Here is a 115,343-nt window from a genome sequence, read left to right as displayed (position 1 = left end):
CCTCCATAAAGAATCCTTTCTGGTTCAGACAGATTGCTTCAGTGATCGCCGCCAATGTCTGGTTGCGTTTTTGAATTGCCAGAAGCAGGTTTTTGGCAGCTGTCGTTTTTTGTTTCAAATATTCCTGAACCGATGGATCGTCGATCGGCAGCGGATTGAAAATCAGCTCGCTGAAGCTGTGAGTCAAAGTGATTTTAAACTGTCCGTCTTCGATTTCCACCGCCACCTCGCAAGCCAGCGAAGCGGCCGCGGCGCCCTGACTGCGGCCGGGTTTGGGATCACAGCTGCGGATTGCGGCAATCGCTTCGTTTAGCTGATCCGCCGTGCAATGCAGCGTCTTGCATAAGGCCGCCGTACTGCCCCGGGCCAGTGCTTCCAACTGCCCGGTCAGCCGCCGGGCCAGTTCATTTTCCGGATGCAATTCCATAAGCTGAAGCAGCAGGCATTCGCGCAGATCCTGAGCGAACACCCCGGTGGGCTTCAAGGTTTTCAATAAAGACAAAATCCGGTTCAGCCTTGGTTCGCCGATCTTCAACAAACCGCACAGCTCATCTGTCTTTTCGCGCAGATAACCGTCCTCGTCCAGCAAGCCGATCAACGTTTCGGCGATTGCCTGATCCGCCGGTTCCAACAAAACTGCCGCCTGGTGCCGCAGCTGTTGTTTCAGGGAAACCTCGGCCGCGACAAACTGCCCGGCTTTCTCATAGAGATCGCCGCTCTTAACCGGCCGTTGATCACTCCATTCCAGCAGCGGATTGCTCAGCATCTGCTCGTCCAGGTAGGCCGCCAGCGCGTCGGAGCTCATGTGCAGGATGTTCAAAGATTCCAGCATCGCCGGTTTCAACCGGTGCTGAGGCTGGATCTTCGGCGTTAAGGCAAACGTACTTTTCATGCGGTCTCCCTCCTTTTTTCTTATTGTAGCACAACCGGGACTTGGTGACAGCGCTCTCAAAATTAATTCGCGTTTGATTGACAAAGTCGAATTCCGAACCTATTCTTAAATTGTAATCTTTTTTCAACGAATTATTCCAAGGGGAGAACAGAAGGAGGGGTAATTATGGAAAGTCCGGCAAAGAAAAAAATTCTGGACGCGCTGGCGGAAGCAACCCGCTGTTTCGCCTGGAACGATCTGTCCGGCTTAAGCGCTCAGGGGCTGGCGGAGCGTTTCAGCGTGAGCCGCAATCTTGTTTCGCAATATCTTAACGAAGCCCATGGCGAGGGGACGGTTATTAAAATCAACACGCGTCCGGTCTACTTTTTAAGCAAAGCCGCGCTGTGCGAGCGGACGAAGGCGGAAGATCTGGAACCGGCCTACGATTCGGTGGAGGAGCTTATGCGGGATGTAACGGCGCGGAAGGAAAAGATCGTGTCTTTCCGCAAGCTGGTCGGGCATCAGGAAAGTCTGAAGCAATGCGTCGAGCAATGCAAGGCGGCGATCACCTATCCCGGCATCGGCCTGCCGATTCTCCTGTAGGGACAGACCGGCACAGGCAAAAGCTATATCGCGCAGCTGACCTACGAATACAGCGTGGAAAAAGGAATTCTGGACAAGAAGGGCAGCTTCGTCACCGTCAACTGCGCCGAATACGCTAACAATCCGGAGCTGTTCCTGACGAATTTGTTCGGCTATAAGAAAGGCTCTTACACCGGTGCGGAAAAGGACAAGGCCGGGTTACTGGCGCTGGCCGACGGGGGCGTGCTGTTTCTCGATGAGATTCATGCCTTGAAACCGGAATGTCAGGAGAAGATCTTTCTGTTTATGGACAAAGGGATCTATCACATGGTCGGCGATAACGAAACGTGGTATTCCGCAAAGGTGCGGCTGATCTTCGCAACGACGGAGGACCCGCAGAAGGTGCTGCTGAAAACACTGCTGCGGCGGATTCCGATTCTCGTTCAGGTGCCTTCGCTCGTCGACCGCTCCCTGCAGGAAAAGCGCGAGCTGGTGCATGAGATCGTGACTCAGGAAAGCGGGAAGATCGCCCGGCAGGTCGTGTTCAGTGAACTGGCCTACCAGACGCTGGTCAATCATGCCTATCCCGGCAACGTCGGAGAATTGGTCAATACGATCCGCGCCAGCGTCGCCAAAGCTTATCTGCGCGATCCGGCTGCCGATCCGGTTGAGCTGCATCTGTACGATCTGCCCAGCTTCCTGCTTCAAAGCGGAACCGCCAACGGCGAGCTGATGGAATATGACGACGGCAAGATGATCGACACCCGCCAGATGATGAAGCAGAAGTATTTTGAAACAATGCTTTATACCTTCAATAAGGGGCTGATCGAACAATACCGGAACAATCTGCCGATGCCGGAGTTTATTGAAAAAGCCTATATCCTGCTGGAAGGCTACACGGATTATTTATTCTTCAACAATCCCGCGGGCAAGACGCCCAAGGACGATCTGACGGCCAGCCTGGTTGAGAATATCTATCAGATCACGGCGCAGAAATACAATCTGGAAAAGCTGAGCAATTCCGAGGTCGTGACGATGTCGCGCTTCATTCTCGATTTTGCCAGCCACAATGTTTCCTGCCTGCCGCTGGACAAGAAATACCACAGGGAAATTCAGGATTGTATCGCGGCGATTCAGCGCCTGTTTCCGATCAATGCCACGGCGATCCGCAACGTCGCCCGGCTGATTCAGGACAGTCTGAACATCAAGCTGGAAGGGATCGGATATCTTGATCTGTTGATCTACATGATGTATTTTAACCGCGAGATGGAAACCTCGCAGATTCCGGTGCTGATCATCGCGCACGGTTTCAACATTGCCAGCAGTATCGCCGAGGTCGCCAACCAGCTGCTTCGCCGCAAGATCTTCGACGCCATCGACATGCCGATCGAATGCGGCGTGGACGTGATCATCCGCAAGGTGTCCGACTATCTGAAACACCTGGAAGGGTGCAAGGAAGTGCTGTTGATGGTGGATATGGGATCGCTGGAGGAAATCTACAAGTACACGGAGAATTTAAAGAATGTCGATATCGGCATCATTAACAACGTCACGACCAAGCTGGCGCTGGATATCGGATGTATGATCATGGAGGGGGAAGGAATTGAAACGATTCTGGAGGAAGCGGCCAACCGCAACCAGCACCGTTACCTGATCGTGCGCAACCGCCAGAAGGCCAACGCCATCCTGTCAATCTGCCAGAGCGGCTTCGGCACGGCGGAGAAGATCAAGAAGCTGCTGGAAAAGAGTCTGCCATCAGGGCAGAACATCCCGGTGCTTTCCTACGAATATGACAGTATCGAGACGATGGGCTCTCAGGCTCCGGTGTTTGACAAATACAACATTCTGTTCGTTGTCGGCACGATGGATCCGAAGATCAAGGGCGTGGAATTTATCTCGCTGGAAGAGCTGATCGAACAGAAGAACATCGAGAAGATCTCCGAGCTGCTTAACGAATTCATGAGCCCGGACGAGATCCAGCAGTTTAACGACAACCTGCTGCGCAACTTCCCGATGGAAAATCTGTTGAACTATCTGACCATTCTCAACCCGGAAATCATTCTCGGCAACGTCGAAACGATCATCCGGTCGATTGAAGCGCAGCTGGGTCTGCGGATTACGAGCAACGTCAAGGTCGGTCTGTACCTGCATATCAGCTGTCTGATCGAACGGCTGATCATCAACAAGACCGTCGCCCCATACGACAAATTGGACGAGCTGCAGCGGGAGCATCAGGACTTCATCGACGTCATCCGCAAGAGCTTCGCCGAGGTGGAACGGATTTACAATGTGTCGATTCCGCTGTCGGAAATTGGCTATTTGTATGAATACATTGCGCTGGGCAGTGTCGAGAAAGAGGAAAATAGTGTCGAAGATGAAACGGGTTACTTTGAATAAAAGCATGAATCACACTGTACAAAAGCTGAAATTTCAGAAAGAATTCCGGAATTTCAGCTTTTTTTCTTCCAAAAAATAGAAATTACGCAAAAAAACTCGAATTGGCATACTAATTGCTTATATTTGAGCGTAAGTAGAGAAGGGAGGACAGCCCGTGAGAAAGATAATTCTGGCTTCTCATGGATCCATGGCCGAAGGGGTGCTCAGCGCCGCCAAAATGATCATGGGTGATTGCGAAGAAATTCAGGCTCTGGGATTGGATCGTTACGAATCCCCGGCCGAGATCGCCCGCCGGATCGAACGGCAGGTCGCAGCCGAGCCGGATTGCGACTTCATGATCTTCTGCGATATTCATGGCGGCAGCGTGCATAATCAGCTGACGGAACTGTGCCGGTATCCGAATGTGTATCTGGTCGGCGGCATGACGTTGTCGATGATCCTGGAATGCCATCTGAACGTTCAGGACATTTCCACGATGGAATTGTTGGAAAACGCCGTGCAGTCGGCCAAGGACACGATCACCGTGTTGTCGCACAAGCAGGCGGTGGAACAAATTGAAAAGGGAATGGAGGATGATGTTTTATGGTAGAGCTGTGCAGAGTGGATGACCGGATGCTTCACGGACAGGTCGCGGTGACCTGGGTGAATCAGGTCGCGCCGGATGCGATTCTCATCGCCAACGACGAGGCGGCGACTAACGAGATGAGCAAGCTGGCGTTCAAGATGGCCAAACCGGCCGGCGTGAAGCTGGCGATCAAAACGGTGAAGGATGCAGCGGTGCTGCTGAATGATCCGCGCACGAAGAAAACCCGGATTTTCCTGATTGTCAGAACGGTTCAGGATGCGTTGGAACTGGTAAAGGCAACAGGAGGGCAGATAAAAAGTGTCAACATCGGAGGAGTCAAGAAAAAGGAGGGTAGCAGACAGGTGGCGGCCAACGTCCATATGAACGATGACGATTTAACGACACTGAGAGAGTTAAATTCTCTGGTTTATGTTGAATTGCGAATGGTTCCCAGTGAATCAAAAACAGATGTCAGTAAATTAATTTAGAGGAGGAAACAATTATGACACAAGCTTTGTTAGTAGGATTGGCAGTCATTTTCTGCGACTTCGTAGAAACATGGTTCTCCTATCCTATGACAACCAGACCGTTGATTGTAGGTACAGTCATCGGTATCGTATTAGGGGATATTACAACGGGTATCGTAGTTGGCGCCAGCCTGGAATTAGTGTTCATGGGCGTTATGGCGATCGGCGGCACAGTTCCGCCGGATGCCGTAGCAGGGACCGCCGTCGGTACGGCTTACGCGATTATTTTAGGTCAGGGTGTGGAAACCGCTTTTGCGTTGGCAATTCCGGCTTCGATGCTTTGCCAGATGATGTTCGTTCCATTTACAGCGTTGCGTTCACTGTGGAGCCCGGCAATAGACAAATGGGTGGAAAAAGGCGATTATAAGACATTAGAAAGAATTATGCCGCTTGTTTCGTTAACCACATTCATTCCGCGTGGCATCGTCTGTGCATGTGCGATCGCTTTGGGATCGACCGCTGTCGAAGGATTCATCGCTGTGCTGCCAACTGTTTTATTAGATGGTATGGGCGTCGCGGCAGGCATGCTGGGTGCAGTCGGATTTGCATTATTGTTAAAGATGATGTGGACCAAAAAGCTGGCAGTTTATTTCTTCGTCGGTTTTATTCTCTCGTCCTATCTGGGTTTGCCGTTAATGGCAGTCGCCATTTTAGGTATTCTGTACGTTATTATTCTCTTTGTTGAACAAAATCACAACGGTAAGTCAGCCAGTGCCGCCGCGGATGAAGAGGAGGAATTATTCAATGATTAAGGAAAAATTCAATTTAACAGAAGAAGAAAATAAAATGTGTCGGCAGATCGCGATGCGGTCCTGCACGATGAGCGCTCCATACTGCTGGGAAAAAATGCAGGCGCTGGCGTTCTTATACACGATGATCCCGGTTATCAACAAATATTATCCGGAAAAAGAAGACCGGATTGAAGGTTACAAACGGCATTGGGAACTGTTCAACACGACCCCAAGCGTTTCCGGCTTTATCACTGGTTTAGCTGCTTCGATGGAAAAACAGGGGGCGGAAGATCCAAACTTTGATAAATCCTCGATCTCTGCGGTTAAGTCTTCCCTGATGGGACCGTTCGCGGGCATTGGCGATTCCATTTTCCAGAGTACATTGCGTGTTATTGCAATGGGCATTGGCTTAAGCTTTGCGGTCAACGGCAGTATTTTAGGACCGATTATCTTCTTGTTGGTTTATAACATTCCTGCGACGTTTGTTCGTTATATCGGCCCGTTCGTAGGCTACAGCTTAGGCGCGAAATTCATGAGCGACGCTGCGGAAAACGGCATCATGGGTACGATTACGAAAGCTGCCAGCACTGTCGGTCTGATGACGGTTGGCGCGATGACGGCGACGATGGTTTCCTGCAACATCGGTTTCGTCTTTGAAATGAATGGAGCGGAACAGTCGATCCAGGCGATGCTGGACACAATTTTCCCGAATCTGCTTCCGCTGTTACTGACCTTGTTCTGCTTTAAATTATTGAAGAATAAAGTCAACCCGACAGTTTTGATCTTCGGTTTGATGATCTTCGCAATTCTGGGTACCTGGATTGGTATTTTCTAAGCGAAGTCTGTAAAACAACCGGATTTCAAGCTACAATGAAAGAAAGAAGAATAACGATCAGGCAGGGAGTCCTCTGCCTGATCGGATTCTATTCCATTTGAAGGAGGAAAAGAAATGGTGACATTACTGGATTGCATCTATCGTGTACCGTCGGTGATTGAAGGGATCGTCGCACGCCGGGAAGAAACATTTGCGCCGCTGTTGGACGCAGTAAAGGATCGGCTGGGCGAGCTGAACGAAATCATGTTTATCGGTTCCGGCACAAGCAACACCTGTTCGCTGACATCGTACCGTTTTGTTGAAAAAGCAAGCAAGCTGTCAACGTGCACGATGATTCCCAACGAATTCCTGGCAAAAACGGTTTATAACCCGAAGGCGTTGTATGTCTTCGTTTCCCAGTCCGGCACCTCGACGCTGACGCAGCAGGCATTGAAAAAAGTCAAAGCGCTGGGCTGTCTGACGGCGGCGATTACGGAAGCGCCGACGACTCCGCTGGCAAAAGAAGCGGATGTGCATATCGACATGGGCTGCGGCTACGAAGAATACGGCATGCGCACGATTGGTTACTGCGCGAGCATCCTGACGGAAATGTTGATGGGCGTGGCTCTGGGACAGGCGCGCGGCGTTGTCAGCGAGACGGAAGCGGCGGCCTATATGGAAGACGCGCTGGCGGTGACGAAGGACCACAAGGAAATCTGCGACCGGACACTGGCCTGGTTTGATCACAACAAGGAAGCGTTGATGGACGTCGATGCCTTTGTTCTGTATGGCCCGGGCAGTCTGTATGGCGTTGCGATGGAAGGCGCGCTGAAAATTCTCGAGATTGCCAAGCGCTTCATGTGCGTCGGTTATGAAATGGACGACGGTCTGCATGGACCGACGATGGGCTTCACGAAACGGCATGCGGTCATTGTGTTGAACGACGGCGGCAAGGATAACCATCTGGCAATGGGCATTGCGAAATACATGAAAAACGATGTCGGCCACGCGTATGTGATCGGCGCCAATCCGATCGACGCGGACGATTTGGGCTTCACGCCGGCCTCGAAGGACTTCGCATGTCTGGAATACGCGCCGGTTGTGGAGATCCTCGCTTACCGGCTGGCTGTGGATTACGGCATTGAATTGAAGGACATTAAAACGCAGGATCCGCTCCCGGAGATGAAATACTTCAATACGCACGATGAATAAGCAGAGGAAGAAGCACGGGAACGTGCTTTTTCTCAACCCTCAACGCTTCGCTTTACTGAAAGTGATCCTGTTGATCGCGGTGCCGGTAGCGCTGCAGACGATCATTTCCGTCGGCATCAACATGGTCGACACGCTGATGGTCGGGGCGCTGGGTGAAACGCAGCTGACCGCGGTATCGCAGGCCAGCCAGCTGTTCTTCATCTTCCAGCTGACGTTGTTCGGGACAACCGGCGGCGCTAACGTGCTGATCGCGCAGTATTGGGGAAAACAGAATGGCGAAGCGATCCGGTCGGTGATCGGCTACACGTTCCGCGTGATGCTGAGCGCAGCGGCGGTGCTGGTCGCGATCGCGGCGTTGTTTCCGCGCGAGGTCATGACGCTGTTGTCGAACAATCCCGAAGTGATCGCGGTCGGAACGCAGTATTTGCGGATCGTCAGCGTGTCCTATCTGTTTTTTGGGATCACGACGGTTCTGGGCAATACGCTGCGGGCTGTCGGAGATGTGAATGTGGCGATGGGTGCGTCGCTGGCGTCGATCGGGGCCAGTGTGATCTTCAACTGGCTTTTCGTATTCGGCAATCTGGGCGTTCCGGCCTGCGGGGTTGTGGGGAGCGCGCTGGCGAACATTCTGGCGCGGATGCTGGAATGCGCCATTCTGATTGTTTATTCGCTTGGGTTTGAGAAAAAGATTCGTTTCCGTTTCAGCTGTATTCTCCATCCACAGAAGATTCTGTGGCCTTCGTTTGTCAAAAACTGTGCGCCGGTGGTCGCCAATGAATTAACGTGGGTGCTGGGCAGCTCGGTGCTGACGATGATCTCCGGCCACATGGCTTTCGCGTTTGCGACGGCGTATGCGATCTTCAACGTCGTTGCGCAGATTTCCTGCGCGCTCTCGCAGGGGATTTCCGCAGCTGCTTCGGTCGTCGTCGGCAACTTGATCGGCGAAGGGAAACAGGCCGAGCTGGATCAGCCGATTCGGCTTTTGCAGCGGGTCGGCGCGGCGAGTGGGACGCTGGCCTGTCTGTTTATTCTGGCGATCATTCCGCTGATGCCGAAATTTTACAACATTACGCCGGAAACATTCGGCGTGCTCGTGCAAATCATGGTCGTGGGCGCGCTGATCGAAATCTTCCGCTGCATGGGGTTTGTCAATAATGTCGGGATTCTGCGCGGCGGCGGGGATGCCCGGTTCGTCTTTTTCAACGATGTATTTTATTTGTGGGCGTTTTGTATTCCAGTCGGCTGGTGGTGTTCGCAGCAGGCGGGAATTCCGGTGTTTATGACCTTCTTTATCCTGCGGTGCGACGATGTAATCAAGGCGTTTGCCGGGGACTGGCGGATTCATCATTGTCAGTGGATTCATCAGGTGACGGTTCAAGAGCGGACGTCATGATCACGATCAGGAATGAAACGTTTGATCTGAGGAAATCATCAGTTATCTCCGCAGCGGCCGCTGAAAGCGTGAGGAGAATGGTTACTGATTAACGGAAATAAAAAGAGCGTTTTAGTAGAAAACTCGTTCGAGTGTTGCCAAGACGCTTTCTTTTCGCAGAAAAGTGCATCTTAAAGGAACATGATAAGCTCTTTATAACTATATACTGCTAAGTCATGTTAACGATGTGGGCGAAGCTGTTGAAAAAGTACAAAAAGTCAAAAAAACTGGACGCTGAGAAAATAGCCTCCCAATATCACATTAAATTTTATCAATACTTTCCTGATGAGCAAATTGTGAACGCATGCGTTCACAATTTGAATTGGACACATATTAGGAGTCTTTTTCGTATTACGGATGAAAATGCACGCTATTGGTATATGAAAGAAGCGGTTATTGAGAGTTGGAACGCAAGAATTTTAGATTGCGATATCAGCACAGGGGGAACAGGCGAAGTGAAAGTGTTGCCAAGAGTATAAAAAAGCTTCAAAAGATATAATAATAGATTCGCAGATCATATGAAAATCAAAGGCAGGTGTCCCAATGGACAACAAAAATATTACATACACGTTGGAATTGCACATGTCGCATGGTATTTATTTTTTATTGATTTTATAGACGAAAATCGTCTTATAACTTCTTACAAGTGTTTATAGAAGTGAGGGAAAAACTGTATTTTCAATGATTTTCACGTTTTTGCTTATATCTTCGCATATCTCCGCATAAGTTGGCTTTGTAAAATCGGGTACCATTTCAGCACCACAAACAAGGCAAAAAGCATACACACAAGGTGATGTTATCGCAACTGCAAAGACGATGAGAATGCCTTTGTTACGCATTAGGGACTCAATAAGCCTTGCATAACCAGCCTTCACAGTCACTAAAACTGATAAAACAAGGTGTTTATACCTTTTCACTTAAAAATGTCCTTTAACTGCAATGCTTCAAAGCAACTCTCTGTTCAGATTATCCTTTCCCTTCCATTCCTTTGTAAAAAGTTCCGCCACAAGTATAGGAAAGTAGTACCCTTTCCGTAAAATCAGTTGTTTTTGTTCGCGACAGTAAGCAGCTTGTTAATAATATCCTGATTTCTTACGCAAACTTACATTTGTTAGTTCCTTTCATCCGAAATGATATGTTCTATTCCGCAATGTTCTTTGCTTAGATAATCTTTCAAGAATGCAGGAAACGCCTTGTGCCTTCTTAAATCTGGAATAGGTATCCAGTACATTTCTTCTTTCACACCTTGCGTATAGCTGTTACTAAAGAGTTGTTTACTTCCTTTTGGCTTCATCAGATAGTAAAGACAAATTTCGTGACAATCCAAACCTGCCAGGGAGCCGTTGCTTTTATAAAAAAAGTTTTCATGAATAACCGCAAGATGGTCTATTTCGTAGCAAATACCTGTTTCTTCATATACCTCTCTTATAACAGCATCTTCGGCGGTTTCTCCCATGTGAACAGCACCGCCTATAGAATAGAAATAGTCATCCAATTCATTTCCTGCAAATAGCACACAATCATCTTCAATAATAATTGCCGCTGCTCTATAACGAAACCATTTATTATCTTTTATAAAACCACAGTTAAATTCCATTGCTATTCACCTCCAAATTTAAAATTTTTCAATCTGTATGTCATCTATTATAGCGCTCATTTTTGAATTTTTGTAATTAAAACGAACCTGTGTGGAATAAAGGGGTCAGTCCCCATCAACGGTCCAGATGAACGGGTTTTACCCATGAATAGCAAGCTTCTTTGTTATATCTGCCCGTATCGTCTTACATCACGCAGGAAATCCGGGTACCATTTGGGCACTAAAGCATCAAAAATCATTATTGTTTTTAGTCTTTTAATTTGCGAAAGTTCAGTGCTTGCAAGGCTTTTCACAGTTCAAGACTTTTTGATATGGCAAATTCAAATACTGTTTTTTTAATGATTAATTAACGATGAGGTGATAACGATGGGGTAAAATGGTACGCCGAATAAGTAGAAGACGATCTAAGTACCTGATCATTTCTTAATGTTTGACCTAATTTGTGATAAGTCAGAGAAATTGTTATTCCCGCATTGGAGGAAATTTCTCTACGCCTGTTTTCAGCGACGCTTGTTTTTCTAAAGGCAGCGAAAAGCAATGAAATCGGATTCTATCCAAGTTCTAAGCGTTGGAAAATCAGGAATCAGATCACAGAAAGATTGCGGACTTCATAAGATAAGAGGAATGCGAGGGATTAAAGCATGACTGAGAAATCTTCTTTTTCCGATTCCGCTGAAAAGCTGGCGCTGAACGTCAGCCTGACCAGCCTGATTCTGAATTTACTGCTTTCCGTTTTCAAGTTGTTTGCCGGGATTACCGGACATTCGCAGGCGATGATTTCCGATGCCGTTCATTCTGCATCCGATTGCGCAAGCACTGTCGTCGTGATGATCGGCGTGCATTGCGGACATCGCCAGGCAGATGCCAATCATCCGTTTGGCCATGAACGTCTGGAAAGTGCTGCGTCCCTGATCCTGGCCGTCATGTTGGGAATTACGGGGGTCGGCGTCGGGATCAGCGCAATCAGGACACTTTGCCATCCGGCGGCATTACAAGTTCCGGGCCGGGCCGCGCTGATGATGGCGGTGGTCTCAATTCTGGTCAAGGAAGGCCAGTACTGGTGGACACGCTGGGCTGCGCTCACCGTGGATTCTGATGCTCTGATGGCAGATGCCTGGCATCATCGCTCCGATGCCTTGTCGTCGGTGGGCGCCTTGATCGGGATCGGCGGTGCGCGGAAGGGCTGGCTGTGGATGGATCCGGCCGTCGGCCTGATCATCTGCGTCTTGATTCTGGCCGTGGCTGTCAAGCTGTTCTGGCAATCGTTAAACAAGATGATCGACCAGTCCTGCGACACAAAAGCGCTGCATGCGATAGCCGAGACGATTCTCAGCCAGCACGGCGTGGTCACGATTGATACACTGCGCACCCGGATTTTTGGAAATCGGATTTATGTCGAACTGGAGATCGGCGTCGACGCCCACCTGCCGTTAGTCGAAGCTCACGCGATCGCTGAAAATGTGCATCAGGCGGTAGAGGGAACATTCCCGCGAGTGAAGCACTGCGCTATTCATGTCAATCCGGTCCGGAAAGAATAGAAAATCTGTGTCTTTCAATCTGTTTCTTTCAATTTGTTCAATTCTAAACGGAACTCCGGCCGCTGCCCGAATCAGGCTTCCGGTCAGGGTCTGATTTTCTCCGCTGATCGCCGACGGCTTGTTTTTGCCGGTCAGCTGTGTTTTAATTACAGTCAGATCAAACAAAACGATCAGAAATTTGAAGGGGGATACTAAATGAAACGATGGACATGTTTGTTGGCATTGTTGCTTGCGACGTCCGGCTGCACGGCGCAGCCGACGCCAACGCCAAGCAGTGAGCCGACGATGGAAACCGCAGGCTTGACGCAAACCGCCGATCAGCTGGCGGAAATGTTAGTCAGTCAGCTGGGCGCCACAAGCGTTCAGTATGCGCTGATGGACGGCGATCAAATCGTCGTCTCGGGTCAGCGGGGCGTGTTTGCCAAGGGCTCCGATCAGGCGTTAAGCGCGGACGATCAATATGCGATCGGTTCCGTGTCGAAGATGTTTACGGCCGCAGCCGTCATGAAGCTGCAGGAAGAGGGCAAGCTGAAACTTGATCAGCCGGTCGCGGAGCTGCTTCCGGAATTCACGATGGCGGACGAGCGTTATTCTGAGATCACCGTGCGGATGCTGCTGAACCACAGCGCGGGCCTGCCGGGTTCAACCTTTGACGAGGGTTTTGTGTTCGCACCGAGCACGACCGCTCACGATACATTCCTGGAAACCTTGAAAACGATGCGGCTGCAGGCGGATCCGGGCGCATATTCCGTGTATTCCAACGATTGTTATGTGCTGGCGGAGCTGGTTGTGGAAAAGGTTAGCGGTCAGGATTTTACCAGCTACCTCCGCTCGCAGTTTTTAGAACCGCTGGACATGGGCCGGACGCAGACGCCGGTGGAAAACGTCGATTTCAGCGCGATGCCGAAAGTCTATTCCGCAAGTCAGCCGGAACGGGAGATTCCGGCGGATATCGTGTCGGTGATCGGTACCGGCGGCCTCTTCTCCACCGCGGAGGATTTATGCCGCTGGGGTCAGGCGTTCATGCCGGGTTCCCCGGTGCTCAGCGCGGATTCTTTAAGCGCGATGAGTGAAAACGAAGCCGCAAAAGGGATCTGGCCAAGCGAGGAAGCCAACAGTCTGGATTATGGCTTAGGCTGGGACAGCGTCGCGTTGGCCCCATTTGCCCAGGGCGGCATCCAGGCGCTGACCAAAGGCGGCGATACGATGTATTCGCACGCCAATTTCACAGTCATTCCGGAATATGGCCTGACCTGCGTCGTTCTGAGCTCGGGCGGATTGAGCTCGTATAATCAGATGATGGCCGCAACGCTATTGGAACAGGCGCTGCTGGAAAAAGGCGCGATCAGCGAAGCGCTGCCGCGTTATCAGCTGCCGTCGGTGCCGGAAACAATTCCGGCGATTCCGGATGGAGTCAAGGACTATGCCGGATTGTACGCAGATTCCACCTCGCTGTATCGGATCGACTTCACCGACGAGGGTATGCTCAACTTCACGATGGAACAGGCGCCGGATACCCCGACGCCGCTGACGCATGTCGGGGATGGCAAGTTCCTGCTGCCTTCGCCGACGACCAACCAGCTGTTCAGCTTCGAGGAAAACGGCGGACACACCTATCTGAAAGTCGAAGCCGTGACGGAAATTCCGGGTTTGGGCTACACGGCGGCAACGGTGTACTACGCCATGAAGGTGGAAGAAAATCCGTTATCCTATGCCGTAAAATCCGCCTGGCAGCAGCGCAGCGGAAAGCTCTACTTCCTGTTGAGCGAGAGTTCCCAATCACAGATTTATGAAATGATTCTGCCGGTCGCTCCGGCGCCGCTCAGCACATTTGCACAAGGCTATGTCAACGCTCATAAAATCATGGATGAAAACCGGGCCGAAGCTTTCGTTCAGATTCCAGGCAGCGGCAGCCGCGATCAGTTTGATTACCAGTTCTTCACGAAAGACGGCGTCGAATATCTGCAGGCAGGCGGCGATCTGTACGTCAGCGAAGAAGCAGCGGATCTTCTTGAAGACGGAATGACCGTCACGATCGGCGAAGCCGGCAATACCCAATGGTTGTTTATTCCCGCATTGCAGGAAGGCAAGACGCTGACGGTGACCTCCGAATCCGACGGAGTCTTCATGTACAATTCTTCGATGATCTGCCAGTATAACCGCGTCACTGACGGCGATCAGACGCTGACGCTGCCGGAGGGAGGTTATTTGGGACTGGCCGGCGATCCGCAGACAACCTTTACGATCACGATCTCCGATTAGCGTCGTCTGGTTTCAATTTCCCATGGGGGAAAAACAGAGAATCTTCTCAGACTGCCGGTGTGAAAACACGCCGGCAGTTTTTCACATTGAAGCAAAGATGGAATCCCGTTCCATCAGAAATTCCAGCTTTCTTCCACATCGACAGGAATAGTGCGCAGAACGCAGGAAACCATGGTAAAATAATCATAATGACAGCCGGATTTCGCAAGGTGCCGGCTGGCTGAGGCCAGACCTCTGGAAAGGAAAACTTATGAGTTATATTAAAAACATGAATCCGGAAACCAGTTTAAAATTAGCCGATCAGGTCGCTGTGCTGCCGGGGCAGATCGTCAGTAAGACGCTGGCCCAGAACGACGCGGTCAGCCTGACGCTGTTTGCGTTTGATCAGGGCGAGGAAATCAGTACGCATGAATCCGAAGGCGACGCGATGGTCCTGGTGCTGGAAGGCATCGGCCGCTTTACGATCGCAGGTCATGTCCATTTCTGCAAGGCTGGAGAAACGATCATCATGCCGGCGGGCAAGCCGCATGCCGTCTATGCCGAGATGGCGTTTAAAATGCTGCTGACAGTGGTTTTTCCATAATTTCCTGAGCCGCAGACATCACTGCATTTTGGCAAAGCAGCCGGAGGCGGGAATCAGCGCGCGGCGTTTGTTTGGCAAAAGTCCGGCAAGGGTTCATTAAGAAAGGTCAGGGAAAAAGGATGAATAATTTTATTTATGATATTCCGACAAAAGTCTATTTCGGACAAGGTCAGATCGTTCATCTGCCAGAACTGATTCAGACCTGCGGTACGCGGGTGCTGTTGGTTTATGGCGGGGGCAGCGTGAAAAAAACGGGATTGTACGATACGATTACAAACTTGTTGAAAGAAAATGAGATCGCGTGGCAGGAACTGTCCGGCGTGCAGGCCAATCCGAAAATCGGATCGGTGCGCGAAGGTGTCCGGTTAGTCCGCGAACATCAGCTGGATTGCGTGCTGGCGGTCGGCGGGGGCAGCACATTGGATTGTTCGAAAGCCATCTGTGCCGGGGCGGCATACGAGGGAGATCCCTGGGAGCTGGTGCTCGACCGCACGAAGGTGAAGGAATGCCTGCCGTTGATCACCGTGCTGACGATGGCGGCGACCGGTTCGGAAATGGACAACATTGCGGTGATTTCCAATCCGGAAACCCACGACAAGCGCGGTTTCAGCAGCTATGGCATGTATCCGCGCTTCAGTATTCTCGATCCGACCTATACCTATACCGTTCCCCAGGGTCAGACCGCGGCGGGGACGGCGGACATCATGTCGCACATTATGGAATCTTATTTTGATCAGGTCCGCGATGCTTCCGTGCAGGACGGCTTGTCGGAAGCCTTGTTAAAAACCTGTATTCAGTCGGGGCCGGCGGCGCTGGCCCGGCCGGACGATTACGCCGCCCGCGCCAATCTGATGTGGGCGGCCTCGCTGGCGATCAACGGTCTGAATTCGCTGGGGAAAAACAGAGCCTGGACATGTCATCCGCTTGAGCATGTATTGAGCGCCTATTATGACATCACCCACGGCGTTGGTCTGGCAATCATAACGCCGCGCTGGATGAAGCATGTGCTTAACGAACAGACCGTCGACGTCTTCGCCCGGTTTGCGCTGAATGTTTGGGGCGTCGATCCGCAGCTGGACTGCTGGACAGCGGCTCAGCAGGGGATAGATAGATTGTCGGCGTTCTTTGCTTCCATGGGGCTGCCGATGACGCTGCGCGAGGTCGGCATTGACGAAAGCCGGCTGGAAGAAATGGCGGATCAGGCGGCGAAAAATGATTTCAGCCGCGCCTTTGTGCCGTTAACCCGCGAGGATATTCTGGAAATCTATCGTGCCTGTCTGTAAGCTGTTCAAATTTTATGATATAGTTAACAAAGTAAAGTCGAGGGAAAGTCATGAATAAAATCATTCAGTTTGTCCTGATTCTCGCCGTCGGTCTGATCCTGTACTTCCTGTTGAACCGGATGATGCAGAAGCTGATGGTCGAGCTGTCGGAAATTTTGTATAAGGAGGTCAATCCGGAGAAATATCTCGAGGTCCTCAACAGTTGGAAAGGGAAGATGTTCTTTTCGAAAAAAAACCGTTCGCTGATGGCGATCGACGCACTGTTGATGCAGAATGAAACGGCGAAGATCGAGGAGATTTTCGAACAGCTGGACGCCGTTAAAATGAATCCGGCCAACAAGCTGGGGTTAGCGCAGAAGGAAGTGTCCTTTTATATTGATACCCGGCAGTTCGATAAAGCCCTGAAGGCGTATGACACCTTGAAGGCCATCGCCGCGAAATTCAACAATTCGCAGGTGGAAAGTATCCTCAAGGAATGTACCTTTTTAGTTGAAATTTATATTCATCACAACACGGAGATTCTGGACGAGCTGCTGGATCTGGCGTCGAAAATGACCAATCCGTTTTATCAGGGAATTTTCCTGTACCGTGCGGCGAAGCTCTACTATTATAAGAATGATGAAGAAAACTGCCGCAAGATGCTGAAGGAAGCTATGGAAAAATTGAAGGGCACAGCCTGGGAAGTGATGATCAGGCAAATGCTCGAGGAAAATCTGGCGCTGGTAGCCGAACGATAGCTATCAAGAAAACAAAAAAGGAATTCCCGGGACTTATAAGGGAATTCCTTTTATGATTGCAGCCGTATTAAGATTCAGCGCTGTGGGACGATGGTGACGGTCATCAGCGGTCAAAGCGTCTTGAGCATTGTCACATGCGGGCAATATTCGTCCATGTGGGTTTCTCCGGTAGAACGAAACCCCAGCTTTTCATAGAAGCCGGCGGCGCGGCATTGAGCGGAAATTTCCACTTCCCGCACCCCCTGTTCTGACAGATGCTTCAACATGGCGTTCATCACCGCGTTTCCCTGATGTTGGCCGCGGTAGTTCAGGCTGACGGCAACCCGGCCGATGATCCAGCGGCCGCTTTCGTCGCCCTTGGCAAACGCCCGGCAGGTGGCGACCGGCTGTTCTCCATCGCAGATCACGCAATGCAGACAGGTTTCGTCAGTTTCGTCAAATTCATTATGAAACCCTTGTTCTTCGACAAACACCGCCTGACGAATCGCGGCGGCCTGTTCGAAACCAGATTGTTTTCCGGTGAAAAAATGTAGTTTCATGAAAATTCCTCCTTGGCTGGTTTTATCGTAGCTTGATTTAAGACACTTGTCAACCGGCGCCCTCGCTCTTTCTAAAGCGCTAAGATCATGGTATAATGTTCACCATGAGGTGAGAATTCATGGAAATCGCGATTGTCATAGTCAATCTGATTTTACTCTTTTATTTTACCCGGATGGCGATGCATTCCCGACAGGTTCAAGTGCCGGGCAAGCTGGGGCCGACCTGGATCATTACGGCATTTTTCGTCGTTATCGGCATAATCCGGCTGTTTCAAAACCATTCGTTATTCTCGATCGTTCAGACGGTGCTGATCGTCTTGCTGGGGGTTCTTTACAGCCAGATGCGCAGCGGTTTCAGCGATCAGGGAATCGTACTGCTGGGAAATCTTTATACCTGGGATCGGATTACGCAGGCCGACGTCACGGAGGCAGAGGAAACCAGGGAGATCAAGGTGGAGTTTACGGTGAAGAAGGTCAGCCGCTTCGTTTACTTTTCAACGGCGCAGCGGGATGCGGTGGAAGCGATGCTGACGCGTTATGAACAGGAACAGGCTGAACTGAACCTGAAGGCGAAAGCTAAAAACTGAAGATACACGCAAGCGGAAGAGAACTAGAAAAGACCTGGATCCAGCGACGTTGAATGAAGCGTCGGGATATCCAGGTCTTTTTTAATCGTGCTGTTTCCAGCTCATCCGGAATGCCGTTTCGGTTACTGTCCTTGATAGGTTTCAATTTCCTCAAGCTGAATCTTGTCATATTCATCGCACAGGGCGTCAATACTTTCCCCTTGTCCCAGCTTAACGCACAATTCCTTAATTGTATTCCAGGTGTTGAAATGCAGCGAGAAATCCTGATTGGGAATTTGTTCGGCTTCTGCCAGACTGGCAACCAGCGGCGCGGCCTGCGGCAAAGTCGAAGCTTCGTTGCCGCGGGCTGGTGAGGTTTTGCCCAGCATCTTCGCGAATTCATTGAGCGTTTCAACAGTACCCAGCGTTTCAACTGTGATCAGCGCTTCTTTTAAATGTTTTGAATTGGGATTGACAGCCAGCCGCTGATCCGCGCCGACAACGCAGATTGAGCCTTCTTCCAGAACCGGCAATGCGGTCATGACGACTTCGAAATGGTAATCGCTGGAGAAAGTGGCGGCCCGGCAAAAGGCGCTGATGAACGCGCATTGACCATCGCGGAACCGGCCGGCTTCTTCCTCGCTGTTGGGCTGTGTGTTCAGTGCCTGCTCAATGTCCAGATAACCTTGATCAATCATCATTTTTAAGAATGTGAATCCGTCGCGCAGATAATGGCTGATCGGCAATGTTCCTTCAGCCAGCTGCGCCAGTTTCTGTGTTTTGTCCGCGTCTCTGTACAACGGCGCCAGCCCGGTGCACATCGCCAGAATGCTGAGGCCGTAATCCATGTTTGCGCCATAAGGGACGATGCCGTTTTGTTTCAGTGTTTCGCAGACAGTCAGAAATTCAGATAGTGTCTGCGGAACTTCCAGATCGTACTGATGAAGCAGATCGACATTCCATAACAAGCCGAACGCCGTATAAGACAGCGGCAGTGAGAATACCTTGTTGTCATAGGTGCTTTGCTGCAGCGCATCGGCGGACAGATTGTGGATGAAATCCATATCGGAAAGATCATAGAGATAACCTTTACGGTCAAATTCCAGCACGTCTTCGGCGGGAATGATAAACAGATCGTCCGCTTCGCCGCTTTCCAGTCTTTTTAACAGTAGCTCGCGGTAAGAGAGTCCTTCGTCTGCGTAAAAGGAGGCGCTGTCGCTGTAAAGAATAAATGTTTTTTCCTGCTTGCGGTTGATCACTTCATTGAAGCATTGCTGAATCAGGTTGGCAACGACCTCTCCCTGAGCGAACAGGGTGAGCACGATTTCTTCATTTTTATCGTCGATGTAAACTTCCGGGTCTTTCGGTTTGGTGGTACAGCCGGCGATCAGGCAGAGGGCCGTCAGCGCGGCCGCCGCTTTGCGTAATTTAGTTTTGATGGTCATGGTTGTTCTCCTCGTTTCTTGATGTCGCAGGTCTTTGTTCAAAGGGCTGGTAGCGGCGGAGCGTTTCAAAAAGTAATGGATACTGAATCGGCTTGGCAATGTGTCCATTCATGCCGGCAGCCATGCATTTCTGGACGTCTTCGTCAAAAGCGTCGGCCGTCATCGCGATGATCGGCAGTCCGGCCTTCGCCGCATCCGGCAGCGAACGGATGGCCGCGGTAGCCTGATAGCCATTCATTTCCGGCATGTGGATATCCATCAGGATGAGATCGAAAGCGTCTTCCGGCTGTTGGCGGACAAGATCGAGCGCCTGTTGTCCATTATGCGCGCAGATCACCTGAATTCCGCAGCCGTTTAACAGTTCGATGACAATTTCGCGGTTCAGCTCGTTATCTTCCGCTAAGAGAACACGCATCCCGCTGAAATCCTCAGCCGGCCAGCTGAGGGCGGTATCGCTGAGCGCCGGCGTTCCCTCTTTGACCTGAATGAGAGCGTCGGAGAGTTTTTCAATCAATTCGCTCCGGAAAATCGGCTTCGTTAAAAATCCGTTAATGCCGGCATCCAGCGCTTCCTGTTCGACGTCTTCCCAGTTGTAAGCGGAAAGCAGAATGATCGGAATCTCTGAAGGAATCCGGGCGCGGATTTGACGCGCAGCCTCAATCCCGTTAAGACCTTCCATTCTCCAATCCATGATGATTCCCAGATAATCATGGCCTTCCTGATGTGCCAGCAGCGCGGCGTCAATTCCCTGCTGGCCGGTGTAGGCGCAGCGGACCTGGACATTTTCACGTTCCAGCATCATCCGCAGACCTTCGCAGGTGTCGGGATCATCGTCCACTACCAGCACGGAACAGCCGGCCAGCGGAACTTTTTTTGTCTGCGTTGTCTGTGTGGTCGTAAACGGCAGCGTTACCGTGAATTTGGAACCTACGCCAACCTGGCTTTCCACCTGAATGGTTCCCGCCATCATGTCGACGATGTTCTTGGTGATCGCCATGCCTAAACCGGTGCCGGTGATCTGACTGATGCGGCTGTCCTGCGCCCGCTCAAACGGGGTGAAGATCCGATTGAGGAATTCCGGCGTCATGCCGATCCCGGTGTCTTCTACGGTGAAAATCACGTTGATTTTATCGTCAACGCCGGCTTCTTCATGGATCCCGATGGTGATATCTTGCTGCGGCGGAGTGTATTTGACGGCGTTGGACAACAGGTTCAATAAGATTTTCTGCAGGTGCAGCGTATCGCCGATCACCGTGTCATAATCCAGCGCGCTTGAGCGGATATGCAGCGTCTGGCGTTTCTTCGTCAGGTCCGGCTTGACCAGAACCAGCACGTCGGAGATCAGCCGGGACAGATTGACGGGTTCTTTTTTTAAACTGATCTTGCCGCTTTCAATCCGCGACATGTCGAGGACTTCGTTGATCAGATCGAGCAGATGCTGCGAAGCGAGACTGATTTTATCCAGACAATGCGCGACTTTTTCCGGTTCGTCCAGGTGCGACTGAGCGATGGTCGTCATGCCGATAATTCCGTTCATCGGCGTACGGATATCGTGCGACATCGAGGAGAAAAAGACAGTTCGGGCCTGATTGCTTTCCTGCGACTGCTGCAGGGCGTCGGCCAGATCCTGACGCATGTGATGCTCAGCCGTCGTTTCGTGCAGGACGGCGAGATATTGATCGCTGTGAACGGGAATGAAATAAATCTCAATCCAGCGCTGAAGCTTGTTTTCAGTACCGGTCTGATATTCATAACGCAGCCGCTGGGTCAGCTCGCCGTTGAGAAACGCATGACCGGCCGGATCCTGCGGCGGCATCCCGCAGCTCAGAAACAAACGTTCCGGATGGTCAACGGCTTCTTTTGTTTCAATGTTGAATAAAAAGCGGACATTCTCCGAAAGCATTTCCACTTTCCGCCTGGACGGCGTATATAAGAGAAAGGCAAAGTCGACATTTTCAGAAATGATCTGGAACAGTTGTTCGCGGCGTTTGCGCTCCTGTTCGCGGCTGCTGGAGGCCTGGCGGCTCAGTAAGAGCAGCGTGATTAAAACCAGCGCGACTAACAACCCGGCCAGGGCAAAGGAGATCACCTGCAGAACTTCCGCCGACTCCTGCTGCAGGATATTCTGCGGCAGAATCGAAATTAAGTACCAGTGATGACTGGCGTTCAGCGGGATGAAGCAGAGAAAGCTGTTCTGTTGATGGTATTGAATCCGGATCGTTCCCGACCGGTTGTCCGCTATCAGCGTTCTCAGCTTGTCCAGGACGGCCGGTTCGTTGTTTTGCTTGCCAAGAAAAACGTACAGGTTGTCTGTATTGCTTGCGGAGCTGTCGATGATCCACGCTCCGTCCTCACCCTGAACGACGTAGGCGCTGCCGGCCACGCCGTTGAATGTGAACAACGACGGACTGTGATAATTCGACATTGTTTTATCCGCATACAAGGCGCCCGCAAGTTGGCCGTTGATCCGCAGCGGCGTCTGGAATGTGATCTGCAAACGGCCGCTGGCGCCGAGATAAGCGTCGGAATAACCCGCTTTCCCCTCGCTCAGCGCGGTATCGTCAAAGCTCATTTCCTCAAGCGTCAGCTTTGCGCCGGTCGAATCCCAGCCCACACCTTCGTCATTGACGAAATAAAAACGGAAAAAGGACGTTGCTTCGGTATATTCCGCCAATGCCCGAACGACGTCTTCCGGCTGTTCAAGATCGATCCGGCTGAACAGATTTGCGCAGGTTTCCAGCTGCTGCTGATCGCTTGAAAAATTATTGAGCAGGCTGTCGGAGATCATCCGCGTGGTGTTGAGCAGCGTCGTGTTGGCGCTGACGTTCATTTTAACCTTGATTTCGCGCATCGCCGTGATCATCAGCGTGCCGGTCCCTGCCAGCAGCACGATCATCCCCAGGATGAAAGCGACGGATTGTTTTTTAACTTTCATATGATTTACCTTCATTTTCAATAGCGGGTGTTAAGACGGTGAAAAGGAGCGGGCAAGGCGGTAAAACAATAACGGACAGATCTGACGGTGAGGCGAAGCCCGCAATTCATTGACCTGCGCGCTTTGATGAAAATAACCGCAGGAGGGATGAATCAATAATTAGTTCTATACAAGAATAAAGTATAACATTAAAGTCGCGGAATAAATACTTATGTTGGTATTAAACAAACATATTTGGTTCAGAAAATGACATATCTTATAACATATAAGGACGCCTGGCGGACGGCGTTTGTCAAAGCGGAAAAAGGAAAGGGAACAGGCAGACGAAAACAGAATCCGTCACGGTTTTCCCAAACCGGAAGTCAAGGAAGTAAAAAAATAAAAAAACGGAAATCCAAATCGAATTTCCGTAACGCAGATCTTGCTGAAATCAGGAAGAGGAAGAAAGCGAGGAACCAAACGAGCCGCCATGTTCGCCGCCCTTGCCATGGGTGCGCTTGTAAATCGTCCGCTCGACGACCATCCCGCCCGGCCGCAGATATTCCGTGTTGAGAAACTCCAGATACGTGCCCGGCGTAACGATGCCGCCGATCGGGATCAGATCCAGTTCCTTGCAATGAAGCAGTTCATCCGCCAACAGGACGCAGTTGGTGCTGAAAACAAAATAGGTCTTGAATTTGCCGTTGGCAAACTTGTACATGTGCGCGTGCGTCGCGTTCCAGACGCGCGAGGCGTAATCCCGGGCTTCGCCTTCAGCCGTTTCGCCCTCGGCGATTAACTGAGCATCCGGCCGCCAGAGATAGGCACGCTCCAGCATCGCGTCAATCCGTTTTTGAAGCATCGCTTTCTGGCCTTCGCTTAACGCCAGACCATAGCTGATGATCGTCTTATCCTCAGATTTCAGCGCATGCTTCAGAAAGGCTTCACGCTTGGAGACGATCAGCACGCCGTCGCCCAGAGTCCCGAACAGCCCCCGGTGATGCGGATCGTGACAGCCGTAGGAATAGATGTTACCCTGAAAGCTGATATCAACATGTCCCAGCGATTCCGGACCGGATTCTTTCAGGTAGATGAACACTTCCAGATCCGTGCTGGCCTGCGGCGCAACGTGCGCGTCCGGATTCAGCTTGTTGGTTTTGATCAGCGCGTTGATCGACAGGAAGAAGCGCTGCGGAATGATCGCCGAGATTAAAACTGGAATGGAGATGCGCAGATGCTCGCGGATTTTCACGCTCATCCCGGCGCTTAATAAATCCTTCAACGCTTCCAAAACCGTGACGCCGCCGTAGAAGATCAGATAAGCTCCGGCGATGTAGGCGACGATCCACAGCTTGTTGATCGGCTTGAGCATCAACATCGCTGCGAAGATCGCGTCCGCCAGTCCTTTTAAGAACAGAACGTAAGTGCCTTTCAGGCAATCGCGGCGGTAGACGTAGAAGTTAATAAACTGAATCGCGGCGTTCAGTAAAGCCCACCAGCCGATGACGTAATGGATAAACTTGAAGAACAGGCCGGGATTGAAAAAGGTGTAGATCGCCAGACCGACGCATAACAGACTGGTCAAAACTTTCGGCAGGTTCAGGCTGGCGTTTTGCTTGTTATTGAGCGCCCGCAGGATCTGGTTGAGGCCGATCCACAGAAAGCCGATCATAAACAGAATATAGATCAACGCCCAGATTTTGGAATACTCCGTAAAAAACAACGCGCCCAATATAATAAAAAAGATCCCCGTTAATAAGGAAGAAGCACTGCTGAATTTATTGGTAAGCATTTGACCCGCTCCCTTCCCTGCGCTTGAATTCTTACCTATTATAGAACAAATAAGGAATGAAAGAAAGCAAATCACCAAACGATTGACAAAAGCCTGAAAATGACTATCGAGGATGAGCGGGGGACGGGTATAATAAAGACAAAAGAAAGAAGGTTGCGGTATGGCAGTGTTGTATAAGAACGGTGTGATTGTGACGATGGCGAAAGATCTGATGGCAGAGGCGTTAATTGAGAAGGAGGGGCGGATCGTGCTGGTCGGTTCGCTGGATCAGGCGCGGAACTGGCAGGCGGCGCATCCGCAGGAGAAGCTGGAAGAAAGAGATCTGGCGGGGCATACGATGCTGCCGGGCTTCATTGATCCCCACAGCCACATCACGGCGCTGGCCCAGACCGTCAATCTCGTGCATTTTGACGATGTGGCGTCCATCGGCGAGCTGCAGAAGAAAATCCGGGATTTTCTCATCGAGCGGCAGCTGCCGGAGGGCGCGTGGATTCAGGGATTTGGTTATGATCATAATTTTCTGAGGGAGAAACGGCATCCGACCCGGGCAGAACTTGACGCGGTGAGCGAGTCGCATCCGATCTTAATCGCGCATGCTTCCGGCCACATGGGCGTCGTGAACTCCGCGGCGCTGAAACAGCTGGGGATTGACGCGTCCACGCCGGATCCGGAAGGCGGACGGATCGGCCGGGAAGCGGGCAGCCGGAAGCCTGATGGATATCTGGAAGAAACGGCATTTACGCAGCTGTCGCGGGGAATGGCGGCTCCGGATATTGATCAGCTGCTGGATCAGCTGGATCAGGCGCAAAAAAAGTATTTATCCTGCGGCGTCACTACGGTGCAGGATGGGATCACAAAGCGTCCGGACTGGGCGATGCTGCAGGCGATGGCCGAACGGAAACGGCTGAAGGTCGATGTCGTCAGCTATGTGGATCTTAAGGAGAATGAAGCGCTGATCAGCGAGCATCCGGATTATGCCCAAGGATATCAGAACCGGCTGCGGATCGGCGGCGTCAAGATATTCCTGGATGGTTCCCCGCAAGGGCGGACGGCCTGGATGAGCGAACCTTACCTTGACACAGATTCGCAATATTGCGGTTACCCGGTGTATACCGACGAACAGGTCGATGCGATGATCGACGAGGCCATGAGCCATCGCTGGCAGCTGCTGACCCATTGCAACGGGGATGCGGCCGCGGAACAGCTGATCCGCTGCACGCAGCGCCAACAGGCCCGGCATCCGGGAGCGGAAGCTTTGCGGCCGGTGATGATCCATGCGCAGCTGGTCCGGGCTGATCAGCTGGCGCGAATGAAGGCGCTGAACATGACGGCGTCGTTCTTCACCGCGCATTGCTGGTACTGGGGTGATATCCATCTGCGCAACTTCGGGCTCCAACGCGGTGGCAACATCAGTCCGATGCGCTGGGCGATCGACGAGGGGCTGAATGTGACGATGCATCAGGATACGCCGGTCATCATGCCCAATATGCTGGAAAGCGTCGAATGTGCCTGCCGTCGGGTGACCAGAGGCGGAAAGCAGCTCAATCCTCAATTACGAATCACGCCGCTGGAAGCGTTAAAGGCCGTCACGATCAACGCAGCCTGGCAATACCATGAGGAAGCGCGTAAGGGAACGCTGGAGGAAGGCAAGCTGGCCGATCTGGTGATTCTAAAGGAGAACCCGCTGAGCTGTCCGGTTGAGGAAATCGGCGCGATTGCGGTGCTGGAAACGATCAAGGAAGGCGTTACGGTTTATATTGCGAAATAAGGATGAGATTAAAAGTCAGGTTTGCCGTTGTGAAGCCTGACTTTTTAATTTCTGACAAATATCTGACGATTTTCGGGCTGAGCTTGTCTTCCCTGCGGGAATCCGCTATCCTGAAAACAAGTGTGGAAAGCGTGAACAGCGGCGCATCAGCCTGCGGAAAGGAACAGACTGCCGGAACAGGCGTGCAGGTCGCCGCTGCGGATTTTTTAATATCTGCTTTCCAGGACAGTTTATGGCAAAGGAGCGAAACTTAGAAGATGGAATTAAAACAAGCATTTTCCACAACCTGGCTGAACGACGAGGAGTGCGATGTCTGCGCCCGTCTGCGTTTGAGCGCCCGGGGAGAGAATCCCAATCTGGTCGCGGAGCTGCCGACCGGCTATGTCGTGTTGGGCGACGATCAATACATTCGGGGCTATACCTTATTTTTGTGCAAAATCCACGCTGTGGAACTGTTTGATCTCGAGCCGGGTTTTAGGACTCAGTTTCTTAATGAAATGGCGTTGACAGCGCAGGCGGTGGCGACGGTTTTTCATGCGGAGAAAATGAATTACGAGTTGTTGGGTATCGGCAAAAGCGTCCACATGCACTGGCATCTGTTCCCTCGCCGCACCGGCGATACGCCGCAGCCCGGACCGATCTGGCTGACGCCAAAAGCGGTTCTGCATGGCCCGCAGGCACAAATTTCTTCCCAGCAGCGCCAGCGCTGGATTCAGGAATTGCGCCGGGAAATCGAACGTCTGGGCATGACTGTATAACAGCCGCCATCCGATAAAGCGGATCATTGCGGAGTATGTATTTTCAGCCATGCAAAATTGAAGCTTTATAAAAGACCCGATAAAAGCAGCCGCGGCTGTTTTTATCGGGGAGTTTTTATTTCCGCCGGCTCTTTTTCCCGAGCACTTTCGGCGGACGAAACTTCCAGATGAAATTGATTCTTCCCCCGCTGCTTGGCGCAGTACATCGCCTGATCAGCCCGGCTGAACAGTTGCCGATAGGTATCGCCCGGACGGCTGATGGCCGCGCCGATACTCAGCGTAACCACGGCCGGAATCTGTTCCCGATGCAGCAGCTTGGGCAAGGTCTTGTTGATTTGTTTTACTTTTTGATGGATCACCGTCGGATTAATGGAATGAAGGAAGACGACGAATTCATCGCCGCCGATCCTGCCGATCAAATCATTCTGGCGGAAGCAGGTTTTTAATAAAACGCCGATGGCTGCCAATACCTGATCCCCGGCAACATGTCCCAGTTCGTCGTTGATGATTTTAAAATCGTCGAGATCGATCATGAGCAGACAACCTTCCGTCTTCTCGCTCAGTTCTTCACGAATCCGGCGTTCAACGGCTTTCTTGTTTAAAACGGAGGTCAGGCCATCGCAGCTTGATTCCTCGATCAGCTGACGCTCAATATGCTTCTGTTCCTGAATATCAGTCAGCTTGCCGATGATCATCACCGGATCGCGGTGATAACGTTCATAAACGGCCTGAAATTGACAGTTGAACCAATGATAGCTGCCGTCGCGGGTTTTGATCCGCAGCTCAACGGAACCGAATTCCTGAAAGCGGTGGACAGTCTTGAAGGCTTCCTCAATCTTGTAAAAATCTTCGGCATGAATAAACGGCGTCAACGCATGGTTCTTTTTCACATGTCTGGCCGAGAGTTCTTTGACCGGCAGAATTTTCTGAGCGTTGCCGGTCAGTTCCAGCATATCCTCCAAGACGTCATACTCAAAAATCAACGTGTCGGAAAACCGTGAGAGGAAGGTGTAGCGGCGTTGTTCGAGATTGATCTGACGGCGCTGGCGTGCGAGGAGCACGTAAACCAGATAAGCCATGGCGGCGGTTGTCAGAATCAGGAATAACCCGATCCGCATTGTGAAAAGCAGAATCATCTGCGAGTTCTCAGAGGCTTCATTAGCCTGGGTGAAATTTACCAGCGTCCAGCCGCCGGTCTTCAGCGGGGTCAGCGATACGTACAGCGTCCCTTCCTGCCGTGTTTGAACCCGGAACGTACCGGAATTGCCTGCCTGCAGGCAGGCGCGGACCTGCTGCCGCGTGGTTTCCGAATTGGGATTGCCTTCGATCAGCGCGTAGAGATTGACATAAGCGCTCTCGTTTGCGTTTCTGGTATAGACGCTGGAACCGTCGGATTCCACGATCCAGCTGTTTAACGGCGTCTGAATCCGCTGCGACTGACTTTTCTGAAGCAGCTGAGTCACATCGACCGAGGCCTCAAGGATGCCGTCGATTTGCGAATGATGAAGTATGGGGATCAGAACGCGCAGAAAGGAACCTCCGGAATTGGACGTTTCCATTGAAGTGACAACTGTCTCGTTGTGTTCCAGCAGTTTCCTTTGGATTGGAGTTAACGACATTTCTGAAGGTGTTCGCATCTGAACATTAAAATGAGCATTTTGCGCGGACAACAACCTCAGCGCCGGCTCAAGTTCCGCCTGATCCGGAGTTTGCGGCTGTTGGGAAAGCAATGCGGCCAGCGTTTGAAGCGTTCCCTCGATATCGCTGAGCGCTCCTGAAAACTGCGCGCCTTCGCTCTCAATGTAGGCGGTGTAGTTTTCCATGATCTGCTGCTCAAACTTGACGTTCAGCCAGCTTTGATAAGTGCTGAATAGTATGAAAACAAGACCTGCGAATACTGCGGTTCCAAGAAGCAGCAGCGAGCTGTTCTTCCAGCTTTTTCTCTGCATATTGTTCACATCCGTTCTTATGATTGAAATAGATTGGATTTGTGAGGGGAAAAGAAGTTCTCCGGCTTAACTATGAAAATTATATTCAACTCATTGAAAAAATACAACATAAATTCTGTAAATAACGTACAATCTTGTCCCTGTTGACCGGATATCTATTTGAACTGGAGCTGCAATGAAGGTTTGCTTCTCTTCGCAGGGACATCCGCAGTTCTCAAAGCCTGACCCGCGTTACCATGGCGCAAAAGGGGAAATTATTTCTTAAGAAAATGATCAAAAGTTATTTTATTTGCAAAGAAAAAAGCCTCAGTTTTTTTGAATGGAAGCTTTGCATGAGCCGTGCATTCTTTTTAATCTGGAATTGTGTGCAGAACTAAGCTTTAAAGCGAGTTTACCTCAATCTATTCCCTTGGCGCACAGCCTTTTCCTTGTTGGGTTTTCGACCAATAAGGACTGAATCATCCATTTCTTCACTTTACCTGCGTAAAATAATGTTCGAATCTAAGCGCTTTCGCTTGGAATCCGAAGCTGGTCATGGTAAACTAAAAGATGGAGTTGAGGAAGATGTTGCAATTAAAAGAATTTATTTTAAAAGGCGGCGAAGTCGCGGTCTTATTTTTTGAACTGCTGGCGTTAGTCATGATCATCTACGCTGGATGCAAGGGTGCAATTTCTCTGTTCAAAAAAGACGACAACGTTGCGTTGGATCTGTTGAAGGGATTTTCAACCGGTCTTTCCTTTCTGTTAGGCGCGGAGATTCTCAAGACCATCGCTCTGGAAGAAGTCAGCGAGCTGATGATGGTCGGCGGCGTCATTGTGATGCGCGTCGCGTTGTCCATCCTGATCCATTGGGAAATGAAACAGGAACAGCACGAACGGGAATTGGAAATGATCGAAAAGAAGATCGACTGATTCACTACGAGTACCTGCATCCGGGGATGAACGGCGAATTTATTTCCGATAAGTTCAAATTATGAACGAACTCCGGCGCTGAAATCGCGCTGCGGAAACCACCGGAAAGCAAAGACGTCAGATCCCGCAGAACAGCTGAAAAAGCAAGTCCGACGCAGCGGAAACGCTGCGTTTTTGCGTATCGTTGACGGATGAAAAAGCTCCCTTGAAAACAGCGTGGGCGAAGCCCATAGCCTGGCTGTTCATTCCGAGGGAGCGTGTTTAAAAAAATTAACATTTGTCCTGTCCGCCGTTGAGATCTGCATCGGGAAGCGGCAAATATTTCGTTTCATAATCGGCGACGGGAATCGGTTTGGAGAACAGGAAGCCCTGCGCAATATTGACATGACACTGATTCAAGATGTTCAGTTGTTCTTCCGTTTCTACGCCTTCCGCTACCAGCTTGATATTCATTTTCAGGCAGACGTCGCTCATCGCCTGGATGAGTGCCCGCGCTTTTTCGTTGACGGCGATGTCCTGAATCAAGCTGCGATCCAGCTTGAGAATGTCGAAGTCTGCCCCGGAAAACAGCGAGAGATTGGAGAATTCAACGCCGAAATCGTCGATCGACACACTGAATCCAAAGCGCCGCACAGTATCAATGATCCTGCGCAGATCTTCTTCGCGAACATCCAGCGCGTTTTCAGTGATTTCAATTTCCAACAGATTCCGTTCAATTTGATAGTGATCGCTGAGCTCGGCCAGACGTTGGCAAAACGTCTCTTCCAGAACGGTGTAGCGTGAGAAGTTAACGGAAACCGGCGATATTGCCCGACCTTCATGAATCCATTTTTGCAGCCGCAGACACACAAACTCAAAGACGAAGAAGTCGATCTGACTGATTGTCTGCGTTTCTTCCAGCAGCGGAATGAAGGCGTTGGGAGCCAGGATTAAATTATCGTCCAGCTGATATCTGACCAACGCTTCAGCGCCGACCAAAAGCCCGGAGTCAATCGCAATTTTTGGCTGGAAGTATACGAGAAAGCGACTTTCATTGATCTTTTGACGCAAGATATTCAAATTGGCTAACGGCAGAACTTCATCCGTATGGTGACGGTAGCGTCCTGTTTGCGAGGCATGGTAATAATAAGCCTTTTTATCTTTATACATCTTTTCATCCGCGGCTTTGATGGCGGAAGGAAGCTGAGAACCGCTGAGCGCCCAATGGGTACCGACGGCCAAGTGCAGCCTGGTATTGTCCTGCAGCCGCAGCCGCAGATGATGCACCTGATCGAAGAATTCTTCTTCGGATAAATCGTGCGTCAGAACGACGAATTCATCACCGCCGATGCGGTAGCAGGAATCCGGAGCGAAGCAGGCCCGCAGGTGATCGGAACAGGTCCGCAGACTTCATCGCCGCGGTCATGCCCGAACTGATCGTTGATTTCTTTTAATCCGTTCAGATCGACAAACAGAACGCCGACCGGCTGCGGAGCTGAAATCTTTTTATCCAGGTCCTGAATATAACGGTTGCGGTTGAACAGGCCGGTCAGGCTGTCCGTGTAGCTGAGCTGCGCCAGCTTGGCTTTATCAATGGCGCGATGACGGGCCAGAAGCAGGAAGTAACGCAGCGTCTGCAAGACGATGATCGAGTTCTGCAGCTTGCCCGAAGCCGGATTGTCGATGCAGATGCAGTCGACGACTTCGCCGCGCACCTCAAGGGAGAGAATGATCAGCTGCTGGACGCCGTAAGCGTGAAGCAGCTTGTATTCTTCTGGGAACGGTGTTTTTAATTGCTCCACATCTTCGACGACATACGATTCATCCTCGCGCAGCCGTTTCAGCCAGCGGTTGTAAAACGGCCGGACTTTCAGGTCGGAAAGCATTTCAATTTCAGAAGCGCCCTCAGCGGACCAGCGCGAGGTAATCGTCAGCCGGACCGGACTGAGGGAGAACAGTGTAATTCGTTCCGCTTCCATGAATTCACCCAGCCGGCGCAGCATTTCCGGAATCGCCGATTCGAGCATTTCATCCTCGTAAAGCTCGCGAACGCAGTCCACGATCAGTTTTTCATTATCAAGCATCGTTTTTAAGCGTTGTTTTTCTTCTTCGCTTTTGGTCGTGTCAAACGCGATTTCCAGCCGTGCCCGCCGGCCGTTCCAGGTGATGAGCCGGTCTTTAAGCAGATAGTGACAATGGGTCAGGGCATTATTGATTTCCCAGCTGTATGTTTCGTTCTCTTTCAGGACGGCGTTGGTGCAGAAGGAGCAGGGCTGATCTAATCCCTGCAAGACCTTGTAACATTTTTTTCCTTCGATCGAATCAATGTTGAAGGCTTTGCGGCCGCTTTCATTGATAAATAACAATTCATAGGTTTCAGGATCGGAAATGTAAATAAGCTCGCTGATTTCATTCATCGGAGCCTGCAGCTCCCGGTTGAGCTGATCCAGTTCCTCCTGTTTGCGGCGAGTTTCCAGTTCCTCCAGTTCCAGACGTTTCTGCCGCTTGTGCTGAAGATGACTGAAATATAACAAGACAAGCGTGATCAGCAGGAAAAAAACATTGACTAAAAGCAGAGAAATCTGGGCGTTGTGAACGCTGGCCTCGGTATAAGCTTCAGCATAGCTGACAGCGTCGTTGGCCAGATCGAAATAGGTTTCGCTCAGAGCATAAAGTTCGCTGGCGGAACCTCCTTTGCGGAAATCATAAATGGCGGTTTTCATCTGCGCCCAGGCGTTGCGCATCTGTTTGATCTGAGCCTGGAACGCTTTGTCATCCAGACGGATTAAAGCGTCGGGACCTTCGCCGGTTTCCAGTTCGTTCAGCAGCCCGTCGATTTTCTCAATCATCGCGTCGTCCGCCTGGTGATTCAGTTCCTGTTTGACCAGCCGCTGCGTTGCGCCGCGCACAATGCCGGTATAGTTAATGACACGGGCGTTGCCTTGAAGATTGCGGATCGTGAACAACGAAAGAATCCCGGTCAGGATTAAAGAGAGGATTAAAGGAATGAGCAAAAAACGGGTGGAATACGAAATCTTATTGTTTTTCATAACAATACCGCTTTCTTCCATCAATCGGGTGCCTGCGCGGCGTTTGCCCGATTCAGTCTTACCGGACACAAAGGATGTTACTTTTATTATACTGCAATTTATAAGGAATAAAAGCTTAATTCCGGTAAACGGATCGTGGAAATCCGTAGAATGAAAATTGATCGGAAAATGATCAATAATTTTAATTAAATTCGATAATTTCAGGGTATAAAGTAAAATACAGGTCAAAAAGGAAACAACCGGAAGACGAAAGGAAGGGTTCAGCGGACGTTGTCAAAAAAACCGAACGTTGACGTTCGGTCGTAAAGGCGATTGCTTTGGAAGCTTTGTCCGCCGGATAAGAATCGTGTTGTTTATATTGTAAGAGGCAGATCCAGGCATATCGGAAAACAAACTGTCCGCAAGGATTGGAACCATCGGTACATCTGCCCCTTCGTCTGCCATTCTCTGCGAATGCAGGGCGATCTTTAGTTTGCCGCTTCGCTGCGGAATCCGGTAATGCCCATCGCACCCTTGCCGCCGTGCACGGTCATCACCGCGCCCAGCTCAAACACCAGCACTTCCTGGAAACCGTCGTTCAGCACGCGCTGACGCAGCCGTTCCAACAAATCCGGGTCGGCGCCTTTGGCATAGATGATCAGCGCCATCGTGCGGTCCAGCGGTTCTTCGCTGAGGAAATCCTCCACCATCTGGGACGCCGCTTTTTTCATCGTACCGTAATACTTCTTCGTGTTGATCAGCTCGCCCTTGAGGATGTCGATGCGCGGCTTAATCCGCAGCAGGGAAGCACCCAGCGCTGCAGCGTTGCTGACGCGGCCGCCGGCCGCCAGGAAATCGAGCTTTTCCGGAATGAACAATGTCTTGATCCGCGGCACCCATTTGCGAACTTCCTCCGCCAGCTCCGCGGCGCTCCATTGCGGATTGCGCGTATGCAGCTCCACTGCTTTGAGCGTCAACAAGCCGAACCCGCCGGAAACGTTCAGGCAGTCGACTAAATGAATGCGCGATTCGTCGCAGTCCTGCAGGCTGATCAGGGCGTTCTGGAAAGAACACGAGCATGCCGAGGAATACCCGATGTGGACGATTTCCACTTCCGGATCTTCCAGCAGTCGATTGAAGAACTCACTGTATTGATACGGACTGACCGCGCATGTTTTCGGGATCTGCCGTGTGGATTCGTAAAAGTCGTAAATTTCCTGAATTGGAAGTTCGCCGTCAAGGACTGTCCGGTCCGGGAAGTTGACGCTGAAAGGCACCATGGGAACATTTAATTTTTCCAGCATGGAAGCCGGGATGTCGGAACAGCTTTCAGTTGTAATGATTGTTTTCATAACCAAGTCCCCCACTTATTTTTAACTCTGATTCTTCTAGTTTATGATGTCAGTACATCTCATTAAGAAAAACCAGACGCTACTACTTTACCGTGAACCTCGTGTCAAGTAAAGTCTTCTTTTGGAAAAAAATAAAAAGATGATTCGCCGGAAAAGAAAAGACCACACATTTTGAAAATTGTGTAGTCTAAGATCGTGATCAAATCATGAAAATTTTTGGAAGCGCCGGATCGAAAGCGGGTTCAATCATCAGCTCAGGGGCATGCCTCAGGCTTCGGCGGATTGAAGATCCAGCTTCGATTTCATCAATTTGCGGTAAGCGTAAACGAAGCAGAGAATATGCACCGCAAACGTCAGAATCCACGAAATCGGATAGGAGATATACAGACTGAACAGCGTATGTTCAACCTGGAAAATCGTAAAAATCCACAGCACGCGGAAGGCGCACGCTCCGGTCAGCGACACAAGCATCGGCATGATCGAATAGCCTAAACCGCGAATGCTTCCGCAGCAGACGTCCATCAAACCGCACAGGAAATAGGAAGCGCTGACGATCGAAAGCCGGACCAGACCGAAATCGACGACGGCCGGATCGGAGGAGTAAATCGAAAGCAGCGGCCGGCCAAGCAGGTATGCCCCCTGGCCCAGCACAAGCCCGATCACCGTGACAATGCCCAGGCAGCACCACAGAATTTTCTTAATCCGCGCGGTATTGCCGGCGCCCAGATTCTGACTGGTGAAGCTTAACGAGGTCTGATAGATCGCGTTCATTGCGGTATAGACGAAGCCCTCGATATTGCTGGCGGCGGTGTTGCCGGCCATGACGATGGAGCCGAAGGAGTTGACCGACGACTGGATCAGCACGTTGGAAATGCTGAATACAATTCCCTGCAAACCGGCCGGAATGCCGATCCGCAGCATTTCCTTCACTTTCGCGCCGTGCAGCTTGATCTTTTCTTTATGCAGCTGACACATGCCGTCCATTTTCAACAGACACATCAGGATTAAAACCGCAGAGATCGCCTGCGAGATTACCGTCGCAATCGCGACCCCGGCGACGCCCATGTTGAAGACAACGACAAAAAACAAATTAAAGATGACGTTGACAACGCCGGCAATCGTCAGGAAGTACAGCGGCCGTTTGGTATCGCCGATTGCACGCAGAATCGCCGCGCCGAAGTTATAGATCATAAATGCCGGCATGCCGAGAAAATAGATCCGCATATACAGCACGGAGTGCGTGATGACGTCGGCTGGCGTACCCATTAATTCCAATAACGGCCGAGCGAACAAAACGCCGACAAAGATCATCAGAATGCCGCCGATGATGGAAATGGCGATTGAGGTATGCACGGTGTCCTCGCAGTTTTGCCAGTCCCGTGCTCCGCAATAGCGGGCGACCATGACGTTGGTGCCGATGGATATCCCGATGAATAAATTGACTAACAGATTGATCAAAGCGCTGGTGGAGCCGACGGCGGCCAGAGCGTGGCTGCCGGTGAATTTTCCGACGACAACGATATCCGCGGCATTAAATAACAGCTGCAGGACGCCGGACAAAATCAAAGGAAAGGCGTAGATGAGGATGCGGCTCAACAGCGGACCGTTGACCATATCCACGGCGTAAGATTTTTTCACAGTAAAAAGTTCCCCCTTAAGTCATTTAAGTATTATACGCTCCCGGGTAGGAATTTCAAGCTGGAAACGATCAAATTTATTTCCTGGGAAATTCCGACAAACAGGATGAGACAGGGAGATCGTCAATGTACAGGAGATCCTGCAAAGAAGTTCGGAAAGAAATAAATTTTCGAATTCTTCGCTGATCTTCAGCAATAAAAAGGCGGGTGCAAAACGCTGCGCAGTCAGTTTCTTTTGTCCTGATTGTCAGATGAGAAAACCGGTATTCAAATTATGAAAAATCCGCTGCTTCCGCTGCTGATCTAAAATTGAATTTTGTGTTTCGCATAAGTTATTAATTAGGGATTAGCTCTATTCATATTATCATAAGGCACTCTAATTCCTGTGTAATGGAGATAGTCCTTAAATGATTGATCTTGATAATTAATTTTATATGATTTAGAATTGTAGAAACGTTGATGGCGCTTCAATGAATAAAAATTTTCAGAATAGGAGATATTAAATTTGTTGATATCAAAGTTTTGTTTTGCATTTTCTAATCTAATTACATAGATGGTACTGCCGTCATAATTAAAATTTGTATCGTTATAACTAAAATTTTTATAAGTAATAGGCAGTCTATAATCAAATATTGCAGTGATTCCTTCGTCATATACTCGAATTTCAATATGCTTTGCTACATCTACAGGTGATGAAGTAAGATAATAAATTAGAAAACTAAATAAAACAAAAAGAAAAAATAATTTTGTTTTTTGGTGATATTTTTTCGCCTGGCCATAGAAATTCTTCCAACTCCCTTTTTGTAATTGTATTATCTTGATATTATGTTGTAAAGTTTCTTCAGCAGAGCAATAGGTGATAAAAGTCAAAAGTACTTAAATAAGGATAGGGAGAAATCAGGAAAATCAGGCGGACTCTTGCATCTTTAATGATATTTGAAACTGGAAATGAGTTTTAGAAAAGGTCTTGAATATAGGACATTGATAGAATGGAACTTCAAGTTTAAGGTGAGCAAAATTTTTATTGTTCCTCTTTAACAAATAAGTCAAAAAATAATTCTTTTTAAATAAACTGGTTATTGATTCTTTAGTTAAAAAATAAAATAGAAACAAATGGATTTATGAATGGCAACTTGATTATTATCTTTAGTTGATGCGGAAAAAGCCTCTTTGCAAATCAAAAGGCTGTAACTTTCAGAATTTTTCTTGACGTTACAGCCCTTTTTTCATATCTGGTGCGCGTGAAGGGACTCGAACCCCCATGGATGAACCGCCAGATCCTAAGTCTGGTGCGTCTACCAATTTCGCCACACGCGCATACCCGGATATTATACCAAGACTTCTGATTTTTGACAAGAATCTGGATAGCTCAAATCGTATTGAAAAAATGAGAAAAGCGGCGAAGGACAGGCCCGGATAACCTTAATCCCGGCGGCGTATGCTGAAATTTAATTCTGGGATCCAGCGCATTTTGAACAGGACTCCAAGTTTTTTGCTAGTTCGGAAGTGAAACAAATCGCCTGGTCTTCCAGCTTTCGCAGAATGGTTTGCAGGTCTGCTTTTAAAGGCTGGCACTGTTTGCCGAAAAAACGCAGCTCGCTCTGTTTATCCATTGCTGACAGCCGCGTAAAATCCAGGCGGCGCAGACGCAGAGGCTGAGACAGTAATGATTTCTGATTGAACTCGTGCAGTTGATTCCGGTAGCGCGCGTCATGATCGAGAAAACCCGGCAGAAGCGGCAGCACTGGCGACAGATTAATCGTTTTATTCGTGATGGCAGCCTGATCGCGGACATTGATCTGTTCCACAAAACATTCGTTCAAAGCATTGTCCAGTTCAGTTAACGCTGTGAGATAAAGCTCAGTTCTGACAGCGAAATTGAGAATTTCCACCAATCTCTTAGAAGTCGTGGAATGATGTTTATCGTTCAATAGTTGACATTGGTCGGCAAGGCAGCGCAGCGAAGCGGTGGAAAAGTGCAATAGCTTTTCTTCTTTAAGTGTTAACTGATTTTGTACGATATCCCGTTTCTGGATCAAAGCTTGTTTCTTTTTCGCCGTAAACCAGCTGGAAGCATGATCTGCCTCATATTCAGCGGCCAACAGTTCGGTCCGTAAAGTTTCAACTTCTTTTTGTAACGCCTCGGATTCTTTCCGCAGGATTAATTCTTTCCTTATTAATTGTACATCCGGAATCATCGAAACTCACTCCTTCCCTTTCCTTCATTATAAGCGATAAGGAGGAAGTCGGAAGTAGAAAAAGAAAAAAGATTCAAATTCTTAACAAAACTGAAAATACTTACATGAAAACAAATTGTAAAAATGAAAAAAGAGGTTGTAATCAGACCGGGCCGGCGCTATAATAAAACCACTATAACCTTTTACCAGACGGTTTTAGAAAGAAACGGGAGATGAAATGATGAATACGATGAAGAAAGTATTCATGGGCGCCGTTGCCTTGATGATGGCGGCTTCCATGAGCGGATGCGGAAATTCCGGATCCGGAAACAGCGGTACAACAACACCGGAAGCGGGTAGTACAGATACAGCGGGGGCTGTGAAGATTGGTCTGCACTATGAACTGACCGGCGAAGTGGCGGATTATGGCAAAGCGGAGCTCAACGGCTCATTGTTGGCGATTAAGCAGGCCAACGCGGCAGCCGGGAGTGAAAAATATGGCTATGTCAAATATGATGATAAATCGGATCCAACAGAAGCGGTAACCTTAGCGGCGCAGCTGGTTAACGACGGCGTGGCGGGTGTTGTTGGTCCGGCAACCTCAGGTGCCAGCGCGGCTTCCTACCAGATCTTAAACGATGCGAAGATTCCGGTGCTTTCCCCCTCTGCGACGCAGAATAACGTCACGTTGACCAACCCGGACGATGCGTCCAGCGCGCCGTACGATTATGTTTACCGTGTCTGCTTTGAAGATTCCTATCAGGGCGCGGCGATGGCGCAGTATGCTTATGATACGCTGGGCAAGACCAAAGCCGTCATTTACGGTGATTCCACAACCGATTATGCCAAGGGATTGACGGAAGCCTTTGAAAAGCAGTTTACCAAGCTGGGCGGAACGATCGTCGGCAAGGAAAACTATGTCAGCAAGGATACGGATTTCTCCTCCGTCCTGACCAAGATCAAGGGAATGGACTTCGACGTCCTGTATATCCCGGGCTATTACAACGAAGCGGGCCTGATCATCAAGCAGGCGCGGGAAATGGGGCTGAACCAGACGGTGGTCGGCTCTGACGGTTTCGATTCCACGACGCTGGTGGAACTGGGCGGCGCAACGAACCTGAACGATGTTTATTTCACGACCGCTTACACGACGGTTGGCGCTTCGGACAAGCTGCAGGCATTTATCGACGCGTACAAAGCGGAATATAATGAAGAGCCGAATATGTTCGCAGCGTTGGCCTATGATGCGACGAACGTTCTGATTCAGGCCATGGAAGAAGCCGGATCCACGGACGGCGCGGCGGTGCAGGCGGCGCTGGCAAAGATCAGCTTTGACGGCGTTACGGGTTCGTTTACCTTTGATCCGACGCACACGCCGATCAAACCGGTGCTGGTCGTCAATCTGGTCGACGGCGTTCAGACGGACGCGGTCGCGGTCACGCCAAAGTTGGATTAACGGGCAAAGCAAACAACGGATAGAAATAGGGGAAGCAGTTCTCCTATTTTTTCCCATTGAGAAAAGGAGGAGAGGACTATGACCCAGTTTTTGCAGCAGCTGATCAACGGGCTGTCGCTGGGCAGCATCTACGCCCTGATCGCGTTGGGGTATACGATGGTGTACGGCATCATTAAATTGATCAACTTTGCCCATGGGGATATTTATATGCTGGGGGCGTATATCGGATTTATCTGCACGGCGCAGTTAGGCATGAGCTTTTTTCCGGCGCTGGTGGCCGCGATGGCGGTCTGCGCTTTAATCGGCGTCGTCATCGAACGGATCGCGTATAAGCCGCTGCGCAACGCGACGCGGATTACAGCGCTGATCACGGCGATCGGCGTCAGCTATTTTCTCGAGGCGAGCACGCAGAAGGTCATGGGCACCGGCGTTAAAACCTTCCCGCAGGTGCTGGCCAATCAGAAGATCATGATCGGCGATGTGATGATCACAACCCAGCAGATCGCGATCTTCGCGACGACGATCGGTTTGATGCTTCTGCTTCAATTCATCGTGCGCAAGACGAAGGTCGGCCGGGCGATGCGGGCGGTGTCGGTGGACGCGGACGCGGCGCGGCTGATGGGCGTCAACGTCGACATGACGATTTCCTATACGTTTGCGATCGGTTCGGCATTAGCCGGGGCGGCCGGCGTGCTGGTTGGTCTGTATTATAATTCCATCAATCCGCTGATGGGTATGCTTCCGGGCGTCAAGGCGTTTATCGCCGCGGTTTTCGGCGGGATCGGCATTATTCCCGGGGCGATGTTCGGCGGCTTCTTCATCGGCATTGTCGAGACGCTGGTCAGCGGCTACGGCAGTTCTTTATATAAGGATGCCGTCGTTTACATCATCCTGATCATCATTCTGGTCGTCAAACCGGCCGGACTGCTCGGTAAAAATATAAAGGAAAAGGTGTAAGCGCATGAAGAACCTGTTGAATAAAAAGAATGCCTGCTGGCTCGTTTTGATTGCGGGCAGCTACGGCTTAATCTCATTGTTAATCAGCGCCGGGGTGATCAACAACGTTTACCTGACCGTACTGATGACGATCGGCATCAATATCATTCTGGCGATCAGCCTGAACCTGATCATCGGCGTGACTGGTCAGTTCTCGCTTGGTCATGCCGGGTTTATGATCATCGGCGCGTATTGTGCCGGGGTTGCGGTCAAGCAGTTCTCCGCCAGTCTGGGCGGGATTCTGCTCGGCATGGGAATCGGCATTGTGATCAGCGGCGCGGTGGCGTTAGTCGTTGCGATTCCGACGCTGCGCCTGCGCGGGGATTATCTGGCGATTGCCACACTGGGCTTTGGCGAAATCATCCGCATCCTTATCTTGAATATGAAGATTACCAACGGCGCGGCAGGGTTGATCCTGCCGAAACTGATCGGCTGGCAGGTGATCTTTGCGGCAGTGGTGATCTGCACGATCATCATCCTGAACTTCTGCCGGTCTGCCCAGGGCCGCGCGTGCATCTCCGTGCGCGAGGATGAAATTGCGGCGGAAGCGATGGGCATCAATACGACGAAGTATAAAATCATGGCGTTTGTCTTGGGCGCGATGATCGCCAGTGTGGCCGGTGCGCTGTATGCCGGGGCGTTCTACGTCATCAAACCGGAGATGTTCACCTTTAACAAGTCGATTGATATTCTTGTGCTCGTCGTCTTCGGCGGCATGGGCAGCTTTACCGGCTCGTTTATCGCGGCCGGTGTGATCGGCGTACTCAATACGGTCCTGCAGCAGTTCTCCGATATCCGGATGATCCTGTATGGCTTAATGCTGGTCGGCATCATGATCTTCCGTCCAAGCGGTCTGTTAGGCACGAAGGAATTCACGTTCTCCAGTCTGTTTGAGCGGTTTGGGAAACGAAAGGAGGCACGCGGATGACGGTCTTAAAAGTCAGCGGCCTGACGAAAAACTTCGGCGGTCTGGCCGCGGTGTCCAACGTTAATCTGGAAATTGAGGAACGCGAGCTGATCGGACTGATCGGACCTAACGGCGCGGGCAAAACGACGCTGTTCAACCTGCTGACCGGGGTCTATGATCCCAGCGAGGGCAAAATCGAACTGAATGTTGAGGGGACGATGAAAAGCATCGGCGGCTTAAAGCCGTATGTGATCACCGGCCTGGGGCTGGCGCGGACGTTTCAGAATATCCGGCTGTTTAAAAACATGACCGTGCTGGACAACGTCAAGCTGGCGATGAACAAGTCGGTGAAGTATTCCACCTTGGCGGCAATTCTGCGTTTGCCTTCCTATTACCGCGAGGAACAGCGCGTGCTGGAGGAAGCGGTGAAACTGCTGGAAGTTGTCGGCTTGGCGGAAAAACAGACGACGCTGGCGAAGAATCTGCCGTATGGGCAGCAGCGCAAGCTGGAGATTGCCCGGGCACTGGCGGCGAAGCCGAAGATTCTGTTCCTCGACGAACCCGCCGCCGGGATGAATCCGCAGGAAACCACCGAGCTGACGGAGCTGATCCATCAGATCAAGGAACAATTCAATTTAACGGTCGTGCTGATCGAACATGATATGTCGCTGGTCATGAAGATCTGCGAACGGATCTACGTGCTGGACTACGGCAAGTGCATCGCCGATGGGACACCGGATGCGATCAAAAACAACCGCCGCGTCATCGAGGCGTATCTGGGGGAGGATTAAGATGCTGAAAATTACGGATTTAAGCGTTCATTACGGCGTAATTCAAGCTTTGAAGGGTGTTTCCCTGGAAGTGAAGGAAAAGGAAATCGTGGCTTTAATCGGCGCGAACGGCGCGGGCAAAACGACGCTGCTGCACGCGATCAGCGGATTGTTGAAAAAAAGCGGCGGCGAGATTGAATTTCTCGGCCAGTCCATAACAAAGAAGAATGCCCGCGATATCGTCAAGGCAGGCATAACGCAGGTGCCGGAAGGGCGGAGGATTTTCCCCGATATGAGCGTTGCGGAAAACCTCTGGATGGGCGCGTATCTGCGCAAGGATAAAGCCGGAATCCAAAGTGATCTGGAAAGTGTATGCCAGCGCTTCCCGCGGCTGGCAGAGCGCATGAAGCAGCTGGCCGGCACGCTGTCGGGCGGCGAGCAGCAGATGCTGGCGATGGGCCGGGCGCTGATGGCCCGACCGAAGCTTTTGCTTCTGGATGAGCCGAGCATGGGCCTCTCCCCGCTGCTGGTCAAGGAAATTTTCTCAATCATTCAGGATATCAACGCCCAGGGAACGACCGTCCTGCTCGTCGAACAAAACGCCAGGATGGCGCTGGGCATTGCCAACCGGGCGTATGTACTGGAAACCGGCAGCGTCGTGCTGAGCGGCACCGGCGCGGAATTAGCCGCCAGCGAAGACATTAAGAAAGCCTATTTAGGAGGATAACATTATGTTGGTGAAAGATCGTATGACAGCCAATCCCTACTGCATCAGTAAGGATACCTCGATCAGCGCGGCGCTGGATCTGATGGCGGAGCGGGATTTTCACCGCATTCCGGTCGCCGCCGGCCAGGAGTTAGTCGGTCTGGTCACCGAGGGTACCATCGCGGAGAACACCCCGAGCAAGGCGACCAGCCTGTCGGTCTATGAGCTGAATTATCTTCTGGCAAAAAGTACCGTTGAGTCCGTCATGATCAAAGACGTCGTGACGATTCATCCCGACGCGCTGCTGGAAGAAGCCGCGGTGTTGATGCGGCAGCACGACATCGGCTGTCTGGTTGTGACCGAAGGCCGCAAAGTCGTCGGCATCATCACACAGAACGATATTTTCGAGGCGTTTATCGACCTGTTGGGGTATTATGAGGAAGGCAGCCGCTATGTGATCGCGGTCGAAGACAAGCCGGGCGTGCTGGCCGATCTGACCGGATTGTTTTTTGATGAAATGGCGCAGATCACCAACCTGGCCGTCTATCGCAAAGACGCGCAGACTGACGTCGTCATCCGTGCCCGCGGCGTAGCGCCGGAGGTGATGAAAAAGCTGTTGAACGACCATGGCTATCAGGTAACCTCAGTGCTGACCCGCTGCGATAAGTAAGAGTTCTGGACAGTCCGCAACCGGCTGTCCTTTTTTGCGCGGCGAACAAAATTTCAGAAAAAAAAGAATCAGGAAAGTAAGATCAGCGATTGTCAGAAGGCAGAATTAACATTTCTGATATAATAAAAGAAGATGAAGAAACGGCAGGCGTCAGCTGCCGGGTGAGGAAAGCCCATGGAACACAAACGATGCGGCTGGGCGGAAAACGGCTCCGCTCAGTTGAAAACCTATCATGATGAGGAATGGGGAAAGCCGGTCCGCGGCGAGCGGGAATTGTTTGAATTGTTAATTCTGGAATCATTCCATTCCGGTTTATCCTGGCAGATTGTGCTGCATAAACGCGAAGCTTTCCGCGCAGCGATGGATCAGTTCGATCCGGTTTTAATCGCGGCGTATGATTCAGCCAGACTGGATGCCCTGATGCAAAATGCGCGGCTGATCCGGCATCGCGGCAAGTTTCAGGCAGCGATCACCAACGCCCGCTGCTTTCTGGCGATCCAGCAGGAATATGGAACGTTCCTCACTTTCATCCAGACGATTCTGCCGCCGGAACCGATCCAGCTGCGGACTTGTCCGCATCCGGCGACAACCGTCTGGTCGGATGCGTTGGCGAAGCAGATGAAACAACAGGGGATGCGGTTTCTCGGGTCGGTGACCGTGCAGGCTTTTCTGGAGGCTGCCGGATTTATCGACGGACATGAAGCGGATTGTTTCCGGGCTGAATGAGCGGAAACGCCTGCGGTTGGAGGCAAAGGGGAAAGGAGCGGAGGCGGGATGGCAAAAAATAAAGTTGAAAATCAAGGCATGATTCGCCGCGTTTATCAGCGGATTATCCTTTTGGGGATGCTTGTGCACGTGCTCTACATCGCGCTGGGCGGTTGGCTGACCATGACGGAAATGGTGTTTTACAACGTTGGCAGCACAGTGTTTTATCTGACGATGCTTGTACTGGTATTCTATGGCCGCTATCGTCTGGCGGTAGCCCTGATTCACCTGGAAGTCTGCGTTTTCGTTGTTGTGGGAACGCACGCGCTGGGGTGGGAAACCGGCCTGCCGCTGTTGTTGATCGCGATGGCTTCGCTGATTTATATCTGTCCTTACCGCCACAGCACGGTTCCGTTTCTCTTTTCGCTGCTGGAAATCGGCGTGTTCGCGTTTTTGAAGCTGACCTCGGATCAGGAAATATGGCTGCCGCAAGCGCTTCCCGGCAGTCTGGTAAACGGCATTTACCTGTTTAACGCTGCCATGTGTTTTACGATTATTCTTGTGTCTTCCTCGATCTTCAACGTATCATCGGCGCTGGCGCAGGGCCGGCTGCGGCGCAAGAACAAAGAGCTGCAGGAAGCGGCCTTCATGGATCGTCTGACCGGGACGCTGACCCGGTATGGCTTACAGGAACAGCTCAGAACCAGTCAGGGGAAATGGATGGCTGTGGCATTGGGAGATCTGGATGATTTCAAACAGGTTAACGATACCTATGGCCATATCTGCGGCGATTATGTGCTGGCAACGACTGCCCGGCTGATGCGGGAAACGGAATCGGCGCTTGTCTGCCGCTGGGGCGGCGAGGAGTTTCTGATTCTGATGGCGGATCTGCCGCAGGCGGAGGCAGAGAGAAAACTGGCAACACTGGCAGAGAAAATCCGCAGTTATCCATTTTCTTACGACGGGCATCTGATCCGGGTCACCATGACCTTTGGTCTGACTTACGGAAGGATCGGCGCGGACTTTGAAGCCGTAGTCGAGCTGGCAGATCAACGGATGTATCAGGGAAAACGTCAGGGAAAGGATCGGATTGTCTTCTAACTTGCAAAGTTGAATAAAATTCAAACTCAAGCGTGGAAACGATTGAAAATGTTGTATAATAAGCGCAGGAGGCGATGTTCATGGAACAGAAATCGTTGTTTGATGATCGCGATCTGAACAGTCCGCTGGCCAGCCGGCTGCGGCCGAAAACGCTGGAGGAAGTCGCAGGTCAGAAACATCTTTTAGGCGAGGGAAAGATCCTGCGGCAGCTGATCGAACAGGATCAGGTGTCCTCGATGATTTTCTGGGGGCCGCCGGGCGTGGGCAAAACGACGCTGGCCCGGATCATCGCTGAGCGCACGCAGTCGCATTTCGTGGATTTCAGTGCGGTGACCAGCGGGATTAAGGAAATCAAAGAAGTCATGAATAAAGCGGAGCTGAACCGCCAGATGGGCGAGAAGACAATTCTGTTCGTCGATGAAATCCATCGCTTTAATAAGGCTCAGCAGGATGCTTTCCTTCCCTTTGTAGAGAAGGGCAGTATCATTCTGATCGGCGCGACAACGGAAAATCCGTCGTTTGAGATCAACGCCGCTCTGCTTTCCCGGTGTAAGGTGTTTGTGCTGCAGGCGCTGGCAACGGAGGATTTATTGGAGCTGTTGGCGCGGGCGCTGAAGGATCCGCGGGGCTTTGGCAATTATCATGTGGATCTGAACGACGATCTGTTGTGGATGATCGCCAATTTTGCCAACGGCGACGCACGCACCGCACTGAACACTTTGGAAATGGTCGTGCTCAACGGCGATAAGAACGGCGAGGATATCGTCGTGACCAAAGAGCATCTGGAACAGTGCATCAACCGCAAATCGTTGTTGTATGATAAAAAAGGGGAGGAACATTACAATTTAATCTCCGCTCTGCACAAGTCGATGCGCAACAGCGACGTCCAGGCATCGGTGTACTGGCTGGCACGGATGCTGGAAGCGGGCGAGGATCCGCTGTATATCGCGCGGCGGGTCGTGCGGTTTGCGAGCGAGGATATCGGCATGGCGGACAGCCGGGCAATGGAGGTCGCGGTGGCGGCCTATCAGGCATGTCATTTCAACGGAATGCCGGAGTGCAGCGTCAATCTGACGCAGGCCGTCGTTTATATGGCGCTCTCGCCGAAGTCCAACGCTTTGTATATGGCATATGAAGCGGCGAAGAAGGATGCGCTGGAACATCTCGCGGAGCCGGTGCCGTTAGCGATCCGCAACGCGCCGACCGCCTTGATGAAGGAGCTGCATTATGGCGAAGGGTATCAATACGCCCACGATACCGAGGAAAAACTAACGACGCTGCAATGCCTGCCGGACGCTTTGCTGAACCGGAAGTATTATGTGCCGACGCGGCAGGGCCGGGAAGGTCGGATTCAGGAGCGGATGGAACAGATCGAAGCCTGGCAGAAGCAGCATCGCCATCAATAAAATGAAAAGATTTGGGGACTGATAAGGAGGGACGCCATGTTCATCATGATCGGCGCCGGTTCGGGGCATCGCAAAAAAGCTTATCTGGGAGTTCGGGTTTGTCCGCATTGCGGAAAACTGAGCCATTTTTATTTAGTTGAGCAGGCGCAGCAGGTATCGGTATTTTTCGTGCCGGTCGTGCGCTGGGGCAAGCATTGGGGCATCGCGTGCTCGCGCTGCAAGGCGGGCTTTGAGATCGCGGAGAATGAAAAAGAGTTCTGCCTGAAGCAGGCGCAGTGGATGCCAAGTGAAAAGCAGATGAACGAAGTGATCGAATATCTGGGCGTGCAGCTTCAATCGGGGGAAGTGCCTGACTTTGAAACGCTGCGCGAGCGGGTGCGTCTGCGCTTTGATTTCCATGTCGACGACCGCTCGCTGCAGGAGATGATCAAAGGACTGCGGCAGGCGGCGGATCAGGCCAGCCAGTTTCGTCAATTTTACTAGATGACTCAAGCATCAGCGAGAAGAAGGAAATTTCTTCATTCCCATACAATCCAATTCGCAAAAAAAACTGCGGCGTTCCTTTTTCAATATTTATATCTTGGAATGCGCAGAACAATCAGACTGGTATAAAAAAGTCATTGCGTCTAATGGGGAAGATCTGGATTGAACTGATCAATTAGAGTACAAAAAACAAACAAAAAAACATGTCTTTTCAGAAAAGCAAACAGAATTCTGAAGCAGACATGTTTTTATTGAGTCAGTTTGCATTGCGGCTCAGACAGATGGAATCATCATTAACTTAAAAACCGGTTCAGAAACGTGGTGACTGAATCCCAATACAATGTCGGGTCTACATCCGCGCTGGCCGCGTGGGCCGCGCCTTCAATGATCAGCAGCTCTTTCTCCGTCGGGCAGGCTTCATAGACCTGATAAACCATCTCTGTCGGCACATAGGTATCGTTGCTTCCGTGAATGAACATCATCGGCACTGCTGCCTTTTTCAGCTGTTCTACAGCTGACGCTTCTTTGAAGTGATAGCCGGCGCGAATCCCGGTCATGATATCCGCGGTTGCCAGAAACGGAAATTCCGGCAAGCCGAAGCGGTAATCCAGCTGATTTTTAAACATATCATATACCGAAGTGTAGCCGCAGTCTTCAATGATCGCTTTGACTTGGGAAGGCAAGGCTTCCCCTGCGGTCATCATCACGGTCGCCCCGCCCATCGAAACGCTGTACAATACGATTTCCGCATCCGGATCCTGGCTTACAACCTGATCGATCCAGAGTAAAAGGTCCTTGCGGTCCAGCCAGCCCATCCCGATATAGGATCCGTTGCTTTCGCCATGCGCGCGGTTATCCGGTGTGATGACCGTGTAGCCCAGCTGGGAAAAATGCCGGGCTTCCGTCTGCATCGCTTCTTTATTCGAGGTATAACCGTGGATGACCAGAGCGTAGCGATGCGACGCAGGATCCGCGGTGTATTGCAGCGCGCGCAGTGTCAGCCCATCCTGACTGACGATTTCTTTCTTTTCCATGGAGACGGTTTTCAGCCAGAGGTCGGTCAGCCGCTGTTCCTCGGCTTTGTTCGCTTCCTCGTTGCCATAGGTTTCATTGACCGGCGCTTTGCCGTCATTGGCGGATTGCGGTGCCTGATCGGCGCGGTAGAGCGCGTAATCGACCAGATAATTGCCGGCCCAGAAGCTGCCTGCAGTCAAGGCGGCAATCATGACGACGAGCACCGATATGAAAATTTTCGTTTTTTTCTTCATGCGGATTCATCCTCTTTTCAGGTCGGTTCGTTGAGAACCTGAACGAGGAAACAGTATAGCAGAATTTAGTTTGTATGTCAAAATAAATCATTTTACATCCTTGCCCGATTGCGGAATTTCCAGAGTGTCCGGGATTCCACAGGAAAGGCTGAGGGAAGAAGAGTGGTGGACAACGGGATTTCAAATGCACAATCTGCGGTTAATTCCGCGGCAGACATAAAAAAAGCTGCCCGCTTTCGCGTTCAGCTGTTTGTTTTTATCTGGTGCGGTAGGTGGGACTTGAACCCACATGGTTTTACCCACACGCCCCTGAAACGTGCGCGTCTGCCGATTTCGCCACTACCGCATGATCGTTAAACAGTCATTTTTCCGACTGCTTTTATATATTACACTAAAACGCTGCGCAGTGCAAGAGTTTTTTTATTTTTTCTAACCGGTTAAACTGAATTTTTTCTCTTTTCGACTTCACCGCCGGTGTTTGAGAGCGAAAATCAGGATAAAGAAGCATTCATAACGATATCCCGGCACGCAAGCAAAAAAGACAATTTAGGCAGTTTGTAGGAAACTCTGCAAACCATATTGCATTTTATAAAGAGTAGAGTATAATTGGTTAACATAGTTAAATATTAAGTAACTTAACTATCCAGACAAAAGAGGTGACCGGTATGGATGAACAGGAAATTGCTCAAAAACTGATGCGGCTGATTTACGACATGCGCCAGCGCAGCGAATCTCGCGGACGCAAGAAGAAAACGATGAATTCCCGGGATATGATGATTCTGCACGGAATTCTTCATCTCAACCCCGAAGGAATGATCAAAATGAGCCAGATCAAGGACTATTTCCACGTCAGTCCGGCAGCGGTATCGCAGGGAATCCGTTCCTTTGAGCAGCAGGGATGGGTCGAGCGGGTACTCCTGGACAACGACCGGCGCAGCGTCTACATTCGGGTGACGGAGAAAGGCCGCGAGCTGATGCAGAAAAGAGAACAGGAATTCTGTGATCAGCTGACCGCCTATTTCCGCTATCTGGGCGAATCCGACAGCCTGGCTTTAATCCGCACGCTGGAACGGACGATTGAATATTGTCAGAGTCTGGCAAGCCGGGATTCGCAGGAAAAGTAAGAAAGGAGTTTTTTTATGGTCAGGATCAAAAAGGTGAGAATCACCCAGTATTTGAAACCGTTCGCGCTCTCCATCGCGGCGGTTATCGTGCTGTTGTTTGCCCAGGCTCAATGCGAGCTGGCGCTGCCGGATTACATGGCCGACATCGTCGACGTCGGGATTCAATCCGGCGGCATTCGCAGCGCGGTTCCGGAAGTGATCCGGAAAAGCGAAGCGGAAAAACTGGCAATGTTTCTTAATGACGAACAGCAGCAGCTGTTTCTTTCAAGCTATACGCTGGTGGACGCCGGACAGGCCAGCGCAAAACAGATCAAACAAGCTCCGTTAGTCGAACAGGAACCGGTATATTTCCTGAATTCGCTGACTGACGAGGCACGTGCCTCGCTCAATTCGATGTTGGCGCGGGCGGAAATGATCGTCGTCAGTCTCCCCGGCTTAAAGAATAGCGAGGAATTCAAAGAATTAAATCTGCCGGAGGACGTCGATCTGTTTTCCCTGCTGAGGCAGCTGCCGCAGGAAGTCATTGACGACATCGTTGCCAGGATCGACGCCAGTCTGGAAGTGGCTGGTGAAAATGCGTCACCGGTAGCGTCAGCCCAGTTTATTAAAATGGAGTATCGGGCAATCGGCATCAATACCGATTCAATTCAGCTCAATTACATTTTCAGCAGCGGCTTGCGGATGTTGGGAATCGCGTTGTTTGGAACGATCTGCGCGATCATCGTAACGTTTCTGGCTTCGCGGATTGCGGCCGGCGTTTCCCGCAATCTGCGGTTGGCGGTTTTCAGCAAGGTTGAAAATTTCTCATCTGCGGAATTCAATCAGTTTTCCACCGGCACGCTGATCACCCGGACGACCAACGACGTTCAGCAGATTCAGCAGGTGCTGGTCATGTTTATGCGGATTGTCGTGTATGCGCCGATCATCGGCGTCGGCGCGATCATCAAGGTGCTGAACACCAACGCGTCGATGACCTGGATCATCGCCCTGGTCGTCGTGGTCATCATGGCGATCATGGGCGTGGCGTTTGCGGTCGTCATGCCGAAGTTCTCAATCATCCAGAAACTGCTGGATAAGATGAACTCCGTCCTGCGCGAATTTCTGGACGGCCTGCCGGTTATCCGGGCGTTCAATACCCAGGGGTATGAAGAAAAGAAATTTGATCAGGTCAATACCGATGTGACGAAAACCAACCTGTTTGTCAACCGCACACTGGCGCTGTTAATGCCGATGATGATGCTGGTGATGAACTGCGTCGGCATCCTGATCGTCTGGGTCGGCGGCCATCAGATCAATCTGGGCACGCTGCAGGTCGGCGACATGATGGCGTTTATTCAGTACAGCATGCAGATCATCATGGCGTTCTTAATGATTACGATGGTTTCGATCATGCTGCCGCGGGCGGTGGTTTCGATCAAGCGTGTGCTGGAAGTGCTGAATTGCCCGCTGTCGATCGCCGATCCGCAGCAGCCGAAGTCGTTTGATCCTCAGCAGCATGGCTACGTTGAGTTTAAAGACGTGGCGTTTCGCTATCCGGGCGCTGAGGAAAACGTTCTGGAAAACATTTCGTTCCTGGCCCGTCCGGGACAGACGACGGCCTTTATCGGTTCGACCGGTTCCGGCAAATCCACGATCGTCAATCTGGTACCGCGCTTCTTTGATGTCACGGCGGGCTCGATCGAGGTTGACGGCGTGGATATCCGCGAGGTCAGTCAGCAGGAACTGCGCCATAAGATCGGTTATGTACCGCAGAAGGGCGTGTTGTTCTCCGGCACCATCGAATCCAACCTGCGCTATGCCGACGCCGATGCCGACTGGCATCAGCTTAAGCAGGCAGCGGAAATTGCTCAGGCGAGCGAGTTCATCAACGCCAAACCGGAAGGCTACGACGCGCCGATCGCACAGGGCGGCACCAACGTTTCCGGCGGACAGAAGCAGCGGCTGTCGATTGCCCGCGCTCTGGTCCGCAATCCGGAAATCTATATTTTCGACGATTCGTTCTCCGCGCTGGACTTCAAGACCGATGCGGCGCTGCGCAAAGCCCTCAACGAGCTGTGCCAGCGGACCGGCAGCACGGTGCTGTTGGTCGCGCAGCGAATTTCGTCGATCATGCATGCCGATCAGATTGTTGTGCTGGATAAAGGCCGTATCGCCGGAATCGGAACGCATGATGAGCTGATGAAGACCTGCGAGGTGTATCAGGAAATTGCGTATTCGCAGCTGTCAAAGGAGGAATTGGATCATGACGAACACGAAGCATAATCCGAAACCGATGATGCGCGGTCCGATGGGACGGGGACATGGAATGCGCGGCGCCGGCGAAAAGGCCAAAGATTTCAAGGGCACGATGAAGCAGCTGCTGCGCTACATCAAGCCATATTCTTTATCCATGGTGTTTGGAATTCTGTTTGCGGCCGTCGCGACCGTCATGACGGTTGTCGGTCCGAAAATTTTAGGCAAAGCGACGACGGAACTGGCTGTTGGACTGAGTGCGAAAGCGATGGGAACCGGAGGCATTAATTTCGGCAGGATCGCTGAAATTCTGATTTTCTTATTATGTTTGTTCGGTTTATCAGCCCTGTTTCATTATTTCCAGAACTGGCTGATGGCCAGTGTCGCGCAGAAGGTTTCCTACAACCTGCGCAAAGCGCTGGCCGAGAAGATCGACCGGCTGCCGTTTAAATATTTTGACACGCATTCGCATGGAGATCTTCTGTCGCGGGCGACCAACGACGTCGACACGGTCTCGCAGACGCTGAATCAGTCGCTGGCGAATATCATCACGGCGCTTGTCCAGCTGTTCGGCTTCACGATTGTGATGTTGTCCATCAGCTGGGAAATGACGCTGATGGCCTTCTGTGTTCTGCCGCTTTCAGCGATCCTGGTCATGCAGATCGTCAAGCGTTCGCAGCGGTTCTTCGCCCGTCAGCAGGAAGCTTTGGGCGCAGTCAACGGCCATATTGAAGAAATGTATTCCGGGCATATCGTCATGAAAGCGTTCAACGGCGAGGAACGTTCGATCGCGGAATTCAGTGAGAATAACCAGCGGCTGTACGATTCCGCGTGGAAATCGCAGTTCTTAAGCGGCATGATGCAGCCGTTAACAACGCTGATCGGCAACCTCGGCTATGTCGGCGTCTGTATCCTGGGCGGCTGGCTGGCGATCAGGGGCGCGATTGAAATCGGCGACATTCAGGCTTTTATCGCCTATGTCCGCAACTTTAATCAGCCGATCAACCAGCTGTCTCAGTCGATGAACGTCCTGCAGTCGACAGCGGCGGCGGCAGAGCGGGTCTTCGAATTCTTAAACGAGGAAGAAGAAGTCGCTGAAACCACAACGCCGGCGCCAGTTCGCGACCGGCACGGCAAATCCCTGATTCAGGGACAGGTGACGTTTGAAAACGTTCATTTCGGCTACAATCCGGACAAGATCATCATCAATGATTTCTCGATGTTCATCAACGCCGGCAAGCGGGTTGCCATCGTCGGGCCAACCGGCGCGGGTAAAACGACGATCGTCAAGCTGCTTATGCGGTTCTATGAGCTCAACGGCGGAACGATTTATGTCGATGGACAGGATATCAGAAATTACAAGCGGTCAGATCTGCGCTCGCTGTTTGGCATGGTGCTTCAGGACGCGTGGCTGTTTGACGGCACGGTCATGGAGAACCTGCGTTACGGACGGCTGGACGCGACGGATCAGGAAGTCATCGCGGCGGCCAGGGCGGCGCATGTGGACCACTTTATCCGCACGCTTGATCATGGCTATCAAACGATGATCGACGAGGATTCCGGCAATATTTCGCAAGGGCAGAAGCAGTTGTTAACGATTGCGCGGGCGTTCCTGGCGGATCCGAAGATTCTGATTCTGGACGAAGCGACGTCCTCGGTCGATACGCGGACGGAGGTCCTGATTCAGAAGGGCATGGAAACGTTGATGAAAGGCCGCACAAGCTTCATCATCGCGCACCGTCTGTCCACGATCCGCGACGCCGATCTGATTCTGGTCATGAAGGACGGCGACATCGTCGAAGCGGGCACGCATGATTCGCTGATGGCGGATAACGGCTTCTACGCTTCCCTGTATAACTCACAGTTTGAGGATTGTGAATAAAAGAATCTATATTCAGTCTGAGAACAGGCAACTGCGGTTTGGATCGCTGCAGCGATGATTGTTTTCGTTAAGCAGGATGGTTTATGGAAAAGGAATTTTGATATTTATCGTCAGCGGATTGCGGGCCAGTGTTGGGCTGCAGCTCGTCTGGATAAATTTCTTCCTTTTCCTTTTTTAGTGCGGCGATGGATAAAAGTGCTGCCAGAGTGGAAGCAATAAAGCAGCGGATTTTTAAAGTGCAGGGTGAAGCCGGATTCAATGGAGGAATTGCAGGGGAGCGGCATCGCGGATGCGCTGCCAATGCAATCTGAACGCCTACAATACGCCACTATCGCTTGTGATCATTCAAAATGATAAAAAACAGTCATGATCACCGATCAGACAGCAGGGATTGCAACGTGTGAAATTGCGGCTTCTTTGGAAAAGGCCGCAGGGCAGGAAGACCGCTCACAAATCATCAAAGCCATGCTTTGATCCATGATCAAGACTGCTGCCGGCGGTTCCCCTGACTGCGTGAAAGCAGGGGGAAAGACGGGATTTTGCTTTCAATCATTGCGAAATTCGAATGAGAGTCTTACATTTCCATGACTTTGAACAGGCGGCAGGAGAAACCGGAAAAATTCCGTGTATAATAAAATCAGAAAAGAAACGATGTTATCCTGCAGGCGAAAGTGACGGTTGAAGCGCACCGAAGAAGCAGATTTCAGAAAAACAGAATTCGACAGCTTGAAGATCTCTGCGAAAACGGATTCAGCCCGGGTGTTTTTGCGCAGCCTCAGGATGACAGAATACAGGTTTTTAAGCTTCTGCTGAAAGATTGTAATGAATTGCCTGGACAAAAAAGGAGGGATATCATGAAGAAAAGATTAAGACATCTGATCATGATCGGCGGATTGTCGCTGGGATTGTTCTTCTCGCTGCAGCCGGCTGCAGCTCAGACGCTTGCGGAAGAGCGAACAGGCGAGGTTTTGCCTGCGGCCGCCCCGGGACGGCTTGTCCTGGATACCGGCATGAACCGGACCGGGAAACGGACGGCCAGACAGGCTGGCGAAGTGACGATCGCCTCCTTTGACCCGTTGGAACCGAACGTTGCCGAACAAACCGTAGCGGTGGGCACGGCTCTGTCAAAATTGAACCTTCCGGAATCATTGTCCGGGACGGATTTGGAAAAGAATCCGCTGCCAGACATTCCGGTCACATGGAAAACGAAGGACGCGGCTTACGATCCGTCAAAACCGCAGGATTATATATTTATCGCTGAACCTGGCTCAGGCTATGTTCTGGCGCCGGCTGCGGCGCTGCCGGAAATTGTGGTCACGGTGACCGGCTTCGAGCCGACGACGCTGCCTGAAAACTATGTGCGCGTCACGGTGAGGGCGGGCGAGCTGAAGACCAAGGTGGAAAAGGGACCGGTCTTGCCGCAGAAGATCGCGGCCTTGTTTATCGAAGGTACGCTGAATGAACAGGATATGAAGTACATTCGCGGAACCTTGACGAATTTAAAAACATTGGATTTGGAAAAAACAGCGCTGATTACCATTCCCAACGCGGCTTTCTCAAGCATGACTTCCCTGGAAAACCTCGTTTTGCCCACGTCAGTGAAGACGATCGGTGAACAGGCGTTGAAGGACTGCACGCATTTGACCGCGGTGAATCTGGCGGGGGTCAATGTCGTTGGCGACAGTGCGTTTGAAGGCTGCGCCAGTCTGGGAGCCGTTAATCTCTCCCAGGTTCAGACCTTGGGAGAAAAAGCCTTTGCCGGCTGTTCCAATCTGACGCTGGCGGCGGATACCAATTTAAGCCAGGCGCTGAAAACGATCGGCGAATCTGCTTTTGAGAATTGCGGAAAACTGACGGGTGTGGATCTGTCCCAAGTTGAGGCGATCGGGACCGCCGCTTTCAAAAACTGCGAAAAGCTGACGCTGAAAGCTGGAACCAATCTGAATGAGAAAGTAACGATAATTCATCCGTTCACCTTCACCAGCTGCACTTATCTGACGGCCGTCGATTTATCGCATGTCGCCATGATCGGCGGCAGTGCGTTTAAGAACTGCGGTCGTCTGGGCGAAGTGAATTTATCGCAGGTTACCCTGCTGCAGGACTCTGCGTTTGAAGACTGTCATCAATTAAAGCTCAAGGCCTCGACGAATTTGAATCCGGGATTAAGCGTCATCGGCAACCGGGCGTTCAGCCAATGTTCAGCCCTGACGCAGATTGATTTGTCACATGTCGAAACGATCGGTGAGGAAGCTTTCGCTCATTGCGCTTCGATCAGCGAAGCCAATCTGATCAAAACGACGACGCTGGGCGCCGGAGCCTTTAAAAACTGCACAGGCTTGAGCGTGCTGGGAATGCCGGCGAACAAGCCGAACTGGCAAACTACTCCGTTTGAGAATGTGCCGGCCGTCTTACTGCTGTTTGAAAACAGTCAGACGTATGCGGATTTATCTGTATTTCCTTCCGGTTCTTCCGTTCCGGTCATCGAAGGAAAGGATATCCAGGCCGGGGAAACGCTGGAATTGACGATAAAACCGCAGATCAACGTGAACGTCACATATCAATGGAGCTTTAACGGAACTCCGCTGAGTGCGCAGACAAATCCGACTTTGAAAATTGATCAGGCGCTGGCCAGCCACAGCGGCGTCTATCAGTGCGACGTGATTTGGGGACCTTTTGTTCAGCGGGCGGAAAAGACGGTAAAAGTGACGGAAATCATACCAACGCCAACCCCGACGCCAACGCCGACCCCGACCCCGAAACCGCAGCCGGTGCACGAACACAATTATGGGCCGATGCAGTCCGATCCGACCTGGCATTACCGCGAATGCCTTGACGGCGACGGCGCCAAGGCGGAAATCGCGGAGCACACGCCGGGCGACTGGATCATCATTGAAAAGGCCACCGCGACGAAACCGGGAAGCAAAAAGAAAGTCTGCACCGTTTGCGGAAGACAACTGGAGTGGCAGGAAATCCCGGCCACCGGTCCGGAATATGCGCAGAAAACATTGAAGTCCAAAGAGAACGGGATTCAGATTCACGGCGAGTTCAGCTTTAACTCGGTGCTGGCGGCCTCCGCGGAACTGCCGCATAAGGAAGGGTCTTGCGATGCGTGCGACGCGATTCGTGAGCAGCAGAAGAAGGACGGCTGGCTGTCTGGCTATCGGCTGCAGCTGAAGGCGGGAAAATACCGCGGCTCGCTGACGATTGAAATTCCGATGGATCAAAAAGACGGAACGGAATTGAACGTATGGATTTGTCAGAATAAAACATTCGTGAAAGATACGAAAAAAGTGACGTCCAAAACGATAACCCTCACTATGGACAGCTGGCCTGATTATATTGGATTCTCTGAAGTACCGGTTGTGATCAGCGGACTTCCAGGTTCCCTGAATTTAACGGTCGGCGAACAAACGACGCTGAAACCGCAGCCGGAGGGCGGCAGTTGGGAATACGATCCCTCAGTTCTGGAAATCACAGGACAGGACAGCTATATTGTAAAAGCACTGAAGACCGGTGAAACGACGATTACCTATTCAGCGGGCGGCGAGCGGTTCAGTCTGAAAGTTCAAGTCGCAGAGAAAGCGGCGGAACCTGAACCGGAAGTAAAGAAAACCGGAAGCATCGTTCCGTTTGCGATTGGGATTCTGGTCTTTGCGGCGGTCGTACTGATCGGCGGCGCCGTGTTCTTGAAGCGGCAGATTGATCAGTCTCAGGGCTGATCAAAACCATGAGGAAAGACATCGGTCACACGCTCCTTGACGAGGCGCAAACCGGGTGAACCCAGCGTGCAAGACAAGCGGAATCAGCGGCAGAACCTGCAGTGAGAGCTTACAGCGAGAGGATGAAAATCGTCTCGCTTTTTTGGCGGCGATCAAGCAGCCGGACAGCCGCGGCCTTTCACGGAGACGACGCAGCGTGAAACCGCTTTCTCAGGTCAGAATATCTGCATTTTCTTTTTTGGCGCACTCTGTTATAATGGTCTCAATTCAATAGAAGAGACAGGGGGAGTGGCTGTGGATAACTTCTTGATTGCCAATATTGCGCTGGACATTTTCTGCCTGATCTTATCGCTCATCCCGATCATCTATCTTGGAAACGATCATCGTTGGCATCAGAAATTAAACCGCTATTTTCTGGGGGTCAGCGTTTCCAACGGATTGATGATTATCGGTGATCTGGGCGACTGGTGCTTCCGGGATATCACAACTCCGTTGATGATGACAGCGGCAATCTTGCTGGTTGTCCTGTATTATGTCAGCTCCGCCTTTGTCCTGTATTTTTTTGCCCGTTACATCGATGAATATTTGAAACTGACGCATCCTGTAAGAACGATCTTTTTGCGGAGTATCACGCTGTTGTGCGGCGTACAGATTTTCTTCGCGCTGATCAGTCCGCTGACCGGAGCGATTTTTACCATTACCGCCGCCGGCTATCAGCGGGGTTCGCTGTTTTTGATATCCCAGCTGGTTCCGCTGTTCTGTTATTTGTCGTTTACCTGGCTGGTCGTACTGAATCGAAAAAAGCTCATCCGCCGTGAAGTGATCTTCTTTTTGTTGTATATCTTTATTCCGCTTGGCGCCGGGGCGTCGCAGATGTTTCTTCGCGGGATCGCGGTGGTGAATGTCGGCGTAACGCTGGCGCTGTTGTTTATCTTTGTCAATATTCAGTCCGAGCGTGATCTGCTGATCCGGCAGCAGGAAAAAGAATTGGCGGAATCCCGGGTTGAAATCATGCTTTCGCAAATCCAGCCGCACTTTCTATACAACACGTTGACAACAATCTGCCAGCTTTGCGATGTGGATCCCCATCAAGCGAAAGCGGCAATCCGGGATTTTTCATTGTTTTTGCGCGGAAATATGGATTCGCTGGAAAGCAAGGCGCCGATTCCTTTTGAACAGGAGCTTCTCCATGCGGAAAATTATCTGTCACTGGAACGTCAGCGCTTTCAGAACCGGCTTAAAGTGGTTTATGAAATTACAGCGCGGGATTTTTCGATTCCCTCGCTCACGCTGCAGCCGATTGTGGAAAACGCCGTGCGCCATGGCGTATTGAGAAGGGAAGAAGGAGGCACCGTTACGATCCGGACTGAGGAAACGCCAGACGCTTACCTTGTCATCGTCGCTGACGATGGTTTGGGTTTCTCTGATAAATTTGAAGAAGACAATCAATCTCATATCGGAATTAAAAATGTAAGGGAGCGGCTGGGGATGTTATGCGGCGGAACGCTGACCTTGCAAAGTACGCCGGGCAAAGGGACTGTGGCGACCATCATGATTCCCAAGGAAGGAGCAACGTTATGAATTATATCGCAGTCGACGACGAACCTTTCGCGCTGAAAGATCTGGAGGAAGCGCTGGCGGAAGCGGCGCCGGACAGTGTCTTACGAACGTTCGGCGTTCCCAGCGAGGCGCTGGCTTATGTTCGTGATCATCCTTTCGACGCCGCGTTTCTGGACATCGAATTGGGAAGTATGAACGGATTGGTGCTGGCAAAAAAATTGAAAGATCTTTGTCCGCAGGCGCATATCATTTTTGTCACGAGCTATAAACAATACGCGCTGGGCGCGATTCAGATGCATGCGACAGGTTATTTGTTAAAGCCGGTCACAGCGGAGGCTCTGCGCCGGGAACTGACCTTTGCCTATGGCGAAGCGCTGCGGCAAAAGCGGGTGCGGGTGCAGACCTTCGGCGGCTTTGATATTTTTGTGGATGGCCGTCCTGTCACGTTTAAACGCGCAAAATCCAAAGAACTGCTGGCTTATCTGATCGACCGGCGCGGCGTCAGCGTGACGGCGGCGGACGCCTGTGCCGCATTGTGGGGCGATGCTTCGATTAAGGCCAGTAAAAAAGGGTACTTCCGGATTGTTGTCAAGGGATTGCGGGAAGCGCTGCAGGCGGCGGGCATCGAAGAAATTCTGCTGCGCTCATGGAACAGCCTCGCGATCCTTCCGGAACGGCTGGATTGCGACAGTTATCACTTCCTGGACGGCGATCCGCAAGCTGTCAACAGTTATCGTCACGATTATCTCTGCTGCTATGAATGGGCGGAATTCCGCCTGGAATAAACGCAGAACTTTCATCATCAGCATATCCGGCTTCCTCATGGGAGTCTTTTTTTTGCGTGAAATGCATAGCCGGTTTGTAACGGATTTGTAACGGGACGTGTGGTAACATTATTAAAATTGAGGTGATCACGATGGGGATTTTAGTCGTGGGCCGGCGTAAGGCGAGCTTGAAGACCGGCATGGTTATTTAAAGCCGCAATACGCCGAGTTCCTGAAGGTGCAGGCAGGATAAAATTGCCGATTGGAGTTTACAGCGAGGCTCAGGCCCGACCGGTGGTTTTGAGTTGAGCATTTAGTTTTGACGTTGAGCTTAAAGAGGTCATCGTTTTCCAACCGCAGAAAGAAAAGAAGGAGAAAAATAAATATGAATCCAACAGTACAGGAATCTGATCAAAAAATCCGGACTGTGAAACGCAACGTCAAGTCCCGGGAACAGCTTGAAGAGGAAAATCAGGCGCTGCAATACGACGCGGAACATGACTGGCTGACGGGTCTGTATAATCGCAAAGCCATGGAACGGCTGTGCAATGAATGGCTGCTTGATAAAAATACAGGAATTTTAATCATGATGGATCTGGATTATTTCAAGCAGGTGAACGACCGGTATGGTCATATCACCGGCGATCAGGTCCTGCAGAACGTTGGTTATGTGTTGATAAAAATGCTGCCGCCCGACAGTCTGATCAGCCGTGTGGGCGGCGATGAATTCACAGTATTGCTCAGAGGACAGGATGAAAAGAAAGCTGAGCAGCTGTGCACGCAGCTTCGCCAGCGACTGCGGCATATACGTCTTCGCGAATGCCCGAATCTGCGATTGGACGTCACGATTTTTCAAACGGCTTCCATGCCTGGCGATACGTATCAGAGAATGTACGATCGGGCGGATCAGCAGATCATACAGAAAAAACATGTCCGCAATATCCGCAAGATGGAGTTAAAGCGGCAGGAAGAAAACGGCGGAGTGACGCTCGATATGAAGTTAATCGCTTCACAAATGCACGAAAGTCACGCCCGCCCGGGTTCCTTCTGTCAGGATTATGAAACGTTTAAAGCAATTTACCGCTTTGCCGAACGGAAAATGTGCCGTTCTCAGGAATCGGCCTTTCTTCTTTTATTCACTCTGACGGACAACAAGGGCGACTTTCCGGCATTGGTGCGCCGCGATGAGGAAATGGATATTCTGGGGGTGATTATTCATGATCATCTGCGGATGAGCGATGTTTTTACGCAGTACAGCAGTTGTCAGTATCTGGTTATGGTTTCTGATATAACCCTTGATAACGCAGATAAGCTCGCGGATCGGATCACCCGGACTTTTTATCAGAAACATACAAACGGTTGTCCGCACATCCTGTTGCGTTACAGCTATCCGCTGCAGCCGACTCGCGTCGAAGTGCACCGGAGAAATGAAGAAAATGCGGCTTCACGCCGCTAAAGCATCCCGGCGTAAAAGTCGGCGCGGCATCTTAAATCCTTAGAAGCAAAGCTGAAAAAACTGTTTTGCGTCAGCGGCCTCAAAGCAGCGGTCAATCTTTTGTATCCATAATCAGATATAGGGGGTATTTGATCTATTTAAAAACCTGACGGTTATAAGTCCTTCGTTCGGTGAGACTGCGGTGATTCGCATTCTGCGTAAAAGGAAAGATGCGAAAGCGGTGGATGGCGGACGCAGGAAAAAAGACAAGGTTCAAAAGGAGAGGGCATATTGCAGGTATGAGGGAATCAGCCAGATCATACTGTAAATAGAAACTAACGCGGCCATCTTTGGCATAGGGCTGCCATTTTGTGACAGCGACCGTGGTCCGGATCATCATAAAAAGACTGGCAAATTTCCGTTAATTTGACTGAAATGATGAAAGAAGAAACGCAGATAGCATCTTTGATAAGTGAGGGAGGGGGAATTTGATGAAAAAACAGACATGGAAAATCGCGGCATTCGTGATTCTGGGGATCGGCGCTGCGGCCTCATTCCTCGTTGTTCGCCCGATGGAAAGCAAAAGCCCGCCGCTGCGCCGGGGAATGTTTGAATGGCAGGAGGAGCGGGTGGTTGATCGAAAAGACGTTGACGAGCTGATCGGCAGATTTCAGATTACCGACTGGGTTCAGGAACTGAGCGTTCCGGTTGACCGCAAAACGACAGCCGCTTTTGTCCGTCATCTGCATCAGGCAAAGGTGAAAACTTACGCGCTGGTTGGCGAAACCGATTGGGGCTATGAGGCCGACGGTGCATCCCTGATTGCATATCTGGAAGAACTCGTCCGGTATAACGATCAGGTCACACCGGCGGAACAGCTTGTCGGCGTGATGGTCGACGTGGAGCCGTACACTCGTTCGCGCTGGAAGGAAGATCCTGCCGGACACATGGAAACCTATGTTTCCGGGATGATCGCAGCTTACCGCTACGCGCAGAAGCACGATCTGATCTTCATCGCCTGCATTCCCCGCCATTATGATGACCAGGGCCTGACGGAGCTTCTGGAAATCCTGATCCGGGACGGCTGCGATGAGGTGGCGGTCATGGATTATGACTGCGGGGCGGAAGTCGAGAAACTGGAAACGGAAGCCCAGCTTACAAAGAAATATGGGAAGGTTCTGCACTGCATCCTGGAATTTCAGCAGGTGGGCAAGCACGGTCTGACGGAAGACAAGACTTACCGCAACAAGGGGCTGGCCGCGGCAGAGGCGGCCTGGAAACAAGTCGATCAGGCATTTCCATTGATCAGCATCGTTCATGATTATCACTGGTCGAAGCCGCTGATTGAAATGATGGAGGAGAGTCAATGAACGAGGTACTGCGGCAGGAACGGAAATTTCTGATTTCAGCGACGCAGCGGGCTCGTTTCGAGGGCCAGCTGGACGCGCTGCTGCATCAGGATACCCATAACGGCGATCTTGTGCAGGGGGGATATCGGGTGCGATCGTTATATTTCGATACGCTGAGCGACCGGGATTTCAACGCAAAGATGGACGGCGTGGAGGAACGGCGGAAAATGCGTCTGCGTGTGTATCATCCTCAGGATAAAACTGCCTTTCTGGAAATGAAGCAGAAACAGGGTTCCAATCAGCTCAAGCGTTCGCTGCCCATCAGGTGCGAAGACGCCGTGCGGCTGATCGCAGGGGATTTCAGTCCGCTGTTAAAATACAAGGAAGCGTTCGCGGCGGAATGTTACGCCATTTTAAACCGTGAGCATTACCGGCCGAAAACGGTGGTCGAATATCGCCGCAAGGCGTATGTGCTGCCGGAGAACAGCATCCGCATCACGCTGGACAGTGAGATCCGGGCCAACGAGTTTCATTATGATATTTTTGACGGGGAGCTGGCGATGGCGCCGATGCTGGACCCGTGGAAAACCATTCTGGAAGTGAAATACAATCATTTCCTGCTGACGTATGTGCGCGACATTCTCCGCAGCTGCAATCAGAGCGAACTGTCCGCGAGCAAGTATTGCATGGCGCGGCGGATCGGGCTGCGATACACTGAATTTTATTAAAAAGGGGGTAACATCGAGTGAGTTCTTATTTATCGAATTTAATGCAGCAGATCGAGGCGCTGAACGCCGGGCAGATTCTGGCGCAGATTCTGATCGCGATCGTGCTGGGCTTCGTCATTTATCTTTCTTATTATCTGGCGCATGCCGGAACCGTTTACAGCCGCAAATTCAACGTCAGTCTGGTCGTTTTGACCGTGCTGACGACAGTCGTCATGACGGCGATCGGCAACAACGTCGCGCTGTCGCTGGGCATGGTCGGCGCGCTGTCGATCGTGCGTTTCAGAACGGCGATCAAGGATTCCCGCGACACCGTTTATATCTTCTGGGCGATCGTCGCCGGTCTGTCCTGCGGCGTCGGCGATTATATGACGGCGGGGCTGGGTTCCGCCGGGGTTTTTCTGGTGCTGTTGGTGCTGGGGCGGATCAAGAATGAAAACAGGATGCTATTGATCGTGCGCGGCGCACGCAGTACGGAGGAGCGGATCATGTCGGTTATCACGCATTATTTTGACGGCCGCCTGGATCTGCGCGTCAAGAACACAACCCGCGAAACGATCGAACTGATCTATGAAATTCCGCGGAAAACCTATGAAAAGAACCTCAGGAAGACCTCGAGCATTGACGAGGAATTATATCAGATCGAACATGTCCAGTATGTGAATATCGTCGCCCAGGACGATGATATCAGCAGCTAGAGGTCTGATCCATGCGTAAACGGACAATGGCCTGGCTGACGCTGGCGGCTGTGGTCGTGGTCAGCGGTACAGCCCAGCTGACCTTTGGAAAAATGCAGACACGGATTCATCAGCACCGGGAAGCGGCGCCCGCCTACGATCCATCCGCGGCGCTGGACTGCATTCGGGAGACGGAAATCTCGAAATATCAATATGATGAAGCGGCCGTCGACGTGGACCAGCTGAGCACGCATCTGCCGTTGGTGGTGATCGAAACGGACGAAGCAATTCCCGGCGTGCCTTATTATGGCGACGATCGCTCCCACCGCAAGATGACGATGACGTCAACCGGCGAGGAGTTTCTGGTCGCAAATATGAAAATTATCAATCAGGATGATAAGCTGAACACGCTTCAGGATCCGTCGTCGCTGAAGACACAGATTCGGATCCGCGTGCGCGGCAACACTTCGCGCTGGTTTGATAAACAGTCTTTTGCGATCAAGACAATCCACCACGACGGAGAAAATAAAAATGTATCAATCATGGGCATGGAAGCGGATCATGACTGGGCGCTGCATGGGCCGTTTCTGGACAAGACGTTAATGCGCAACTATGTCGCGATGAACCTGGCGGGCGAGCTGATGGACTATGCGCCGGACGTGCGGTTTTGCGAAGTGGTGATCAACGGTGAATACCGCGGCGTGTACGTGATGATGGAAACCGTCAGCACCGGCAAGGGCCGGATCGAAATCGAAAAGCCGAATAATACCCGCAACGTTACCGGTTATATCGTGGAGCTGGACAATGCGGCCCAGCCGGACCCGCGCAGCAAAGCGGATAATTTTACAAAATACGTGCAGATTCTGCGTAAAAGTGCGTTCTTCGATATCCGCTATCCGGGCAGCGAAGCGCTGACGCCTCCGTTGAAGGACTTTATTGAACGCGATCTCAGCCGGTTTGAAAAAGCGCTGTATTCTTTCGATTACGACAGCTCGCGCTACGGTTATAAAAATTTCATCGACATCGACGAATTCGTTGATTACTTCATTCTTATGGAAGTCTTTGTGCAACATGACACCGGCAACCTTTCGACCTTCTTCTACAAAGACGTCAACGGGAAATTCAAACCGGTCGTCTGGGATTTCAACAACAGTCTGGGCAATGTTTCCGACAGCTCCGACGATGACTTTCTGATCCGCCAATTCGTCTCCGTACAGGCGCCGTGGTTCACGATGCTGATCAAGGACGAGGACTTTATCAATCAGGTCATCTACCGGTATCGCCAGCTGCGCGCAGGGATTCTGAGCGATGAACAGGTATCCGCCTATATCCAGGAAGTCGTCGATTATCTGGGACCGGCCGTCGACCGGAATTTTGCGGTCTGGGGCTACAGCTTTGATCCGGAAAATCTGGACAAACGCAATAAATTGTTGCCGGATGAAAAGAATCTGCGGTCCTATGAAGCGGCGGTGAAACAGTTTCATGACGCGTATCTGCAGCGGCTGGCCTGGCTGGATGAGCATATCGAAGTGCTCAGGCAGTATTGTCATGAATCCGCGGTCAAGAAGTATAACCATTAAGCCGGAAGGAGGAGAGCCTGCATGAAAAAATTTATTATCGCCTGCGCCGTGATCGTGATGCTCGCCGCCGGCGGGTTGTTTCTGTCTTCCCGCATCGGACTGACCTTTCAATGGGAAAGCCTGCGGAAAACGTCGGTGGAGACGTTTACAAAAGTTGAGGGCAAGACGATTCTTGTCGATCAGGGGCAGGGCATGGAACCTTTCGAGATCCGCGGCGCCAATCTGGGCAGCGGGATTCCGGGCCATTTTGCGACGGATTACGCGATTGATAAGGAAACCTATCTGCGGTGGTTCGCCGAAATTCAGGCGATGGGCGCGAATTGCATCCGTGTCTACACGCTGCTTCAGGATGATTTCTACAATGCGTTTTGGGAATACAACAAGGACCGCGAACAACCGCTCTATTTGATCCACGGCTTGTGGGTGAATGATTACACGCTGTTCTCCCACCGCGACGCCTACGATCCGGACTTCATGAACACGATGATCCAGGACAGCCGGACGTTAGTCGATATCATCCATGGAAACAAACGGTTTTCCTTAGGCGAGGGTCTGGGCAGCGGCTCTTACAACCATGATATTTCGCAATGGGTTCTGGGGTATATTCTGGGTGTGGAATGGGAAGACACGACGGTCGCCTTCACGGATCACATGCAGGACAAAAAGAATCAATATCATGGGAAGTACATGACGACCACTGACGATGCGTCGCCGTTTGAGGCGATGCTGGCGCAGGTCGGCGATAAAATCATCGAATATGAGACGCAGACCTACAAAGCCCAGCGGCTGATCGCGTTTGCCAACTGGCCGACGACGGACCCGCTTGAATGGGATTCGCTGGTCGAATACTACTTCCGTAAATTTGAACAGGTCGACGTCGAGCATATCCAGACAACCGACCGGTTTCTGTCGGGGCAGTTTGCTTCCTACCACGTCTATCCCTACTATCCCGATTACTATGGCTTTATGGACGTCATGGACATTGATGTTGAAAACAAGCGGCAGTTTGTCGACGCTGACGGCGTCTTCAATTCCTATCAGGCTTATCTGACGACGCTCAACGCGTATCACACGATGCCGGTTGTCATCGCGGAATTCGGGGTGCCGAGCTCACGCGGGCGGGCGCAGAGCGACCGCAACACCCACCGCGCCCAGGGCGGCATGTCCGAAGCGGATCAGGCAGAAGCGCTGAAAACCTGTTATCAGGATATCATGAGCGCCGGCTGTGCGGGATCGATCGTCTTCACGTGGCAGGATGAATGGTTTAAGCGGACGTGGAACACGATGGCCTATACCGATTTGACGAAAACACCGTATTGGAGCGACGTTCAGACCAACGAACAATTCTTCGGCGTGCTCGCCTTCGATCCGGGCGAGGAGAAAAGTGTCTGTTATGTCGACGGCGACGTGAGCGAATGGACCGCGGACGATCAAGTCCAGCTGACGGACACGCCCACCGGACAACTTTCGCTGGCTTATAAATACGATGAAAAATATCTGTATCTGTACGTCAACAAAGAAAATTATGATCCGCAGACAGAGAAGCTCTGGATTCCATTTGATACGACGCCGAAGACCGGCAGTACCCACTGCGATGGAATCCCGCGGTCGTTTGAGCGGCCGGCCGACTTTGTGCTGATCCTGGACGGGAAGGAAAACAGTAAGCTGATCGTGCAGAAGCGCTACGAAGCGCTGCGGGCGATCTATTCCCATCGCGTATATTTCGAAGACGCTTATCTCAACGCCCCGGCAAAGGATACCTCGGAATTTGTCGACATCAATCTGGTGCTGCAGATTCCTGACGATCCGCATGACGAGCTGGCCAATACGAAAGCGGATAAGGCGGAAACCTACAATACCGGTCAGCTTCGCCATGGCAACGCGAATCCGGAGAATCCGGACTTTGATTCGCTGGCCGATTTTATGATCCGGGGCGATGCGATTGAAATCCGTCTGCCCTGGTCGCTGCTGAATTTCCTCAATCCGTCGGAAATGATGATTCACGACGATTACTATGAGCATTACGGGATCGAAGGGCTGAAGATCCATGAGATTTATGCCGGAGTCGGACTGGCCGCTGATGAAGCAACGCCGATTCCGATGACCGATCTTCCGCTTCAAGGCTGGGGCCGGCATCCGACTTCGCATGAACGTCTGAAACAAGGCTATTACGCGATGCAGGATATCTGGGCGGGAAAGTGAGGCGGCATGCATGGTAATCCGGATTGACTATCTGATTTACGTTTACATGACGCTGTGTTTGTGCATGCTGGCGTACAATCTGTTTTATCTGGGAAAAAACAAGTGGATGCAGCGGCGGACGGAGAAACAAATCCAAAACCAGGCCCGCCGCTTACAACGCTTGTTGTTATTTCCCGAGAAGACGGCCGCCAACGTGGATGAGAAAATAAAGAAAGATCTGAAGAACACACATCATCTGGTTGTGCTGGAAGGAACCGTCGACGTGCTGGAACAGAATCCACTGACGGTAAAACTGCTGCAGGCCTGGCTGCCGACGCTGAAGCCGGTGTTTGCGGAGCTGATTGACGGGACGATGAAAAAAAGCGTAATGGAACGTTCCTACTTTGCCTATCTTGTTACACGTTTTAGACTGTGCGGACAAAGCCGCAATGATCCGATCGCGACGGCGATGATCCAGCTGACGGCGCAAGCTTCGATTTATTGCCGGGAGAATGCGTTGGGCGCCTTGTATCAGTGCGGAAGTATTGATCACATTGTCAAAGCGTATCGCGTCATGGGACGCCATGAAATCGAACACAGCCGCAAGCTGGTGACCGACGGATTGCTGGAATTTCATGGCGACCGGGAGCAGCTGGCGCAGGCTTTGTGGCAAAACTGGGATGAATTCACACCGCATTATCAGGTTGCGTTCATTGATTTTATCCGGATGGTTTCCGGGAATTTTCGGGAAACCTTATTTCCGCTGCTGAGTCAAACGGAGCTGGATCGGGAAGTGACCTTTGCCGTCATGCGCTATTTCCGCAAATATCCTTACCGTCCGGCCGGAACGGTGCTGCGTCAGACTGTCATCGACTGGGAAAAACAGGATTGGGAATATGCGGCGATCGCGGCGGCTTCCCTGGAGAGTTATCCCGAGATGGAAACCGTCAAGGCGCTGCTGGTCGGCGTGCAGAGCGATAACTGGTATGTCCGCGACAATGCTTCCGATTCGCTGCTGCAGCTGACGAAGCCGCTGGCCATTCTGGAAATGATCCGGCAGCTGAAGGATTCTTACGGCCGGGACATGCTGCGCTACAAGGCGCTGAGCGCCGGACTGCTTCAGCTGGATGAAAAGGGCGAACTGAGGGTCGCAGAAAATCGAATGGCGAAAAGTCCGAGGGGGTCATCGAATGAAATTCTAAGCGCAGTCATTGAAGCGGATTCATCGGAAGAAGCGCTTCCAGCCTTGCAGAAATGGGGGAATGCAGAATGATTGAATTTGTAAAAACCTTTCTGTTCTGCGTCGATGTTTTCTTCGTTCTCTATTTATTCGGATACAGTACGTTTTTATTTTTGTCAGTGATTGTCGGCTCGGTGGATTTGTATCAGAAACGCCGCGACGACGAGCTGAAAAATAACCTCAAGCGGAAGTTTTTTATCCCGATCAGCATTCTGGTTCCCGCCCACAACGAGGAAACCACGATTGTGGACACCGTCTGCACGCTGCTGAGACAGGATTATCCGCTGTTTGAAATCGTGGTGATCGACGACGGATCCACCGATGAAACCGCGCAGCGGATGATCGACTATTTCCAGATGCGCAAGATCGAGCGGCCGATCCGCCGTCAGCTTCGCTGCAAGCCGGAAACCGCGATTTACGAAGCGAAATCCAACAAGATTCAGCTGACGCTGATCCTGAAAGAAAACGGCGGCAAGGGGGATACGCTGAACATGGGCATCAACGTATCCCGCTTTCCGTACTTTATCTGCATGGACGCCGATTCGATGCTTCAAAAGGATTCGTTGTTTGAGATCGCCAAGCCGGTGCTGGAAAACGATAAGGTCGTAGCCTGCGGCGGCCAGGTGCGAATCTCCAACGGCATTGAAATGGTCGACGGCGAGGTCACAAAATATACCCTGCCGAAGCGGATCATCGTCGCGATGCAGGTGCTGGAATACGATCGTTCGTTTCTGGCTTCGCGGATTTTTATGGATCACTTCAACGGTAATCTGATCATTTCCGGCGCATTCGGTCTGTTTCAGAAAAAGATGGTGATTCTGGCTGGCGGCTACGATCCTTCGACGATGGGCGAGGATATGGAGCTGGTCGTCAAGCTGCATGTTTTCTGCCGTGCGAATCATCTTGATTACAGCATCCGCTATGCCCCGGATGCGATCTGCTGGACGCAGGGACCGGGGAATCTGCTCGATCTGATGAAGCAGCGGCGGCGCTGGCATATCGGCTTGTTTGAAAGTCTGACGCGTTACCGGTATGCGATCGGCAAGAAGGAATACGGTCTGATGGGAACGATTTCGTTTCTGTATTTCTGGCTGTATGAGCTGATGTCGCCGTATATTGAAGTCTTCGGTTTGTTTACGATTGTTTTATCGTATTTCGTCAATCTCATCAACGTTCCGTTTATGCTTTTATTCTTCGCGGTGTATGCCGGTTTCGGCTGTCTACTGACGGTCATCGCGTTCTTTACGCAGATCCATACCCGGCATATCCGGCTGACCTTTCTCGACGTTGTCCGCACAATTCTCTTAAGCGGCTTTGAGCTGGTCGGCCTCCGGTTTATTCTGATGCTGGTGCGGATGAACGCGCTGATCGGCTATCGCCGCAAGAAGAACGTCTGGGGCGATCTGAAGCGGTATACACATAACCGCCGGGAAACGCAGGAAGGAGGGAGTGAAGGATGAACAACAATTCGCGCCGGGAAGAGCGCAAGCTGATTTTCGGTACGCTGCTCGCTTTGTTTCTGATCGGTTTTGTTCTGGTCTATGGCGTTTTGACGCGGCAGAGCTATACGGACAAGGAACGCAACGGCACGCTGAAAACGATCGCGCAGGAACGCACGGTCACGCTGGTGGAAAGCGGCCGAACATCCTGGCGCTATTGGGATGAGGGAGAAAATCCCGATCCTTCGGCAAGTCTGCGGTGGACTGAGCCGGATTACGACGATTCCGCCTGGAAGAGCGGGACCGGTACATTCGGTTCCTATTATGGTCAGTTGAAAAAAATGGTTGACCGAAAAGCGCCGCGCAATCTGCTGAACTATGCTTTAGCGGATCAGCGGGCGATTCCGGTTTATTATTTCCGCACGGAATTTGAAGTCGGAGATCTGGGGAATGTCCGGTGCCTGACCGGTAAGCTTCGTTATGACGACGCCGTGATGATGTATCTTAACGGCGAGCTGATCTATGCCTCGAATATTCCGGACGGCGGGTATACCGCGGAAAATCCGTATGGTTCTTCCGCCCGCGTCGGTGAAGTAGAAAACGATATTTTTGTTATCAGCAATCTGAATTCGCTGAAGCCGGGACGCAACGTTCTGGCGGTTGAGCTGCATCAGCGCGACCAGACCAGTTCGGATATTTATTTCGATCTGAAAAGTCTGGAAACCTCCAGCGAAACCTCGCTCAGTCAGACGCTCGATCTGTCCGGACTGATTCTGGAACAGGGTTCAAAGAACGACGAGGTCATCGTCAACTGGCTGACGGATAAAAAAGGAACCTACGAGCTGATCTGGGCGCAGGGCACGGATAAAAGCGCGCTGCGCACCCCGGATGGCCGGAAGCTGATGGGTGGCCGGAAAACCGGCGTCGGCGGCGCGTTCAGCTATCATGGCAAGCTGAGCAACCTGCCTCCGGGCCAGCCGCTGGTGTATCAAATCGTCGATTTGCAGCACAATCTCAGCTCGGAAGTCTTCTCGTTTGAAGTCCGGCCGGCCGCGCCGCTTACTTTCGGGTTTGTCGGCGACGTTCAGATCCGGACGGAGCATCTTAAGGAGAATCAGGCTGGATGGGAGAAAGCGGTCAATACACTCTTGCAGCTGCAGCCGGACCTCAGCTTTATTTTGACTGCCGGCGATCAGGTCAACAGCAGCGACAACGAGAAAGCGCTGGAGGAATATAACGCCTTCCGCAGTCCGGCCGCGTTGAGACAAATTCCGGTTACGATCAACATCGGCAACCACGAGAGCAATACCGACCTGCTCGACAGCCAGTTTGACCGGCTGAAGAACGGATCAGATTTCTATTATGATTACGGCGATATCTTGTTCTACTCCTTGAACTGTATGAACACGGATACGCAGGCACATCTGGATAAACTCAGCCAGACGATCACGCGGCACAAACCGCGTTGGGTCATCGTCACGATGCACTATTCGCTCTTTGGCGGCAAGGATCGCTCTGCGGATGAAAAGGTCATGGCTGCCCGCGAGGCCTATGCGCAGGCTTTTTCTGACCTGAACGTCGACGTCGTGCTTTCAGGACACGATCATGTGTACTGCCGCTCTTTGCTGATGCAGGGCGAAACGGCCACCGGCCGGGCGGATGGGGACAAACGCAGCGGCGAAACGCTCTATGTTTCCGGCGGCACCCCATCCGGAAGCAAGTTCTATGAGCTTAAGGATAATCCGGCCGCGTATCTCGCTTACCGCATTCTTAAACAGGAAGCGACAGTTTCGCTGATTACCATTTCCGGGAATCAGCTGGTCCTGGAAACCTATGCCGTTGACAGCCGGGAGTTGATTGACCGGTGCGAATTGAATAAATAAAAAAAACCGCTGACATGCCAGCGGCTTTTTTAAGATTCTTGTTTTATGGTGGGATCGGTTTTATTCTTCACCGGTTTGATCCGAATCAGATCGTTTTGCAGCCAAAATGGCAGAAACAGATAGAAGACGGCGAAAAGCGCAATCAGAAAACAAATCATTCCTTCCCAAAGCGACTTGTCAGAAAACAGAACAGCGAGAATTGCCACTAGAACACAGCCAATCCAGGAAAGCGATAATTTGTAACGGGCATGACAATGCGGACATTCCAGCCGCATCGACAAAAGCGATCCGGGACGGATATGAAAACTTTTCTGACAATGGGAACAAACAACTTCCTGACGCATAAATTTACCCTCCTGCCACCGCGCGAAGCGATGTGAACAACGATTTTAAGCTGACTCCAACCAGCAGCAGAAAGCCGCTGAAATTGATCGGATCAAGGAAAAACGTCAGCGTGATCCAACGCAGAAACGCCAGGTAAAGCAGCGAAGTTTGGGCTGTAAGATAAAATTCACTAACCCAGGCGCTCCAAGCATAAAGACTGACTCCCAGCCAGTAGACGATATCCGGAAGCAGGGACTTCTTCCGGGTTTTCCAGAACAGAATAAGCGTGATGAGAAAGAAGACGGTGAATAGAAAAGCGTAATCATAGACCGTGATGTCAGTACAATAAGGCGTGATCAGGTCGATATCCGGGCACGTACCTGCGGCTGTAATGGGACACAGGAGGACCGGGATCGGCCAGCCTCGTTTTTCCCAAATTCCAAGGCCCAGCTGAATCAATAAAAACACGGCGGGAATTTCTTCGACCCGTAACAGCGCTTTCCAATGAAGTCTTTTCATCTTTTGTATCCTCTTTTTTTTATTATAAAGCAACAGATGAAAAAAGACAGGGGCGGCGATGTTTTTTTACCGCTTCTTATTCCAGAAGAACGATCAGGATGGACCGCGCTGAGCGCTCACCTGCCTCTGACCCATGCATAAGCGTTGAACGGGAGGAGGAAGCGGTAAAACGACAGTCGTCCCGGGATAAAATTCTTTGTTAAAAACATTGACAACCTAACAAATTGGAAATACACTAAAAACGGCAGCCGGAAGATAAACCGGCGAAAGAGGGAGGTGGAAAGCATGGATAACCCGGGCGGTAGTTGCAGGCAAGGCATCAATAAAACGGGAAGTTCATTCTTTCCTCTCCTGGAGGGCGAGTCTGCCCGAAATTAAAGCTCCAGGACGTTTTATTCATGCTTTGCGAACTTGAAGAACAAACTTGAAGGAGGGCAAAGTATGACGGTTAAAAACATCACTGAGCTTTTGCATGCGAAAAAATACGCTCAGATCAAAAAAGAACTCAACGAGATGAACAGCGTGGACCTGGCGGAATTGCTGGAACAATTCCCGCAGGAAAACATGGTCGTCCTTTTCCGCCTGATCGCCAAAGAGACGGCCGCGGAAGTCTTCACCAACATGAATACGGAGATGCAGCAGGCTTTGATCAGCACATTTACCGAGAAAGAACTGAAAGATATCTTCGAGGATATGTTTCTGGATGATACCGTCGATATTCTGGAAGAAATGCCGGCCAATGTGGTTGAACGGATTCTCGACGTTACCGATAAGGAAACCCGCTCGCGCATTAACGAGCTGCTTCAATATCCGCAAGACAGCGCCGGCAGCATCATGACGACGGAATATGTCGATCTGAAAAAGACCATGAGCGTGCGTGAAGCGATCGCGAAGATCAAACGGGTCGGTATTGATCAGGAAACGATTTACACGTGTTATGTCATTGAAAACAAAAAACTGCTGGGCATCGTCACGGCGAAAAGTCTGCTTCTCAACGACGAAAACGTCTTGATCGGCGATTTGATGGAAACACACGTCATTGCCGTGCGCACCCATGACGATCAGGAAGAAGTCTCCAAGCTGTTCCAGAAATACCGGCTGATTTCCATTCCGGTCGTGGACACGGAAAACTGCATGGTCGGGATCGTTACCTTTGACGATGCGATGGAAGTTTATCAGGAAGAAATGGCGGAGGATATCGCATTGATGGCGGCGGTGCAGCCCGGTGATGATTCCTATTTTGGAACTTCGGTATTCAATCACGCCAAACACCGGATTCTGTGGCTGTTGTTTTTAATGCTTTCGGCAACGATCACCGGTACGATCATCTCCCGCTATGAAGAAACAATTTCCGCGATTCCGCTGCTGGTTTCGTTTATTCCCATGTTGATGGATACCGGCGGCAACTGCGGCACCCAAAGCTCGACGCTGGTCATCCGCGGCATCGCCACCGATGAGATCCGCTTTGGCGATCTGTTCAAAGTTGCGTTTAAGGAAAGCCGGATCGCGCTGCTTGTCGGCGCGGCGCTGGCGGCGGTCAACGGTCTGCGGATCGTTGTTATGTATCAGGATCCGCGGCTGGCGATCCTGCTGGGTGTTTCGTTAATGTGTACGGTTTTTCTGGCGGAACTGATTGGCTGTCTGCTTCCGTTATTGGCGAAAAAGGTACATCTGGATCCGGCGATCATGGCCGCTCCGTTAATCACGACGATTGTCGACACCTGCTCGATCATGATTTATTTTGCGATTGCGACGCATCTGTTTGCGTTGTAGCGTGGTTTTTAACAAGCATGGAGGAAAACTCTGTGCTTTTTTATTGTTTCTTTCTTGGCGATCTCCCAGATCCCGGCATACAGGAACAATAGTATACAGTGGGTCAACGAGATTTTGACCGGAAAGGAGAATGTCGATGGAAAACGTAGGAAGAGAACCGCGGATTCCTCGCAGCTGGATGGAAACGGACGAAGATTTCGCTATGGAATGCGGCCGTCCACACCGTCCGACCCCGCCGCGCAGACCGCATTGCGCAGGGTGGAGCGATGATTTCCGCACGCGTTTTGACGAAGCCGATTTTATGGAGGATGAAATGTTTGTGGAGGAGGCCGTGAACCTGTCTGCGGGCTGCGGCTGCCGTCCGAAGCCTCCGGTATGTCCGCCAGACTGCGGCTGCGGCGATCATGACCATGGCAACCGTCCGGGCAACGGCTGTGGCTGCGGCAACGATACCGACGATCAGGATGACGATGGCCGTCCGGGCTGCGGCTGCGGCGATCATGACCACGGCAACCGTCCGGGCAACGGCTGCGGCTGTGGCTGCGGCAACGATACGGATGATCAGGATGACGATGGCCGTCCAGGCTGCGGCTGCGGCGATCATGACCATGGCAACCGTCCGGGTGATGGCTGCGGCTGTGGCTGCGGCAACGATACGGATGATCAGGATGACGATGGCCGTCCGGGCTGCGGTAATCATCACCGCTGCCCGGATATGAGCCTGGCAATGGCGTATGTCGCCCGCCAGCGCTGGACTGGAAAACGGGAAATCTACAGCCGCCCGCGCGCCTTGTTAAGAGGAACGCTGTTTGTTGAGCTGGACTTGCCGTTTACGGGAAAGGGAGGCTGTCAGGATGAATAGAAATGAAATGCTGCGGGAGCTGCAGGAACTGGATTTCGCGATTCAGGAAGCGGTCTTATTTCTGGACACCCATCCGCAAAACGAAGTCGCGCTGAGCTATTACCGTTATGTTACCGGCCTGCGCCGCAAAGCGGCGGAGGAATACAATCGCGTCTGCGGTCCGCTGACCAACCGCGACAGCCGCGGACGCCGCTGGGATTGGATCAATAGTCCATGGCCGTGGGAAAGGGAGGGATAAACCATGTGGATCTATGAGAAAAAATTGCAGTATCCTGTGAATATCCGGAAGCCGGACCCGGCGATGGCCAAGCTGATCATCACGCAGCTGGGCGGCCCGGATGGCGAAAAGGGTGCGTCTGATCGGTATCTGAACCAACGCTACGCGATGCCGTATCCGGAAATCCGCGCGTTATTGACGGACATTGGAACGGAAGAAATGGCGCATGAGGAAATGATCGCCACGATGGTTTACCAGCTGCTCAAGGGCTGTTCAGCGCAGCAGATCAAGGCTGCCAATGCGGCGGACTATTACGTCGATCATACTGCCGGCGTTTATCCGCAAGGCGCCAGCGGCATGCCGTACACGACGGCGTATATCCAGTCCAAGGGCGATCCGATTACCGATCTGTCCGAGGATATGGCGGCGGAACAGAAAGCCCGTACAACGTATGAGAACCTGATGCGTTTAGCGAAGGATCCGGAAGTCTATGGACCGCTGGTATTTTTACGCCAGCGCGAGATCGTTCACTTCCAGCGTTTCGGCGAAGCTCTGGAATTCGTCCGCAAGGATCTGGACTGCCGCAACTTCTATCGTTACAATCCAGCTTTTGACCGCTGATCAAAAGCGAAACCGGCGGGATTTTCCCGCCGCTACATCGAATCGAAATAAGCCGGAAAGTTTTTGGCGGGGAAACGCACGGAACCTGAATGTGATTTGCGAACCGGGGCAGGAATGGGAAAACGTGATATTCAGAACAATTTAGGGTTAGGTAAGAACGATCTTCATACCTGTAAAAACGTGGTAATTTAAACGGAAAGCTACTATAATAAAACTAATAAAGAAAAGGTGCAGGAAGATGAAAAAAATAACAAAACTTGGGGTTTTAGCTGCTGCGGCCATGCTTATGATGCAGGGCTGCGCCGCTGAAAAGGAGAATTATGACAAACTGCTCGATCCGAATAAACCGGTTACGCTGGAGATTTGGACTTATTACAACGGTACGCAGAAAGCGGCGTTTGACGAACTGGTTACAGAATTCAACGACACGGTGGGCGCGGAGAAAGGCATTGTTGTTGAAGCGTACAGTCAGGGCAATGTCAACGATCTGATCACCAAGGTTGAGGAAGCGGCGGAGAAGAAAGTCGGCGCCGGTGAAATTCCCGATATTTTCGCGGCTTATGCCGATACCGCGTACAAAGTCGATAAATTGGGACTGGTCGCTTCGATTGACAAGTATATGAGCAAGGAGGAACTGGCGTCCTATCGCGACGAATATTTAAACGAAGGTCAGATCGGAGAGGACGGCAGCCTGAAAATTTTTCCGATCGCCAAGTCGACGGAATTGATGATGTTGAACAAAACAGACTGGGATCGGTTCGCGGAAGCCTGCGGCGTCACGCTGGACGATCTGAAGACGCTTGAAGGCGTGACGAAGACCGCGCGGACGTACTATGAATGGACCGACAGCCTGACGCCGCAGCCGAATGATGGCAAGGCGTTCTTCGGCCGGGATGCGATGGCGAATTACATGATCATCGGCAGCCGTCAGCTGGGGCAGGAAATCTTTGCGGTGGAAGGAAATCAGGTGACGCTGAATCTGGACCGCGATGTCTTTAAAAAACTGTGGGATAATTATTATGTGCCATATATCCGGGGTTACTTCACGGCGCAGGGCCGTTTCCGTTCCGACGACGCGAAGACCGGCGATTTGATCGCGCTGGTCGGATCCAGCAGCGGGGCGGCTTATTTTCCGAAGGAAGTGGCGGTCAGCGACGTTGAAAGTTATCCGATTGAATCGATCGTGGCGCCGGCTCCGATGTTTGAACAGGGTGAGAAAATTGCCGTTCAGCAGGGGGCGGGCATGGTTGTGACCGCTTCGGATACCCAGCATGAATACGCATCGGTTCTTTTCTTAAAATGGTTCACAGAGGAACGTCGGAATATTCAGTTCTCACTGGCTTCCGGATATCTGCCGGTAAAGAAAGCCGCGAATGATTTTGAGACGATCAAAAAAGTTATTGAAAACAATGCGGAGCTGGACTCGGCAGAAATGATTGACGTTGTTGAAGTGGCCGAGAAACAGCTGAGTGAAGTTCAGCTGTATACGACAAAGGCTTTTGAAGGCGGCAGCGACGCGCGGTCTCTGCTGGATACTTCGATGCAGGATCTGGCGAAGGCGGATCGCGAGCAGGTCGTTGAACGTCTGGCGCAGGGGCAGAGCCTTGATGAAGCAACTGCTGAATTTGAAACGGAAGCCTATTTCGACGCCTGGTTCGCGGCGTTGAGTCAACAGATGCAAAAAATCGTCCAGGAATAACGTTTTTAAGAAAAGGAGTAACCGGAATATGCTGAAAAAAAGAAGTGTTTTCAATCGTATTCTGATCCCTTTGATCGTCGTTCAAATTTTTCAGATCAGTCTGTTTGGGATGTTGGTTTTCAGCGGCGGCGTTATTACCAAGCTTGACCGCAACGCTGAGGAAATCCTGAACGAACGGGTCATCAATCGGAAGAATTATTTAGAGAATGAAATGATTCAGCGCTGGAGTAATTTCTCCATCTATCAGACGAAGATCGAAGAAGAAATTGAGCAGCAGCTGAGCGAAGCGGGCATGACCGTCGCCGACCTGGTGCCGGGGGCGGCTGTGACCAGCGAAATTTTGAAAAAAATCGGTCCGGATCTGATTGCGCTGATGCGCAGAAATACGGTAACCGGCGTTTTTCTCGTTTTTGAAGGTCCTCTGAACGACAGGGCTGAGGAAAAGGAGAAAAGTGGTATTTATCTGCGGGATCTGGATCCGATCAATAACCCTTACGACAATTCGGACTTGTTGATGGAACGTTCGCCGACCGATGTGGCGCAGAGTCTGGACATTGCGATGGACGTCAGTTGGAGTCCACGTTTTAAGATCGGCGGCGAGAGTTATTTTTATAACAACCCGGTGCAGGCGATTCGCTCCAATCCGGATCTGTCCAGTGAAGACGCCGGGTATTGGGGCTATGGCTCCATGTTGAACGAAGACCTGATCAAAACGATTACCTATACGCAGCCGCTGGCAGACAGCGAGGGAACGGTGTTAGGCGTGCTGGGCGTTTCGCTGGCGGAGGATTATCTGAAAACCATCTTGCCGTCGAAGGAGTTGCTGGCGGATCAATCCGGTTCCTACATGCTTGCGATTCTTGACGAGACGCAGCCGCAGACGGATGGATTGACCTTGCAGAAGGTGACGCACAGCGGCGGCGTGTTCATCGCGATGTTCGGAGAAGCGGAAGAGCTCATCTTTCAAAAGGATGCCGACGTCTCCGGCGACGGCGCTTTAATCCATACATCCGCTTTAAAACTGAAGCAGAAAATTTACGGCAGTCTGCAGCCGCTGGATCTCTACAATTCCAATGCGCCGTTTTCCCATCAGCGCTGGGTTCTGGTCGGTCTGGAATCGCAGGAAGCGTTGTACGGGTTCTCGGGTAAAATGCAGAACAGCATTCTGACCTTTATGATTTTATCCATGCTGGTGGGACTGGCGGCGACGATGTATGCCAGCTACCGCCCATCCCGGCAGATCGGCGCGCTGGCCCGCAAGGTGCGCAATTCCAATCCGAACAAACCGATCCATCTGGATCCGATCCGGATTACGGAAATCGATCAGTTAAGCCAGGCGATTGAGGAATTAAGCAAGAGCGTGGCGGAGAACAGTTCGCGGCTCTCACAGATCATCGGCATGCTTTCAATTCAGATCGGTGCGTTTGAGATTGAGCTTGAAAAGAATTCCGTCTTCTGTACTTCCGGTTTCTTCGATGTGCTGGACCCGCAGGCTGACCATGAAGATCAGATGCTGACGCTGGATGAATTTTCCAGACAGCTGCGCTTATTGGATCTGGATCTGGATGAACTGGGCCGGCTGCGGGAAAAGACCGTCAAATTGGAACAGGACGGCGGCGGAGCTCGCTGGATGCGGTTGAAAACCGCGGCGCGGGCGCACACGATTCTGGGCGTGGTGCAGGATATAACGGCGGAAATGGTCGAGCGGCACCGCATAGAATATGAACGCGATTACGACGTGCTGACCAACCTGCTGAACCGGCGGGCATTCCAGCGCTTTGCTCAGGAACGCTTCGAGCATCCGGAACGGCTGAAGATTACGGCGTTTATGATGATGGATCTGGATAATCTGAAATATATCAATGATACCTATGGTCACGATTGCGGCGATGGTTATATCCGCAGCGCTGCGGATGTGCTGCGCAATAACGCCGGTCCGCATGAAATTGCGGCGCGGATGTCGGGCGATGAGTTCTATGTTCTGTTTTATGGTTATGAGACAGACTTCCAGATTCGTCAGAAGATTGAACAGATCCGGAAGGCCATGGCTGCTTATGAAATGGAGCTGCCGGATGGCAAGAGTATCCGGATCCGCGCTTCCTTCGGCGTATCGTGGTATCCGAAGGACAGCCGCAATCTGGAAGAGTTGATCAAATACGCTGATTTCGCGATGTATGAGATTAAAAATTCCGTCAAGGGCGGAATAAAGGATTTTGAGATTGAAAGCTACCGTAAGGATTCGTTTATGCTGCACAGCAGCGAAGATCTCAACCGGCTGATTGAAAACGAACTGATCGATTTTGTATTCCAGCCGATTATCGACGTCCAGTCGCAGACCGTCTATGGTTATGAAATGCTGATGCGGCCAAAGATGGAAAAGCTGAAGACGCCGTCCGAAGTGCTGCGGATTGCCCGCGCCCAGTCGCGGCTGTATCAGATTGAACGATTGACCTGGTTTAAAGCGATGGAGGCCATTGATCGGTATCATCAGCGGCTGCAAGGGAAAAAATTGTTCATCAACTCGATTTCCAGCCTGCGCCTGACGCCGCAGGATCTGGAAGAACTGGATTGCCGGTTCGGCCGCTACAATTCGCAGGTCGTCATTGAGCTGACGGAAAGCGAAAAAATGGGCGAAATGGCAACGATCCACAAGCGGCAGCGCTGTCTTGATCAACATCAGGAAATCGCGCTGGATGATTACGGAACCGGCTATAATGGCGAAGCGACGCTGCTGGATCTGATGCCCAACTACGTGAAAGTCGATATGAGCATCATTCGCGGTCTTGACCGCGATCTCAACCGTCGCGAATTCTATGAAGGATTGGTCGTTTATTTCCGCAGCCGGAAGATAAAAATTCTGGCAGAAGGCGTGGAAACCCGCGAGGAAATGGAAGCGCTGGTCGATTGCGGCACGGATTACATGCAGGGATTCTATTTCCGGAAAGGCGAACTGATTCCGCCAGATCCAAGTCCGGAAGCGATGGAAGCTTTGCGGAACGCGGTGAAAAAGAAAAACGACGAGTCTTAGACTTGAGTCAAAAATCAAACAGAAAGGGACGTCCTGGCGAATCAGGCAGACGTCCCTTTGCGACGGGCTCATAAACGAGGTGATGTCGGGATGGCGAACATCCACAGAACGGCGGGAGTTGGCAATTTTCGCTGCAGAAAAAATTAAAACATCAGCTTTTGTGGAATATCTTACAAGAAAAAGGCGGAGGAAAGGTTTATAATTAAATCTGAATAAGCAGGGAGGCTAATATGGGATTATCAAAAATGGAAAAGCAAAAACAGAAACTGATTGAATTGGGCGTCATGGAACCGGAGGATACGCTCGTTGATTTCCTGCAGGCCAGTTATGTTGAACGGCTGATCGGGAAAATGGGCAAATGGAAGCAAGGCTGGGCGTATTTCACCGAAAACCGGGTGATCGTCATTACCGGGTTGCTGGAAGAGAATATCGTCATTCCCTACAAAACCATTCGGGAGCTTGGAAAATGTTCTCAGAGTTTGATGCCGATTGGAATTACGATTACGCATGAGGATCCGGAAACCGGGAATATGACTACCGACCGGATATCCTTGATGAAGCGGGATAAATGGCTGAACTTCATGGCGGAAAAAGCCGGCGTGGAGGTTGCTTAATTTCCGGCTGCTGGCCAGACAGACAGGTTTCAAATCAAGCCCAGAGATCATGCTGATTCTCTGGGCTTCTTTTAATTGAAGCTTTGAAAATTGACCGGGATTCAGTTTAGACACAGACAGTTTCAGGATGATGGCGAGGGGGGATGATGCGCGTCAGGCTGATTTCAGCGTCGAACTTTGTTTTATAGAACGGGAAGGACAGAAAATCTTTTTTTTATCCGCCAACTCGTGTATAATACAAAATAAAAGACAGGAACGATTGTTCCTGTCGAATTGGAAATCTGGTGGAGCCGACGAGGATCGAACTCGCGACCTTTGCATTGCGAACGCAACGCTCTCCCAGCTGAGCTACGGCCCCAGACACGATATTAAGTTTACCACCATTTTTCGAATTGTCAAGATCTTATAAGGAGGAAGTTATGCAAGATTGTTTACAACGGGCACGAAAAACGATTAATGAAGTCGATGCACAGATGGCGGAATTGTTTGAAAAACGAATGGAAGCTGTTCGTCAGGTGCTCGCGTATAAGAAGGAACACAACCTGCCGATTCTGGATGCCGCCCGGGAACAGGCCGTTATTGAAAAGGGGTGCGCCCGGATTCAGGATCCCGTGTTAAAACCGTATTATGAGGAGTTATTAGTGAAACAGATGGAATTATCCCGCCGCTATCAGAAAACGCTGCTGGACGAAGCCTGGGAAAAATCACGGGAAATTTGACAGTTCAATCCAGAACTGAGAATTGGGAATCGTTGTTACAGAGCAGAAAAAAGCTGGAATTTTCTCAATCCGCAGAAGATTCCAGTTTTTTTCTATGCCATTGTTCGCCCAGAACAAGCAGAAGAGCGCATCCGGCGATGACCGCTGCTGCCAGCGTCAGCCAGTAAGCCGGATAGCCGCCCCAGTTCTTGATCGCCTGCAGGAAGGCGATCTGGGGGACTTCCCGTAAGAACATGTAATTCTGCCCCCAGATCCAGTCCACGGCAAAGGCGCACAGTGCGCTGCCGCTCAGAATCAGGATGACGGAAGGCAGTTGATTTAAGCGCGGCGAGTCATCGTCAGTCAGAAACATCAGAAGGGGCGCCAGGATTAGAAGTAGATGCAGGGCGAAGCTTTGGAGGGTTTGAAAGTGGAAAAACGGATAAGTGCCGACAATCCCCGCCGGATAGACAATCGCCGTGATTCCGCCCAGAATAGACGTCGCCCAGACATAACTGCGCAGCGCCGGATGGCGCGTAAAGACCGCCAGCGGGATAAAGAAGATCTGCAGGCCGCATAAATGCAGCGGCAGCAGTTTTACCCAATATCCCTCGCCCAAGCGGTACAGCCATAGAATGCGCGTCAGTTCCAGCAGAGGAATCGCAATCGCAAATCCATGAAGCAGCCGCCGGCCGAACTGGCGGGAATGGGTGCGCGTCCAGCGAATCAGCCAGAAGCAGCTCAGCGGAATCATTAGAATTTCCAGAATGTGCAGCGGACTTAGAAAACCATAAGCCGTGCCGGGAAGTACCTCATCCCAGAAGCAGAAGAATTGCGAGATAGTAAAACCCCCTTCAGGTCAATGTTCAAATTGCATGCGGTACAGATGCGCGTAAGCCCCGTCCGCAGCCATCAGCTCGGCATGATTGCCTTGTTCCAGAATACCTTCCTCGCCCAGCACGACGATGCGTCTGGCGTTGCGGATGGTGGACAGGCGGTGTGCGATGACAAATGTCGTGCGGTTGCGGGCCAGCCGTTCCAGCGAATCCTGAACGACCTTTTCACTTTCGTTGTCCAGCGCGCTGGTCGCTTCGTCAAAAATCAGAATCGGCGGATTCTTCAGGAAGACGCGCGCAATGGATAAGCGCTGTTTCTGACCGCCGGATAATTTAACGCCGCGCTGCCCGATATCTGTATTATACCCGTTTGGCAGCTCCATAATGAAATCATGCGCATTGGCGGCCTTGGCGGCGGCGATCACTTCTTCCTCGCTTGCCTCCGGCCGGCCGTAGCGGATGTTGTCCATGACGTTGCCGGCGAACAGATAGACATCCTGCTGGACGATGCCGATGCAGGAACGCAGCGATTTCATTGTCACGCTGCGGATATCCTGACCATCGACCAGAATCCGGCCTTCGCTGACCTCGTAAAATCGCGGAATCAGGGAACACAACGTTGTTTTGCCCGCGCCGGAGGAGCCGACCAGCGCCAGATACTCGCCCGGTTCGACATGCAGATCAATGTGCTTGAGGACATAATCCTTGGAAGAGGCGTATTGAAATCCGACATTTTCGAAATCCACCGCGCCTTTAACGTTCGCCAGCACTGCCGCGTGCGGCTGATCCTTGATGTCCGGCTCGACTTCCATGATTTCCATAAACCGCTGGAAGCCGGTAATGCCTTCCTGAAATTGTTCGGTAAAGTTGATCAGCTTCTTGACCGGCTCGGTCAGGTTGTTGATATAAAGCAGATAGGTTAACAAATCGCCTAACAGAATCCATTTCAGGGAGATAAACGTTGAACCGGCAAGAATGACGACAACGGTGATCATCGTGGTGAATGCGTTAAGACCGGAATGATAATAAGCCATGATCCGATAGCTGTTTTTACGCGACTTGACATAGCGATTGTTTTCCACCCCGAATTTTTCCAGTTCGCTGCCTTCGCTGGTAAACGATTTAACGACGCGGATACCGGAGAGATTGTCCTCGATCCGGGCATTGATATCGCCGACCCGTTCTTTATTCTGCTTAAAAGCTTTGCCCATTTTCTTATTAAAATACAAGGCGAAGACAAGCATGATCGGCAGGATTGAGAAGATGATCAATGTCAGCGGCACGTTGATGGAAAGTAAGATGAAGAACGCGCCGAAAAACTTGATGATCGAAATGACGACATCCTCCGGGCCGTGGTGGTACAGCTCGGTTAAGGAAAACAGATCGTTAGTCAGCCGTGACATCAGCTGCCCGGTTTTCTGTTCGTCATAGAAGCTGAACGACAATTTCTGATAATGACTGAACAGCTCGTTGCGCATATCATGTTCCATCATGACGCCCATATAATGTCCCTTATAGGTGATGAAGAAGTTGCAGAGCAGCTCGATGATGATCAAGCCGACCATGACCAGGCCGATCTTGAAAATCAGGTCCAGCTGGACGGATTGCGACGAGACGAGCACGGTATTGGTGATGTAGCGCGTTAACAGCGGAAAGATCAGCGAGATCGCCGCGACGATGAAAGCACAGATCATATCTGCGATAAACAGCTTTAAATAAGGCCGGTAATACGAAAGAAACTTTTTACCTCTGGCGTTAAGCAACACAATTCCCCCTTTTAGTTAGACATAAGTGTAGCCCAAATTGATGGAAACTTCAATCATTCCAACCTTTTCCGATACTTTTTTGGAATCAGCGGCGGCGTAAAGGGACTGGCTTTGCTTCCTGAGGTTCGCAGTTCCGTAAAAGGCTGTCCCCGCTGATCATTTTGGTAGAATTCCTCGATGGTGATGTCAGAAACGGATAACTTGCAGGACCATGGTGCCTGTGCTGCGGCTCATATTAAGCCGCACGGCAGACAAGGCGGTATATTCCAGGTTTCGCTGCAGGGCTAAGACATCAGGGCAAGGCAGGGAAAGCCATGATGGCGGACAGTCGAAAAACGACTCCGGTTCAAGGCCCGGAGCCGCTTTTCACTATCCTTAGTCGAATTCCGTTATTTGTAGCAATCCTGGAACAAACTGGCCAGCTTCGCCTGCAGCGCCTGTTCAAATTTCGCTGCGGCTTCCATCGTGCACTGAACCGTTTCGTTGACCTCGATCAATTTGTCGATTGTAATGCAGTCCATCGAAATGGCGCATTGTAACTTTTCTCCCTCAGCGTTGAGGATATGCGCGAGCGCGGCTTCCTCCAAAGCGATCGACTGCAGAATATCGGTAATGGCTTGTGAACGGGTGACGTTGCTGCTTCTGATTTCAGGCATTCCCATAAGTTAATTCCTCCTTACACTGACATCCTATTCGACCCGGGCGAAAGAACCCGGGCCAATGCCCCTGAGTTATGAAAATTTCCGGGCGGCATACACTGGTCAAGGGAGGATGGCCATGAAAATCGTAATTGTCGGATATGGAACGATGGGACATTTGTTATTAAGCCGGATTGAAGAAAAGGAAGACCTGCAGTGCGTCGGTTTGATCGCTTCCTCCTATTATCAGGAGATTTCCGAGCTGCCGCAGCATCCCGAGGTGATCGTCGACGTCAGTCACCCGGACAATTTCGTCCGGATCCAGCGGGCGATGGAACGCCAGCCCATTCCGCTGGTGCTGGCGACGACAGGATACAGCGATGATCAGAAAAAGATCATTGAGAGTTGGGCCCGGCGCGTCCCCATCGTCATGACAAGCAATTTTTCGATCGGGATGACGATCGTTAACAAAATGCTGAAATGTTGTCAGCGGGAGATCGGGCAGTATTTTGACTGCGATATCCTGGAAATTCATCATGAACAGAAAAAAGACAAACCCAGCGGCAGCGCGCTGATGTTGAAAAAAACATTGCAGGGGCCGGCGAAGGACCGGTATGGCTATCAGAAACCGATTTCCGTTACTTCCCTGCGGCACCGTCAGATTGCCGGCGAGCACACCGTGATTCTGTGCGGAGATCACGAACAGATTACAATCACGCACACCGCCGACAGTCGGGAGATCTTCATACGCGGAATTCTGGAAGCGGTCGAGGCGATTCCCGGTTTAAAGCCCGGCCTGTTTTCGATGGAAGATCTGCTGGAACAGCGTTTTTTACAACGCCATCCGAATGAATTTCACTGATCGAAAGGCAATCTTCAACACTTCAGAAAACCATGGAGGGGCACGCTGAAAAGGAATGGGTGAAAGCGAGCCGAAAAGCGCTGCAGAAAAATCGTCAGGCAGGTTTCCACCTGCCTTTAACGCCGTCCGGCTGAACCGGGCAAGCGCAGCGGGGACGCGTCGCTTTTCGTCTGATTTCCCATCCTGTTTGACAGGCATACAACGCTGAAGCGATCAAGGCAAGGCGGGCTTGTGGTTCGGCAGCCGATCTGATAAAATTGAATTAATCTAAAATGGCCGGATGAGATTTTTGAACCAGAAGGGAGGAGTTCAAAGTGAAAAAATATTTTATAAGACTTTGGGGCGCTCCAACGCTGCAGGAAGAAGAGCGATCTCAGGCGCTGAACGAAAGCCTGGGGAAGCAGCTGACGGAATTGCTGTGCTATTTTCTCATTCACCGCGGCGAGCTGGTCAGTCATGAACGGTTGATCGAATTGTTCTGGCCGGAATCTGTCAATCCGCAAAATGCTTTAAAATTTGCGATTCACCGGCTGCGGAAATTGACGCAGCCGTATGCTCAAACCAAGGATCAGGAATGGATTGTGACTGGAAAACGGGGCTATCTATTCTCGCCGCAGGCGCCTGTGGATACCGATCTGGATCAGCTTTCCGGACTGACGCCTGCGCTTCTTGCGGAACAACCGCGGCAGATTGAAGCGCTGGTCCGCGGCGAACTGATGGAAGGGTATTCTTCGATGTGGATCCTGCCGATTCGGGAATTCTGGAAGGAAAAAGTCAAAACACTGACACAGGAAGCTGCCGCCATGCTGGATCAGAAAGGACAGGCGGAAGCGGCGCTGCGGCTGACGCACTGGGCGCTGACGCTGGATCCATATTCAGATGATCTGAATTATTGTTATTTATCCGAGCTGGTAAAAGCCAGGGAATACAATCGGGCATTGAAACATTTCGATCAAATTTCCGAACAGTTTTATCATGAGTTCGGCGTTGAGTTTGAGGGCCGTTCAAAATCGCTGATCTACTTTTTAAGTTCAGACCGCGAGCCTTCGCATTCAATTCAGGAATTGATTGAGGAAATGAACACTAAGGAAGACGGCAGCGCTTTTTATTGTGAACAGCCGGTTTTCCGCAAATTGTATCAGGCCCGAATGCGGGAAAGCAAACGACTGGATATCAACTCCTACTTACTGGTGCTGGACGTACAAAGCGAGGCCATGGAACTGGGAACGCGGGCAACCGACGCGCTGATTCAGATTGTCAAGACGCAGCTGCGCTCCTGCGACATATTCACCCGCACGGCAAACTGTCAGCTGGCTGTGATGTTGATGATGAAAGCCGAAAATGACGTGCATAAAGTTGTCAGCCGGCTCAGCCAGCGCTTAAACCGCAAGTATCCGGCGGCGCAGGTTCGGGTTTATTACCATGTTCAGAAAATTGAACAGAATAATCCGCAGGCTGCTCTGCAGCATGATAAATAAAGACCGCGGATTGAAATGCTGCGGTGAAAAAAGGTATAATAAACATTAGAAAGAAGGATGAAGAATGGCATTATTAACAACGTTAAGAAAAGATAAAATGGAAGCTTTAAAAGCGAAGGATCACGTGAAAAACGGCGTATGCAGCTTGTTGATCTCGGCGATCGCGCTGGCGGAAAAGGAGGCCGGCCAGCCGTTAAGCGAAGAAGAAGAGCTGGCCTATGTTCAGAAAGAACTGAAGCAGACAAAGGACGCGCTGGCGCAGACGCCGGCCAGCCGCGCGGATCTGATCGCGGAAACGCAGCGTAAAATTGAAATTATCGAAGCCTATCTGCCCGCGCAGATGAGCGAAGCAGAGCTGGATGAAGCGGTTCAGGCTGTAATTACGGAGCTTCAGCTGGAACCGGTAATGAAAAACAAAGGGATGTTGATCAAGGAAATGATGGCGCGCTACAAAGGAAAAACGGATGGAAAATCGGTCAACGCCGCCGTCGGCCGCGCACTGCATGCCTGAACTCTCTGACAGCCAGGCCGGGCGCTGAAAGGCGCAGGGAAAGAACTTGTCCGCCAGAGGCAGTCTGCGCCGGAATAACGTATTTTCTGATGATGAACTGAATTGAAGCAGAAAATGATTGCGGATCACAAACTTTGAAATGGGGTAAATTGGAAAGGAACGCCGGAATTGACCGACGTTCTTTTTGTATGAATGAGATCGCAAAGTAAAGAAAAGAAAATCTGTGAAAGTGTGCAGGCGAAGGGAATCACAGGTAAAATGAAACCGCATTGAAGCCTTCCTTGAGCGCATGATAAAGAAAACCGCATCCCTGAAGAGGATGCGGCTGGCCATGCTTATCGGACGGTAACGCACTGTTCCTCGCTGTGCAATCCTGTACTGTAAACGTAATAACCGCAGACCTTGACGCTGCCGCCGCCTTCCACCCAATCGTAATAGGTCGGCTGATCTGAGGTAACTTCGTGGTACAGATTGCCATTGAGATAAACTTTGGCGTAATAGTAAGGATTGCCGAGGATCCAGTTCCAGTCGAACAGCTTCTGACCGACGGCATAAACGTAGATATCGCCTTGAGACAGGCTGATTTCTTTCTGGTTTTCCGGCAGATCGCCGCGGTAGCCGCCCCAGTTGATCGTCAGGCCGCCCCATTCGTCGATATAACCGCTGACCGTGCTTTCCAGCTTCTGTTCGGAATTGCCCCATGGCGAAACCAGCGTGTTGTATTCCTTCTTGATCAAACCGGTTGTGGACAGATTCGGATCCACGCCGTCCACTGCGGCATATGGGAAGGTACCGATAATGTGGGTGATGCTTTCCACGCCGTCCGGCTGAACCAGCGCCTTCGGCGGATTCTTTTCATCATAGTTGGCGTCCAGCAGAAGCTCGCAGATCTGGCCCGGGATATTTTTCTGGCTTTTCCTGTTGTCAAAGTAAGTTTTTTCATCTTTAACGCCCTTGTCGTAGCCGACCCACACGACGTTGGTCGTCTGGCTCGTGGAGGCGATCATCCATTTATCCTTGGCCGCGCCTTCCGGAATACCAAACCGCAGGCCATCCTTGCCCCAGTCGGTCGTGCCGGTCTTGGCATAGACTGGATAGCTGCGCTTTAAGACCTGCATGTAGTTGAAATACGGACCTTCAACGCAATACTGCATCAAGGTGCTGGCCATGTAGGCCGCTTCCTCGCTGATAACCTGCCTGCCTTCGTGATCCGCGACATAATCCGCGCTGCCGTCGCCAAACTCAATCCGTGCGACGGTATGCGGCTTCACATACCGGCCGCCGTTGACCATCGCGGCATGCGCGCTCGCCATTTCCGTGGCGCTGGCTTCGAAGGAAGAACCGCCGATTGCGTAGCCGGTGTCGAAATGATCGTTATCGACACGCGAGAAGCCCAGACTTTGCAGATAGTCGATGACCTTGGAACGTCCGATCGTGTCGATGACTTCCTGCAGTGTCTGAATCGCCGGGGTATTCAGCGACTGTCCGACAGCCTGCTGCAGCGTGACGTCGCCGCGGTACTGGCCGTCGAAGTTGTTGATGACTTTCTTGGTGCCGCGGTAAACGATCGGCCGGTCGGTGATGACGTGATCGGTCGCCCAGCCCAGATGTTCAAACGCCAGGGCATAGGACAAGAACGGCTTGACCGCCGAGCCTGGCTGTTTAAACTGGCTGGTCGCCCGGTTCAACAAGCGCGCTCCGGAATAATTCCGTCCGCCGCCTAAGCCGCGGATCTCGCCGGTCTGGTTGTTCATCGACACGATCGCGATCTGCATCAGCTCGTCCGGATACTCGATATTTTCGCCTTTCTGAATGGCGTCGATCTGTTCCTGAACCGTCCGGTCCATGTTGGTGTAGACCTTCATCGGCGTCAGGGCCGGATCCTTGCCTGTGATCTGCTTGACTTCTTCGATCACCGCGTCGACATAAGCCTGATATGGCCCGCCGCTTTCGGAGATCGTGTAATCCTCGCCGACTAACAGATCCTCCACGCGGATCGACTTGGCCAGATCGGCTTCCTGTTCGCTGATATAGCCATGATAAACCATCATATCCAGCACAGTGTTGCGCCGGTTGGTGGCATAATCAAGATTTTCGTAAGGATTGTAGGCGTTCGGCCGGTTGATGATACCCGCCAGCAGCGCGCTCTCGCTCAGGCTCAAGTCTTTGGCGTCCTTACCAAAGTAATACTGCGCCGCTTTCTGCACGCCGCGGATGTTGCCGCCGAAGTTCAGCTTGTTTAAATACAGCTGGAAGATCTGTTTCTTATCAATCAGCTTTTCCAGCTTCAATGCCGTCCAGATTTCCTGAACCTTGCGGTCGACCGATTTTTCCGCAATCGTCGAATTCTCCAGATCGTCGACCTGGAAGTAGGTGTTTTTCACTAACTGCATCGTAAACGTCGAACCACCCTGACCGAAGCTCTTGGACTTCAGATTCTCCAGCGCCGCTTTGGCGAAACGGGGAACGTCGAAGCCGGGATGTTCGAAGAAACGCGAGTCTTCAATGGCGACAAAGGCGTCGACCAGCGAGGCCGGCATCTCGTCGTAGGTGATGTTTTCGCGCAGGTAAGCGCCCAGTTCGGTGATCAGGTTGCCGTCTTGATCATAAACCTGAGAAGATTCCAGACCTTCAAAGTCCGACAGGCTGATCGCAGGTGCGTCCTTGATCATATCTGAAGCGATATACAAACCTCCGCATCCGACGATCAATCCGACGATCAGAAGAAAATAGACGAAGAAGATCGCGATTTTCTTACCCAGCGATACCTTGCGTTTTTTCTTCCCGGGTTTATTTTGGGATTCTTGGGGATCCATGGATTTGTTTTGTTCTGACATGCGTTTTGATTCTCCTTACTCTGTGGGGGATTTCCGCGGAAATCCATTTTGATGAATCATTCTTTATTTTACCACAATCTATTCGATTGGCAAAAAAGAGAGGATAAAAAGTGGCAAAAAGCGCAGAATTCCGAAGGAAAAAACGAAAAACAGAAGAATTCCGGGAATTGCCGGGTGAAATTCCCATTGACATTTCCCTTCATGCGAGTAGAATGAAATTAAACCGGTGATGGGGAGATCAAGCACGGACAGGCGCTTAAAGAGAGTTTGGGCAAGGTGGAAGCCAGACAGAGAAGCCGCTGTGTAAATGGACCCCGGAGGGCCAGGCGAAAGGGAAGCCGAGTAGCTGAGGACGTGAGCCGACGTTAAAAGGCAGAAAATGTGTTGGCATTTTTGGTGAGTGGAGAAAAGATAAGAGACGCAGTCTTTTTTCAAACAAGGTGGTACCGCAGGAAATTCAGCCTGCCCTTGAAGGAGAGTTTTAAACTTTCCATGAGGGCGGGCTTTTTACATTCTCCGGCGTCCTCTCGCTATAAAGCCAGAAAGAACAGGAGGCGATGAGGATGGGAAAAAACATCCGCATGTGGTTTGAGGCGCGGCGGCCGTAAGCCGCTGCGCTCAAGAACAGAAAAATCGGAAGTCCGCGGCGTGGGAAAGAACGATGGGGACAGCCGATTTTCAACAAGTCAGGGTGAAAATTATGAGGAGAAAAGAAAAATGAAAAAGTTTAAAAGATTATTGAGTATCATAGTGCTGGGGCTGAGCTTCGTGCTCTCCGGTTGTTCTGGAAAAGCGGCGGATGGTCCGCGGATCGGCGTGATTCAGCTGATGGAGCATACTTCGTTAAACATGATTTACGACAGCTTTGAAGAAGAGCTGGCCGAGCTTGGTTATCAGGATGGAGTAAACTGTACGATCCTCTTCAAAAACGCGCAGGGGGAGCAAAGCAACATTGGCTCCATCGTTTCCTCGTTCCAGTCGGAGAAGCTGGACGTCGTGGTGGCGATTGCGACGCCGACCGCCCAGTCCGCGGCGCAGCTGGCGGAAACGACGCCGGTTATCTTCTCGGCCGTCACGGATCCGATCGCGTCCGGGCTGACGTCCAGCCTGGAACATCCGGATCAGAACATCACCGGCACCAGCGACGAAATCGCGGTCGCGCAGATTCTGGATCTGGCGCTGCAGCTGCAGCCGGAACTGAAAACACTGGGGATGATTTACAACGTTGGGGAAGTGAATTCCCAAACCAACATCGCCAAGGCCAGAGAAGCGGCCAAAGCGCTGGGCTTAACGGTAATCGAGGCGCCGGTGGCCAATACCTCGGAAGTCGCCCAGGCGGCGCAGGTTCTAAGTGAAAAATGCGACGCGCTGTTCTCGCCCAACGACAATACTGTCGCAACCGCAATGAGCACCGTTACGCAGATCACGCGGTCTGCCGGGATTCCGGTCTACGTCGGGGCGGATTCAATGGTCATGGACGGCGGCACGGCGACGATCGGCATCAATTATGTTGATCTGGGCAAGGAAACCGCCCGGATGGTCGATCAGGTGCTCCAGGGGACCGACGTCAGTGCGATTCCGGTCAAGGTCTTTAATGAAAATCTGAGTGTCTACGTCAATACCGACGCGTTGGAAGCGCTGCATCTGACGCTGCCGGAAAGTCTGGCGCAAGATGAGCAGCTGGTTATGATTCAAGATCCGCAATAAAGAAAGGAGGCGCTGATAATGTCGCTGGATACCGTTTTATCGACCCTGCAGCTGGGCTTGGTGTATTCCGTGCTGGGGCTGGGGTTGTTTCTTTCGTTCAGGATTCTGAACACGCCGGACTTAACCGTCGACGGCAGCTTTGTGACCGGAATGGCGATCAGCGCGGTGCTGACGCTGGCAGGACATCCGATTCTGGGACTGGCGGCGGCCTTTGCGGGCGGTTTGGGCGCGGGGAGCGTCACCGGTCTGCTTCATACCCGATTGAAAATCCAGCCGATTCTGGCGGGTATTCTGACGATGACGGCGCTGTATTCCGTGAATCTGAGGATCATGGGCGGCAAGCCGAACCTGTCGTTATATAAAAAGGAAACGCTGTTTTCCCTGTTTCAAGGGAAAGCGGTGCAGACCCCTACTCTGCTTTTGTTTCTGATCGTTGTTTTGTTGGCCGCACTGCTGACGTTGTTCTTAAAGACACAGCTGGGCTTGTCGTTACGAGCGACAGGCGACAATGAGGAGATGGTCCGGGCATCGTCAATCAACACCGATTCGATGAAGATTCTGGGGCTGGCGCTGGCTAACGGCTTCGTCGCCTTATCCGGCGGTCTGTTGGCGCAGCAGCAGCAATTCGCAGACAATAACGGCGGCTTGGGGATGCTGGTGCTGGGTTTGGCGTCGATCATCATCGGCGAAACCTTATTTGGCAAAGGCGGACTGGCGCATCATCTGAGTTCTGTCTGCGCAGGTACGATCGTCTATCGCTTCGTGCTGACCTTCGCGCTGTCGCTGGGACTGGCGGCGAGCGATCTGAAATTGTTTTCTTCGGCGCTGGTCGTCCTGGCGCTGGCTGTGCCGCAGATGCAGGGGCGGCTGAAAAGGAGGCGGAAACGTCATGCTTGAGGTACGGGAGGCGACCGTCGTCTTTAACGGTGGAACGGTCAATGAGAAAACGGCGCTGGATCATGTCAGTCTGACGCTGGAAGCGGGCGACTTTGCCACGGTGATCGGTTCCAACGGCGCGGGGAAAAGCACGCTGCTGAGCGCGATTGCCGGAAGTCTGCCTTTAACTTCGGGACAGATCACGCTGCAGGGGCAGGACATGACGCGGATGAAGGAACACCGCCGCAGCCATGCGATCGGCAGGCTGTTTCAGGATCCCCTGAAAGGCACAGCGCCGTCAATGACGATTGAAGAAAACCTGGGACTGGCGTACAGCCGGGGAAAGCGGCGGTCGCTGCAGCTGGGCGTCAGCCGGAAGGACGAGCGGTTCTTTTATGATTTGTTGAAATCGCTGAATCTCGGGCTGGAGGAACGGATGAAAACCCCGGCCGGCCATTTATCGGGCGGCCAGCGGCAGGCGCTGACGCTGTTGATGGCGACGGTCGTCACGCCGAAACTGCTGCTTTTGGACGAACACACGGCGGCGCTGGATCCGCGCACAGCCCGGGCGATCATGGACCTGACGCAGCGGATTATCGAACGGGATCAGATCACGACGCTGATGATCACGCACAATATCGAAAACGCGCTGGCGTATGGCAATAAAACAATCGTTATGAACGAGGGGCGGATCCTGCATATTTATAGCGGGGAAGAACGCCGCCGGCTGAGCGTCAAAGACGTCATGGCGTTGTATGAAAGCGAACACGCGGTTTTGTCCGACCGGACGATTCTGGGCCGGTGACGCCCGGGATGGTCGAAGGATACAGCTGGTGAACGGCAAGCCCGGTTGATTGCGAAGAGATGTTTTTGCGGATTTCAGGATTTAAGATTCTTTTAAAATAGAAGCATCAGGTTCCAGAACGAGCGAGGACGAATTGAGTAAAATTAACTCAGGAATGAAAGAAAAAGGTTGAAATTCCATCCGGAATGTCTATACTAAAGGTGTAAGGTGTTGCTGAAAGGCGGCACCCGTCATGCGCTATCTCTTACGAGAATGGCGGCGGACAGATGAGCGCTGGGTTTTCTTGGGAGTTGACACAGCGCCTTTCTTTTTGGCTTCTATAATTTTTAAGTGGCATTCAATCACCTTGATCGAACATTCGATCAGGGGCAAACCAACTTTCAAAACTACATTGACAAAAAGTTCCAGGAAATGTTCCATAGAATTGCCCTCCTTTAATGACAGACGACAAAAATCTGTCTGCTTGAATCGAATTGAAAAGGCCAAAAGCGATTCTATCCGGACGGGCATCCGCGGTCCAACAAAACCCTACACTATTAATATTGCGGAAAAGTAAAAATAACCCCCTAAGAAAATGATGAAAAACATGTTCACAAAGTAAAAAAAGAGCGCTGAAGATACTTTTCGGAAATAAGCTTCAATTCTGTTTGTTTTGATTCGATTTACGAAGTCGAGGATTGTCATTTAAGCAGCAGGCAAATCAGGATTTTATTATTCCTTATCGAAATTCAGTTTCGAACTGAATATCGCAGCTTGTTTTACAAGGCAATCGTCTTAGCGAACAATTTTTCTTATGATTTTTTGACAGCCGGTCAGTCTGTTCTGTTGCTGCTGGTCATGCTTTACTAAGTATAGAAAATCGAAGATTACTTTTATAATCAAGTATGAAATATAATTAAGTTAAATCAAAACTGCAATTATAACCCGAATACAATTTGTTTTAATTGAATTTTTTAACCAAATCCTGTGGTAATTTACCGGGGTGTTTGCTATGATAAGACTGAACAAAGGAGAACGAAAAATGATACTGGACGATTATCAGAAACGAGTAGATCAACTGTTTGAACAAATCAAAACGACACAGCGGGAAAACATCATCACAGCAGGCAAAATGATTGCGGAAACGATCGATGCGGGAGGGAATATTTATCTCAGCGGCATCTGCCATTCCATCGAAATGGACCTGTTCAACCGCGGCGGCGGACCGGCATTTTACCGGACATTTCATTATAAATTAGACGTGCAGTCGGATGCCCGCGAGCGCGACCGCAGCGATTTGGATACGGATATGGAAGGCTTAGGCGAATATATCTTAAAGGCATCGACGATCCGGCCGGGCGATATTCTGTTTGTCGGTTCGGTTTCCGGACGGACTAAAGGTGTCGTCGACCTGGCTTGGGAAGCCAAGAAAATGGGAATCAAGGTCATTGCCATGAGTTCGATGAGCTATGCGCAGACCGTGGACGCCGTGCATTCATCCGGCAAGAAACTGTATGAATTTGTCGATCTGACGCTCGACAACTGCGCTCCGGCAGCCGAAGCCATGCTGAAAATCGACGGCATCGAAGCGAACTTCGCGGCAGCCAGCGGCATCGCCAGCTCCTACATTCTCTGGTCAGTGACCGCGGTTGCATTGGAAGAAATGATGAAGAGCGGAAAAACGCCGCTGTTGTTAAAGAGCGCGAATTTCCCAGGCGGCCCGGAATACAACAATACCGAAGTTTATCCGCATTATAAGGAATTCGGCTGGTAAATCCTGATTTTGGAATTGAACTGGAACTTGGAAAATGTCAAAAAATGGCATTCTTAAAAAAAGAAAGCGTTGACAAAGTTCGAGGATTTGGCTAGAATAACAAATGTATTTAGGGTTGTAACTTGAAAAAGGCAAAGCCTAAACTGGATTTCATTGTATCAGTTTATCTGATATTATGGGTGTAGTTTAGGCTTTTATTTTGGAAAGGAGGGATGAAATTGCGAGTAAAGAAAGTGTTCAACAACAATATTCTGTTAGCCGAAGACGAGAACTTGCTGGAAGTGATTCTGATGGGACGCGGCATCGGTTATGCCATGAAGCCGGGCGATCCGGCTGATGAATCCAAAATCGATAAGGTTTTCAAAATTACCGCGCATCAGCAGCAGGAGGATTTTGTCAGGCTGATGAAGGAAATTCCGATCAACCATCTGGAACTGACTAAAAAGATCGTCGAAATGGCGCAGAAGGAGTTGAACGTTCAATTTGACGACGTAATTTACATCGGCCTGACCGACCACATTCATTTTGTGATCAAGCGCGCAAAACAAAATGAACAGCTCAAAAACGCGCTGTTGTGGGAAATCAAGAAATTCTATCCGCGCGAATTCGCCGCTTCGATGAAAGCGCTGGAGCTGATCGAGTATTCCGAAGGACTGCAGCTGACGGAGGATGAGGCCAGTTTCATCGCCATGCATTTTGTCAATGGCCAGCAAAGCGGCGAAGCGATCCGCGAAACGGTAGAAGCCACGCAGATTATTCAAGACATCCTGAATATTATCAAGTTTCATTACAAGATCGATTTGAATGAGAATTCGATCAATTACAGCCGGTTTATCACGCATATCCGGTTCTTCCTGCAGCGAATCCGCGGCTCGCTGAACGTCAGCGAGGACGATTATCTGTTTGAGAAGGTAAAAGAAAAATACCCGGATGCGTATGCCTGCGCAAGCCGGATTAAAACGTATCTGGATGCGAAGCTGGGCGTGGAGCTGACCCATGAGGAAATGCTCTACTTCATGCTTCACATCCGGAGACTGACAGAAAGAGAAAAGAGCCAAGCGTAGGATTGTAACCGCAAGGGCAAAGCCTGCCGTTCGTTTTCCCCTTTCTATCCCGTTTTTAAACGTGGAGCGAAAAGGAGGAAGCGGCGACAGGCTTTTTTGTACCCCGATGCCGGACAATTCACCAGATTCAGAAAGTGAAGAAACAGGGCCGCTTCCTGTGGCCAAGGAGGAGAAGATGAAATACGAAAGCTTAGTCCGCGCGATTCTCAATGAGATCGGCGGCGAACACAACATCGCGTCCGTAACCCACTGCATGACGCGGCTGCGGTTTACGTTGAAGGATGAGTCCAAAGCGAATATTGAAAATGTGAAAAACATTACCGGTGTTGTCGGCTGCGTCAACAAAGGCGGTCAGTTCCAGATCGTCATCGGCACGCAGGTCGCCGACGTCTACAATGAATTAATTCAGATTGCGCATATTCAGACGGATGGGGAGGAGAAGAAGGAAAAGAAAAACCTGATCTCCGCCTTATTTGACACGATGGCCAGCATCGTCATGCCGATGATCGGTCCGCTGGCCGGCGCTGGAATGATCAAAGCGATCCTGTCCATTCTTGTGCAGTTCAGCCTGATCGACAACACGACGCAGACTTATCAGATTTTCTATATGGTCGCCGACTGCGTCTTCTATTATATGCCGTTCTTCCTGGCCTTCTCAGCGGGAAAGAAATTCAAATGCAACCCTTATTTATCGCTGATCTTTGCGGCGATGCTGGTGCATCCGACCTATCTGGGCTTAAAAACCGCGGGTGATCCGGTGACGCTGCTGGGCCTGCCGGTCACGCTGGCAACCTACACCTCCAGCGTCGTTCCGATCATCCTGATCGTCTACTTCCAGTCGATTGTGGAAAAGTGGGTGACGAAATGGACGCCGAAAGCGATTAAAACCTTCTTTGTTCCGATGATTGTGATCCTGGTCACCGTTCCGGTCGGATTTATCGTTTTGGGGCCGTTAGGCGCGATCTTCGGTAATTATCTGGCATCGTTCTTCACCTTCCTGGACACTCAGGTCGGCTGGCTGGTTCCGATGCTGGTGGGCGGCTTATGTCCGCTGTTAGTCATGACGGGGATGCACTATGCGCTGGGCAGCGCGCAGTCGATCCAGCGGGCGACGGTCGGCTATGCGACAATTCTGGCGCCGGGAATGGTTTGCAGCAACATGGCGCAGTCGGCGGCAACCTTCGGCGTGGCGCTGAAAACGAAAGATAAGGAATTGAAATCACTGGCGTCCACCGTTGGCGTCACAGCGCTGTGCGGCATTACGGAACCGACCTTGTACGGCATTGGCATGAAATTGAAACAGCCGTTATACAGTGCGATGGCAGCTGGTGCAATCGGCGGTCTGTATGCCGGTCTGACGGGGGTTAAGCAGTGGGCTTACGGAACGTCGACGATCTTTGCGCTCCCGGTTTATTTGGGCAGCGACAACTCGTTTCTCAATATCTGCATCGCCGTCGCGATTTCGATGGTATTGGCGTTCGTGTTCAGCTATCTGACGCATAAGGATCCGGCGCCGGCTTCCAGCAAGGCGGAAGCGGCAGTCAAGCCGGCGGTGCTGAATAAAAAGCTGGTAATTCATTCTCCGGCCGCGGGTCAGCTGATTCCGCTGGAACAGGTTAAGGATGATACGTTCGCCAGCGGCGCATTGGGTCAGGGCTGCGCCTTGATTCCGGAAAGCGGCGAGTTTGGTTCGCCGGTCAAAGGCAAGGTTGCGATGTTGTTTGAAACCAAGCATGCGATCGGACTGGTCGCCGAGGATGGCACGGAAGTGCTGATTCATATCGGTCTGGATACCGTCAAGCTCAACGGCGAACATTTTACGGCGCTGGTCAAAACCGGTGATGCGGTCGAAGTCGGCACGCCGTTAGTGCAGGTGGATTTAAAAGCTGTGCGGGATGCCGGTTATGATCTGGTAACGCCAGTGCTGATCACAAATTCCGCAGAGGTGCTGGACGTCGTGGAAAACAGCCGGGAACACGTCGAAGCCGGCGATGAAATTTTAACGGTGATTCGCTGATGGCCTTTCCGAAAGGATTTTTATGGGGCGGCGCGCTGGCGGCCAACCAGTGCGAGGGTGCTTATCTTGAGGATGGTAAGGGTCTGTCCCAGCAGGACGTTATGCCGCAGGGCGTGCGCGGACCGGTCACCAACCAGCCAACTCCTGATAATTTGAAACTGATCGGCACGGATTTTTATCACCGCTATCGGGAAGATATCGCGCTGATGGCGGAAATGGGCTTCAAGGTATTTCGTTTCTCGATCGCATGGAGCCGGATTTATCCGCGTGGGGATGAAGTGGAACCCAATGAAGCAGGACTGGCGTTCTATGACCGGGTGATTGACGAATGTCTGAAATATGGCATCGAGCCGCTGATCACGCTGTCGCACTATGAGATACCGCTGCATTTGTGCCGGACTTACGACGGCTTCCGCAGCCGGGAGATGATCGGCTTTTTCCTCCGTTATGCGGAAACCGTGCTTCGCCGTTATCATGACCGGGTAAAATACTGGCTGACCTTTAACGAGATCAATGTCACACTGATTTCACCGTTATTGGGCGCGGGGGTGATGACGCCCAAGGACCAGCTGAGCGCGCAGGACCGCTTCCAGACGGCACATCACCAGCTGGTCGCCAGCGCCAGAGTGACCGCCTTGGCGAAGCAGCTCTGTCCTGCGATTCAGATCGGCTGCATGGCGGCTTCCGCACCGCGGTATCCGATGACCTGCGATCCGCAGGATATGATCGCGATGATGACCAGTCAGCAGGAGCTGGATTATTTTATCCATGTGCATTGCACCGGCGAATATCCGTATTACGCAAAACGGCTGTGGTGGGAAAACAACGTGTGTCTGGAAATCACGGAGGAAGACCGGCAGGCGTTGAAGCATACCGTGGATTTCATATCGTTCAGCTATTATTCAAGCAAAGTCGTGGCGGCGGATGAAAGCCGCTACGCGATGGCCAACGGTAACATCATGCGGGGATTAAAAAATCCTTATGTTCCGGTCTCGGATTATGATTATCCGATCGATCCGGAAGGGCTGCGCTACATTCTTAATTATTTATACGATCATTTCCACAAGCCGTTGTTTGTCGCAGAGAATGGATTGGGGTCGAAGGAAGAACTGACGCCTGACGGAAACGGCGGATTTACGGTTAAGGATCAGGCCCGGATCGACTTTCACCGCGGACATATTCAGGCGATGGCCCGGGCGATTGACGATGGGGTCGAGGTGTTCGGATACACTTCATGGGGGCCGATCGATTGTGTCAGCGCGGCATCGGCAGAAATGACGAAGCGGTATGGCTTCGTCTATGTCGACCGCAATCAGGATGGATCGGGGACCTTACAGCGCTGGAAAAAACAAAGCTTTGACTGGATCGCAAAGATCTACCGAAGCAACGGTGCTGATCTGGATTAAGCTGCTTAATGAAATGGGAACTGTCTGCAAACAACAGGCAGTTCTCTTTTTTGTTGGGAATGCTTTTTTGCCCTCAGCACTTTACGAACAGGCTTTGCTTGTCCATGCCTGTTATGCGGAAAATGTGGTGAAAACACAGAAAAAGGGCGGCTCAAAATGCCAACCCTCAACAATTTAATTATACTCCGAAAAAAATTAAAAAAACAGACTGTTTCCTGCTTTTATATCTTGTATTATATAGGTGTAGAAAGAGATGAGGATCAAGCAGAAAGATCCCATGATCTCTAAAGGAGGTTCTCATGAAGAAGGTACTTCTCGAATATTAAGCCGTTCCCTTCTTTGTTACCAGAACAGGGAGAGGGAACTGAATCTGAAATATCAGAAAACAAAGAATCAAAAATAGAAAGTGAGTCTGGAGAGGACAGACCAATGGGCAGAGAAAAGTAATATTTCATAACTTGAATTTCAGAAAGAAGTGATGAGCTGAATTTTGAAAAATAAAGAGATGAAAAAAATTCAAAGCTGTTTCTATGAAAAAGAATTGTAGATTCTGAAAGTAAACGTGATTTCACTTTAAGATCATGTCCGATGTCCAAGGAAAGAGCTTAGAGTTTATAGAAACATAAGGTAGGAACAAAGAGAATGGCGGTCAGGCTGTTCTCTTTTTTTGACTGAAAGGTATTCTTGTTTCCCCGGATGGAGGCTATAATGAAGGCAAAAGGGAGGATTTATTTATGTTTGACATGATCATTCGTCAGGGCTTGATTCTGGATGGGACCGCTGCGCCGGGAAAGGTGGCCGATCTGGGCATTGTCGGCGATCAGATTGCCGCGATCGGCGATTTAAGCGGAGAATCCGCGAAGCAGGAGATCGACGCCAGGGGGAAAGTGGTAACTCCGGGATTCATCGACCCGCATTCGCATTCAGATTTGTCTGTTTTGTTCGAGCCGTCGATGACCAATTATCTGATGCAGGGCGTGACGACGGTGGTCGGCGGTAACTGTGGTCATTCTTACGGTCCGGTCGGCGACGAATTGTACCGCAGCGCGATCATTGATCCGAAGGTTGCGTTTCAGGCCGATCCGTCCTATTTTACGATGACATCGTTGCTTTTGCCAAAAGAGAAAGCTGTCAAAGCGTTGAAGGAACAGTATGGAATTGATATGGACTGGCATTCATTTAAAGAGTATCTGGACAAGTGCGATCAACAGCCGTTAGACGGCAATATCGCCTCATTGGCGGGCTACAGCGCGATCCGCGGGACGGTCATGGGCATGGATTGCTGCCGGGCGGCCACGGAAGAAGAAATCGTGAAGATGGAAGAGCTGACGCGGCAGTGTTTGGAAGACGGCGCGTTCGGCTTATCGACAGGCACCGATCCGCAATATGTGCCGGGACCGTTTGCCAGTTTTGACGAAACGGTGCGGATGTTGAAAATCGTGAAGGAGTACGATGGGATATTTGCTTCGCATACGCGGAATTATGACGCGGAAGGCAAACCGGACCGGATGGGCGGTTATCAGGATATGCTGAAACAGGCGATGGCCGCGGGCGTGCGGGCCAATGTATCGCATGTTCATACGCTGGGAATGGGCGTCGATGAACAATCCAACGCCGAAGCGGCACGCAAGACGCTGGCGTATTTTGAAGAAATGGAAAAACAGGGCTGCGACCTGAGCTACGACGTGATTCCTTCGCCTTACAGCATGGATATGACAGTGCCGTATTTTGCGACCTTCCTGCGGCCCTTTGTCTTGATGTGCGGCAGCCGTCAGCATCTTGCCGAGAGCTTCAAGGTACCGGATTTCCGCAAGATGGTGCATGCGGTGATCGACGCGGGACTGTATCCGCTGCTCGATGAAAAGAATCTGATGATGAGCATGTATCCGATCCTGACCATTTCACGCCATCAAAATCCGGCGCATCTTGGGAAAAATCTGTATGCTTACGCGACGGAGCTGAAAAAAGATCCGCTTGATCTGGTCATGGATCTGTTTGCTGAGGATTGCGACATGGGCGCGGATATGGCGATGCCCAGCGCGGTCGAATCCAATGATATCCTCTGCACTCACCGCATGGCCATGCCATGCTCTGACGGATTCACCGGCGATAAATCAATGAATTTCGGCTTGAATGAGGATATTCAGATGACGCCGAATCCGATGAATTACAGTTTTATCATCCGCTATCTGACGCGCTATCAGAACCAGATCGCAATGGAGGAATTGATTCATAACGTCACGATGAAGCCGGCTGTTCGCTTCGGCATCGAGAAACGCGGTTCGCTGCAGATTGGAAATTACGCGGATATCGTCGTCTTCGACCGGGAGGCCCTGCACAGCTATGACCGTGATGCCAACATGTCCCAGTATCCGGAAGGGATTGATTATGTTCTGGTCAACGGCGTTGTGACGATCGATCACAAGCGTCATACCCAATCCGCCGCGGGAAGAATGCTGCGGAAAAACCAACAATAAAGGGCAGCGATCATCGCTGATTTTATGCAGACTATCAGAAAGATATTTTTTATATTAACACTGTTTTTCTTAGTGTCATGTAGTTTGAATAAATATGATGTCGATGGTCCTATGATTGTTAATGGCGATGTATTTGGTCTGGAAGATTATAAAGTGGAAGAATGCAGCTTGAAAGAGAATCGATATGTTTATGTTATTTCACAAAAGACAGAGACTATTCAAAAAACAGTTTCTATAACTTTATATAGTTATGATTCTAAAGAGGCGGCCGTCCAAAATATGCTTGATTTATTAGAAAAGACAGCAGAGTTTAAAAGAAAATCAAATTGTGTTGATTGTATTTATTTGCCTCATGAGATGACTGAATCAGAAATTAGATCCTATTTTCCTTTAGACAATATGGATTTATGGCAATGTGAGGAAGTTTATAATCTATTTGATACTATATATATAAGACAGAATAATAAACTCGTGAGATTATTTTCAGATCCATCGACTATATTTACACAACCAGATGAAGAAACAATTAAGGCCGTTCACCGGATACTTAATTATGAGTTTGAAAAAGAGTAGTGCAAAACGGACTTCAGCAGAGAATAAGCCAGGCTCTGATTGAACGACTGATTCTTAGAATCAATGTGGATAAAGTACAGTAGTTCAAAGACGAGAAAGGGATAGATTGACACTTCTGTGTGTTTGAAAAAATGATAGACAATATCGCGATAAGCCCACCACAGATTCATAGTTACGGCGATCGAGCACAAGCGTCAAAACTAAGCCGCGGCGGGAAGAATGCTGCGGAAAAACCAACAATAAAGGGCAGCGTTCATCGCTGCCCTCAACAATTTAATTATACAGGAAAAAAGTGTGAAAAAACAGACTGTTTCCTTCTTGGATATCTTGTATTATATAGATAAAGAAAGAGATGAGGATCAATACAAAGATCCAACGATCTCACAGGAGGTTCTCATGAAACAGGTGCTGCTCGAATTTTAAGCCGTTTCCTTCTTCGTTACCAGAACGGGGAGAGGAAACTGAAAAGAAAACGATGACTTTGAATCAATAATAAAAAGTGAGTCTGGAGAGGGCATACCAATGGACAAGGATAACGGAGAGTTTATTCAATAATTTAAGTCTTTGGTTTTTATTCCATAGTCAATGAAGAGTGAAGCGAGGCTTCCAATCGAAAGACGAAGTTTCGATTGATAAAGCTTGATTCTTAACCGAGGGTGTAAAAATAAGAGAAAAAGACGAAGAATTCCAAAATGGGAAAACGCTTCGTCTTTTATTTCATTCGTGAACAGCACAGTTTCGTAGCGGCAAGAGTAGTGTGAAAAGAGGAAATTAACGATGAAGAAAATAATAGCTTTTATTGTCATAAGTCTATTGCTTTGCGGCTGTGCCTCTGACAAAAAGTCCAGCCTGGGCGCACAGATCAGCCGCAGTCCGAAGATCCAGTCGATTACAGAAGCAGAATTGGAAAGTCTGGCGGATACTGAAGAAAACTATTTCATATTGTTTTGTGCGGGAAAGGATGTTACCTGTCAGGCGATTGTTGAAGATACCCAAAAGCTGAAACTGAGTCAGCCGGCCGCTTACTATTTCTTTGATCTTGAAGATTCCATCACGGCCTGTTCTACGCAGGACGCGAAGGCAGCTGAGCAGGCGATTCAGGATTTTCTGGCGTTTCTGGATCGTTATGCGATCACAAAAATCCCAACCATTCACTATTACAAAGGCGCGAAGTTCATAAAATCGCATAACATTGAAGAATATGAGAACTCTGCTGTTTTGACGGAAGCCGAAGAACAAGCTCGGATTGAAGAATTTAGGAACTGGATGAACAGCGTGGAATAACGATCAAAAACAAAGAAAACACAGACTTTTAGAGCCTGCGCTTTTTTTATGTGTCGGAAGTTTTTACATTGAGTTTACTGATCGTCTTCGGGATCAGAAAGCAGGGTTTTGAGTTCTTTCAGCGGGCGGTGGGGTTCAAGATTTTCCCGTTCCTGTTTGCGATGTTGATGACGGAGCTGCTGGACCTGGACTTCCAGCTCGCGTGAGCTGAGGCGCATCGCGCCCTGCCCCATGATGATCAGCTGTTCCATCCCATCGGAAGTTGCGACGGTAACCTCAAACTGGTCGGCGAGCTGATGCGTGGCTTTTTCGATGTAGGAATCGGCCGTCTGCGAGGTTTTCGTGTAGACGACGTACAGGTTATGCAGCTTCTGAATTGAGCCGGGATTATCCTTGACCTGATACGCGTCGAAGACCAGAATCAGAATTCCGGTGCGGGTTCCCTGGAAGCTGGAAAGCAGCTGGATCAGCTGATCGCGGGCTGCGGACAGATCTTCCCGGGCCAGCACAACAAGCTCACTCCACGAATGAATCATATTGTAACCATCGACTAACAGACATTTCGTCTTGGGCTTCTGCCGCTGGATTTCAATATGTTCCGGCATTTCCTTGCGCTTGACCGGAGCGCGTACCGCCACTTTTTCCTTCGGCTTGTGCGTACGTTCCATGACACGTTTCAGCTCGGCGTCGTCGACGGTATAGCGGTTATGATGATAACCGGAATCGACTGTCTCCACTTTCTGCGGATGCCATTGAGCTTCGATATGCATATGTTCCTCAACTTCGTCGTAGCGCACAAGAAATCCTGCGCCGTGGCTGCAGAAAACGGAATCCGCAGGGAAGTCGAGATCGCCGTCGCAGTCGTAGCCGATCGCTTCGATCAGTGCCTGTTGATCGGCGCAGGGCTGATAACCTTGAAACGTGCAGACCAGCCGGCCTAAGCCATGGGTATAAGCGGTCAGCTCGGCTTGGTAATTGCGCATTTTGGCAACTGGGGCCGTGCCTTCCAGAATTACCGTGTCGGTCTGATTCTGCGTGATTGCCGACTGCGCCTGCATCCGCTGCAGATCGAACAGCGCACGGCTCAGCTGACCGGCGGGCAGCTCCATGCGGAACTGATAGACCGGCTCCAGCAGCTGGCAGGTTGTCCTGCGCAAACCCTGACGCAGCGCCCGAAGCGTGGCCTGGCGGAAGTCGCCGCCTTCGGTATGTTTGATGTGCGCTTTCCCGGCGATCAGCGTGATTTTGATATCGGTGATCGGCGAGCCGGTTAATACGCCGGGAACTTCGATTTCATCCAGACAGTTCAGCACCATTTTCTGCCACGGCAGCGCTAACCAATCGACCGGGCAGTCGGAAGTCACCTGCACCCCAGAGCCGGGCGGCAGCGGTTCAAGCAACAGATGCACCTCGGCGTAATGGCGCAGCGGCTCGTAATGACCGACGCCTTCCACCGGCGTGCAGATCGTTTCTTTGTAATTGATTTTTCCTTCGTCGAACTCCACGTCCAGGTGAAACCGGCTGGCGATCAGCTGTTTCAAGATCTCAATCTGAACGTTGCCCATGATCTGAATGCGGATTTCCTGCGTCGGCGCGTGAAATTGCAGATGCAGCTGGGGATCTTCTTCCTCTAGCTGCTTGAGCTGACGATATAACGCAAACGGATCGCAGCCCGCCGGCGGGATCAGGCTGTAGCTCAGACAGGCGGAAAGCACCGGCGTCCGAGCGGGCTGCTCAAATCCCAATCCGTCATGAATCCCTAATTTCATCGGTCCTTTCAGGCAACAAACCTGACCAGCCGGAACCTCATTGACCATGGTGAACTGCTCGCCGGAGTACAGCCGCAGCTGATCGACCTTTTCACCGTTGTCCAGCACCTGTTTGGCCTTTAAAACACCGCCGGTAACTTTGACATGCGTCAAGCGCGTGCCCTGGCGGTCGCGGGAAACTTTGTAAACTCGGGCTCCGAAGGTTTCCGGATAGCTTTTCATTGCGGTGTAGGCGTCCAGTCCGTCCAACAGCGCTTCCACGCCGTCCGCTTTCAGCGCGGAGCCGAAATAACAGGGAAAAAGCGAGCGGTCCGCGACTGCGCTCTGGATCTGGGAAGGGGTCAGCGTCCCCTGCTCAAGATAGCTTTCCAGCAGGTCGTCGCGCTGCATCGCGATGTTTTCCATCTGCCCGTCCACCTGCGTAAAGTCGATAATCCGCGGATCAAGCTGGGTTTGCAGCGAAGTCATCAGCGCCGCCGCGTCATCGTAAGCAATATCCATCTTGTTGACGAACACAAATGCCGGGACATGATAGGTTTCCAACAGCTTCCAGATCGTATGCGTATGCGCCTGCACGCCGTCGATGCCGCTGATCAGCACGATCGCGTAGTCCAGCACCTGCAGCGTGCGCTCCATTTCCGCGCTGAAGTCGATATGGCCGGGCGTGTCCAGCAGTGTGAATTCGGTTTGCTTCCACGGGAACATCGCCTGCTTTAAAAAGATCGTAATACCCCGACTGCGTTCCTGATCGTCATAATCGAGGACGGTATCCTGATGATCGACGCGGCCGCGCTTCCGGATTTGATTGGATTGATAAAGAAGACTTTCCGACAAGGTTGTCTTGCCGGCGTCGACATGCGCCAGCGCGCCTAAAATAATCTGTTTCATAGAAAAATTGTATGCGACTTTCCGTGTTTGTTCAAGTCTTTTACCAGCGATTTGCGCCGCTGTGTTTCCAAGGGGAAACGCATCATGCTAAGATGAGCGTTTTTCCGAGTTGATTTTTAACGTCGGAGCGGTCCAGGTTTCAGGCAGGCAGATCAATAACAGCGGATAGAATTCCAGTCTTCCCGCTAACATGACCAGACACAATACCAGTTTGGAAAACGGCGGGAAAGCGGCATAGCTGCCCAGCGGACCAACGCCGTTCAAGCCGGTGCCGGAATTATTCATGCAGGTAAGCACGGCGCTGCCGGCCGTTTCCAGATCCGCGCCGGCCGCCGCTAACAAAATCCAGCCGATGAGGAAAAACGACAGATAAATGAGGATAAACGTTAACGTACGCTGGATTGTGGCTTCCGCAACAGGCTGTCCGTCCAGCGTCGCAATTTTGACAATCTGCGGCTGACGGCTGCGGTGCAGCTCCCGTTTCATGGCTTTTCCTGCCACGATGACCCGGGCGATCTTCAAACCGCCGCCGCTGGAGCCGGTGCAGGCGTCGAGCATTGTGATCAAGGGCAGAAGCAGCCGGCAAAGCTGCGGCCAGCGGTTAAAATCGGCGCTGGCGAAGCCGGTGGTGCTGATCGCGCTGGCGGTTTGGAAGAAGGCCAGCCCCAAGGCATTCACCAACGCTTTTCCATCCAGAATCAGACTGCCCGCAATGATCAGCCAGAATCCCAGAAACAATCCGGCATACCAGCGCAGCTCCACGTTTTTCAAAGCCTGCGCCGCCCGGCCGGTGACAAACAGCCACACAAGCTTGAGATTGACTCCGAAAATCAACATGAAGAATGCGATGATGGATTCCACGGCCGGGGACTGATAGACGGCAATCCCAAGATTCCGGGTTGAAAATCCGCCGGTGCCGGCGGTTGCCAAAGCGTGGCAGACACTTTCCCACAACGGCATTTTGGCAAAACATAAGAGGATCGCTTCCACAAGGGTTAATCCGCCATATACCCCACACAGGACCGCCGCGCTCTGCCGGAAGCGGGGAAATAATTTCTCCGCCGCCGGACTGGCTTCTGCTTCCGCCAGATTCATCGTGCTGCCTTGGGAAGCGGGGACAAGCATGACCATAAATACGACGAAGCCCACCCCTCCAATCCACTGCGTCAGTGCCCGCCACAACAGAAGTGAGCGGGGCAGCGCTTCCACGTCGGTCAGGATTGTCGCTCCGGTGGTCGTATAGCCGGAAATAATTTCAAATACGCTGTCGATGAACGAAAGCTGTCCGCTCAAACTCAGCGGCAGCGCTCCGCACAGCGATAAAATCAGCCAGCAGAGTCCGATGCTCAGCAAGCCCTCACGGGCTGAAATCACCCGTTCGCCGCGGCCGTAGCGAAGCAACAGGCTGCCGGGCAGCGCGCAGCATAACATCGGGATCAGAAAAAGGTCGAGCCGTTCCCCTGAAATTCCTGCGAAACATAAGGGAAGGGCCATTGCGGCTGCGGATCCGAGCAGTGAAGCGCCGGCGATCCAACCGGCCAGCTTCCTGTTCATACCGACCGCAGCGGAGTTTCAAGCAGATCCGCGAGACGGTGAACTTGCCCTGCCGGGGCTAAAACAATGATGAAATCGCCGGTTTGCAGCTGATCCCGACCGCCCGGGATGATCATCTGGGCATGCCGCAGAACCGCGGTGATCAGAATGTTTTTCTTCAACGGCAGCGCCTGTAAAGGCGCGGCGACAATGCGCCGGGCATCCGGCCCGATTTCAAATTCAAGCGCTTCGATCTGACCGCCGGCCAGCGTGTGCAGCGTAATGATCGGATTTTCATCGCGGCTGTCGATCGAACGGACATAGCCGAGAATCTGTTCGGTTGCCAGATCCTTGGGCATGACGGTACGGATTTTGGCTTCGTGCAGGATCGGCAGATAGGAATGCGTATTCTGACGGCAGAAGACCAGGCCGATTTGCCGGCTTCTGCCATACAGCGCAAGCATGGCGTTGATTTCATCGCTGCCAGTCACGGCGATCAGAGCATCCATCGCATCAAAGTTCAATGTCTGTAAAAACGGATGATTGGTCGCATCGCCCCGGCAGACGTCCACTTTATGAAACCAGGTGCTGATGAGGGCGCAGCGGGCCGGATCCTTTTCCACGAGCGTGATCTGAACCGGCTGATCCGCCAGCTGCTGGCAGAGGGATAAGCCGAGATCGCCGCCGCCCAGAATAAGAAGCTGCCGGATTCCGGTTGTCCGCAGTTTTAAGCGGCTGAACAATGCCAGCGCTTGGGAACGCGAAGCGGTCAGGGTTAAATGATCCCGGGCCTGGACGATGAAATCGCCGCGGGGGATCGAAGCCTGATCGCCGCGCAGACACAAGCTGAACAAATAGCGGCCGGGATAGGCTTTGCGGATTGCCGTCAGATTCTTTCCGATCAGCGCTGAACCGGGCTGAACCTCGAATTCCATCAGTTCCACGCGCCCGGCAGAAAAGCTGTCGACATTGACCGACGCCGGAAATTCCAGAATTCTGACCAGCTCCCGGGCTGCCAGTTCGTCCGGATTCAGCGACAGCGATAAGTTTAAATCCTGACTGAGTAAGGACAGAGATTTTAAAGCGGTGGATTCCTGCATCCGGATTAAGGCGATCCGACAGCCTGAATGCCGGGCCATTAACGCGCTGAGCATGTTGGCTTTTTCATCGCGGGTTACGGCGATAAACAGATAGGCATGATCTGCCCCGGCGGCATTTTGAACGTCGAGGTCCAGCGCGGATCCCTGCAGGCATAAAACGTCGAGCTGGCGGCTGACGCGCTGGCAGACTTCGGGATCCGCGTCGATAACGGTGACGTTATGCCCTTCTTTCATCAAGGTGCGGGCCAGATGATAGCCGACGTTGCCGCAGCCGGAAATAATGATATTCATAAGCGTTCCTCCTGATTGATCGGAGGGCTTCCCGCTTCGGACAAGCTGGCGGGCAGTCCGTGAGGTTGTTCTTTTCTTCATTATAGCATGCGGATCTGTTCCCTACCGGACTGTTTCTGATTTCAGGAAAACGAAAGTGGTAGAAAAAGGATGAAAACGGAATGGATCAGGGATAACGCTTAAGAAACAGAAAAAAACCCGGAAAATTCCGGGCTTTCTAAGTAAAGAGATCCAACGCTATAAGCAGCGGTCCAGAATCTCCAGCACTTCTTCAATCTTCGCTTCGGCGTCTTCCGGTTGGCCATGCATCGCGTCCTTCACGCAGCCGTGAATGTGGGCGCTTAAAATCTCCTGATTGACCTTTGCCAGAATCGCCGAGGCGGCCTGGATCTGGTTGGAGATGTCGATGCAGTAGCGGTCGTCCTCGACCATCCGGATCACGCCGTCGATCTGTCCCCGCGCTGTTTTTAACAGCTGCAGGGTGCGGGCGGCGTCGGCTTTCATTTACGCGACGGAAACGACTTCGTATCCCGCATCGGTAACGGCCTGGATCAGCGCGCTGTCTTCCACCGGCTGGCTGCAGCTGACGACCGCTTTCTTTTCGTCCAGCGTGACCTCTGCTTTTTCGACGCCGGCGACGGCGTTGAGCGCAGCTTCGACGCGGGCCTTGCAATGAGCGCAGGCCATTCCGTTTACGATCATAGTTTTTGTCATGTTCTTTTCTCCTTTATTTTTCAATTCAATAGAGTGGACGGCAACCTGCGCGGCAGGCGCCGAGGAAGACTCTGGGAGTCCGGCCGGGCGCGGGCTGGAGAACAATTTCAGCCGCAGCGCATTGGAAACGACGCTGACGGAGCTTAGGCTCATCGCCGCCGCACCGAACATCGGATTCAGCTTCCAGCCTAACAGTGGAATGAACACGCCGGCGGCCAGCGGAATCCCGATGCTGTTGTAGATCAAAGCCCAGAACAGATTCTGCTTGATGTTGCGCAGGACAGCTTTGGAAAGCTTGACTGCGGTGACAGCATCCCACAGATCGCTTTTCATCAAGACAATATCGGCGGATTCAATCGCCACGTCCGTTCCCGCGCCGATCGCGATGCCGACATCCGCCTGGGCCAGCGCCGGGGCGTCGTTGATGCCGTCGCCAATCATGGCGACCTTGCGGCCTTCGGCCTGAACCTGACTGACGACCCGCTGCTTATCAGACGGCAGGACCTCGGCGATCACGTTGTCGATCCCGGCCTGGGCGGCGATCGCCTGGGCCACCTGCGGGTTGTCACCGGTCAGCAGGATGACGTCGATTCCCATCCGCTTGAATTCAGCGACCGCAGCGCGGCTGGTCGGTTTGATCGTATCGGCGACGGCGATCATTCCCAAAATCACTCCGCTCTGGGCGATGAACAACGGCGTGCGGCCCTGCGTTGCGGCGTTGTGATGCAGCTGTTCGATCTGCTTGTCCGCCAGTCCCATCGCCTGCATCATTCTGAGATTGCCGGCAGCGGTCGGCTGGCCGTCGATCAACGCCCGAACACCCTGGCCGGCGATGTTCTCGAATTGATCAACGGATTGGATCTTGGCACTTTGTTTCTGACCATAGCGCACGATCGCTTCCGCCAGCGGATGCTCGGACACCGCTTCCAAGGAAACGGCGGCGTCCAGCAACTTAGCTTCGCTTTCGCCCAGAACTGTGACCTCGGTGACTTCCGGCTTGCCGATCGTGACGGTTCCGGTTTTATCCAGAATGACGGTTTGTAAGGAATGCGCCGTTTCCAGCGCTTCGCCGGATTTAATCAGAATACCGTTCTCCGCACCCTTGCCGGTGCCGACCATGATCGCGGTCGGTGTTGCCAGCCCCAGCGCGCACGGACAGGAAATGACCAGGACGGCGATTCCGATCGATACCGCGAAGCTGATTGATTCGCCCAGAAGCAGCCAGATGACGGCGGCCGCCAGGGCGATCGTGATTACAACGGGAACGAAGACGCCGCTGACCTTGTCGGCCAGCTTGGCGATCGGCGCTTTGGAGGCTGACGCTTCTTCTACCAGCCGGATGATCTGCGAGAGCGTGGTGTCCTCACCGACCAGCGTCGCTTCCATTTCCACCGCGCCGCTTTTGTTGACGGTTGCGCCGATGATCTTTTCACCGACGGTGCGTTCGACCGGAATGCTTTCGCCGGTGATCGCCGATTCGTCAAAGGCCGCGCTGCCCTGTACGATCACGCCGTCGACCGGTACGCTCTGGCCCGGCTTGACGCGGAGGCGGTCGCCCGGGCGGACATCCTCGACGGGAATTTCCACGAACTCTTCACCGCGGCGGACCCAGGCAGTTTTCGGCGCGAGATCCATCAGCTTGGCGATCGCTTCCGAGGTTTTGCCCTTGGAGCGGGTTTCCAGATATTTGCCCAGCGTGATCAAGGTCAGAATCATCGCCGAAGTCTCAAAATACATGTCCATCGCCCAGCTGTGAACCTTGACCATATCCTGCGCGCCCAGTCCCATGCCGATTTCATACAGCGCGATCACGCCGTAGACGATCGCGGCGGCGGAACCGATGGCGATCAGCGAATCCATGTTCGGCGAGCGCCGGAACAGGTTCTTGAAACCGTTGGTAAAGTAGTGGCCGTTGACGATCACAACCGGCAGACACAACAGAAACTGCGTCAGCGCAAAGTTCATCGTGTTTTCATGACCGAGGAAAAACGCCGGAAGCGGCCAGCCCATCATGTGGCCCATCGACAGATAGAACAGCGGAAGCATGAAGACGACGGAGATGATAAAATGGGTCTTCATCGTTTTGATCTGCTTCTCCATCGGATTTTCCGCGGCTGACGCTTTGGAAGCCGCCGCGGGTGCGCCGTGCTCCTCGGCGTGATAGCCGGCCTGTTCGACAGCCTGCAGAATCTTATCGCTGGTCAGCTGATTTTCATCGAAGCTGACGGTCATCTTGTTCGCCAACAGATTGACGTCGCATTGTTCGACGCCGTCCAGCTTGCGCACGCCGCGCTCGATCGCAGCGCTGCAGGCGGAGCAGCTCATGCCTGTAACATCATAAGTTTTCTTCATTTCATCACCTCGAGTACCCCACCCCTAGGGGGTGTATGGAAGTAGCATAACGCACATCGTTTTTTCTGTCAATCGCAATGCTTTTTCAAGACTCGAATTCCTTATCTTTTCAGGACTTAAATTCCTTGCTTTTTCATAACTTAAATTCCTTTGCGGTCCCCGATCCTTTATATAGGATAAACCGGCCGGGTCAAATCATACCCGGTCAGGATGAGAAAAAGAAAAAGGACGCGTTAACGTCCCTGAAATGGAAGCAGAAGCGCTTCGGGAGTTTTCCGCGGGCGCGGAGCGGGCTGTTCGGCCGGGTAGCCCAGCGCAATAGCGGAGACTAACTGCAGCTGAGGATAACCTACATAGGCGCAGATTTCCTTTTCCGTATATTCGGTATCGCGGATCCACAAAGCGCCTAAGCCGAGGTTCACCGCTTCCAGACAAACATGCTCGATTGCGGCGCCGATGGATAACAGATCACCGGGGATCCACAGCTCGTCCGGTTCTCTGAAGACAAGCATCAGGACAGGCGCGTTTTGTATAATCTGAGCGGTGTGCCTGGAACTGTTGACATAGCCGGGCAGTTCTTCATCGTGACTTTCAAACAGCTGAAGCATAATCCCGGCGACCTGATCTTTCCGGCCATCCTCTAAAATCATAAATTGCCAGGGCTGGCGGTTTTTCGCCGACTGACACAGCCGCGCGGCTTCGATCAGCTTTTCCAGTTTGGCTTTTTCCACAGGTTTTGTTTCAAACTTGCGGATACTTCGCCGCTGTGCGATTACTTCTTCCAATTCCATGATTGAACCTCCTTTTTGCGTTCTTTTTCCAGTGTCAAATCTGAATTGGGACCTTGATCCTATTGTAAAGGATCGCGCGAGGAAAATCATCGAATTGAATGAAAAACAGGGGCGAAATCATCGAAATAGTAAAAATTTTAAAAAAATCAAAAAAAAGAGGGGCTTTTTTCAATTTTGCGCAATATTAATACTAGAGGGACGATTTCCCTGTTCCAGACTGATTTCTGTTTGCAACTTCCTTCAAACCTCCAAATACGGATCGTCCCTCTCCCCTTATTCAAAAAAATTAATTCTGAAGCATTGAAAACAGTCTGACCGTTTTACAAGACCGTTGAAGGAAAGCGTTGGTTGTTTCCTGGTTTTGATCAAGTCTGAATCCGAGGGTATTGTTCAGCCTGACGGCTGGTCTGCGTTACTTTCTCGAAGACAAAAAGAAGGAACGCCAAAAGAAAAC

General features: G+C 51.5%; 90 protein-coding genes, 3 tRNA genes and 1 pseudogene (1 of these 94 only partly in view). 65 read left to right on the top strand and 29 right to left on the bottom strand.

Annotated features, from left to right (window positions below; genetic code table 11):
* A protein-coding gene (gene rpoN / locus I2G61_RS05265; RefSeq protein WP_072683878.1) for an RNA polymerase factor sigma-54 crosses the window boundary here: on the bottom strand, positions 1-892 show its 5' portion. The gene continues 383 nt to the left of window position 1, outside the view; the window shows 892 of its 1,275 coding nt (coding positions 1-892); the start codon lies at positions 890-892; its stop codon lies off the left edge, out of view.
* A 165-nt stretch (positions 893-1,057) separates the two neighbouring features.
* On the opposite strand from rpoN, the gene I2G61_RS05260 reads away from it, so the two are divergent.
* The 10 genes and pseudogenes from I2G61_RS05260 to I2G61_RS05220 all read left to right on the top strand — a co-directional run bounded on the left by I2G61_RS05260 (position 1,058) and on the right by I2G61_RS05220 (position 9,610).
* Positions 1,058-1,474: a hypothetical protein gene (locus tag I2G61_RS05260; protein WP_139248576.1), complete on the top strand. Its 417-nt coding sequence runs from the start codon at positions 1,058-1,060 to the stop codon at positions 1,472-1,474.
* 12 nt (positions 1,475-1,486) lie between these two features.
* Positions 1,487-1,894: pseudogene (locus tag I2G61_RS16640) on the top strand (sigma 54-interacting transcriptional regulator); the annotation flags it as partial.
* 291 nt (positions 1,895-2,185) lie between these two features.
* Positions 2,186-3,850, top strand: a complete 1,665-nt coding sequence (locus I2G61_RS16635) for a PRD domain-containing protein (RefSeq protein ID WP_369802547.1) — start codon at positions 2,186-2,188, stop codon at positions 3,848-3,850.
* 154 nt (positions 3,851-4,004) lie between these two features.
* Complete coding sequence (locus I2G61_RS05250) at positions 4,005-4,439, top strand: PTS sugar transporter subunit IIA (RefSeq protein WP_072683876.1); 435 nt, start codon at positions 4,005-4,007, stop codon at positions 4,437-4,439.
* Positions 4,433-4,903 carry a PTS sugar transporter subunit IIB gene (locus I2G61_RS05245; RefSeq protein ID WP_195548016.1) on the top strand — a complete coding sequence of 157 codons (471 nt, stop codon included), beginning with the start codon at positions 4,433-4,435 and terminating at the stop codon, positions 4,901-4,903. Before I2G61_RS05250 ends, I2G61_RS05245 begins: the two co-directional genes overlap by 7 nt.
* 14 nt (positions 4,904-4,917) lie before the next feature.
* On the top strand, positions 4,918-5,694 hold the full coding sequence (locus I2G61_RS05240) for a PTS sugar transporter subunit IIC (protein WP_083538461.1): 777 nt from the start codon (positions 4,918-4,920) through the stop codon (positions 5,692-5,694).
* Positions 5,687-6,508 (top strand): PTS system mannose/fructose/sorbose family transporter subunit IID, encoded by an 822-nt coding sequence (locus I2G61_RS05235; RefSeq protein ID WP_072683873.1) that lies wholly within the window; start codon positions 5,687-5,689, stop codon positions 6,506-6,508. Before I2G61_RS05240 ends, I2G61_RS05235 begins: the two co-directional genes overlap by 8 nt.
* Before the next feature lie 114 nt (positions 6,509-6,622).
* The gene (locus tag I2G61_RS05230; protein ID WP_195396199.1) at positions 6,623-7,699 is read left to right on the top strand and encodes an SIS domain-containing protein; all 1,077 of its coding nucleotides are present in this window, start codon (positions 6,623-6,625) and stop codon (positions 7,697-7,699) included.
* 22 nt (positions 7,700-7,721) lie between these two features.
* Entirely contained in the window at positions 7,722-9,092 is a 1,371-nt protein-coding gene (locus I2G61_RS05225; protein WP_159432758.1) for an MATE family efflux transporter, read from the top strand.
* A 239-nt stretch (positions 9,093-9,331) separates the two neighbouring features.
* Positions 9,332-9,610 carry a DUF1016 N-terminal domain-containing protein gene (locus I2G61_RS05220; protein WP_229100681.1) on the top strand — a complete coding sequence of 93 codons (279 nt, stop codon included), beginning with the start codon at positions 9,332-9,334 and terminating at the stop codon, positions 9,608-9,610.
* 632 nt (positions 9,611-10,242) lie between these two features.
* On the opposite strand, the gene I2G61_RS05215 is transcribed toward I2G61_RS05220, so the two are convergent.
* Positions 10,243-10,728, bottom strand: coding sequence for an NUDIX hydrolase (locus I2G61_RS05215; protein ID WP_072683871.1), 486 nt, complete (start codon positions 10,726-10,728; stop codon positions 10,243-10,245).
* 641 nt (positions 10,729-11,369) lie between these two features.
* Here I2G61_RS05215 and I2G61_RS05210 point away from each other — a divergent pair.
* The 5 genes from I2G61_RS05210 to I2G61_RS05190 all read left to right on the top strand — a co-directional run bounded on the left by I2G61_RS05210 (position 11,370) and on the right by I2G61_RS05190 (position 17,131).
* Complete coding sequence (locus I2G61_RS05210; RefSeq protein ID WP_072683870.1) at positions 11,370-12,266, top strand: cation diffusion facilitator family transporter; 897 nt, start codon at positions 11,370-11,372, stop codon at positions 12,264-12,266.
* A gap of 195 nt (positions 12,267-12,461) precedes the next feature.
* The gene (locus I2G61_RS05205; protein ID WP_072683869.1) at positions 12,462-14,528 is read left to right on the top strand and encodes a serine hydrolase domain-containing protein; all 2,067 of its coding nucleotides are present in this window, start codon (positions 12,462-12,464) and stop codon (positions 14,526-14,528) included.
* 250 nt (positions 14,529-14,778) lie between these two features.
* On the top strand, positions 14,779-15,111 hold the full coding sequence (locus tag I2G61_RS05200) for a cupin domain-containing protein (RefSeq protein WP_072683868.1): 333 nt from the start codon (positions 14,779-14,781) through the stop codon (positions 15,109-15,111).
* A gap of 119 nt (positions 15,112-15,230) precedes the next feature.
* The gene (locus I2G61_RS05195) at positions 15,231-16,394 is read left to right on the top strand and encodes an iron-containing alcohol dehydrogenase (RefSeq protein WP_072683867.1); all 1,164 of its coding nucleotides are present in this window, start codon (positions 15,231-15,233) and stop codon (positions 16,392-16,394) included.
* Between the two features lie 50 nt (positions 16,395-16,444).
* Positions 16,445-17,131: a hypothetical protein gene (locus tag I2G61_RS05190; protein WP_072683866.1), complete on the top strand. Its 687-nt coding sequence runs from the start codon at positions 16,445-16,447 to the stop codon at positions 17,129-17,131.
* A 110-nt stretch (positions 17,132-17,241) separates the two neighbouring features.
* Here the strand turns inward: I2G61_RS05190 and I2G61_RS05185 are convergent, their stop codons facing one another.
* Positions 17,242-17,670 carry a GNAT family N-acetyltransferase gene (locus I2G61_RS05185; RefSeq protein ID WP_072683865.1) on the bottom strand — a complete coding sequence of 143 codons (429 nt, stop codon included), beginning with the start codon at positions 17,668-17,670 and terminating at the stop codon, positions 17,242-17,244.
* A gap of 119 nt (positions 17,671-17,789) precedes the next feature.
* On the opposite strand from I2G61_RS05185, the gene I2G61_RS05180 reads away from it, so the two are divergent.
* On the top strand, positions 17,790-18,257 hold the full coding sequence (locus I2G61_RS05180) for a hypothetical protein (RefSeq protein ID WP_072683864.1): 468 nt from the start codon (positions 17,790-17,792) through the stop codon (positions 18,255-18,257).
* Positions 18,258-18,379: 122 nt separating this feature from the next.
* On the opposite strand, the gene I2G61_RS05175 is transcribed toward I2G61_RS05180, so the two are convergent.
* The 3 genes from I2G61_RS05175 to I2G61_RS05165 all read right to left on the bottom strand — a co-directional run bounded on the left by I2G61_RS05175 (position 18,380) and on the right by I2G61_RS05165 (position 24,387).
* Positions 18,380-19,681, bottom strand: a complete 1,302-nt coding sequence (locus I2G61_RS05175; protein WP_072683863.1) for an ABC transporter substrate-binding protein — start codon at positions 19,679-19,681, stop codon at positions 18,380-18,382.
* The gene (locus I2G61_RS05170; protein ID WP_072683862.1) at positions 19,665-22,616 is read right to left on the bottom strand and encodes a response regulator; all 2,952 of its coding nucleotides are present in this window, start codon (positions 22,614-22,616) and stop codon (positions 19,665-19,667) included. Before I2G61_RS05170 ends, I2G61_RS05175 begins: the two co-directional genes overlap by 17 nt.
* Before the next feature lie 430 nt (positions 22,617-23,046).
* A complete protein-coding gene (locus I2G61_RS05165) occupies positions 23,047-24,387 on the bottom strand; it encodes an HdeD family acid-resistance protein (RefSeq protein ID WP_072683861.1) in 1,341 nt (446 codons plus the stop codon).
* A 160-nt stretch (positions 24,388-24,547) separates the two neighbouring features.
* Between I2G61_RS05165 and I2G61_RS05160 the strand changes: the two genes are divergently transcribed.
* Together I2G61_RS05160 and I2G61_RS05155 are read left to right on the top strand one after the other, a co-directional pair.
* The gene (locus I2G61_RS05160) at positions 24,548-26,155 is read left to right on the top strand and encodes an amidohydrolase (protein WP_072683860.1); all 1,608 of its coding nucleotides are present in this window, start codon (positions 24,548-24,550) and stop codon (positions 26,153-26,155) included.
* 257 nt (positions 26,156-26,412) lie between these two features.
* Complete coding sequence (locus I2G61_RS05155; protein WP_072683858.1) at positions 26,413-26,913, top strand: HIT family protein; 501 nt, start codon at positions 26,413-26,415, stop codon at positions 26,911-26,913.
* Between the two features lie 101 nt (positions 26,914-27,014).
* On the opposite strand, the gene I2G61_RS05150 is transcribed toward I2G61_RS05155, so the two are convergent.
* Entirely contained in the window at positions 27,015-28,862 is a 1,848-nt protein-coding gene (locus I2G61_RS05150) for a sensor domain-containing diguanylate cyclase (RefSeq protein WP_072683857.1), read from the bottom strand.
* A gap of 564 nt (positions 28,863-29,426) precedes the next feature.
* Between I2G61_RS05150 and I2G61_RS05145 the strand changes: the two genes are divergently transcribed.
* The gene (locus I2G61_RS05145) at positions 29,427-29,774 is read left to right on the top strand and encodes a DUF1622 domain-containing protein (protein ID WP_072683856.1); all 348 of its coding nucleotides are present in this window, start codon (positions 29,427-29,429) and stop codon (positions 29,772-29,774) included.
* 270 nt (positions 29,775-30,044) lie between these two features.
* Here I2G61_RS05145 and I2G61_RS05140 read toward each other — a convergent pair whose 3' ends face one another.
* The 6 genes from I2G61_RS05140 to I2G61_RS05115 form a co-directional block, all read right to left on the bottom strand.
* Positions 30,045-31,040 carry an EAL domain-containing protein gene (locus I2G61_RS05140; protein ID WP_083538458.1) on the bottom strand — a complete coding sequence of 332 codons (996 nt, stop codon included), beginning with the start codon at positions 31,038-31,040 and terminating at the stop codon, positions 30,045-30,047.
* A gap of 35 nt (positions 31,041-31,075) precedes the next feature.
* Entirely contained in the window at positions 31,076-32,803 is a 1,728-nt protein-coding gene (locus I2G61_RS05135) for a diguanylate cyclase domain-containing protein (RefSeq protein WP_159432756.1), read from the bottom strand.
* Positions 32,804-33,270: 467 nt separating this feature from the next.
* On the bottom strand, positions 33,271-34,134 hold the full coding sequence (locus I2G61_RS05130) for a DegV family protein (RefSeq protein ID WP_072683855.1): 864 nt from the start codon (positions 34,132-34,134) through the stop codon (positions 33,271-33,273).
* A gap of 267 nt (positions 34,135-34,401) precedes the next feature.
* On the bottom strand, positions 34,402-35,772 hold the full coding sequence (locus tag I2G61_RS05125) for an MATE family efflux transporter (RefSeq protein WP_072683854.1): 1,371 nt from the start codon (positions 35,770-35,772) through the stop codon (positions 34,402-34,404).
* Positions 35,773-37,004: 1,232 nt separating this feature from the next.
* Positions 37,005-37,088 (bottom strand) — tRNA-Leu (locus I2G61_RS05120).
* A 131-nt stretch (positions 37,089-37,219) separates the two neighbouring features.
* Positions 37,220-37,969, bottom strand: coding sequence for a hypothetical protein (locus I2G61_RS05115; RefSeq protein WP_072683853.1), 750 nt, complete (start codon positions 37,967-37,969; stop codon positions 37,220-37,222).
* Positions 37,970-38,189: 220 nt separating this feature from the next.
* Between I2G61_RS05115 and I2G61_RS05110 the strand changes: the two genes are divergently transcribed.
* The 10 genes from I2G61_RS05110 to I2G61_RS05065 all read left to right on the top strand — a co-directional run bounded on the left by I2G61_RS05110 (position 38,190) and on the right by I2G61_RS05065 (position 47,148).
* The gene (locus I2G61_RS05110) at positions 38,190-39,404 is read left to right on the top strand and encodes an ABC transporter substrate-binding protein (protein WP_229100680.1); all 1,215 of its coding nucleotides are present in this window, start codon (positions 38,190-38,192) and stop codon (positions 39,402-39,404) included.
* A 78-nt stretch (positions 39,405-39,482) separates the two neighbouring features.
* The gene (locus I2G61_RS05105) at positions 39,483-40,361 is read left to right on the top strand and encodes a branched-chain amino acid ABC transporter permease (RefSeq protein ID WP_072683851.1); all 879 of its coding nucleotides are present in this window, start codon (positions 39,483-39,485) and stop codon (positions 40,359-40,361) included.
* Between the two features lie 4 nt (positions 40,362-40,365).
* On the top strand, positions 40,366-41,328 hold the full coding sequence (locus tag I2G61_RS05100) for a branched-chain amino acid ABC transporter permease (protein ID WP_072683850.1): 963 nt from the start codon (positions 40,366-40,368) through the stop codon (positions 41,326-41,328).
* Complete coding sequence (locus I2G61_RS05095; RefSeq protein WP_072683849.1) at positions 41,325-42,098, top strand: ABC transporter ATP-binding protein; 774 nt, start codon at positions 41,325-41,327, stop codon at positions 42,096-42,098. The genes I2G61_RS05100 and I2G61_RS05095 overlap by 4 nt, the downstream gene beginning before the upstream one ends.
* Before the next feature lies 1 nt (position 42,099).
* Positions 42,100-42,804: an ABC transporter ATP-binding protein gene (locus tag I2G61_RS05090; protein ID WP_072683848.1), complete on the top strand. Its 705-nt coding sequence runs from the start codon at positions 42,100-42,102 to the stop codon at positions 42,802-42,804.
* 4 nt (positions 42,805-42,808) lie between these two features.
* Positions 42,809-43,453 carry a CBS and ACT domain-containing protein gene (locus I2G61_RS05085; RefSeq protein WP_072683847.1) on the top strand — a complete coding sequence of 215 codons (645 nt, stop codon included), beginning with the start codon at positions 42,809-42,811 and terminating at the stop codon, positions 43,451-43,453.
* A 174-nt stretch (positions 43,454-43,627) separates the two neighbouring features.
* Complete coding sequence (locus I2G61_RS05080; protein WP_072683846.1) at positions 43,628-44,179, top strand: DNA-3-methyladenine glycosylase I; 552 nt, start codon at positions 43,628-43,630, stop codon at positions 44,177-44,179.
* 48 nt (positions 44,180-44,227) lie between these two features.
* Entirely contained in the window at positions 44,228-45,259 is a 1,032-nt protein-coding gene (locus I2G61_RS05075) for a GGDEF domain-containing protein (RefSeq protein ID WP_072683845.1), read from the top strand.
* Between the two features lie 80 nt (positions 45,260-45,339).
* Positions 45,340-46,665: a replication-associated recombination protein A gene (locus I2G61_RS05070; RefSeq protein ID WP_072683844.1), complete on the top strand. Its 1,326-nt coding sequence runs from the start codon at positions 45,340-45,342 to the stop codon at positions 46,663-46,665.
* A 36-nt stretch (positions 46,666-46,701) separates the two neighbouring features.
* Positions 46,702-47,148: a zinc ribbon domain-containing protein gene (locus tag I2G61_RS05065; RefSeq protein WP_072683843.1), complete on the top strand. Its 447-nt coding sequence runs from the start codon at positions 46,702-46,704 to the stop codon at positions 47,146-47,148.
* A 293-nt stretch (positions 47,149-47,441) separates the two neighbouring features.
* Here I2G61_RS05065 and I2G61_RS05060 read toward each other — a convergent pair whose 3' ends face one another.
* Both I2G61_RS05060 and I2G61_RS05055 read right to left on the bottom strand, forming a co-directional pair.
* Positions 47,442-48,416 carry an alpha/beta hydrolase gene (locus I2G61_RS05060; protein ID WP_195548015.1) on the bottom strand — a complete coding sequence of 325 codons (975 nt, stop codon included), beginning with the start codon at positions 48,414-48,416 and terminating at the stop codon, positions 47,442-47,444.
* A gap of 261 nt (positions 48,417-48,677) precedes the next feature.
* A tRNA-Leu gene (locus I2G61_RS05055) sits at positions 48,678-48,762 on the bottom strand.
* A 319-nt stretch (positions 48,763-49,081) separates the two neighbouring features.
* Here I2G61_RS05055 and I2G61_RS05050 point away from each other — a divergent pair.
* From I2G61_RS05050 to I2G61_RS04980, 15 genes are all read left to right on the top strand, one after another.
* On the top strand, positions 49,082-49,540 hold the full coding sequence (locus I2G61_RS05050; protein ID WP_072683841.1) for a MarR family winged helix-turn-helix transcriptional regulator: 459 nt from the start codon (positions 49,082-49,084) through the stop codon (positions 49,538-49,540).
* Positions 49,541-49,555: 15 nt separating this feature from the next.
* Positions 49,556-51,802, top strand: a complete 2,247-nt coding sequence (locus I2G61_RS05045; protein ID WP_072683840.1) for an ABC transporter ATP-binding protein — start codon at positions 49,556-49,558, stop codon at positions 51,800-51,802.
* Entirely contained in the window at positions 51,783-53,654 is a 1,872-nt protein-coding gene (locus I2G61_RS05040; protein ID WP_072683839.1) for an ABC transporter ATP-binding protein, read from the top strand. The genes I2G61_RS05045 and I2G61_RS05040 overlap by 20 nt, the downstream gene beginning before the upstream one ends.
* 854 nt (positions 53,655-54,508) lie before the next feature.
* Complete coding sequence (locus I2G61_RS05035; RefSeq protein WP_195548014.1) at positions 54,509-57,373, top strand: leucine-rich repeat protein; 2,865 nt, start codon at positions 54,509-54,511, stop codon at positions 57,371-57,373.
* Positions 57,374-57,667: 294 nt separating this feature from the next.
* Entirely contained in the window at positions 57,668-58,954 is a 1,287-nt protein-coding gene (locus I2G61_RS16745) for a sensor histidine kinase (RefSeq protein WP_083538456.1), read from the top strand.
* Positions 58,951-59,718 carry a response regulator gene (locus I2G61_RS05025; protein WP_072683836.1) on the top strand — a complete coding sequence of 256 codons (768 nt, stop codon included), beginning with the start codon at positions 58,951-58,953 and terminating at the stop codon, positions 59,716-59,718. Before I2G61_RS16745 ends, I2G61_RS05025 begins: the two co-directional genes overlap by 4 nt.
* A 364-nt stretch (positions 59,719-60,082) precedes the next feature.
* Complete coding sequence (locus I2G61_RS05020) at positions 60,083-61,153, top strand: GGDEF domain-containing protein (RefSeq protein WP_072683835.1); 1,071 nt, start codon at positions 60,083-60,085, stop codon at positions 61,151-61,153.
* Positions 61,154-61,623: 470 nt separating this feature from the next.
* On the top strand, positions 61,624-62,502 hold the full coding sequence (locus I2G61_RS05015; protein WP_072683834.1) for a hypothetical protein: 879 nt from the start codon (positions 61,624-61,626) through the stop codon (positions 62,500-62,502).
* Positions 62,499-63,209 carry a polyphosphate polymerase domain-containing protein gene (locus I2G61_RS05010; RefSeq protein WP_072683833.1) on the top strand — a complete coding sequence of 237 codons (711 nt, stop codon included), beginning with the start codon at positions 62,499-62,501 and terminating at the stop codon, positions 63,207-63,209. The genes I2G61_RS05015 and I2G61_RS05010 overlap by 4 nt, the downstream gene beginning before the upstream one ends.
* Before the next feature lie 17 nt (positions 63,210-63,226).
* On the top strand, positions 63,227-63,904 hold the full coding sequence (locus I2G61_RS05005) for a DUF4956 domain-containing protein (protein ID WP_200798767.1): 678 nt from the start codon (positions 63,227-63,229) through the stop codon (positions 63,902-63,904).
* An 11-nt stretch (positions 63,905-63,915) separates the two neighbouring features.
* Positions 63,916-65,463 (top strand): CotH kinase family protein, encoded by a 1,548-nt coding sequence (locus tag I2G61_RS05000; RefSeq protein WP_072683831.1) that lies wholly within the window; start codon positions 63,916-63,918, stop codon positions 65,461-65,463.
* 21 nt (positions 65,464-65,484) lie between these two features.
* Entirely contained in the window at positions 65,485-67,665 is a 2,181-nt protein-coding gene (locus tag I2G61_RS04995) for a hypothetical protein (RefSeq protein WP_072683830.1), read from the top strand.
* 10 nt (positions 67,666-67,675) lie between these two features.
* Positions 67,676-68,917: a hypothetical protein gene (locus I2G61_RS04990; protein ID WP_072683829.1), complete on the top strand. Its 1,242-nt coding sequence runs from the start codon at positions 67,676-67,678 to the stop codon at positions 68,915-68,917.
* Positions 68,914-70,344 (top strand): glycosyltransferase, encoded by a 1,431-nt coding sequence (locus I2G61_RS04985; RefSeq protein ID WP_072683828.1) that lies wholly within the window; start codon positions 68,914-68,916, stop codon positions 70,342-70,344. Before I2G61_RS04990 ends, I2G61_RS04985 begins: the two co-directional genes overlap by 4 nt.
* Entirely contained in the window at positions 70,341-72,206 is a 1,866-nt protein-coding gene (locus tag I2G61_RS04980) for a metallophosphoesterase (protein WP_072683827.1), read from the top strand. Before I2G61_RS04985 ends, I2G61_RS04980 begins: the two co-directional genes overlap by 4 nt.
* A 29-nt stretch (positions 72,207-72,235) precedes the next feature.
* On the opposite strand, the gene I2G61_RS04975 is transcribed toward I2G61_RS04980, so the two are convergent.
* Complete coding sequence (locus tag I2G61_RS04975) at positions 72,236-72,550, bottom strand: MJ0042-type zinc finger domain-containing protein (protein ID WP_072683826.1); 315 nt, start codon at positions 72,548-72,550, stop codon at positions 72,236-72,238.
* A 4-nt stretch (positions 72,551-72,554) separates the two neighbouring features.
* Positions 72,555-73,049, bottom strand: coding sequence for a hypothetical protein (locus I2G61_RS04970; protein ID WP_072683825.1), 495 nt, complete (start codon positions 73,047-73,049; stop codon positions 72,555-72,557).
* Between the two features lie 441 nt (positions 73,050-73,490).
* On the opposite strand from I2G61_RS04970, the gene mgtE reads away from it, so the two are divergent.
* The 7 genes from mgtE to I2G61_RS04935 all read left to right on the top strand — a co-directional run bounded on the left by mgtE (position 73,491) and on the right by I2G61_RS04935 (position 81,863).
* Positions 73,491-74,822, top strand: coding sequence for a magnesium transporter (gene mgtE, locus I2G61_RS04965; RefSeq protein ID WP_072683824.1), 1,332 nt, complete (start codon positions 73,491-73,493; stop codon positions 74,820-74,822).
* 136 nt (positions 74,823-74,958) lie between these two features.
* A complete protein-coding gene (locus I2G61_RS04960; protein ID WP_195548013.1) occupies positions 74,959-75,684 on the top strand; it encodes a spore coat associated protein CotJA in 726 nt (241 codons plus the stop codon).
* Positions 75,677-75,922 carry a spore coat protein CotJB gene (locus I2G61_RS04955; protein ID WP_072683822.1) on the top strand — a complete coding sequence of 82 codons (246 nt, stop codon included), beginning with the start codon at positions 75,677-75,679 and terminating at the stop codon, positions 75,920-75,922. Before I2G61_RS04960 ends, I2G61_RS04955 begins: the two co-directional genes overlap by 8 nt.
* A 3-nt stretch (positions 75,923-75,925) precedes the next feature.
* A complete protein-coding gene (locus I2G61_RS04950) occupies positions 75,926-76,522 on the top strand; it encodes a manganese catalase family protein (RefSeq protein ID WP_072683821.1) in 597 nt (198 codons plus the stop codon).
* A gap of 238 nt (positions 76,523-76,760) precedes the next feature.
* Positions 76,761-78,221, top strand: coding sequence for an extracellular solute-binding protein (locus tag I2G61_RS04945; protein ID WP_072683820.1), 1,461 nt, complete (start codon positions 76,761-76,763; stop codon positions 78,219-78,221).
* Between the two features lie 28 nt (positions 78,222-78,249).
* The gene (locus I2G61_RS04940; RefSeq protein WP_072683819.1) at positions 78,250-81,249 is read left to right on the top strand and encodes a bifunctional diguanylate cyclase/phosphodiesterase; all 3,000 of its coding nucleotides are present in this window, start codon (positions 78,250-78,252) and stop codon (positions 81,247-81,249) included.
* Positions 81,250-81,479: 230 nt separating this feature from the next.
* The gene (locus tag I2G61_RS04935; RefSeq protein WP_072683818.1) at positions 81,480-81,863 is read left to right on the top strand and encodes a hypothetical protein; all 384 of its coding nucleotides are present in this window, start codon (positions 81,480-81,482) and stop codon (positions 81,861-81,863) included.
* Between the two features lie 282 nt (positions 81,864-82,145).
* On the opposite strand, the gene I2G61_RS04930 is transcribed toward I2G61_RS04935, so the two are convergent.
* Positions 82,146-82,221, bottom strand: a tRNA-Ala gene (locus tag I2G61_RS04930).
* A gap of 61 nt (positions 82,222-82,282) precedes the next feature.
* Here I2G61_RS04930 and I2G61_RS04925 point away from each other — a divergent pair.
* Positions 82,283-82,582 (top strand): chorismate mutase, encoded by a 300-nt coding sequence (locus tag I2G61_RS04925; RefSeq protein ID WP_072683817.1) that lies wholly within the window; start codon positions 82,283-82,285, stop codon positions 82,580-82,582.
* 64 nt (positions 82,583-82,646) lie between these two features.
* On the opposite strand, the gene I2G61_RS04920 is transcribed toward I2G61_RS04925, so the two are convergent.
* From I2G61_RS04920 to I2G61_RS04910, 3 genes are all read right to left on the bottom strand, one after another.
* Positions 82,647-83,336 carry a TIGR02206 family membrane protein gene (locus I2G61_RS04920; protein WP_255370391.1) on the bottom strand — a complete coding sequence of 230 codons (690 nt, stop codon included), beginning with the start codon at positions 83,334-83,336 and terminating at the stop codon, positions 82,647-82,649.
* Between the two features lie 84 nt (positions 83,337-83,420).
* Positions 83,421-85,163 (bottom strand): ABC transporter ATP-binding protein, encoded by a 1,743-nt coding sequence (locus I2G61_RS04915; protein ID WP_072683815.1) that lies wholly within the window; start codon positions 85,161-85,163, stop codon positions 83,421-83,423.
* 389 nt (positions 85,164-85,552) lie between these two features.
* Positions 85,553-85,825, bottom strand: a complete 273-nt coding sequence (locus tag I2G61_RS04910; RefSeq protein WP_072683814.1) for a hypothetical protein — start codon at positions 85,823-85,825, stop codon at positions 85,553-85,555.
* A gap of 115 nt (positions 85,826-85,940) precedes the next feature.
* Between I2G61_RS04910 and dapB the strand changes: the two genes are divergently transcribed.
* The 3 genes from dapB (at position 85,941) to I2G61_RS04895 (ending at position 88,652) form a co-directional block, all read left to right on the top strand.
* Complete coding sequence (gene dapB / locus I2G61_RS04905; protein ID WP_072683813.1) at positions 85,941-86,663, top strand: 4-hydroxy-tetrahydrodipicolinate reductase; 723 nt, start codon at positions 85,941-85,943, stop codon at positions 86,661-86,663.
* Positions 86,664-86,977: 314 nt separating this feature from the next.
* Positions 86,978-88,141 (top strand): winged helix-turn-helix domain-containing protein, encoded by a 1,164-nt coding sequence (locus tag I2G61_RS04900; RefSeq protein WP_072683812.1) that lies wholly within the window; start codon positions 86,978-86,980, stop codon positions 88,139-88,141.
* Between the two features lie 64 nt (positions 88,142-88,205).
* Entirely contained in the window at positions 88,206-88,652 is a 447-nt protein-coding gene (locus tag I2G61_RS04895; protein WP_072683811.1) for a GatB/YqeY domain-containing protein, read from the top strand.
* Between the two features lie 335 nt (positions 88,653-88,987).
* Here I2G61_RS04895 and I2G61_RS04890 read toward each other — a convergent pair whose 3' ends face one another.
* Positions 88,988-91,489 (bottom strand): transglycosylase domain-containing protein, encoded by a 2,502-nt coding sequence (locus tag I2G61_RS04890; protein ID WP_083538454.1) that lies wholly within the window; start codon positions 91,487-91,489, stop codon positions 88,988-88,990.
* Between the two features lie 717 nt (positions 91,490-92,206).
* Here I2G61_RS04890 and I2G61_RS04885 point away from each other — a divergent pair.
* Genes I2G61_RS04885 through I2G61_RS04875 form a run of 3 tightly spaced genes read left to right on the top strand, consistent with a single transcriptional unit; the run spans position 92,207 to position 94,877 of the window.
* Entirely contained in the window at positions 92,207-93,196 is a 990-nt protein-coding gene (locus I2G61_RS04885) for an ABC transporter substrate-binding protein (RefSeq protein ID WP_072683970.1), read from the top strand.
* 18 nt (positions 93,197-93,214) lie between these two features.
* On the top strand, positions 93,215-94,093 hold the full coding sequence (locus tag I2G61_RS04880) for an ABC transporter permease (protein ID WP_072683810.1): 879 nt from the start codon (positions 93,215-93,217) through the stop codon (positions 94,091-94,093).
* Positions 94,086-94,877 carry an ABC transporter ATP-binding protein gene (locus tag I2G61_RS04875; protein WP_072683809.1) on the top strand — a complete coding sequence of 264 codons (792 nt, stop codon included), beginning with the start codon at positions 94,086-94,088 and terminating at the stop codon, positions 94,875-94,877. Before I2G61_RS04880 ends, I2G61_RS04875 begins: the two co-directional genes overlap by 8 nt.
* A gap of 237 nt (positions 94,878-95,114) precedes the next feature.
* Here the strand turns inward: I2G61_RS04875 and I2G61_RS04870 are convergent, their stop codons facing one another.
* A complete protein-coding gene (locus I2G61_RS04870; protein ID WP_072683808.1) occupies positions 95,115-95,297 on the bottom strand; it encodes a hypothetical protein in 183 nt (60 codons plus the stop codon).
* 601 nt (positions 95,298-95,898) lie between these two features.
* Here I2G61_RS04870 and I2G61_RS04865 point away from each other — a divergent pair.
* The 7 genes from I2G61_RS04865 to I2G61_RS04835 all read left to right on the top strand — a co-directional run bounded on the left by I2G61_RS04865 (position 95,899) and on the right by I2G61_RS04835 (position 105,451).
* On the top strand, positions 95,899-96,630 hold the full coding sequence (locus I2G61_RS04865; RefSeq protein ID WP_039864589.1) for a sugar isomerase domain-containing protein: 732 nt from the start codon (positions 95,899-95,901) through the stop codon (positions 96,628-96,630).
* Between the two features lie 212 nt (positions 96,631-96,842).
* Positions 96,843-97,694 carry a BglG family transcription antiterminator LicT gene (gene licT / locus I2G61_RS04860; protein ID WP_083538452.1) on the top strand — a complete coding sequence of 284 codons (852 nt, stop codon included), beginning with the start codon at positions 96,843-96,845 and terminating at the stop codon, positions 97,692-97,694.
* A 175-nt stretch (positions 97,695-97,869) separates the two neighbouring features.
* Positions 97,870-99,711, top strand: coding sequence for a beta-glucoside-specific PTS transporter subunit IIABC (locus I2G61_RS04855; RefSeq protein ID WP_072683968.1), 1,842 nt, complete (start codon positions 97,870-97,872; stop codon positions 99,709-99,711).
* Positions 99,711-101,117: a glycoside hydrolase family 1 protein gene (locus I2G61_RS04850; protein WP_195396220.1), complete on the top strand. Its 1,407-nt coding sequence runs from the start codon at positions 99,711-99,713 to the stop codon at positions 101,115-101,117. The genes I2G61_RS04855 and I2G61_RS04850 overlap by 1 nt, the downstream gene beginning before the upstream one ends.
* Positions 101,118-101,851: 734 nt before the next feature.
* The gene (locus I2G61_RS04845; protein ID WP_072683806.1) at positions 101,852-103,594 is read left to right on the top strand and encodes an amidohydrolase family protein; all 1,743 of its coding nucleotides are present in this window, start codon (positions 101,852-101,854) and stop codon (positions 103,592-103,594) included.
* 84 nt (positions 103,595-103,678) lie between these two features.
* Positions 103,679-104,167 carry a hypothetical protein gene (locus tag I2G61_RS04840; RefSeq protein ID WP_139248571.1) on the top strand — a complete coding sequence of 163 codons (489 nt, stop codon included), beginning with the start codon at positions 103,679-103,681 and terminating at the stop codon, positions 104,165-104,167.
* A 777-nt stretch (positions 104,168-104,944) separates the two neighbouring features.
* Complete coding sequence (locus I2G61_RS04835) at positions 104,945-105,451, top strand: hypothetical protein (RefSeq protein ID WP_072683804.1); 507 nt, start codon at positions 104,945-104,947, stop codon at positions 105,449-105,451.
* A gap of 74 nt (positions 105,452-105,525) precedes the next feature.
* Here I2G61_RS04835 and I2G61_RS04830 read toward each other — a convergent pair whose 3' ends face one another.
* From I2G61_RS04830 to I2G61_RS04805, 6 genes are all read right to left on the bottom strand, one after another.
* The gene (locus I2G61_RS04830) at positions 105,526-108,108 is read right to left on the bottom strand and encodes a translation factor GTPase family protein (RefSeq protein WP_195548012.1); all 2,583 of its coding nucleotides are present in this window, start codon (positions 108,106-108,108) and stop codon (positions 105,526-105,528) included.
* An 87-nt stretch (positions 108,109-108,195) separates the two neighbouring features.
* On the bottom strand, positions 108,196-109,662 hold the full coding sequence (locus I2G61_RS04825) for a TrkH family potassium uptake protein (RefSeq protein ID WP_195548011.1): 1,467 nt from the start codon (positions 109,660-109,662) through the stop codon (positions 108,196-108,198).
* Positions 109,659-111,032 (bottom strand): Trk system potassium transporter TrkA, encoded by a 1,374-nt coding sequence (trkA, locus tag I2G61_RS04820; RefSeq protein ID WP_195396224.1) that lies wholly within the window; start codon positions 111,030-111,032, stop codon positions 109,659-109,661. The genes I2G61_RS04825 and trkA overlap by 4 nt, the downstream gene beginning before the upstream one ends.
* Positions 111,033-111,269: 237 nt before the next feature.
* Positions 111,270-111,536: a metal-sensing transcriptional repressor gene (locus tag I2G61_RS04815; RefSeq protein ID WP_006059334.1), complete on the bottom strand. Its 267-nt coding sequence runs from the start codon at positions 111,534-111,536 to the stop codon at positions 111,270-111,272.
* Positions 111,537-114,098, bottom strand: coding sequence for a heavy metal translocating P-type ATPase (locus tag I2G61_RS04810; RefSeq protein WP_195548010.1), 2,562 nt, complete (start codon positions 114,096-114,098; stop codon positions 111,537-111,539).
* Positions 114,099-114,331: 233 nt separating this feature from the next.
* Complete coding sequence (locus I2G61_RS04805; protein ID WP_072683798.1) at positions 114,332-114,889, bottom strand: nitroreductase family protein; 558 nt, start codon at positions 114,887-114,889, stop codon at positions 114,332-114,334.
* Between the last annotated feature and the right edge of the window lie 454 nt (positions 114,890-115,343).

This window comes from Holdemania sp. 1001095H_141210_F2 (assembly GCF_015558105.1).
Classification (GTDB): domain Bacteria; phylum Bacillota_I; class Bacilli_A; order Erysipelotrichales; family Erysipelotrichaceae; genus Holdemania.
Note: the sequence above shows the minus strand (reverse complement) of the source record. Positions and strands in the feature narration are given on the sequence as shown.

Excerpts from the sequence above, each read along its gene's own strand:
- I2G61_RS05260 (WP_139248576.1), top strand. The coding sequence starts at position 1,058 with ATGGAAAGTCCGGCAAAGAAAAAAATTCTGGACGCGCTGGCGGAAGCA.
- I2G61_RS16635 (WP_369802547.1), top strand. The coding sequence starts at position 2,186 with ATGGAATATGACGACGGCAAGATGATCGACACCCGCCAGATGATGAAG.
- I2G61_RS05245 (WP_195548016.1), top strand. The coding sequence starts at position 4,433 with ATGGTAGAGCTGTGCAGAGTGGATGACCGGATGCTTCACGGACAGGTC.
- I2G61_RS05240 (WP_083538461.1), top strand. The coding sequence starts at position 4,918 with ATGACACAAGCTTTGTTAGTAGGATTGGCAGTCATTTTCTGCGACTTC.
- I2G61_RS05235 (WP_072683873.1), top strand. The coding sequence starts at position 5,687 with ATGATTAAGGAAAAATTCAATTTAACAGAAGAAGAAAATAAAATGTGT.
- I2G61_RS05230 (WP_195396199.1), top strand. The coding sequence starts at position 6,623 with ATGGTGACATTACTGGATTGCATCTATCGTGTACCGTCGGTGATTGAA.
- I2G61_RS05215 (WP_072683871.1), bottom strand. The coding sequence starts at position 10,728 with ATGGAATTTAACTGTGGTTTTATAAAAGATAATAAATGGTTTCGTTAT.
- I2G61_RS05210 (WP_072683870.1), top strand. The coding sequence starts at position 11,370 with ATGACTGAGAAATCTTCTTTTTCCGATTCCGCTGAAAAGCTGGCGCTG.
- I2G61_RS05205 (WP_072683869.1), top strand. The coding sequence starts at position 12,462 with ATGAAACGATGGACATGTTTGTTGGCATTGTTGCTTGCGACGTCCGGC.
- I2G61_RS05200 (WP_072683868.1), top strand. The coding sequence starts at position 14,779 with ATGAGTTATATTAAAAACATGAATCCGGAAACCAGTTTAAAATTAGCC.
- I2G61_RS05195 (WP_072683867.1), top strand. The coding sequence starts at position 15,231 with ATGAATAATTTTATTTATGATATTCCGACAAAAGTCTATTTCGGACAA.
- I2G61_RS05190 (WP_072683866.1), top strand. The coding sequence starts at position 16,445 with ATGAATAAAATCATTCAGTTTGTCCTGATTCTCGCCGTCGGTCTGATC.
- I2G61_RS05185 (WP_072683865.1), bottom strand. The coding sequence starts at position 17,670 with ATGAAACTACATTTTTTCACCGGAAAACAATCTGGTTTCGAACAGGCC.
- I2G61_RS05180 (WP_072683864.1), top strand. The coding sequence starts at position 17,790 with ATGGAAATCGCGATTGTCATAGTCAATCTGATTTTACTCTTTTATTTT.
- I2G61_RS05175 (WP_072683863.1), bottom strand. The coding sequence starts at position 19,681 with ATGACCATCAAAACTAAATTACGCAAAGCGGCGGCCGCGCTGACGGCC.
- I2G61_RS05170 (WP_072683862.1), bottom strand. The coding sequence starts at position 22,616 with ATGAAAGTTAAAAAACAATCCGTCGCTTTCATCCTGGGGATGATCGTG.
- I2G61_RS05165 (WP_072683861.1), bottom strand. The coding sequence starts at position 24,387 with ATGCTTACCAATAAATTCAGCAGTGCTTCTTCCTTATTAACGGGGATC.
- I2G61_RS05160 (WP_072683860.1), top strand. The coding sequence starts at position 24,548 with ATGGCAGTGTTGTATAAGAACGGTGTGATTGTGACGATGGCGAAAGAT.
- I2G61_RS05155 (WP_072683858.1), top strand. The coding sequence starts at position 26,413 with ATGGAATTAAAACAAGCATTTTCCACAACCTGGCTGAACGACGAGGAG.
- I2G61_RS05150 (WP_072683857.1), bottom strand. The coding sequence starts at position 28,862 with ATGCAGAGAAAAAGCTGGAAGAACAGCTCGCTGCTGCTTCTTGGAACC.
- I2G61_RS05145 (WP_072683856.1), top strand. The coding sequence starts at position 29,427 with ATGTTGCAATTAAAAGAATTTATTTTAAAAGGCGGCGAAGTCGCGGTC.
- I2G61_RS05135 (WP_159432756.1), bottom strand. The coding sequence starts at position 32,803 with ATGAAAAACAATAAGATTTCGTATTCCACCCGTTTTTTGCTCATTCCT.
- I2G61_RS05130 (WP_072683855.1), bottom strand. The coding sequence starts at position 34,134 with ATGAAAACAATCATTACAACTGAAAGCTGTTCCGACATCCCGGCTTCC.
- I2G61_RS05115 (WP_072683853.1), bottom strand. The coding sequence starts at position 37,969 with ATGATTCCGGATGTACAATTAATAAGGAAAGAATTAATCCTGCGGAAA.
- I2G61_RS05110 (WP_229100680.1), top strand. The coding sequence starts at position 38,190 with ATGAATACGATGAAGAAAGTATTCATGGGCGCCGTTGCCTTGATGATG.
- I2G61_RS05105 (WP_072683851.1), top strand. The coding sequence starts at position 39,483 with ATGACCCAGTTTTTGCAGCAGCTGATCAACGGGCTGTCGCTGGGCAGC.
- I2G61_RS05100 (WP_072683850.1), top strand. The coding sequence starts at position 40,366 with ATGAAGAACCTGTTGAATAAAAAGAATGCCTGCTGGCTCGTTTTGATT.
- I2G61_RS05095 (WP_072683849.1), top strand. The coding sequence starts at position 41,325 with ATGACGGTCTTAAAAGTCAGCGGCCTGACGAAAAACTTCGGCGGTCTG.
- I2G61_RS05090 (WP_072683848.1), top strand. The coding sequence starts at position 42,100 with ATGCTGAAAATTACGGATTTAAGCGTTCATTACGGCGTAATTCAAGCT.
- I2G61_RS05085 (WP_072683847.1), top strand. The coding sequence starts at position 42,809 with ATGTTGGTGAAAGATCGTATGACAGCCAATCCCTACTGCATCAGTAAG.
- I2G61_RS05080 (WP_072683846.1), top strand. The coding sequence starts at position 43,628 with ATGGAACACAAACGATGCGGCTGGGCGGAAAACGGCTCCGCTCAGTTG.
- I2G61_RS05075 (WP_072683845.1), top strand. The coding sequence starts at position 44,228 with ATGGCAAAAAATAAAGTTGAAAATCAAGGCATGATTCGCCGCGTTTAT.
- I2G61_RS05070 (WP_072683844.1), top strand. The coding sequence starts at position 45,340 with ATGGAACAGAAATCGTTGTTTGATGATCGCGATCTGAACAGTCCGCTG.
- I2G61_RS05065 (WP_072683843.1), top strand. The coding sequence starts at position 46,702 with ATGTTCATCATGATCGGCGCCGGTTCGGGGCATCGCAAAAAAGCTTAT.
- I2G61_RS05060 (WP_195548015.1), bottom strand. The coding sequence starts at position 48,416 with ATGAAGAAAAAAACGAAAATTTTCATATCGGTGCTCGTCGTCATGATT.
- I2G61_RS05050 (WP_072683841.1), top strand. The coding sequence starts at position 49,082 with ATGGATGAACAGGAAATTGCTCAAAAACTGATGCGGCTGATTTACGAC.
- I2G61_RS05045 (WP_072683840.1), top strand. The coding sequence starts at position 49,556 with ATGGTCAGGATCAAAAAGGTGAGAATCACCCAGTATTTGAAACCGTTC.
- I2G61_RS05040 (WP_072683839.1), top strand. The coding sequence starts at position 51,783 with ATGACGAACACGAAGCATAATCCGAAACCGATGATGCGCGGTCCGATG.
- I2G61_RS05035 (WP_195548014.1), top strand. The coding sequence starts at position 54,509 with ATGAAGAAAAGATTAAGACATCTGATCATGATCGGCGGATTGTCGCTG.
- I2G61_RS05025 (WP_072683836.1), top strand. The coding sequence starts at position 58,951 with ATGAATTATATCGCAGTCGACGACGAACCTTTCGCGCTGAAAGATCTG.
- I2G61_RS05020 (WP_072683835.1), top strand. The coding sequence starts at position 60,083 with ATGAATCCAACAGTACAGGAATCTGATCAAAAAATCCGGACTGTGAAA.
- I2G61_RS05015 (WP_072683834.1), top strand. The coding sequence starts at position 61,624 with ATGAAAAAACAGACATGGAAAATCGCGGCATTCGTGATTCTGGGGATC.
- I2G61_RS05010 (WP_072683833.1), top strand. The coding sequence starts at position 62,499 with ATGAACGAGGTACTGCGGCAGGAACGGAAATTTCTGATTTCAGCGACG.
- I2G61_RS05000 (WP_072683831.1), top strand. The coding sequence starts at position 63,916 with ATGCGTAAACGGACAATGGCCTGGCTGACGCTGGCGGCTGTGGTCGTG.
- I2G61_RS04995 (WP_072683830.1), top strand. The coding sequence starts at position 65,485 with ATGAAAAAATTTATTATCGCCTGCGCCGTGATCGTGATGCTCGCCGCC.
- I2G61_RS04990 (WP_072683829.1), top strand. The coding sequence starts at position 67,676 with ATGGTAATCCGGATTGACTATCTGATTTACGTTTACATGACGCTGTGT.
- I2G61_RS04985 (WP_072683828.1), top strand. The coding sequence starts at position 68,914 with ATGATTGAATTTGTAAAAACCTTTCTGTTCTGCGTCGATGTTTTCTTC.
- I2G61_RS04980 (WP_072683827.1), top strand. The coding sequence starts at position 70,341 with ATGAACAACAATTCGCGCCGGGAAGAGCGCAAGCTGATTTTCGGTACG.
- I2G61_RS04975 (WP_072683826.1), bottom strand. The coding sequence starts at position 72,550 with ATGCGTCAGGAAGTTGTTTGTTCCCATTGTCAGAAAAGTTTTCATATC.
- I2G61_RS04970 (WP_072683825.1), bottom strand. The coding sequence starts at position 73,049 with ATGAAAAGACTTCATTGGAAAGCGCTGTTACGGGTCGAAGAAATTCCC.
- mgtE (WP_072683824.1), top strand. The coding sequence starts at position 73,491 with ATGACGGTTAAAAACATCACTGAGCTTTTGCATGCGAAAAAATACGCT.
- I2G61_RS04960 (WP_195548013.1), top strand. The coding sequence starts at position 74,959 with ATGGAAAACGTAGGAAGAGAACCGCGGATTCCTCGCAGCTGGATGGAA.
- I2G61_RS04955 (WP_072683822.1), top strand. The coding sequence starts at position 75,677 with ATGAATAGAAATGAAATGCTGCGGGAGCTGCAGGAACTGGATTTCGCG.
- I2G61_RS04950 (WP_072683821.1), top strand. The coding sequence starts at position 75,926 with ATGTGGATCTATGAGAAAAAATTGCAGTATCCTGTGAATATCCGGAAG.
- I2G61_RS04945 (WP_072683820.1), top strand. The coding sequence starts at position 76,761 with ATGAAAAAAATAACAAAACTTGGGGTTTTAGCTGCTGCGGCCATGCTT.
- I2G61_RS04940 (WP_072683819.1), top strand. The coding sequence starts at position 78,250 with ATGCTGAAAAAAAGAAGTGTTTTCAATCGTATTCTGATCCCTTTGATC.
- I2G61_RS04935 (WP_072683818.1), top strand. The coding sequence starts at position 81,480 with ATGGGATTATCAAAAATGGAAAAGCAAAAACAGAAACTGATTGAATTG.
- I2G61_RS04925 (WP_072683817.1), top strand. The coding sequence starts at position 82,283 with ATGCAAGATTGTTTACAACGGGCACGAAAAACGATTAATGAAGTCGAT.
- I2G61_RS04910 (WP_072683814.1), bottom strand. The coding sequence starts at position 85,825 with ATGGGAATGCCTGAAATCAGAAGCAGCAACGTCACCCGTTCACAAGCC.
- dapB (WP_072683813.1), top strand. The coding sequence starts at position 85,941 with ATGAAAATCGTAATTGTCGGATATGGAACGATGGGACATTTGTTATTA.
- I2G61_RS04895 (WP_072683811.1), top strand. The coding sequence starts at position 88,206 with ATGGCATTATTAACAACGTTAAGAAAAGATAAAATGGAAGCTTTAAAA.
- I2G61_RS04890 (WP_083538454.1), bottom strand. The coding sequence starts at position 91,489 with ATGTCAGAACAAAACAAATCCATGGATCCCCAAGAATCCCAAAATAAA.
- I2G61_RS04885 (WP_072683970.1), top strand. The coding sequence starts at position 92,207 with ATGAAAAAGTTTAAAAGATTATTGAGTATCATAGTGCTGGGGCTGAGC.
- I2G61_RS04880 (WP_072683810.1), top strand. The coding sequence starts at position 93,215 with ATGTCGCTGGATACCGTTTTATCGACCCTGCAGCTGGGCTTGGTGTAT.
- I2G61_RS04875 (WP_072683809.1), top strand. The coding sequence starts at position 94,086 with ATGCTTGAGGTACGGGAGGCGACCGTCGTCTTTAACGGTGGAACGGTC.
- I2G61_RS04870 (WP_072683808.1), bottom strand. The coding sequence starts at position 95,297 with ATGGAACATTTCCTGGAACTTTTTGTCAATGTAGTTTTGAAAGTTGGT.
- I2G61_RS04865 (WP_039864589.1), top strand. The coding sequence starts at position 95,899 with ATGATACTGGACGATTATCAGAAACGAGTAGATCAACTGTTTGAACAA.
- licT (WP_083538452.1), top strand. The coding sequence starts at position 96,843 with ATGAAATTGCGAGTAAAGAAAGTGTTCAACAACAATATTCTGTTAGCC.
- I2G61_RS04855 (WP_072683968.1), top strand. The coding sequence starts at position 97,870 with ATGAAATACGAAAGCTTAGTCCGCGCGATTCTCAATGAGATCGGCGGC.
- I2G61_RS04850 (WP_195396220.1), top strand. The coding sequence starts at position 99,711 with ATGGCCTTTCCGAAAGGATTTTTATGGGGCGGCGCGCTGGCGGCCAAC.
- I2G61_RS04845 (WP_072683806.1), top strand. The coding sequence starts at position 101,852 with ATGTTTGACATGATCATTCGTCAGGGCTTGATTCTGGATGGGACCGCT.
- I2G61_RS04835 (WP_072683804.1), top strand. The coding sequence starts at position 104,945 with ATGAAGAAAATAATAGCTTTTATTGTCATAAGTCTATTGCTTTGCGGC.
- I2G61_RS04830 (WP_195548012.1), bottom strand. The coding sequence starts at position 108,108 with ATGAAACAGATTATTTTAGGCGCGCTGGCGCATGTCGACGCCGGCAAG.
- I2G61_RS04825 (WP_195548011.1), bottom strand. The coding sequence starts at position 109,662 with ATGAACAGGAAGCTGGCCGGTTGGATCGCCGGCGCTTCACTGCTCGGA.
- trkA (WP_195396224.1), bottom strand. The coding sequence starts at position 111,032 with ATGAATATCATTATTTCCGGCTGCGGCAACGTCGGCTATCATCTGGCC.
- I2G61_RS04815 (WP_006059334.1), bottom strand. The coding sequence starts at position 111,536 with ATGAAAGCCGACGCCGCCCGCACCCTGCAGCTGTTAAAAACAGCGCGG.
- I2G61_RS04810 (WP_195548010.1), bottom strand. The coding sequence starts at position 114,098 with ATGAAGAAAACTTATGATGTTACAGGCATGAGCTGCTCCGCCTGCAGC.
- I2G61_RS04805 (WP_072683798.1), bottom strand. The coding sequence starts at position 114,889 with ATGGAATTGGAAGAAGTAATCGCACAGCGGCGAAGTATCCGCAAGTTT.